The sequence below is a fragment of the Ectothiorhodosinus mongolicus genome, assembly GCF_022406875.1.
Classification (GTDB): domain Bacteria; phylum Pseudomonadota; class Gammaproteobacteria; order Ectothiorhodospirales; family Ectothiorhodospiraceae; genus Ectothiorhodospira; species Ectothiorhodospira mongolica.
Map to the genome: position 1 here is coordinate 667,201 of NZ_CP023018.1, position 112,547 is coordinate 779,747.

124 protein-coding genes and 4 pseudogenes (2 of these 128 only partly in view) are annotated in these 112,547 nt (G+C 54.7%); 27 read left to right on the forward strand and 101 right to left on the reverse strand.

Annotation, left to right across the window (positions count from 1 at the left end):
- The 8 genes from CKX93_RS02875 to CKX93_RS02910 form a co-directional block, all read right to left on the reverse strand.
- Positions 1-761, reverse strand: the 5' portion of a protein-coding gene (locus CKX93_RS02875; RefSeq protein ID WP_076755051.1) for an ElyC/SanA/YdcF family protein. The gene continues 52 nt to the left of window position 1, outside the view; only the first 761 of its 813 coding nucleotides appear in the window; its start codon is at positions 759-761; its stop codon lies off the left edge, out of view.
- 64 nt (positions 762-825) lie between these two features.
- Positions 826-1,170, reverse strand: coding sequence for a type II toxin-antitoxin system RelE/ParE family toxin (locus CKX93_RS02880; protein WP_076755053.1), 345 nt, complete (start codon positions 1,168-1,170; stop codon positions 826-828).
- 5 nt (positions 1,171-1,175) lie between these two features.
- Complete coding sequence (locus CKX93_RS02885; RefSeq protein WP_076755054.1) at positions 1,176-1,445, reverse strand: type II toxin-antitoxin system Phd/YefM family antitoxin; 270 nt, start codon at positions 1,443-1,445, stop codon at positions 1,176-1,178.
- 137 nt (positions 1,446-1,582) lie between these two features.
- On the reverse strand, positions 1,583-2,023 hold the full coding sequence (locus CKX93_RS02890; protein ID WP_076755056.1) for a type II toxin-antitoxin system VapC family toxin: 441 nt from the start codon (positions 2,021-2,023) through the stop codon (positions 1,583-1,585).
- 5 nt (positions 2,024-2,028) lie between these two features.
- Positions 2,029-2,256, reverse strand: a complete 228-nt coding sequence (locus CKX93_RS02895) for a type II toxin-antitoxin system Phd/YefM family antitoxin (RefSeq protein WP_076755057.1) — start codon at positions 2,254-2,256, stop codon at positions 2,029-2,031.
- A gap of 215 nt (positions 2,257-2,471) precedes the next feature.
- The gene (locus CKX93_RS02900) at positions 2,472-3,023 is read right to left on the reverse strand and encodes a sugar transferase (RefSeq protein WP_076755059.1); all 552 of its coding nucleotides are present in this window, start codon (positions 3,021-3,023) and stop codon (positions 2,472-2,474) included.
- A 90-nt stretch (positions 3,024-3,113) separates the two neighbouring features.
- Positions 3,114-3,506: a type II toxin-antitoxin system VapC family toxin gene (locus CKX93_RS02905; RefSeq protein ID WP_076755061.1), complete on the reverse strand. Its 393-nt coding sequence runs from the start codon at positions 3,504-3,506 to the stop codon at positions 3,114-3,116.
- On the reverse strand, positions 3,503-3,736 hold the full coding sequence (locus CKX93_RS02910; RefSeq protein ID WP_076755063.1) for a type II toxin-antitoxin system Phd/YefM family antitoxin: 234 nt from the start codon (positions 3,734-3,736) through the stop codon (positions 3,503-3,505). The genes CKX93_RS02905 and CKX93_RS02910 overlap by 4 nt, the downstream gene beginning before the upstream one ends.
- A gap of 537 nt (positions 3,737-4,273) precedes the next feature.
- On the opposite strand from CKX93_RS02910, the gene CKX93_RS02915 reads away from it, so the two are divergent.
- Positions 4,274-4,546, forward strand: a complete 273-nt coding sequence (locus CKX93_RS02915; RefSeq protein WP_076755066.1) for a type II toxin-antitoxin system Phd/YefM family antitoxin — start codon at positions 4,274-4,276, stop codon at positions 4,544-4,546.
- On the forward strand, positions 4,527-4,799 hold the full coding sequence (locus tag CKX93_RS02920; RefSeq protein ID WP_076755067.1) for a Txe/YoeB family addiction module toxin: 273 nt from the start codon (positions 4,527-4,529) through the stop codon (positions 4,797-4,799). The genes CKX93_RS02915 and CKX93_RS02920 overlap by 20 nt, the downstream gene beginning before the upstream one ends.
- Before the next feature lie 152 nt (positions 4,800-4,951).
- Here the strand turns inward: CKX93_RS02920 and CKX93_RS02925 are convergent, their stop codons facing one another.
- From CKX93_RS02925 to CKX93_RS03010, 18 genes are all read right to left on the reverse strand, one after another.
- Positions 4,952-5,125 carry a hypothetical protein gene (locus CKX93_RS02925; RefSeq protein WP_159435516.1) on the reverse strand — a complete coding sequence of 58 codons (174 nt, stop codon included), beginning with the start codon at positions 5,123-5,125 and terminating at the stop codon, positions 4,952-4,954.
- A gap of 53 nt (positions 5,126-5,178) precedes the next feature.
- The gene (locus tag CKX93_RS02930; protein WP_159435517.1) at positions 5,179-5,328 is read right to left on the reverse strand and encodes a hypothetical protein; all 150 of its coding nucleotides are present in this window, start codon (positions 5,326-5,328) and stop codon (positions 5,179-5,181) included.
- Complete coding sequence (locus CKX93_RS02935) at positions 5,321-5,974, reverse strand: type IV toxin-antitoxin system AbiEi family antitoxin domain-containing protein (RefSeq protein WP_076755069.1); 654 nt, start codon at positions 5,972-5,974, stop codon at positions 5,321-5,323. The genes CKX93_RS02930 and CKX93_RS02935 overlap by 8 nt, the downstream gene beginning before the upstream one ends.
- Before the next feature lie 42 nt (positions 5,975-6,016).
- Positions 6,017-7,858: a DUF4209 domain-containing protein gene (locus CKX93_RS02940; protein ID WP_076755071.1), complete on the reverse strand. Its 1,842-nt coding sequence runs from the start codon at positions 7,856-7,858 to the stop codon at positions 6,017-6,019.
- A gap of 74 nt (positions 7,859-7,932) precedes the next feature.
- Positions 7,933-9,540, reverse strand: a complete 1,608-nt coding sequence (locus CKX93_RS02945; protein WP_076755072.1) for a pentapeptide repeat-containing protein — start codon at positions 9,538-9,540, stop codon at positions 7,933-7,935.
- Positions 9,541-10,563, reverse strand: a complete 1,023-nt coding sequence (locus CKX93_RS02950) for an FRG domain-containing protein (protein ID WP_076755074.1) — start codon at positions 10,561-10,563, stop codon at positions 9,541-9,543. It lies immediately after the preceding gene.
- A gap of 29 nt (positions 10,564-10,592) precedes the next feature.
- Positions 10,593-10,883 carry a hypothetical protein gene (locus tag CKX93_RS02955; RefSeq protein WP_076755076.1) on the reverse strand — a complete coding sequence of 97 codons (291 nt, stop codon included), beginning with the start codon at positions 10,881-10,883 and terminating at the stop codon, positions 10,593-10,595.
- Entirely contained in the window at positions 10,880-11,356 is a 477-nt protein-coding gene (locus tag CKX93_RS02960) for a hypothetical protein (RefSeq protein WP_084178612.1), read from the reverse strand. Before CKX93_RS02960 ends, CKX93_RS02955 begins: the two co-directional genes overlap by 4 nt.
- Before the next feature lie 57 nt (positions 11,357-11,413).
- The gene (locus CKX93_RS02965) at positions 11,414-12,715 is read right to left on the reverse strand and encodes an MBL fold metallo-hydrolase (RefSeq protein WP_076755077.1); all 1,302 of its coding nucleotides are present in this window, start codon (positions 12,713-12,715) and stop codon (positions 11,414-11,416) included.
- Positions 12,716-12,764: 49 nt separating this feature from the next.
- Complete coding sequence (locus CKX93_RS02970) at positions 12,765-13,892, reverse strand: HigA family addiction module antitoxin (protein WP_076755079.1); 1,128 nt, start codon at positions 13,890-13,892, stop codon at positions 12,765-12,767.
- Positions 13,885-14,214: a type II toxin-antitoxin system RelE/ParE family toxin gene (locus CKX93_RS02975; RefSeq protein ID WP_076755081.1), complete on the reverse strand. Its 330-nt coding sequence runs from the start codon at positions 14,212-14,214 to the stop codon at positions 13,885-13,887. Before CKX93_RS02975 ends, CKX93_RS02970 begins: the two co-directional genes overlap by 8 nt.
- 86 nt (positions 14,215-14,300) lie before the next feature.
- Positions 14,301-14,768 carry a GNAT family N-acetyltransferase gene (locus tag CKX93_RS02980; RefSeq protein ID WP_076755083.1) on the reverse strand — a complete coding sequence of 156 codons (468 nt, stop codon included), beginning with the start codon at positions 14,766-14,768 and terminating at the stop codon, positions 14,301-14,303.
- 523 nt (positions 14,769-15,291) lie between these two features.
- Positions 15,292-16,224, reverse strand: a complete 933-nt coding sequence (locus CKX93_RS02985) for a hypothetical protein (protein ID WP_076755084.1) — start codon at positions 16,222-16,224, stop codon at positions 15,292-15,294.
- Between the two features lie 90 nt (positions 16,225-16,314).
- The gene (locus CKX93_RS02990) at positions 16,315-16,608 is read right to left on the reverse strand and encodes an addiction module antidote protein (protein WP_076755086.1); all 294 of its coding nucleotides are present in this window, start codon (positions 16,606-16,608) and stop codon (positions 16,315-16,317) included.
- Between the two features lie 2 nt (positions 16,609-16,610).
- Positions 16,611-16,907, reverse strand: a complete 297-nt coding sequence (locus tag CKX93_RS02995; protein WP_076755088.1) for a type II toxin-antitoxin system RelE/ParE family toxin — start codon at positions 16,905-16,907, stop codon at positions 16,611-16,613.
- Positions 16,908-16,969: 62 nt separating this feature from the next.
- On the reverse strand, positions 16,970-17,377 hold the full coding sequence (locus CKX93_RS03000; RefSeq protein WP_076755090.1) for a GNAT family N-acetyltransferase: 408 nt from the start codon (positions 17,375-17,377) through the stop codon (positions 16,970-16,972).
- A 280-nt stretch (positions 17,378-17,657) separates the two neighbouring features.
- Complete coding sequence (locus tag CKX93_RS03005; protein WP_076755092.1) at positions 17,658-18,008, reverse strand: HVO_A0114 family putative DNA-binding protein; 351 nt, start codon at positions 18,006-18,008, stop codon at positions 17,658-17,660.
- Entirely contained in the window at positions 18,005-18,349 is a 345-nt protein-coding gene (locus CKX93_RS03010) for a toxin-antitoxin system TumE family protein (RefSeq protein ID WP_200799804.1), read from the reverse strand. The genes CKX93_RS03005 and CKX93_RS03010 overlap by 4 nt, the downstream gene beginning before the upstream one ends.
- 121 nt (positions 18,350-18,470) lie before the next feature.
- Between CKX93_RS03010 and CKX93_RS03015 the strand changes: the two are divergent.
- A pseudogene (locus CKX93_RS03015) lies at positions 18,471-19,203 on the forward strand (transposase).
- A 115-nt stretch (positions 19,204-19,318) separates the two neighbouring features.
- On the opposite strand, the gene CKX93_RS03020 reads toward CKX93_RS03015, so the two are convergent.
- From CKX93_RS03020 to rfbB, 25 genes and pseudogenes are all read right to left on the reverse strand, one after another.
- Positions 19,319-19,540: an addiction module protein gene (locus CKX93_RS03020; protein ID WP_076755097.1), complete on the reverse strand. Its 222-nt coding sequence runs from the start codon at positions 19,538-19,540 to the stop codon at positions 19,319-19,321.
- 98 nt (positions 19,541-19,638) lie between these two features.
- Positions 19,639-19,794 (reverse strand): hypothetical protein, encoded by a 156-nt coding sequence (locus CKX93_RS03025; protein WP_234982784.1) that lies wholly within the window; start codon positions 19,792-19,794, stop codon positions 19,639-19,641.
- 90 nt (positions 19,795-19,884) lie between these two features.
- On the reverse strand, positions 19,885-20,175 hold the full coding sequence (locus tag CKX93_RS03030) for a type II toxin-antitoxin system RelE/ParE family toxin (protein WP_076755099.1): 291 nt from the start codon (positions 20,173-20,175) through the stop codon (positions 19,885-19,887).
- Positions 20,176-20,466 (reverse strand): CopG family ribbon-helix-helix protein, encoded by a 291-nt coding sequence (locus CKX93_RS03035; RefSeq protein WP_076755101.1) that lies wholly within the window; start codon positions 20,464-20,466, stop codon positions 20,176-20,178.
- Between the two features lie 171 nt (positions 20,467-20,637).
- The gene (locus CKX93_RS03040; protein ID WP_234982785.1) at positions 20,638-21,582 is read right to left on the reverse strand and encodes a UDP-glucose 4-epimerase family protein; all 945 of its coding nucleotides are present in this window, start codon (positions 21,580-21,582) and stop codon (positions 20,638-20,640) included.
- Positions 21,579-22,778, reverse strand: a complete 1,200-nt coding sequence (locus CKX93_RS03045; RefSeq protein ID WP_338065990.1) for a glycosyltransferase family 4 protein — start codon at positions 22,776-22,778, stop codon at positions 21,579-21,581. Before CKX93_RS03045 ends, CKX93_RS03040 begins: the two co-directional genes overlap by 4 nt.
- Complete coding sequence (gene tviB / locus CKX93_RS03050; protein ID WP_076755104.1) at positions 22,739-24,013, reverse strand: Vi polysaccharide biosynthesis UDP-N-acetylglucosamine C-6 dehydrogenase TviB; 1,275 nt, start codon at positions 24,011-24,013, stop codon at positions 22,739-22,741. Before tviB ends, CKX93_RS03045 begins: the two co-directional genes overlap by 40 nt.
- A gap of 33 nt (positions 24,014-24,046) precedes the next feature.
- The gene (locus tag CKX93_RS03055) at positions 24,047-25,048 is read right to left on the reverse strand and encodes an SDR family oxidoreductase (RefSeq protein ID WP_200799805.1); all 1,002 of its coding nucleotides are present in this window, start codon (positions 25,046-25,048) and stop codon (positions 24,047-24,049) included.
- Between the two features lie 79 nt (positions 25,049-25,127).
- Positions 25,128-26,219 carry a glycosyltransferase gene (locus CKX93_RS03060; RefSeq protein ID WP_076755107.1) on the reverse strand — a complete coding sequence of 364 codons (1,092 nt, stop codon included), beginning with the start codon at positions 26,217-26,219 and terminating at the stop codon, positions 25,128-25,130.
- On the reverse strand, positions 26,219-27,148 hold the full coding sequence (locus CKX93_RS03065; RefSeq protein ID WP_076755109.1) for a hypothetical protein: 930 nt from the start codon (positions 27,146-27,148) through the stop codon (positions 26,219-26,221). Before CKX93_RS03065 ends, CKX93_RS03060 begins: the two co-directional genes overlap by 1 nt.
- 278 nt (positions 27,149-27,426) lie before the next feature.
- Positions 27,427-28,431, reverse strand: coding sequence for a glycosyltransferase family 2 protein (locus CKX93_RS03070; RefSeq protein ID WP_076755111.1), 1,005 nt, complete (start codon positions 28,429-28,431; stop codon positions 27,427-27,429).
- Between the two features lie 152 nt (positions 28,432-28,583).
- Positions 28,584-29,672: pseudogene (locus CKX93_RS03075) on the reverse strand (IS3 family transposase).
- A gap of 51 nt (positions 29,673-29,723) precedes the next feature.
- Positions 29,724-30,461 carry an IS3 family transposase gene (locus CKX93_RS03080; RefSeq protein WP_143339920.1) on the reverse strand — a complete coding sequence of 246 codons (738 nt, stop codon included), beginning with the start codon at positions 30,459-30,461 and terminating at the stop codon, positions 29,724-29,726.
- Entirely contained in the window at positions 30,458-30,760 is a 303-nt protein-coding gene (locus CKX93_RS03085) for a transposase (protein ID WP_084178630.1), read from the reverse strand. The genes CKX93_RS03080 and CKX93_RS03085 overlap by 4 nt, the downstream gene beginning before the upstream one ends.
- Before the next feature lie 3 nt (positions 30,761-30,763).
- Positions 30,764-31,105, reverse strand: coding sequence for a DUF433 domain-containing protein (locus CKX93_RS03090; RefSeq protein WP_076755254.1), 342 nt, complete (start codon positions 31,103-31,105; stop codon positions 30,764-30,766).
- A 96-nt stretch (positions 31,106-31,201) separates the two neighbouring features.
- Positions 31,202-31,645, reverse strand: a complete 444-nt coding sequence (locus tag CKX93_RS03095; RefSeq protein WP_076755256.1) for a glycosyltransferase — start codon at positions 31,643-31,645, stop codon at positions 31,202-31,204.
- A gap of 593 nt (positions 31,646-32,238) precedes the next feature.
- Positions 32,239-33,090, reverse strand: coding sequence for a hypothetical protein (locus CKX93_RS03100; RefSeq protein WP_143339921.1), 852 nt, complete (start codon positions 33,088-33,090; stop codon positions 32,239-32,241).
- A 230-nt stretch (positions 33,091-33,320) separates the two neighbouring features.
- Positions 33,321-33,455, reverse strand: coding sequence for a hypothetical protein (locus CKX93_RS09515; RefSeq protein ID WP_268753137.1), 135 nt, complete (start codon positions 33,453-33,455; stop codon positions 33,321-33,323).
- Between the two features lie 97 nt (positions 33,456-33,552).
- Entirely contained in the window at positions 33,553-33,945 is a 393-nt protein-coding gene (locus tag CKX93_RS03105) for a glycosyltransferase (protein WP_076755259.1), read from the reverse strand.
- A gap of 19 nt (positions 33,946-33,964) precedes the next feature.
- Entirely contained in the window at positions 33,965-34,897 is a 933-nt protein-coding gene (locus CKX93_RS03110; RefSeq protein ID WP_076755261.1) for a glycosyl transferase, read from the reverse strand.
- Positions 34,897-36,000 (reverse strand): DegT/DnrJ/EryC1/StrS family aminotransferase, encoded by a 1,104-nt coding sequence (locus CKX93_RS03115; RefSeq protein ID WP_076755263.1) that lies wholly within the window; start codon positions 35,998-36,000, stop codon positions 34,897-34,899. Before CKX93_RS03115 ends, CKX93_RS03110 begins: the two co-directional genes overlap by 1 nt.
- A 27-nt stretch (positions 36,001-36,027) precedes the next feature.
- Positions 36,028-37,020, reverse strand: a complete 993-nt coding sequence (locus CKX93_RS03120; protein WP_076755264.1) for an NAD-dependent epimerase/dehydratase family protein — start codon at positions 37,018-37,020, stop codon at positions 36,028-36,030.
- A 2-nt stretch (positions 37,021-37,022) separates the two neighbouring features.
- Positions 37,023-38,732 carry a methyltransferase, TIGR04325 family gene (locus CKX93_RS03125; RefSeq protein WP_076755266.1) on the reverse strand — a complete coding sequence of 570 codons (1,710 nt, stop codon included), beginning with the start codon at positions 38,730-38,732 and terminating at the stop codon, positions 37,023-37,025.
- Complete coding sequence (gene rfbA / locus CKX93_RS03130; RefSeq protein WP_076755268.1) at positions 38,729-39,613, reverse strand: glucose-1-phosphate thymidylyltransferase RfbA; 885 nt, start codon at positions 39,611-39,613, stop codon at positions 38,729-38,731. The genes CKX93_RS03125 and rfbA overlap by 4 nt, the downstream gene beginning before the upstream one ends.
- Entirely contained in the window at positions 39,610-40,806 is a 1,197-nt protein-coding gene (rfbB, locus tag CKX93_RS03135; RefSeq protein WP_076755270.1) for a dTDP-glucose 4,6-dehydratase, read from the reverse strand. Before rfbB ends, rfbA begins: the two co-directional genes overlap by 4 nt.
- Before the next feature lie 207 nt (positions 40,807-41,013).
- On the opposite strand from rfbB, the gene CKX93_RS03140 reads away from it, so the two are divergent.
- Positions 41,014-41,349, forward strand: a complete 336-nt coding sequence (locus tag CKX93_RS03140; protein ID WP_084178631.1) for a transposase — start codon at positions 41,014-41,016, stop codon at positions 41,347-41,349.
- Positions 41,350-41,355: 6 nt separating this feature from the next.
- On the opposite strand, the gene CKX93_RS03145 is transcribed toward CKX93_RS03140, so the two are convergent.
- The 36 genes and pseudogenes from CKX93_RS03145 to CKX93_RS03325 form a co-directional block, all read right to left on the reverse strand.
- Positions 41,356-42,443 (reverse strand): IS3 family transposase gene (locus tag CKX93_RS03145; RefSeq protein ID WP_143339922.1). Its coding sequence is split into 2 segments (ribosomal slippage): positions 41,356-42,188 and positions 42,188-42,443, totalling 1,089 coding nucleotides; the frame shifts between segments, so codons are not numbered across the junction.
- A gap of 412 nt (positions 42,444-42,855) precedes the next feature.
- A pseudogene (locus CKX93_RS03155) lies at positions 42,856-43,113 on the reverse strand (transposase); the annotation flags it as partial.
- Between the two features lie 80 nt (positions 43,114-43,193).
- A pseudogene (locus tag CKX93_RS03160) lies at positions 43,194-43,644 on the reverse strand (GDP-mannose 4,6-dehydratase); the annotation flags it as partial.
- On the reverse strand, positions 43,611-44,366 hold the full coding sequence (locus CKX93_RS03165) for an FkbM family methyltransferase (RefSeq protein WP_076755274.1): 756 nt from the start codon (positions 44,364-44,366) through the stop codon (positions 43,611-43,613). The pseudogene CKX93_RS03160 and the gene CKX93_RS03165, both read right to left, overlap by 34 nt.
- Positions 44,363-45,844 (reverse strand): hypothetical protein, encoded by a 1,482-nt coding sequence (locus CKX93_RS03170; RefSeq protein ID WP_076755275.1) that lies wholly within the window; start codon positions 45,842-45,844, stop codon positions 44,363-44,365. Before CKX93_RS03170 ends, CKX93_RS03165 begins: the two co-directional genes overlap by 4 nt.
- A 464-nt stretch (positions 45,845-46,308) precedes the next feature.
- Positions 46,309-47,301, reverse strand: coding sequence for a sulfotransferase domain-containing protein (locus CKX93_RS03175; protein WP_076755277.1), 993 nt, complete (start codon positions 47,299-47,301; stop codon positions 46,309-46,311).
- Between the two features lie 34 nt (positions 47,302-47,335).
- Positions 47,336-48,673 carry a formyl transferase gene (locus tag CKX93_RS03180; protein ID WP_084178633.1) on the reverse strand — a complete coding sequence of 446 codons (1,338 nt, stop codon included), beginning with the start codon at positions 48,671-48,673 and terminating at the stop codon, positions 47,336-47,338.
- Positions 48,670-49,185, reverse strand: a complete 516-nt coding sequence (locus tag CKX93_RS03185) for an adenylyl-sulfate kinase (protein ID WP_076755279.1) — start codon at positions 49,183-49,185, stop codon at positions 48,670-48,672. Before CKX93_RS03185 ends, CKX93_RS03180 begins: the two co-directional genes overlap by 4 nt.
- Positions 49,182-49,949 carry a phosphocholine cytidylyltransferase family protein gene (locus CKX93_RS03190; protein WP_084178634.1) on the reverse strand — a complete coding sequence of 256 codons (768 nt, stop codon included), beginning with the start codon at positions 49,947-49,949 and terminating at the stop codon, positions 49,182-49,184. Before CKX93_RS03190 ends, CKX93_RS03185 begins: the two co-directional genes overlap by 4 nt.
- The gene (locus CKX93_RS03195; protein ID WP_076755282.1) at positions 49,946-50,593 is read right to left on the reverse strand and encodes a gamma-glutamyl-gamma-aminobutyrate hydrolase family protein; all 648 of its coding nucleotides are present in this window, start codon (positions 50,591-50,593) and stop codon (positions 49,946-49,948) included. The genes CKX93_RS03190 and CKX93_RS03195 overlap by 4 nt, the downstream gene beginning before the upstream one ends.
- 65 nt (positions 50,594-50,658) lie before the next feature.
- The gene (locus CKX93_RS03200) at positions 50,659-53,109 is read right to left on the reverse strand and encodes a PEP-utilizing enzyme (protein WP_159435519.1); all 2,451 of its coding nucleotides are present in this window, start codon (positions 53,107-53,109) and stop codon (positions 50,659-50,661) included.
- A complete protein-coding gene (locus CKX93_RS03205) occupies positions 53,099-53,914 on the reverse strand; it encodes an SDR family oxidoreductase (protein ID WP_076755284.1) in 816 nt (271 codons plus the stop codon). The genes CKX93_RS03200 and CKX93_RS03205 overlap by 11 nt, the downstream gene beginning before the upstream one ends.
- Positions 53,911-54,627, reverse strand: a complete 717-nt coding sequence (locus tag CKX93_RS03210) for an acylneuraminate cytidylyltransferase family protein (RefSeq protein ID WP_076755286.1) — start codon at positions 54,625-54,627, stop codon at positions 53,911-53,913. Before CKX93_RS03210 ends, CKX93_RS03205 begins: the two co-directional genes overlap by 4 nt.
- Positions 54,617-55,693, reverse strand: a complete 1,077-nt coding sequence (locus CKX93_RS03215; protein WP_084178637.1) for a Gfo/Idh/MocA family protein — start codon at positions 55,691-55,693, stop codon at positions 54,617-54,619. The genes CKX93_RS03210 and CKX93_RS03215 overlap by 11 nt, the downstream gene beginning before the upstream one ends.
- A complete protein-coding gene (locus CKX93_RS03220; RefSeq protein WP_076755290.1) occupies positions 55,633-56,457 on the reverse strand; it encodes a HisA/HisF-related TIM barrel protein in 825 nt (274 codons plus the stop codon). Before CKX93_RS03220 ends, CKX93_RS03215 begins: the two co-directional genes overlap by 61 nt.
- A gap of 1 nt (position 56,458) precedes the next feature.
- A complete protein-coding gene (gene hisH, locus CKX93_RS03225; protein ID WP_076755292.1) occupies positions 56,459-57,088 on the reverse strand; it encodes an imidazole glycerol phosphate synthase subunit HisH in 630 nt (209 codons plus the stop codon).
- Positions 57,085-58,206: an N-acetyl sugar amidotransferase gene (locus tag CKX93_RS03230; protein WP_076755891.1), complete on the reverse strand. Its 1,122-nt coding sequence runs from the start codon at positions 58,204-58,206 to the stop codon at positions 57,085-57,087. The genes hisH and CKX93_RS03230 overlap by 4 nt, the downstream gene beginning before the upstream one ends.
- Positions 58,207-58,225: 19 nt before the next feature.
- The gene (locus tag CKX93_RS03235; RefSeq protein ID WP_076755293.1) at positions 58,226-59,272 is read right to left on the reverse strand and encodes a nucleotidyltransferase family protein; all 1,047 of its coding nucleotides are present in this window, start codon (positions 59,270-59,272) and stop codon (positions 58,226-58,228) included.
- A gap of 162 nt (positions 59,273-59,434) precedes the next feature.
- Positions 59,435-60,595, reverse strand: a complete 1,161-nt coding sequence (gene neuC / locus CKX93_RS03240; protein WP_076755294.1) for a UDP-N-acetylglucosamine 2-epimerase — start codon at positions 60,593-60,595, stop codon at positions 59,435-59,437.
- Entirely contained in the window at positions 60,592-61,599 is a 1,008-nt protein-coding gene (gene neuB / locus CKX93_RS03245; RefSeq protein ID WP_076755295.1) for an N-acetylneuraminate synthase, read from the reverse strand. Before neuB ends, neuC begins: the two co-directional genes overlap by 4 nt.
- Positions 61,596-62,207, reverse strand: a complete 612-nt coding sequence (locus CKX93_RS03250; RefSeq protein ID WP_076755296.1) for an acetyltransferase — start codon at positions 62,205-62,207, stop codon at positions 61,596-61,598. The genes neuB and CKX93_RS03250 overlap by 4 nt, the downstream gene beginning before the upstream one ends.
- Positions 62,204-63,388 carry a LegC family aminotransferase gene (locus CKX93_RS03255; protein ID WP_234982798.1) on the reverse strand — a complete coding sequence of 395 codons (1,185 nt, stop codon included), beginning with the start codon at positions 63,386-63,388 and terminating at the stop codon, positions 62,204-62,206. Before CKX93_RS03255 ends, CKX93_RS03250 begins: the two co-directional genes overlap by 4 nt.
- The gene (locus CKX93_RS03260; RefSeq protein WP_076755298.1) at positions 63,388-64,395 is read right to left on the reverse strand and encodes an NAD-dependent 4,6-dehydratase LegB; all 1,008 of its coding nucleotides are present in this window, start codon (positions 64,393-64,395) and stop codon (positions 63,388-63,390) included. The genes CKX93_RS03255 and CKX93_RS03260 overlap by 1 nt, the downstream gene beginning before the upstream one ends.
- 18 nt (positions 64,396-64,413) lie before the next feature.
- On the reverse strand, positions 64,414-66,204 hold the full coding sequence (locus CKX93_RS03265) for an ABC transporter ATP-binding protein (protein ID WP_234982799.1): 1,791 nt from the start codon (positions 66,202-66,204) through the stop codon (positions 64,414-64,416).
- A gap of 55 nt (positions 66,205-66,259) precedes the next feature.
- The gene (locus tag CKX93_RS03270; protein ID WP_076755893.1) at positions 66,260-66,529 is read right to left on the reverse strand and encodes a BrnA antitoxin family protein; all 270 of its coding nucleotides are present in this window, start codon (positions 66,527-66,529) and stop codon (positions 66,260-66,262) included.
- A 50-nt stretch (positions 66,530-66,579) separates the two neighbouring features.
- Positions 66,580-66,864, reverse strand: a complete 285-nt coding sequence (locus CKX93_RS03275; protein WP_076755299.1) for a type II toxin-antitoxin system YafQ family toxin — start codon at positions 66,862-66,864, stop codon at positions 66,580-66,582.
- A complete protein-coding gene (locus CKX93_RS03280; protein ID WP_076755300.1) occupies positions 66,851-67,105 on the reverse strand; it encodes a type II toxin-antitoxin system RelB/DinJ family antitoxin in 255 nt (84 codons plus the stop codon). Before CKX93_RS03280 ends, CKX93_RS03275 begins: the two co-directional genes overlap by 14 nt.
- A 102-nt stretch (positions 67,106-67,207) precedes the next feature.
- Positions 67,208-67,450: an addiction module antidote protein gene (locus CKX93_RS03285; protein ID WP_084178638.1), complete on the reverse strand. Its 243-nt coding sequence runs from the start codon at positions 67,448-67,450 to the stop codon at positions 67,208-67,210.
- A gap of 7 nt (positions 67,451-67,457) precedes the next feature.
- Positions 67,458-67,877, reverse strand: a complete 420-nt coding sequence (locus CKX93_RS03290) for a type II toxin-antitoxin system VapC family toxin (protein ID WP_076755301.1) — start codon at positions 67,875-67,877, stop codon at positions 67,458-67,460.
- Positions 67,874-68,122, reverse strand: coding sequence for a FitA-like ribbon-helix-helix domain-containing protein (locus CKX93_RS03295; protein WP_076755302.1), 249 nt, complete (start codon positions 68,120-68,122; stop codon positions 67,874-67,876). Before CKX93_RS03295 ends, CKX93_RS03290 begins: the two co-directional genes overlap by 4 nt.
- Positions 68,123-68,282: 160 nt before the next feature.
- Positions 68,283-69,449: an ATP-binding protein gene (locus CKX93_RS03300; protein ID WP_076755303.1), complete on the reverse strand. Its 1,167-nt coding sequence runs from the start codon at positions 69,447-69,449 to the stop codon at positions 68,283-68,285.
- Between the two features lie 82 nt (positions 69,450-69,531).
- Entirely contained in the window at positions 69,532-70,533 is a 1,002-nt protein-coding gene (fcl, locus tag CKX93_RS03305) for a GDP-L-fucose synthase (RefSeq protein ID WP_076755304.1), read from the reverse strand.
- Positions 70,520-70,897: a MarR family EPS-associated transcriptional regulator gene (locus CKX93_RS03310; RefSeq protein ID WP_076755305.1), complete on the reverse strand. Its 378-nt coding sequence runs from the start codon at positions 70,895-70,897 to the stop codon at positions 70,520-70,522. The genes fcl and CKX93_RS03310 overlap by 14 nt, the downstream gene beginning before the upstream one ends.
- Positions 70,898-71,183: 286 nt before the next feature.
- The gene (locus CKX93_RS03315) at positions 71,184-71,876 is read right to left on the reverse strand and encodes a transposase (protein WP_240076663.1); all 693 of its coding nucleotides are present in this window, start codon (positions 71,874-71,876) and stop codon (positions 71,184-71,186) included.
- A gap of 113 nt (positions 71,877-71,989) precedes the next feature.
- The gene (locus tag CKX93_RS03320; protein WP_076755307.1) at positions 71,990-72,214 is read right to left on the reverse strand and encodes a type II toxin-antitoxin system VapC family toxin; all 225 of its coding nucleotides are present in this window, start codon (positions 72,212-72,214) and stop codon (positions 71,990-71,992) included.
- Entirely contained in the window at positions 72,201-72,443 is a 243-nt protein-coding gene (locus tag CKX93_RS03325) for a type II toxin-antitoxin system Phd/YefM family antitoxin (RefSeq protein ID WP_076755308.1), read from the reverse strand. The genes CKX93_RS03320 and CKX93_RS03325 overlap by 14 nt, the downstream gene beginning before the upstream one ends.
- A gap of 197 nt (positions 72,444-72,640) precedes the next feature.
- On the opposite strand from CKX93_RS03325, the gene CKX93_RS03330 reads away from it, so the two are divergent.
- The 3 genes from CKX93_RS03330 to CKX93_RS03340 are packed head-to-tail and all read left to right on the forward strand — an operon-like array spanning position 72,641 to position 73,983.
- Positions 72,641-72,892, forward strand: coding sequence for a FitA-like ribbon-helix-helix domain-containing protein (locus CKX93_RS03330; protein WP_200799814.1), 252 nt, complete (start codon positions 72,641-72,643; stop codon positions 72,890-72,892).
- Positions 72,889-73,305, forward strand: a complete 417-nt coding sequence (locus CKX93_RS03335) for a type II toxin-antitoxin system VapC family toxin (RefSeq protein ID WP_076755309.1) — start codon at positions 72,889-72,891, stop codon at positions 73,303-73,305. The genes CKX93_RS03330 and CKX93_RS03335 overlap by 4 nt, the downstream gene beginning before the upstream one ends.
- A 33-nt stretch (positions 73,306-73,338) precedes the next feature.
- Positions 73,339-73,983 (forward strand): cupin domain-containing protein, encoded by a 645-nt coding sequence (locus CKX93_RS03340; RefSeq protein ID WP_076755310.1) that lies wholly within the window; start codon positions 73,339-73,341, stop codon positions 73,981-73,983.
- Positions 73,984-73,996: 13 nt separating this feature from the next.
- On the opposite strand, the gene CKX93_RS03345 is transcribed toward CKX93_RS03340, so the two are convergent.
- The 4 genes from CKX93_RS03345 to glnE form a co-directional block, all read right to left on the reverse strand.
- The gene (locus CKX93_RS03345; protein WP_076755311.1) at positions 73,997-74,392 is read right to left on the reverse strand and encodes a carboxymuconolactone decarboxylase family protein; all 396 of its coding nucleotides are present in this window, start codon (positions 74,390-74,392) and stop codon (positions 73,997-73,999) included.
- A gap of 139 nt (positions 74,393-74,531) precedes the next feature.
- Complete coding sequence (locus tag CKX93_RS03350) at positions 74,532-74,744, reverse strand: zinc-finger domain-containing protein (RefSeq protein ID WP_076755312.1); 213 nt, start codon at positions 74,742-74,744, stop codon at positions 74,532-74,534.
- Between the two features lie 91 nt (positions 74,745-74,835).
- Positions 74,836-75,756 (reverse strand): branched-chain amino acid transaminase, encoded by a 921-nt coding sequence (locus tag CKX93_RS03355; protein ID WP_076755313.1) that lies wholly within the window; start codon positions 75,754-75,756, stop codon positions 74,836-74,838.
- A gap of 19 nt (positions 75,757-75,775) precedes the next feature.
- On the reverse strand, positions 75,776-78,595 hold the full coding sequence (gene glnE, locus CKX93_RS03360; RefSeq protein WP_076755895.1) for a bifunctional [glutamate--ammonia ligase]-adenylyl-L-tyrosine phosphorylase/[glutamate--ammonia-ligase] adenylyltransferase: 2,820 nt from the start codon (positions 78,593-78,595) through the stop codon (positions 75,776-75,778).
- Between the two features lie 174 nt (positions 78,596-78,769).
- Between glnE and CKX93_RS03365 the strand changes: the two genes are divergently transcribed.
- From CKX93_RS03365 to CKX93_RS09565, 10 genes are all read left to right on the forward strand, one after another.
- Positions 78,770-79,798, forward strand: a complete 1,029-nt coding sequence (locus CKX93_RS03365) for a Fe(3+) ABC transporter substrate-binding protein (protein ID WP_076755314.1) — start codon at positions 78,770-78,772, stop codon at positions 79,796-79,798.
- A 56-nt stretch (positions 79,799-79,854) separates the two neighbouring features.
- The gene (locus CKX93_RS03370) at positions 79,855-81,504 is read left to right on the forward strand and encodes an ABC transporter permease (RefSeq protein WP_076755896.1); all 1,650 of its coding nucleotides are present in this window, start codon (positions 79,855-79,857) and stop codon (positions 81,502-81,504) included.
- Positions 81,488-82,567 (forward strand): ABC transporter ATP-binding protein, encoded by a 1,080-nt coding sequence (locus CKX93_RS03375; RefSeq protein WP_076755315.1) that lies wholly within the window; start codon positions 81,488-81,490, stop codon positions 82,565-82,567. Before CKX93_RS03370 ends, CKX93_RS03375 begins: the two co-directional genes overlap by 17 nt.
- A gap of 50 nt (positions 82,568-82,617) precedes the next feature.
- A complete protein-coding gene (locus CKX93_RS03380) occupies positions 82,618-82,944 on the forward strand; it encodes a hypothetical protein (RefSeq protein ID WP_076755316.1) in 327 nt (108 codons plus the stop codon).
- Positions 82,945-83,006: 62 nt separating this feature from the next.
- Entirely contained in the window at positions 83,007-84,728 is a 1,722-nt protein-coding gene (locus tag CKX93_RS03385) for an autotransporter assembly complex protein TamA (protein WP_076755317.1), read from the forward strand.
- Between the two features lie 34 nt (positions 84,729-84,762).
- A complete protein-coding gene (locus tag CKX93_RS03390; protein ID WP_076755318.1) occupies positions 84,763-87,462 on the forward strand; it encodes a translocation/assembly module TamB domain-containing protein in 2,700 nt (899 codons plus the stop codon).
- Between the two features lie 91 nt (positions 87,463-87,553).
- Positions 87,554-88,951, forward strand: coding sequence for an MBL fold metallo-hydrolase RNA specificity domain-containing protein (locus CKX93_RS03395; protein WP_076755319.1), 1,398 nt, complete (start codon positions 87,554-87,556; stop codon positions 88,949-88,951).
- A 61-nt stretch (positions 88,952-89,012) separates the two neighbouring features.
- Complete coding sequence (gene argE / locus CKX93_RS03400) at positions 89,013-90,128, forward strand: acetylornithine deacetylase (protein ID WP_338065991.1); 1,116 nt, start codon at positions 89,013-89,015, stop codon at positions 90,126-90,128.
- A gap of 43 nt (positions 90,129-90,171) precedes the next feature.
- A complete protein-coding gene (locus tag CKX93_RS03405; protein ID WP_234982801.1) occupies positions 90,172-90,441 on the forward strand; it encodes an AbrB/MazE/SpoVT family DNA-binding domain-containing protein in 270 nt (89 codons plus the stop codon).
- Complete coding sequence (locus tag CKX93_RS09565) at positions 90,383-90,580, forward strand: PIN domain-containing protein (RefSeq protein WP_420828608.1); 198 nt, start codon at positions 90,383-90,385, stop codon at positions 90,578-90,580. The genes CKX93_RS03405 and CKX93_RS09565 overlap by 59 nt, the downstream gene beginning before the upstream one ends.
- Before the next feature lie 116 nt (positions 90,581-90,696).
- Here CKX93_RS09565 and ilvD read toward each other — a convergent pair whose 3' ends face one another.
- Genes ilvD through CKX93_RS03425 form a run of 4 tightly spaced genes read right to left on the reverse strand, consistent with a single transcriptional unit; the run spans position 90,697 to position 95,036 of the window.
- Positions 90,697-92,598, reverse strand: coding sequence for a dihydroxy-acid dehydratase (gene ilvD / locus CKX93_RS03410; RefSeq protein ID WP_076755320.1), 1,902 nt, complete (start codon positions 92,596-92,598; stop codon positions 90,697-90,699).
- A gap of 13 nt (positions 92,599-92,611) precedes the next feature.
- A complete protein-coding gene (gene ubiT, locus CKX93_RS03415) occupies positions 92,612-93,160 on the reverse strand; it encodes a ubiquinone anaerobic biosynthesis accessory factor UbiT (RefSeq protein ID WP_234982802.1) in 549 nt (182 codons plus the stop codon).
- Positions 93,161-93,189: 29 nt separating this feature from the next.
- On the reverse strand, positions 93,190-93,942 hold the full coding sequence (gene murU, locus CKX93_RS03420) for an N-acetylmuramate alpha-1-phosphate uridylyltransferase MurU (RefSeq protein ID WP_076755322.1): 753 nt from the start codon (positions 93,940-93,942) through the stop codon (positions 93,190-93,192).
- On the reverse strand, positions 93,939-95,036 hold the full coding sequence (locus CKX93_RS03425) for an aminoglycoside phosphotransferase family protein (protein ID WP_084178682.1): 1,098 nt from the start codon (positions 95,034-95,036) through the stop codon (positions 93,939-93,941). Before CKX93_RS03425 ends, murU begins: the two co-directional genes overlap by 4 nt.
- A 73-nt stretch (positions 95,037-95,109) precedes the next feature.
- Here CKX93_RS03425 and glgX point away from each other — a divergent pair, with 73 nt between their 5' ends.
- On the forward strand, positions 95,110-97,266 hold the full coding sequence (gene glgX, locus CKX93_RS03430; RefSeq protein ID WP_076755324.1) for a glycogen debranching protein GlgX: 2,157 nt from the start codon (positions 95,110-95,112) through the stop codon (positions 97,264-97,266).
- Positions 97,267-97,303: 37 nt separating this feature from the next.
- The gene (argA, locus tag CKX93_RS03435) at positions 97,304-98,620 is read left to right on the forward strand and encodes an amino-acid N-acetyltransferase (protein WP_076755899.1); all 1,317 of its coding nucleotides are present in this window, start codon (positions 97,304-97,306) and stop codon (positions 98,618-98,620) included.
- Positions 98,621-98,655: 35 nt separating this feature from the next.
- Here the strand turns inward: argA and rimO are convergent, their stop codons facing one another.
- The gene (gene rimO, locus CKX93_RS03440; protein ID WP_076755900.1) at positions 98,656-99,996 is read right to left on the reverse strand and encodes a 30S ribosomal protein S12 methylthiotransferase RimO; all 1,341 of its coding nucleotides are present in this window, start codon (positions 99,994-99,996) and stop codon (positions 98,656-98,658) included.
- A 415-nt stretch (positions 99,997-100,411) separates the two neighbouring features.
- On the opposite strand from rimO, the gene rpmE reads away from it, so the two are divergent.
- The 4 genes from rpmE (at position 100,412) to CKX93_RS03460 (ending at position 103,184) form a co-directional block, all read left to right on the forward strand.
- Positions 100,412-100,615 (forward strand): 50S ribosomal protein L31, encoded by a 204-nt coding sequence (rpmE, locus tag CKX93_RS03445; protein ID WP_076755325.1) that lies wholly within the window; start codon positions 100,412-100,414, stop codon positions 100,613-100,615.
- Between the two features lie 12 nt (positions 100,616-100,627).
- Positions 100,628-101,440, forward strand: a complete 813-nt coding sequence (locus tag CKX93_RS03450; RefSeq protein WP_159435520.1) for a thermonuclease family protein — start codon at positions 100,628-100,630, stop codon at positions 101,438-101,440.
- Positions 101,441-101,575: 135 nt separating this feature from the next.
- Positions 101,576-101,914, forward strand: coding sequence for a helix-turn-helix transcriptional regulator (locus tag CKX93_RS03455; RefSeq protein WP_076755326.1), 339 nt, complete (start codon positions 101,576-101,578; stop codon positions 101,912-101,914).
- The gene (locus CKX93_RS03460) at positions 101,904-103,184 is read left to right on the forward strand and encodes a type II toxin-antitoxin system HipA family toxin (protein ID WP_076755327.1); all 1,281 of its coding nucleotides are present in this window, start codon (positions 101,904-101,906) and stop codon (positions 103,182-103,184) included. Before CKX93_RS03455 ends, CKX93_RS03460 begins: the two co-directional genes overlap by 11 nt.
- A 60-nt stretch (positions 103,185-103,244) precedes the next feature.
- On the opposite strand, the gene CKX93_RS03465 is transcribed toward CKX93_RS03460, so the two are convergent.
- A complete protein-coding gene (locus CKX93_RS03465) occupies positions 103,245-104,225 on the reverse strand; it encodes a malate dehydrogenase (RefSeq protein ID WP_076755328.1) in 981 nt (326 codons plus the stop codon).
- A gap of 75 nt (positions 104,226-104,300) precedes the next feature.
- Entirely contained in the window at positions 104,301-104,555 is a 255-nt protein-coding gene (locus tag CKX93_RS03470; protein ID WP_076755329.1) for a DUF6489 family protein, read from the reverse strand.
- An 87-nt stretch (positions 104,556-104,642) separates the two neighbouring features.
- On the opposite strand from CKX93_RS03470, the gene CKX93_RS03475 reads away from it, so the two are divergent.
- The 4 genes from CKX93_RS03475 (at position 104,643) to CKX93_RS03490 (ending at position 109,288) form a co-directional block, all read left to right on the forward strand.
- Positions 104,643-105,500 carry a 5'-3' exonuclease gene (locus CKX93_RS03475; RefSeq protein WP_076755330.1) on the forward strand — a complete coding sequence of 286 codons (858 nt, stop codon included), beginning with the start codon at positions 104,643-104,645 and terminating at the stop codon, positions 105,498-105,500.
- Positions 105,497-106,150, forward strand: a complete 654-nt coding sequence (locus CKX93_RS03480) for a DUF1007 family protein (protein ID WP_076755331.1) — start codon at positions 105,497-105,499, stop codon at positions 106,148-106,150. Before CKX93_RS03475 ends, CKX93_RS03480 begins: the two co-directional genes overlap by 4 nt.
- On the forward strand, positions 106,138-107,160 hold the full coding sequence (locus CKX93_RS03485; RefSeq protein ID WP_076755332.1) for a nickel/cobalt transporter: 1,023 nt from the start codon (positions 106,138-106,140) through the stop codon (positions 107,158-107,160). The genes CKX93_RS03480 and CKX93_RS03485 overlap by 13 nt, the downstream gene beginning before the upstream one ends.
- A gap of 82 nt (positions 107,161-107,242) precedes the next feature.
- Positions 107,243-109,288 (forward strand): transglycosylase SLT domain-containing protein, encoded by a 2,046-nt coding sequence (locus CKX93_RS03490; RefSeq protein ID WP_076755333.1) that lies wholly within the window; start codon positions 107,243-107,245, stop codon positions 109,286-109,288.
- 1 nt (position 109,289) lies between these two features.
- Here CKX93_RS03490 and rsmD read toward each other — a convergent pair whose 3' ends face one another.
- The 3 genes in view from rsmD to CKX93_RS03505 are tightly spaced (each overlapping or abutting the next) and all read right to left on the reverse strand, a layout consistent with a single transcriptional unit that may run on beyond the window.
- Positions 109,290-109,868, reverse strand: a complete 579-nt coding sequence (gene rsmD, locus CKX93_RS03495; protein ID WP_076755334.1) for a 16S rRNA (guanine(966)-N(2))-methyltransferase RsmD — start codon at positions 109,866-109,868, stop codon at positions 109,290-109,292.
- Positions 109,865-111,307 carry a M16 family metallopeptidase gene (locus tag CKX93_RS03500; protein WP_084178644.1) on the reverse strand — a complete coding sequence of 481 codons (1,443 nt, stop codon included), beginning with the start codon at positions 111,305-111,307 and terminating at the stop codon, positions 109,865-109,867. Before CKX93_RS03500 ends, rsmD begins: the two co-directional genes overlap by 4 nt.
- Positions 111,304-112,547, reverse strand: the 3' portion of a protein-coding gene (locus CKX93_RS03505) for a M16 family metallopeptidase (RefSeq protein ID WP_076755335.1). It continues 136 nt past the right edge of the window; the window shows 1,244 of its 1,380 coding nt (coding positions 137-1,380); the start codon falls outside the window, past its right edge; it ends in the stop codon at positions 111,304-111,306. Before CKX93_RS03505 ends, CKX93_RS03500 begins: the two co-directional genes overlap by 4 nt.

Here is a 112,547-nt window from a genome sequence, read left to right on the forward strand (position 1 = left end):
AGATGGTCGAGGCGCCAAGCCAGCAGGCCGAGGGACTCATAGATGGCCCGCTCGGTCTTCTTCAGGTGCTGCGCAGAGGGCACCCAATAATGCAGCGGGTTGGCATAAGTCCGCCCGGTCAAGAAATGCGCCGGCGCCGGCACGGGTTCAAGCCCGACCGCCTGAAAATGCCGAACCGCACGCGGCATATGCGATGCTGATGTCACCAGGAAAAACCGCCGCCCATCGAGCAACTCCGGCAGATGCGCGCGCACTGCATAGGCCTCCTGCGCGGTATCCACCGGCGTTCCCAACACCCAAAGCCGCGGCACTAAAACCCCAAGCTCTTGCAAAGCCAACTCGTAGCCCCGCGCACTGCCCTGATCCGCATGCCGACTGCCGCCAGAAACCACCAGCTGCGCCTCGGGAAAAGCCGCGAACAAGCGCAGACCCTCGGTCAAACGCTGGCTTGATGACTCGCCCAGCCGGGTCGTCGCCGGCCACGCCGCCTCGGGATCCCAACCCCCGCCGAGCACCACAATCGCCGCCACCTCAGCACCCGCAAAATCGGCCATAGCGACGGGCGAATAGCGATGCTCCAGCGGCGCCAACAAGCGATCCGCCACAGGCGCCCAAGCGGCCAGCAGCGGCAAAACCAGCGCCATCGCCAGCGCATATCGCGCCAGCCGGCGCCGCCCCACAAACCACAGCAGCAACCCCACCGCAGCCAACGCAAGCGCGGCCGGCAAAGGCATAGCCAAAGCAGCAACCAAACTCTTCATTAATTGGGGACAGATTTATTTTTCAACGCCGCCCACTTTAGCAGAAAATAAATCCGTCCCCTTTTCAGCCGCCACCCAACAGGCGACGAGCAAGCACGGTTTGCATGTGACGGCGCCCGTCCGCAATCAGGTAAATGATGACTTTGGTGTCAGCGACACGACAAATCACGCGGTAAGGTTTGAAGAAGCTCTGCCGGTAGTCTTTGATACCAAGGCCGACCAGCTCCTTCGGATAGCTACCGCGTTCGGGAAATTCCGACAGGCTTTCCACAACATCTATTAGCGCATCTAGCACATCGTTGGCGCTGACCACGCAGTCGAATTCGCAGATGCAGTCGTAGATGGCCTCTAAGTCTTGCTCTGCACCCTCGGTGAGTAATACTTCAAACTTGGCAGATTGGCCTGCCATGAGAATTAGCTTCGTTTGGCGCGCAGGCGGGCAACAACGTCGGCCGCAGGCTTAACCTTGCCTGCCGCCACTTCCTGATTACCCAGCGCAAGGATTTTTAACATCGCCAGTGTTTCTTGTGTCTCTTCGAACGAGGCGACATCCTGAAGGACAGCCTTGACTTCGCCATTTTGCGTGATGACCAGCGGCTCGCGCTGCTCCGCGAGATGCGACAGAACTTCCGCGGCATTGACTTTAAGGTAACTTATGGGTTTGACTTGTGATGAGTAGCGCATGACCGTGCTCCAGACTTGAGTAGGTCTTAATTTAGTCTTTTTATGGTCTTTCTACAAGATGGGCAACTCATTCTTTACCGTCTCTGCGACGATTTCGCGGGAGGAAAAATAAATCCGTCCCCTTTTTGGCCAAGCCGTTAAAAACGAGCCACCTTAAAGCCTATGCTCGTTGCGGCATTGGCCATCACTGCGTCGGCAGTGGCCAGTTCAGTCACACCAACGTGTGAGGCAATGGTTAAATGCAGCGCATCCAGTGTGCGCAACGGATGCTCGGGGTAGCGCGTGATCAGACGAGCTGTTTCATCAAAGCGCGAATCGTCGATGCGATAGCGTTGTAACCAGCCGCGATCAATGTCCTCGAGAAACGCTGAAAACAGAACGGACTCCAATTCAGCCGTCAGCTCCCCCATGCGCTGGCGCCGCCTGAGCAACGAGCGCATTTCCGTCACCGTCAGGCTGCTGATCACCGCCACATCCAGCGTCTGAAGATAGTCCACAAAGGCGTCTGAGCCAGACTCGTTGAGATACCACTTGGCCAGCGCACTGGTATCGATATACACGCGACGCTCAGCGCTCATCGCACTCAGCGCTCGTCTCGTTCCGCACGAATCAGTTCCGCCGAAGGGGTCTGCAACCGCGCCATCCGCAGGCGCAGATCGGCATGGTCGGGGAATTGACGGTGCGCCGCCATCGGCAAAATTCGGGCAATGGGTTGGCCACGACGACTGATCACCAATTCGCCTTCTTCGGCCACCAACTCATCTAAGCGACCAATGTTGGCGCGCATCTCACGGATATTCAGCTCTTTCATGGGGCTCTCTGTGTATTGTGCTGCAAATGAGAAATTTGTAGCACATCTACCTGTGGCCGTCAAAGCGATACAACACGGATTCACGCCGTTTTCAGCCGATCACATCGGTAATCCTCAAAGGCATGTTTGCTGACACTGGGGGCAGGCCTGTTAGGGCAAAAAATAAATCTGCCCCCTTTCACCGAAAATAAATCTGTCCCCGTTTAAACTCCGTTTTAACTCCGCACGCGATCACCGGCCCCTTTGCCAAGAACCGTCATAAAAATAAACCGGAAATAATCCCAAAGGCCCAAGGAAGACAGCATCTCGGCATCGGTCTTCGCCAAGAGCGCCGGCGTCGACATGTCAATGCCCTGCACTTGCGCCAAGCCAGTAATCCCCGGCCGCGCGGAAAACACACCCAACGCGGCACGCTCGGCAATCAGCTCTGCTTGATTGAACAAGCACGGGCGCGGGCCCACCAGGCTCATCTCGCCGCGCAGCACATTCCAAAGCTGCGGCAACTCATCCAACTTCGTGCGCCGCAAAAAACGCCCAAAGGGCGTAACGGCCGAGGCATCCGCCAAATGCGTGGCCACCGACGCGGTATCCGGGCGCATGGTACGAAACTTCACCAGGACAAAGGGCTGTTGATGCTGCCCCACCCGCTCCTGCAAAAACAACGGCGATCGGTTATCAAACCACCCAATCACCCACAGCAGCAGCAATACTGGTGATAACACCACCAGACCGAAAAAAGCAAAACACAAATCAAATAGGCGTGTCATGGATCTAGCCCGCTTCGCGGTGGATCGCCGCGCGACTCCGTCGCTCGCGATGAAGTGTTTTTTGCATATGCTACCGCCATCAACAACAGGCTAGCGCGTGCCGATTGGATCGAGGCATCGAACACCCGATGAAAGAATCGCCTCATCGTGCGTGACCAGAATCAAGCCCTCGGCTTGCGCTTGGGCAATCAACATGCGATCAAACGGGTCTTTGTGCGCCAAAGGCAACCGTCCCGCTTGCTCTGCATGAAAGGAAGACATCGAAAGCGCCGCAAACCCCGACTGCTCAATCAAATCCAGAAGATCATCCGGCGCTTCCAACTTACCCAAGCTTTGCTTGATCGCAATCTCCCAAACGCTCGCCGCGCTGACGAACACCTCGTTTCTTGCATCCTTCAGCAGAACAACAATCGAGTCTTTGAAACGATCACTACCCTGAAGCCACCACAACACCACATGGGTATCGAGCAAAAGCCGCTTCATTCAGCCATCCCAAACAGTTTGGCGATTTCAGCATCCGCCGCATCAAAGTCGTCGTGAATCACGATCTTTCCTTTTGCCAAACCCATCACGCGTTCCGTGGCGCCCTCTTTGTGCGGTACCAAATCCAAATACGGCTTGCCCGCTTTGGCGATCACAACGGACTCGCCTTGCCATGCCAGCTCGCCGAGCTTCGAAAGCTGGGACTTGGCTTCATGCATATTCACCTTCATCTCTTTCTCCGAAAAAACTAGCCAGACTTAGCTAAGTTTGGCTAGAAATTGGATATTTTTCAATGGCTGCGGCCAAGGGTAGCAAGGCGGCGGGACGTGGCAATCCATAACCCAAGTTCTGCGCCAGTGGCACAGGGCGAAAATCGCCCCATAACGGCACTGAATACTCCGCCTTGCGACGGCCGGGAAGCACCGAAGCAATCAGCCGAACCGCCTCGGGAATCCTACCTGCCAGGCCAGCGCCGTTCCAAATGAGATGAAAGAGCCAGGCTGCAGATGCTGCGCGACCACAAAGCCATGGACTTTGGTGCCACTCACGGTGGGATGAAGCAGATAACAACCGCGCTTGAGCCGAACCAATTCACCGGAATCTGTTATCTCGGAACTGGACGAGAACCAAAGTGGCTTAAGGCCAATTTCGGGTCACCCGGGCGCCAAGTGGCTGTCCGGCCACGGCTTGCTGTGGCGAACATCATTGATTTGGTATGGCTTTCCCGCTAAGATGTACGTGATTTCCGTACGTTTGAGGTAAGCCATATGGACTCTGTGAGTGTAAACCGGTTCAGAGATAAGCTAAAATCCTATGTAGAACAGGCAGTTAACAATCATACCCCGCTGAAAGTAACTCGGCGCTCCGGCGAAGCGTTCGTGGTGATGAGCGCCGACGACTGGGAGCGCGAGCAAGAAACTCTGTATGTGCTTCAGAATAGCAGTCTGATGCGTCAATTGGCAGAGTCTGCCACAACCCATATCCAGGGCGCCGGATATATCCCCAAGGAAGAGGAAATCAATGAGATCACTCGTCTTTGAAGGCAGCACTTGGGCTACGTATGAGCAGCTTCGTGAAAAGGACAAGAAGCTGCACAAAGCACTGTGCAAGCTGCTGAAAGAAATGCTCCGCGCCAACCCCGCAACAGGACTTGGGAAACCCGAGCAACTAAAGCATAGCCTTTCAGGCTTTTGGTCCCGGCGAATATCCCAACAGGACCGTGTGATTTATAAGTTTGACGATCACTATGTCTATATTTTTGCCATTGGGGGCCATTACGATCAAAGGCCATAACGTCCGCATCAGCCGCTTGGTGGGAGCGCAATAAGCCTTCAGCCGCAAGCGAAGCGTGGCGGGACTCGGCAATCCATTTCCTTAACCGTCATTGCGGGGAGGCGTAGCCGACGTGGCAATCCATTCCTTTACCGTCACTGCAATCACTGAGTTCATCTCGATACCCGCCCAAACAACTGCTGCACTCGCTCGGTAAACAATGGCTCACCCCAGACCGTAAGACTGCGGCGCTCCATCGCACTCAAGAAAGGCTCCACATCGCGCACCGCTTCCTCCCAATCAAGCGATTGGATTTTTTCAAGCAATGCCAGCTGCAACCACTCCACGTTGACCTCAACTTGGCAGATCCTGCACCAACACCGAAAAATCGGTCGGAAAATCATGAAACCGCTGTTCCCACAGTGATCCCGCCGGCGGATTGGTGTCTAATGAGTGTCAGTTCCTGCAGCATCTCTTTCAGCGCCTGTTCCTGCTGTTCGGCGCCATCAATGGCGTACTGCGCCAGCCTTTGCTGCAAAAGCTCAATCATGGGCATACTCGCTGGCGATGCAATCGATCACCTCAGTCATGCGTCTGTGTTGATACACCCGCCTAAGGCGAATCAGCGCATCAGATTGAACCGCTGATTGCCATTCCGGCTCCAGTCGCAAACCCTGCAAAAAACTCGGCACCCACTCCGGTGCGATCTTGCGCCAACAGATCAAATCCAACAGTGCTCGCAGCGGATCCGCCACCAAACCAATACCGCTCGACAATTCAATGCGACCGACCCCAACCAGGCCATAACCCTGGTTCTGTGCCAAAGGCACAAAGCGAAAGTCACCCCACACCGGCAAAGAATACTCCGCCTTGCGACGACCGGGGACCACCGAAGCCATCAGCCGAACCGCCTCGGGAATCCAACCGTGCCATGCCAGCGCCGTTTCGAATGAGATGAAAGAGCCAGGCTGCAGATGCTGCGCGACCACAAAGCCATGGACTTTGGTGCCAGTCACGGTGGGATGAAGCACATAACAACCGCGCTTGAGCCGAACCAATTCGCCGGCCTTGAGAGCACGGTTCACCAGGTTGTAGCGACGCTGGGCCGAGCCTTCAAGCAAAATGGCAAGCTGCGCATCGTGCAGCACTTTGGTGCCGAAGCCGGCATGAATGACTGTCTGCGTGAGAGTTTGCATAAATGCAGGATACTTTCATTAAATGAAAGTTTCTAGCATTATTTAATAATACTTCGATCGCGCCACCTCTGCTTGATGACCACCGAAACCCCCAACAACCAACCGCAACACCCACCACCAGGCATAAAGGCTGTACACCGACCCGGCAACCTCATCATCAAGTAGGCCGTGGGCAACCATATTGCGCAGATTAGGACCAACAGGCTCGCAGAACAGCGCTTTGAGCTCAAAAGCGCGGTCCTCGCCGAGTAGCTCTGCCGTTGCGCTGAAGGCCGCAAGCGACCCCAGCCCCTTCTCGCTCTGAACACCGTCATCACCGATTTTTTGAGTGTTATAGCCCGCAGTCTGCAGCGCTATACGCACCATGTGCTCAAGCTGCGGGACGAGGAGGTGAATCGCCGTCGCGTAGTCACCCTGATAGCCGGCGAGGAGGCCCCGTCCCACCTGTTCTTCCCGACCGTTCGGCACAAGCGGACAACGACGGGCGAGGTTGATGAAGTCACCAAGGCGAAGCCGATGTTCTCGCCGCAGAGTCTGCAGCGCCGGTAGCACCCGCATCTGGGTGATGATCCCGACCTCTGTCAAATAATCTTGAAGCATGGCCACCCAGAGCGCGTTGTCATCGTCCTCGTCCAGACTGGCCGGTGCACGCTTCCCGACCACGCGCCCATCCATCGACAGATGCGTTGAGCCAAAGAGCCATTGCATCGGGAACTCGCGCATAAGCTGCCTAGCGCGCGACTCGATGTTGGCCTTCGACGGCGCCCGCGAAATGGCGGCCAGCTTGAATACGGCTTCGACGGTACCGAGGCCACTCATCGCGGACTCAGCCTCTCGCATCGGCTCGGTGATATCGATGTCTTCGGTCTCGACGGTCACCATCTCTTGGACCGACGCCTGATTCGCCGCAGCCAACCAGGACTCAATCTGCTTCAGCCGCTGCTCCAAACCGTGCCGCCCGCGATATTCCGTTGGCAGACGCCGCAGCCGCTGATATGCCTCCTCAAGGAAATGCGAAGCCGTGATAGCTGAGGGGCTCTCGCCATCGCCGGGTGGCCAATTGGCCTGGACGACGGAGAGCTCAGCCACCTTCACCGTCATATCCTGGGACCGCTCCTCATCGCGATCCCCACGATAAATGGCTTCGGCCATGAGCAGGAGATCCTGCGCCAGCCGCGGATCACCCGCCGCCGCGTGCTCATCCGCAAGTGCTGCAAGGTGCTCGGCGACTGCCGTCCGGTGATCGCGGAGGATAGACTGCCGATTCACCAGTTCGGCGATCCAGAGCGGGAGCCGGGCATCATCGACACCAGTTGCAAAGAAAGCATCGCCCAACTCGCTTTCCATCTCACCGAGCACCGATTCACCCGCCTGCCCCAACATCAGGGCAAACTGTATCGCCCGAGCCCAGCACTCTCTGCCGTCCGCCAGCCAGCGATCCCAGGTAATCGGGATCTGGCGATAGGCATCAATGGCGGCGAGGGCGTAGTCCGAATGACGGGGCTTGGCGATGTGCCAAGCCAAGTCCGCCAACCGGGCGCGCAACACCGGATGAGTGATTTGCAAATACGCCTGCGCCAGGAATGCTCTCTCTTCATTCGACCAGTCATTCGGCAGCGCCGAGCGCCGCGCGCCGGGACCCGTCACTGGAATAAAGGGCTCTGCCCTGTCATCCGGTTTCAGCCGCATCGAACAAGCATCCGCAAACAACCACAGGACAGCACCCTGGTCCGCATCACCGCGGTCGATGGCCGTCTTGGCCAGGTCTGATAGGGTCTGCCAAAGGCTCGTGTAGTCCGGGCGGCAGAAAGTGGCGGCTTCAACCGTCGCGCTGGCGGCAGTTAGGGCGGCTGTGGTTAAGTTGGCGTTAGTCGGATACTTCACAAGAACCACATCAGATCACGCTGCTCGAGGCGACAGGCCGTATGTTGTGACAGAAACAGAGACCCAAAAACGAATCACCGCTTACTATGCCTTCTCACTGCCACCAGCAGATGCCACGTAAATACCGAGATCAGCACGGTTGCCAAGAGAATGAAGAATGCCAGGTTCTCTCGGCCGGCCATTAACCCTCTCAATGGCAAGAAGCCCATCGCTAGGGTGTTGGCTCCATCGGCCAGTAGCACCAATGACTCCGGAAGCATAGGTTCTTCAGCCGATCCAAATGTCGCAAACACTATCGCCGAGACAATAACAGTCGCCAGCAGCCAGCTTGCGGCCCGCATGTAATTCTGACCATGGTCCGAGACCACCGCATTGATCCAAAGCAGAATACGCTCCCGCCGGATGGGCCAGCTGCTTCGGTCGGGATGCGTTCTCAGCTCGCGGCGATACGCATTCATCTCATGCGCGAAATACCGGTTGGCTTCGATGTGGTTACCGACCGAATCAAACGAGTGCTTGATAATCCGAAACGCTTCACGATCCATCTGGTCGAGCGCGTCTTTGGAGAACGCCGTATCCAGAAAGTCGGGCTCCCTGGCACGGTCTGTGCCCCGCATATCCAATGGGCAGTCAAACTGTGACTCCCTAAAGCTGATCGCTGATTCGAATGTTACGTTGTCAAACTTGAAAGATGCATCCGACTGATTTGACTGAAACTTACACTCAATGAAAAGCACTTGATCCGAAAAGATACACTTTCTGGCAAATACATTCTCAAACTGCGACTGATGAAAACTCGCTAACCCCTCGAAGTTAACACTCAACAAGCTGATGCGACCAATATTACATTTGTCTAGCGTGAACTTTTTGCGGAACACCGTCAACCGGCAATCTATTTCCTCTATGCTTTTGATGCTTGATGCTTTTAAGGGTGATTCAATACGACAGTTCGTTATCTTAATGGAACGGATGGCGGGGGCCATAGATCCGTCACTTTTGAAAAGCTCGATATCAAGCTTTGAATTCTCGAGGCATAGTTGATCTATGCTGGTACCCTCGAAAACCGAATCATAGCGATCGATTGGCGCATAGCCTGTCTCAGCCCCACCGATTATTACACTCCGGCGAAAATCACACCCTTTGAACAGCGGCTTCGACTCGTCAAAACCGTGGCACTCGCTGACAGTCCAGTCGTTATGAAACACGCAGTTCTCGAAGTGGACACTCGCCAGCCGATCCTCGAATAATGACTCGCCATAGAATTCACATTCCACAAAGCGCAACTTATCGAACGGCTTGAGCAATGTCTGGTAATCATGACTAAGGCCAGCATCAGCAGGCGGAAAATGAATGCCATGAACCGTCAACGGTGTCTGCGACAGCTGCTCGCGTGCTTCATACTGCTCCGCCTGCGATTGCTGTTCCTGAGTGCGTTCATCGGCATATATCCAATCGTAGCCATCCTCACCCCCCGACCAGTCATCTCCGGCAAGGATCGATTGAATGACGACCGTCCTAAGGCCGTGCTGCTCCTTTATCTGGTCAACCAGGTGCTTAAAAAGTGCGTCATAGAAGCCTTTAGGACCGGTTTGGTCAGACGCGCTCGCCGCGGCGTGTGGAGGCTTAGCACTGATCAGTGGATCCGTTCGTCCTGTCGCCATCGGCCTATCACTGCTTGCCATTCAGAAGGTCCACCGCGTTCGAGCACCAGCCAGCTCCCGCTTGAGCCGCGCGTGCAATGCCGCCTCGTCAGTCTCCAAATCGTACGCCGACCAATCCAGCAAAAGCCCCTCGATGATCTCGATCCCTGCGGCATTCATCAGTGCCTTGCGGTCGGCCTCGTCCAAAGGCTGACCGTGCCAGATTTCATAGGCCTTAGCCGCTTGCGTGATCTGGACCATCGTAAAGCGTCTTAACGTCCTGGCATTCGCAGCGACGGAGGCGGCTGCATCCACTGGGAACAATGCAGCCCCACCGTCAAATTGCTCAAGCAGGCGCTCCGCAATACGGCGATCATGCCTGAAAGGCCATGCGGCAACCGAGGGTAATCCGGCGAAATCTTCATCCTTAAACAGATAAACCGCGCTCGCCCGCTGCTGCGCGGGTCGCTGTAGCGGCTGCCAACCAACGTCCAGATATCTGTCGTTGGAAACGAACGGAGGAGTTAGCGCAATCGGCGGAAAGGCATAGATCACGCCAGCCTCACCGCTCTCTGCCGGCCGCCAAACACCGTTGCCATCATTCGTGCAGGCCGCAAAGAACGCCGCCACATCGAAGTTGGTGGTCGTGTCCAGCATGTTCGTCGCCATGCCGTAATGCTGCGCGATGCCCTGATAGTGAATCCTTAGCTGCGATCCGTTGAATGAGACACGCCGACAGTGTTCTACGTACGGATGCGCCAATAAAGCATCGACAAACGCCACATTGCGACACCAGGCCAGAAATTGCTGTGAAAGCTCATCACAACGCGCAATCCCTGGCAGGCAGGGTAAGTGGATTGCTGTCTGTCCGCGAAACGTCCACAGCGGAAACTCAACGCCAGACCGGAATACCAGCAACCCTTCCTGATCGGTCATTGCAAGAAGCTTTTCCTGATCATCCGCAATGATACCCGGCCGGCCGCTAGGGATGGTGAACTGCCGCCCGGTATTAACGCTTGGAATACTATGCTGATGCTTGAGCTGGTCTATTGTGGGCAGTGGCATTAGCCGTCCCTGAAAATTCTGCTATGCGCCTACTGATGACGGGCGCCGAGCCCACCCACGACCGCATCAATCTCATCGGGTCTCAGCGACCGGCCCAGACTCGCGGCCACCAGATCCGCCGACATAGCCATGAGCACCTCCCGAATCTCACCTAGCAGGGTCTTGTTGCTTAGGCTTTTGAGTAGCTTGCGGCTGTCGCGATTCCAAAAGCCATTGTGCATCAGGCTGAAGACCTTCGCTCCCCAAGGCGTCTCAAGGCCGTAGGCGTCACGAGCGGCGCCGACGGACAAATTGCCAGCAACAACGTGCAGTACGTTCATGTTTTTGAACCATGCAAAAACTTTACCCACCACTCAAGAACCCGCTCAGCAAGTTCGACCACATTGATTGCAGAACAGCCCAGCTTAGCACCCTCATCCGCTGAAAGCGTCACAATAATTGGACTTTCAAAATAACCATCTTCAACATAACCTTCCTCGACATAGCGCTGTTTCTCAATGCCGCTTACCGACTTATGATGTTTTGCTTTTGCTTCAAAATGCTTAGCGCCGTTGGCAATATGCGAAGTAATCTTCAAGAGAACATTAGATTTACGCAAATCCCGTCTCTTCGCTTCTTCGCTATAACCTGGATGTAACCAATCCAGCATGTGCTCCGCCGTTATGAAGAAGTCAAATGCTGCATATTGATCGTTACTCACTGCCTTAAGACGATCAAGGTCAAATTTCATCTTTTGAAGAAGATCATCAGGCGTTTGAAGTTCGGCCATCCCTGAAAATGTGGTTTCTTTCATGTACCCCTTTTAACCTTCACTGACACCTAAACTTGCCCATCAAAAGTCCACACCCTATTAGGCCTCGCAATCGCAGTAATGCGACCTCACCCTCAACACAGGCCATAAACGATCTGAGAGCTGTACTTCGGCCAGATCTAGCGCTTTACCCTTCTGCGGGCAATGCGTGCAGGCGCGCAAGTGCGTTGGAATCTTCTTGAATGTAGCTCCGGGATGCTTCCTCGTACCACCAGACCTCAGCCACAAAAGATCCTGCCAGCAAGACCTGATATGGGTGTACGCCACCGCATTACTTTCCGACCCATGATGGGGTGCCGTCACGATGGCCAATCCCCTTTGCGTGCGCCGAGCGAGGAAAGACATCTTGTACCCGACACCATATCCCAGTGGTGAATCACCAGTAAACACAATATCAGTTGGACACAGGCCGGCAGCTTGAGTGGAGAGAAAAGCCAGAGATCGCTCGTTTACCGGTGTAAGCCGAACAAAGTATCTGAGATCGCTAGCTGGGGTAGGTGGCATGGGTATCTCGACGGCATTGAGGGGAGTCAGTAGATCTGCGACTCCGCCGACAGGGTGATACCCGTTTTGCACAAATCTGTCGAAATCGAACCAGCGAACTCTCACATTGCTCTCGATAGCCTGAAGTGCGATACCTCTAATAATTGCTGCTGCATGTATCGCTACGATCCAAATTTTCGCCCATATAGCGTCAAGCCTCCGTTTGGCTTGGCGGTAGCGAATTCGATTGATCCCGTTTTGGAAGATGTTTTCTGCTGCCTTTCGATTTTGGATATGACGTTCGTCTTGTAAATTAGCATCTTTTTGCTGAGTGTTACCCGCAATTTCCTGTAGCCATTGCAAACCTGATAAACCAGTTTCCTCGCCCTCCACAAATTGGACATCATGCTTATAATTTTTCATTCGCTTCTCGCGAAGGCTATTAATGATCGCATAAGCCTGACGCTCTACTTCATCACTATCACCCGAGTCGGCCGGCGAATCATTCAGCCTTGGGGGCTCAAACTCGCGAAACTCGTTCACCAGGGCATCAACCACGGCCTTTGGATCATTCAAGAGCTCCCGAAGCGAATCTCCCCATTCACCGGGTAGCCAGATTTCACCAACGGAAACAGTTGAGTTCCCAAGCAGATTCTTAAGCCCACCAGCATGGTCACGATCAGCATGGGTACACACGACAATATCAAGCTGATTAACATCTACATTAGTTGCCTGCAGCGCTCTAATTAAACGGCTACTACTGAAGCCCCCGTCGACCAAGATATTCTTGCCATCCCGTTGCAAAAGGAATGATTCACCGAGAACGGGTAGTGCGAGTAGTCGGTGTTGATTCATCATTTAATTACGAACGACTTGATGATTGGCCAGCTTTTTTGCGTGGGCCCTTTTAGCACGGCCAGGCCGCTTTGAAGTCCAGCCTTTGTTTCAATTCATTGAATTGAGAAAACGGGATGATGCCTTCGTGCTGTAAGCGTCCCACCACAATCCCCGGGTGCAATGACAACTTCTCGGCAAAAGCAACAATGTCGCGGCGCGCTTTCAAGGTGCTAAGCTCAGCTGCATACTCTTGGGGAATCAAATAGTCCGCAGCCCACTGGTTCGCCTCGTGCTCCTGGTCTCCCTCTGATCGTCCTGAATTGGGGTCATCAAGATAGATTGATTCCTTCGCTCCGCTGCCTTTGCCGTGCAACAAGATATGGGCGGCCTCATGAAAAAAGGTAAACCAGAACTTGTCGTTGGTTTTCCCAAGCAGTGATAGCTGGATCAGGGGCTTGGTGAGGGCCAACCAACGCGCGACGCCGCTTACATGGCTACGCGGCACGGCTGGCACAAACACCAGACGCACCCCTGCCTCCGCCAATAGCCGTCTCATCTCGCCGGAGAATTCATCGGCCGGCGAGCGAGTCAGCCCTCGCACCTCAGCTAATGCCCTTTCAAACCGGCGAGCATTGTATTTGGGAAGATCCCCAAGCCTCTCGGCGCCATGCTCTCCCATACGAAGCCAGGCAGAAACCAGTCCGATGGGGTACTCCACCCGCTGGCTTCGGCGGAAAGACAGTTGCAGCTCAGCGTACTGGCTCTGCCATTCATCCGGCGTCGCCACTCGAAAAAACCGAAGCAGTTCATCGACAACGCCAGATTTGTTGTTTTGGGTGAGCCGGCACTCTTTGAGCATGCCGTGATCCATCAGAAACTTCACAGGAAACTGCTCAAGCCAGCCCACCCAATCATGACAGCGTGTCTGCGCTTCGATGCGCGCCTTATCCCGCTGATAATTCGCTTCCAGGTTAAGCCAGAAGTCAACACTCCCACCCAACACCCGCTCCAAGCGCTGAGCTGTATCGCGCGTAATCGTCGCATCGCCGTTGATGAGCAGGCTGAGGTGCTTTTCTGAGTACCCAAGCCGGCCGGCTAGATCCCGCTGCGACCAACCAGCTTCTTCCATGATCTCCGCAATGGTATCGCCTGGCAGGGAGACCCAATCTGGCTCAAGCGGTTTTGCCTCATTAATCATGGTAATCACCTATCAATATAATCCTGATCTCTGTAACGCGAGCCCAATCAATCCCGCCATCCTCTTTGGTTGGCCAGATCTCATGGGCAGGCTCAAATAAGAGCCGTCTGCCACCATCGAGGTCCACCGAATATTGACCGACACGATCACCCTTTAATGGATGAGGATCACCCGTGCGCAGATCGGTCACCGATGTGGCTGCTACTAACTCACCCCTTCGAGTAGCCAATTTCTTGGCGGCTGCCTTACCGAGTTTTTGTACCGCTTGCGATTGCACCTCGAGCAACTTACGCAGCTTTGCGTTCTTGACATGGATTTCCACGGGCGAAGGATTATATTTTAATTAACCACTTTGGTAAAGTTTTTTATCCCATCAGGTTCCGGCATTTTCAGTCAAGCTCCGGGGTTTCATGTGATCTTGCCCAACACCGGCCGCTCCCGCCCCACCCGCGGGAACTCGATCAGCAGGTAGTCATGCGGTAGCGCGGCAATCACCGCAAAGTCGGCGACCGCTTGGTGGGAGCGCAGCGAGGCGGCATTGTGGCGGCTGATGGTGGAGCGGGTGCGCATGCCTGCCAGCGAGGCTTGCCAATAGAGGTACGCCACAATAAAGCGCCCAATCCCTTTGCCGGTATGCGCGGGCCCGACCAGCAAACCGATGAACGCGCTGCCCGTGGGCGCCAACTTCAGCAGCGCATAGGCCGCCAGCGCATCCTCAACAAACAGTCCATAGGTCATGAAGCTGCGGGAGCGAAGCACGGCCGTGAGATCGGCTCGGCCAAACCCATGGGGATGAAAGTACGCCAAGTGTGACTCGGGCATGGCCTCGATAAAACCCTGCGGTGCGTAGAGGTCGCCATGCCCCAATAGGCGCATGACCAAACGCTGCCTGCCACTTCATCGGCGCACGCACTTTCGTGGGCTGCGCATTCATGTTCCATCTGCAGTAATCGCCAGTCCACGCGGCTTGACAAAAATGTCGCATGGGATAGACTCCACTACGAGTTCACTGCCTATCGGCTTTGAACCTATCGAGGTTTCGGCCGCTGAACCCGCGTAGCGAATCAGCGGCTTTTTTGTTGCCTGCCATCACCGTTCACCTCTGAGCAAACGGACACATTCAGCTCTTGACCACTGCGGGGAGCTCCTGATTTTCTTGATACTGTTGTCCGCCTGGTAACAGGTCACGAAGTTCGTTTTCAGTGAACCATCGGACTTCAATCGCATCGCAATCACAACGACAAAATCTTCGTAGACCACGGCCACGCGGCGCTTTGCGTCGTATTGGCGTGAGATCTGGACCCAACCAATGTCTAAAATCGCGTGACATCACTGGTTCCAACTAAGGTGACAGAGGGGCCGTTGACCCCACAGTAATTATTGGGTGTCGCTTCTCGGATCATCGAAGCCACTCGTCTTCATCTTCATCATCGAAGTAAACGTCTGGGCTACCGATTACCTCAATCATGTGGAAGCGCTCACCTTTTCCTTCCAGTTCCTCGTGAAGATGTTCTAACTCATTTACCACCAAGGCCTTGGCGGCGTCTGATTGAAAGCAATCCAAATAGTCACCAACAAGCGCCGGATCGAAATCAAGTGCGGGGATACCCCGCAGGAACTTCAAGTACCCCGATGTTGTTTTCGTATTCATGAAGAAGAGTAGAAGCTCTTTCCATAATACGTTCTCAGCTGGGGTATCAGCCTCTCCCAGAAAGATCGTCTCCGCCTTCGATCCGCGTCGCAGTTCGTATGTATATAAATTAAGCTCATCCGCTCGTGACCATATAATTCTGTATAGCTCGCGGCAGATGGTCTGCACGACTTTTTGTAGGAGCTTCTTGTATCGAGCGTCATTAGGGGTTCCGATCAGTGAGCCTGGCTTCGGCAACTCCAAACCGAGTTGCTTCGAGAAGTATCTGCACAGTGCGTCCCGTTCTTTCTGTGGATCAGTGATCGACGAGATGGAGAAACGGTCGTACCGATGGCTCTTATAAAAGGTCGCCAGCAACTTCAGAAATTCGTTGTGGGGTCCCGCTACGTTTATTGGGACGTGGCGTCTAACTCTATGAAGTAAATCCAGATGATTGTGCGTAATTAGAGACTTTTCTAAGTCTTCCTGGTCTACGTCTTCAGCATGCTCCAGAAGCACGACTGCAATCTTCAATAAACGCTCTATGCCGACGGCCAAGTTATAAATGACCTCGAATACTTCGTCAGGTTGATCAAGGTTACGAAGCTCGTAAAACCTGCGTAATCCGTTATAGGTGAACGCCCCAGAGATACCGAGTTCTTCACCAAGCCTGAAGTTCTTCCAAAACTCCGCTGGATTCATACCGATCCTCACGCCAACCCCATCAACGCTTCACAACAGCTGCGGCTCCGAAGGAACCGTCAGACTGCTTGTGATGGTTAGTGGGTATGACTACGCTGCCGTTTCAAACTTAATTTGCAACCCCAATGCTTTTGCAATTTTGGCAACGGTAGAGAAACTGGGGTTGCCTTCTTCTGAAAGAGCTTTATAAAGCCCCTCTCTGGAAAGCCCCGCGTCTCTGGCAAGCTGGCTCATATTCTTGGCGCGGGCAATGACCCCAAGCGCATGCACGACATAGGCTGGATCGTCACCACCTTCCTCGAGAATCGCTTCTAGATATTCTTGGATATCGGCGTCAGTTTTCAGATATTCCGCTGAATCCCAACGACTCAGTTTAACGCTCATTTCTATACCTCCAGTTGCTGGGCCAACGCTTTGGCTTTCGCAACATCTTTACTCTGAGAACCTTTGTCACCCCCAGTTAGAAGAATGACAATCACTGAAGAGCGCCTGGTGAAATAAATTCTATAACCGGGGCCGTAGAATAGCCGCAATTCGCTGACCCCATCGCCGACCGACTCAACATCACCGAAATGACCCTGTTCCAATCGGTCAATTCGAGCCTGGATGCGTGCCTTTGCCTTTCGGTCACGAAGCCTCGTAAACCAGCGTGCGAATTCTTCAGTTTTGAAGACTTCCAGCATATGCGCACTCTAGTTAACAATTGCCAACATGTCAACCGTGGTTAACACTGATGCAAACCCCCTCACAACCCCAACACCGGCCTGCCCCGCCCCACCCTCGGGAACTCGATCATCAAATAGTCACCCGGCAGCTCGGCAATCACCACAAAGTCGGCGACGGCTTGGTGGGAGCGTAGCGAGGCGGCATTGTGGAGGCTGATGGTGGAGCGGGTGCGCAAGCCTGCCAGCGAGGCCTGCCAATAGAGGTACGCCACAATAAAGCGCCCAAGCCCTTTGCCGGTATGCTCAGGCCCGACCAGCAATCCGATGAACGCGCTGCCCGTGGGCGCCAACTTCAGCAGCGCATAGGCCGCCAGCGCATCCTCAACGAACAGTCCATAGGTCATGAAGCTGCGCGAGCGAAGCACGGCCGTGAGATCGGCTCGGTCAAACCCATGGGGATGGAAATACGCCAGGTGCGACTCGGGCATGGCCTCGATAAAACCCTGCAGCGCGTCGAGGTCGCCAAGGCCCGCCTAGACGCATCATTCGGTTTAAGGCCCTAGTCAGCCGCATTGACCATCGTTATTCATCTAATTTACGATCCGAAGCGTCGACCCCGGATCCGCCTCTGCTTGCGCATGCGCCCGGGGTTCAGTTTTTCACGACGAGCCATTCAGCCTCGCGTGTCGGGCGCGATTGGTCCTATTGCAGATCGAGCAGAAAATAATTACGTCCCCTTTTCAGCCTATAGACCAAGCTTGCTAATGCTCAGGCAACAATCTTGAACTGCGTCGCTTTGGCTACCGGCTTCAGGCAACGACGCCCGGCAGGTTTGAGCTCGACCAGGCCATAGTGGGACATGGTTTTGAGCGTCCTGGACAAATTGCTTTGCTTGCGCCCGGTTCGTTCGGCGAGTTCGCGGATCGACGGAGGCTGCTCTGCAGCAATAACCTTCAACAGCAACCTATTTTCATCACTCAGCACCTCTGCCAATGAGCGCATGGAGGGAAACCATACCTTCGGATCGCCGGGCTTGGGCTTCAAGTCGCCTTTGGCAATCTTGATCACCCGCTCCCGCATCTTATCCTGGGGCAAAATCCCGATAGTTAACCTTTTCATCGCTTTTTCAGCTCCCTCAAAACCTCGTCGACTTCAGCGAAAAAGTGCCTAAGCAATTCTTCCGGACACGAAAATGCATAAATCACCGGCTCGCGCTTCTCGAACGGATGGCGGTGATCAAAGGGCACTTTTTGCGCCTCATGCCTTTTCCCAGTCTGCTTCAGACCATGAGCGTTGTCATAACCCATCAGGCGTTTTCCATCGCGCGCATGAAGGGTCAAGGAATACTTGATCCCGTGGGGTCTCTGCTCAGTCTCCTCAGCTCGCCGCGCCTCGATTTTGATCCACGAACCATCCTCCTGCACCAGAATTTGACCGTGTAGGTCAAGAAGAATCTCCAAACCACAATAAATCATATCATCAGTTGATATCTTATTTCACAGGCGATTGGGGTAATCCCCCCGAAAAACAATCGAGGTAATAAGTGGAATTTTGTACCCTGATGAAGACAGGAGATTCCACATGCGACAATCACGTTTCACTGACAGCCAGATCATGGCGATACTCAAGCAGGCTGAGGCTGGCCTATCGGTTCCCGAACTCTGCCGCGAGCATGGCATCAGCAACGCAACCTTCTACAAGTGGCGCTCCAAGTATGGCGGCATGGACACATCCATGATGAAACGCCTGAAAGAGCTTGAGGACGAGAACCGGCGCTTGAAGAAGATGTACGCCGAGGAGCGGCTAAAGTCCGAGTTACGCAAGGAAGCCCTCGAGGGAAAGTGGTAAGGCCGTCTCATCGCCGTGAGATGACCAGCTGGCTGATGGCAGAACATACCGCTTGTTCAACGTCATTGATGACTACAACCGAGAGGGACTGATCATTGATGCTGACTTCTCATTGCCGGCCGAGCGGGTGATCCGCTCATTAACCCAACTGATTGAATGGCGTGGCAAACCCAAGGCGATTCGCTGCGACAACGGTCCAGAACTCGTCAGTCATAAGCTGGTTGAGTGGGCGAAAAGCCAAGGCATCGAACTGCGTTATATACAACCTGGGAAGCCCCAACAGAATGCCTATGTCGAGCGTTACAACCGAACCATTCGCTATGACTGGCTGAGCCACTATCTGTTCGACTCAATCGGTGAGGTTCAATACTTTGCCACCCGTTGGCTCTGGACATACAACCACGAACGACCGAATATGGCTTTGGGCGGCTTTACCCCCAAGCAAAAGATGGCGATGGCTGCCTAAGGAGCTCTACTTATCGCCTCGGTTATAAATGGGGGGATTACCGTTTCACACTGTTCGTAATAATCAATTGCGAGTCGAAACTCTTCCCGAGCCTCTGGATGGAACGCATACTTCACTATGAAAACCGCTTCGAGATCTCGGCAAACACCTCTTCACCTGATACTGGCTTGGCTGAGCCTGATTGAATCTCATCCAACCGTCGCTTCGCGACTCCCGCCCACTGTTTGTCAATGTCTAAGTTCGGTGCATTTAAGCCCTTGAGCACCAGGTCAGCTATCTTCGCGCGCTCATCCACAGGAAGTGATTCGATTTCTCGCAGCAGGTCTTCTGTTTTCATCACGACGCGTCCTCCACACTGATTCAACACCCAGCAAGCTTAATGCATACGGCCCTTAATCCCCAATTCACTTCCCGGCTTCGAGTATGCCCCCACTATCACAACCCCAACACCGGCCTTTCCCGCCCCACCCTCGGAAACCCGATCAGCAGGTAATCATTCGGCAGCTCGGCAATCACCACAAAGTCGGCGACGGCTTGGTGGGAGCGCAGCGAGGCGGCATTGTGGCGGCTGATGGTGGAGCGGGTGCGCAAGCCTGCCAGGACAGAAAATAAATCCGTCCCCTTTTCGCTCCTTTTCGGCCCTCATTGCGAGGCTTCGCAGAAGCCGTGGCAATCCATATATCAGAACCCAACCTCTTTTTGATGCCGCACTGCCAAAACCGTGACAGATTGGTGGTCAACTCGGTAGCGCACCACGTAACCGCTGTCGCCAAAGTCAATTAACCAGTCGCGGAATTCGTCATCCATCTCTTCGACAGGGCGGCCCACACCCGGTTGCGCCTCCAGCACCTTCACTCCTTGGCGAATGGACTTCACGGCGCGTTTCGCCGCGTCCAGATTCTTGGGCTTGAGAAAATCATAGAGTCGCTTGACATCGGCCAGCGCGGCCGGAGACCAAATCAATCGAGACATTTAAACGTGCGCATCGGGTGGTTCAAGGTCATGGCCCTGTTCGAGCTGAGCCATCCAGGCGTCGGCCTCATCGGCAGTCACGTGTAATCCGTTTTCACGAAAAGCTTCCCAAGCATTGAGTGTTTCCCGACGGAACGCCTCTCGCTTCTCTTCGCGATCGACATACTGCGTAATCGCCTCGCGCATCAACCAATGTGACGAGCGTTGCCGCGCATCGGCCAAGCGCTTCAAACGGGCTTTGATGTCCTCATCAATCTTGATCGCAACCGGGCGGACAGCAGAAGAAGTCATGTGACTTACCCCTCGAGAGTAGTTGGAAGTATTACCTTACTATACCCTCTCCACCTTGGCCACAGCATGTTGATGCCGCCCACCTGCGCTGGATCGCCACGCGACTACGTCGCTCGCGATGACGAGAAAAGTCATTGCGAGGCTTCGCAGAAGCCGTGGCAATCCATTCCATCACGCCCCCTGCACCATCCTTCGAATGCCCTCGGCTAGGCTCACTGGCGGCGTCCAGTCCAGCAGCTCGCGGGTGTGGCGGCTATCGATCTGTAACGACCCCACCAGGCGATCAACTTCCGCCTGCTTACCCAAAGCCCGCCCCGCTAGGCGCAGCAGCGGCACAGGTACGGGTACTAAGCGCGCGCTGCGCCCCAACCCCGCCGCCATGTGGCGCAGCAGATCGGGCGTGGAGACATCCTCGCCATCCGACACCAACAACGTCTGCCCCGCCGCCGCGGGATGATCGACACAACGAATCAACAGATCCACCAAATTATCCAGCCCAATCAACGAGCGCTGATTGTGCACCGCGCCCAAGGGCAAGGGCACGCCCGAGCGCACCAGCTTCAGCAAGCGCGCCAAATTGCCCTTGGCACCCGGGCCATAGACCAGCGGCGGGCGCACCACCACCACCTCCAGGCCCGTGTTCGCCGCCACCGCCCACAACGCCTGCTCGGCCTCCCATTTGGAGACGGCGTAGTCCTCAACGGGGTTGGACGCATCAGAAACAAAAAACGGCCCGCGGCCGTTTGTGTGAATCCCCAATACCCCAATCGAACTCAGATACACCAACCGCCGCACCCCCGCAGCGGCCGCCTGCTCCGCCAAGTGCCGCGACCCATCCACATTCACCGAGCGATACGCCGCCAGCGCATCCGCCTCGGTCTCGTGCATCACATGCGCCCGGGCCGCGCAGTGAATCACGCAATCCACCCCCGCCAATGCGGAAGACCAATCCGTAGCGGCATCCAGATTGCCGACTGCGACAGGCTCAATGCCGGAAGCCAATGAAAAAGAAGAATGCAACGACCGAACAGCGCCGCGCACGGCAAAACCACGTGCGTCTAATTCACGGCAAAGCGCTGCACCGACAAACCCGGAAGCACCCGTGACCAAAATCACGGCACAGACTCCAGCAATTCTTGATAAATCTCCAGATGCCCTTGCACGATTTTCTCGATGGCAAATTCACGCTCTGTCAGCAACCGTCCGGCCTTACCCATCGCCACACGCTCAGCCGGATGTTCAATCAACCACTGCAAGGCATCGGCTAATTTTTCAGGGGATTTCACGGGCACCAATAAACCGGATTCGTTTGGAACGATGGCATCCCTACAACCCGGAACATCGGTTGTGACCACCGCGCGGCTGGCTGAAGCGGCCTCAACAAGTGCTTTCGGTAAACCCTCACGATAAGACGGTAAGCAGACGATATGCGCCTTTGCATACAACGCCGGAATGTCTTTTTGATACCCCAGCACCTCGACCACACCCTCATCCCGCAAAGACTGCAGTTCGGATTCAGTCAAACCCGTTGGGTTCTTGGTATCGGCATCACCCGCCAGCCAAAAACGCGCTTCTATTCCACGCTCCCTCAGCAACCGCGCAGCCGCTACAAAATCATACACGCCTTTATCGCGTAACAGGCGCGCAGCAAAACACACCGTCGGCACACCGTCCGGCTCATCTAATTGCGTGAATGCAGTCAGATCGACCCCAGAACCCCGCAGTAGCCGAATTTTCTGAGAGTCCAGCACACCCCAATTGATCAAAACACTCGCATCATCCTGATTTTGCACAATCACACGCTGGTTAGGATGACCAAACGCCATTCGATAAATGGGATAAAGAAGCGCCCGAAACGCACGGCTTCTCAGGTCTGAGCGAATAAATACACTCCCCAAACCAGCGACTGCAGAAACCACGCCTCGGACCCTTGCCAAGCGAGCAACCAACCCACCGTAGAGGTATGGCTTGATGGTGACCAAATGCACCAAGTCTGGCCGCAGCAATCGATACAAACGCCAGACTGAATACAACGACCGCAACTCTTGCAAGGGATTCGTGCCACCACGCTGCATCGGCACAAAGTAGGTTGGAAAACCAAGCTGCGCAACCAGTTCAGGCGAAACGCCGCCTAATTCCCCGTGGCCAACACTGACTTCATAACCTTCTGCCGTGGCAGCTTGGGCAATCGGCAAACGATGCGACAGGAAATAGCTCAGATCATTAACAAGGATTAGCAGCTTGATAATTCCACCTAATTCAAAAATGGAATCTACAACCGCAAATCCGCCGCATCCGACGGCAGCAAATATTTCAAGTCATAGATCACAGAATCCGCTTTACCAAAAGCTCGAATACGCTCAGGCCCAAGGTCTTTGAACTCCGCATGAGCAACCGCAAGAATCATCGCGTCATAGGCGCCAGCGCTGGGGTGCGGGATTGGCGTAATGCCGTATTCGTGTTCTGCTTCTGCCACGCTGACCCACGGGTCATACACATCGACCGCAATGTTGTATTGCTTTAACTCACTGACAATATCCACCACGCGAGTGTTGCGCAGATCCGGGCAGTTCTCTTTGAAGGTCAGGCCCATCACCAACACTCTGGCGCCTTCAATTTGGATCGACTTTTTGATCATCGCTTTGATTAATTGCGACACCACATAGGCGCCCATACCGTCATTTAATCGCCGACCTGCCAAGATAATTTCAGGGTGATAGCCAATGGCCTCGGCTTTATAGGTCAAATAATATGGGTCCACGCCGATACAGTGCCCGCCGACCAGACCCGGGCGAAACGGCAGGAAGTTCCATTTGCTGCCCGCGGCTTCGAGCACCGCCTGCGTATCAATGCCCATCTTATTAAAGATCATCGCCAACTCGTTAATCAGGGCGATATTTAAATCGCGCTGGGTGTTCTCAATCACTTTGGCGGCTTCGGCGACCCGGATGCTGGGCGCTTTATGCGTGCCGGCAGTGATGATGTCCCGATAGAGTGCATCCACGACCTCGGCGATCTCGGGCATAGACCCAGAGGTCACCTTCTTGATCGTGGTGACGCGGTGCTCCTTATCGCCCGGGTTGATGCGCTCCGGGCTGTAGCCGCAGAAGAAGTCCTGGTTAAAGGACAGGCCCGACTCGCGCTCCAGAACCGGCACGCAGTCATCCTCGGTGCAACCCGGATACACGGTGGATTCATAGATCACAATGTCGCCGGCCTTCAGCACCTTACCCACCGTTTCGCTGGCCTTGAGCAAAGGCCCCAGGTCGGGGCGCTTGTGCGCATCAATCGGCGTCGGCACAGTGACGATATAACAGTTAACCGAGTGCAGATCAGCCAGATCTGTGGAAAAACGCAAATGGGAAGCCGCACGCAGTTCGTCTTCTGTGGTTTCCAGTGTTACATCCGTACCCTCTTGCAACTCGGCGATACGCTTGCGGTTAATGTCAAAACCGAGTACTGGCCGGTGCTTGCCGAACTCCACCGCCAGTGGCAGGCCCACATAGCCCAAGCCGATGATGGCGAGTTTCAAATGATTCAATTCCATGGGGTTACTCTTTTAAGACGAAATAGACCGCGATCAGGCGTTCTGGCTATACCAATCGACCGCTTCGGTCAGCCCTTCGCGCAAGCGGTGCGTGGGCGCATAGCCCAGAAAATTCGCTGCCTTGCTGATGTCGGCCAGACTATGGCGCACATCGCCTGGGCGAAAATCGCGGTAAGTGGGTCTAGCATCCTCCAAGTGCGGATAACGCGAAAGAAGTTGCTGCTGAATTTCGCCATACAACTCATTCAGCGTAGTGCGATCGCCTACAGCCACGTTATAGACCTGATTGACTGCGTCTGGATTGTTCGTGGTGGCTGCCAGCAAGTTGGCTTGCACTGCGTTATCGATATAGCAGAAGTCGCGGCTGGTTTCGCCATCGCCATTGATATAGACCGGTTCACCTTTGATCAGGGCCGCCGTCCACTTGGGAATCACTGCCGCATAGGCACCATCCGGGTCTTGCCGACGACCAAACACATTGAAGTAACGCAGCCCGATACATTCCATGCCATAGGTCTTGGCAAACACATCGGCATAGAGTTCATTCACCACCTTGGTGACCGCATAGGGTGACAGCGGCCGGCCAATCTTATCTTCCTCCTTCGGCAGATCGGGATGATCGCCATAGGTGGAGCTGCTCGCGGCATACACAAATCGCTTGACCTTCGCATCGCGCGCGGCGACCAGCATGTTCAGAAAGCCATCAATGTTATTCGCATTGGCGGTGATGGGGTCTTCAATCGAACGCGGCACCGAACCCAGCGCCGCCTGGTGCAGAACAACATCAACGCCGTCACACGCCTGTTTACACGCAGCCAGATCGCGAATATCTCCTTTGATAAAGCGAAAGCGTTGCCATTGCTCGGCAGTGACTAATGATTGCACTTCAACCAGATTCTTCTGGTGTCCCGTGGAGAAGTTATCCAACCCAACAACGGTTTGGTTCTGCTTCAGCAAGGTTTCTAAAAGATTGGAGCCGATGAAGCCGGCGACGCCGGTGATGAGATATTTCATTTGTTGATGGCCTCGTTCCATGCAGCGTAATCACAACTGCCCGCGCTATCGGAATTAAAGTGAATCTGACATCGACACTCAAAAGCAGTATTGACCGAGTTCAATTATTTTGCTCCGCCAAAACGTCACGATATGTAGCCAGATACTGATCAGCCATTTTTTCTAAAGTAAACTTTTCCGATTGCTTGCGGGAAGTAGTGGCCATGCTTTTAAAACCTTTATCATGTATATTTTCCACCGAAGCACGGATGCCACTAACCCATTCATCCACAGATTCAGGTGAATCTACCAAAATTACTGAAGGATTATCCTCGTCCAACACCTCGCGCAGACCGTCCACATTGGAGGCTACCACGGGTAAACCCGTAGACATTCCCTCTACTGCCACCAGACCAAATCCTTCCCAAAGCGATGGAATTAGCTGAATATCTGCCGCATGCAGGTGGGCCTCGATGTCATCGGACCAACCTAACAACTTAACCTTATCTCCTAATTTCAAGTCTTCGATTAATCTTTCAAGGCGTGGACGCTCAGAACCTTCACCAATGATTGTGTATGATTCGACTTCATCTCTTAATTGAGCAATAGCAATGATCGCCGTAGCAAAATTCTTTCTGGAGGAAAGAGAACCAATCGAAATCAACCGAGCAGTTCGCCCTTCAAGCGTTGAGCGTTCAATGACAGAATAAACGCGAGAACCATTGGGAATGGTAACCAACCGCTGAGCGATTTTTGGTCCCACCCAATTTTCGAGCGATTTCTTCACACCGTCACTGATACAAATAATGCGTTCGTATCGCGAATATAGAAGACGCTCCAACAACCAAATAATAGGGATATTACGACGTTTATTAGTTGTGTTGTGTTCGGTGTATATCAGCTTGACATTATTCAACCCAAGGCTTGCCAGACTGGCATAGAAAAAAGGCCAGGTAAGGTGAACATGAACAATTAAATCACTATTTTCACTACGGGCAAGGCTTTTCAGGGCTTTACGGATTTTGAAAATGTTAAATGGACTACGAGGATTTACTCCGAATACAGTTTCGTTTTGACTTTGAGTATGTTTATCTGCAACAGAATAAATAACGTGCGAATCTAATTTCTGACTCAGATAGATTCTATGTAGCTCCCGAACAAGCAACTCTGCGCCTCCACCTATTGGTGATGAGATTATATTTATTGCAATCATCAATAAGATATGTTTCTGTATACTTGGCCGTAAAAAATAGATAGCGAAAACAGAAATGCCAAGAAATAAGCGGAAAAAAAAGACGGTATAAAATTAAATCCTAATAAAGCTATTACGATCGAATAAAAGATAAATTTGTTTTTTGAGAAAATAATGTGGTACGCAGAGAATAACCAAAGAAAAAAAAGACTGCTAAATACTAAACCTCCCATGACAAGAGAATAGGTAAGTATATGGTGCGGTATTGTACCAGAATCATATCTAACTGGATCCATCCAACTGCCAAATAATGGAAATGCCATCCAGTAATGAATGGCCTGCATGACACTCTCAACCCTTCCAGTGGATGCAAGCGTTACTTGCCTTACGCCTATAGCTGATAAAACAAAAACAAGAAAACCAACTATAATAAAGATACTTATACCAAGAAAAATAGAATTTTTACTTAACGTACCAGTTACGGTAGACCGAAATAGTGCATAGATCAGATAAAAGAAACAAAACAAGATCAACGCAGCGATTCCAGTTCTTGCAGACGTTAACACAGAAGCTACCAAAAGCAATACAGAGACGAAAATAGAAATCCATCTAGAAAAAATAATAAACACGAGAGGGATTGCACTAACAAAATAGAGCGATAGGAAACTAAAGTCTTTCCATAAAAAACTGAAGGCTATACGCCCACCCCCAAAAAGAGCAACCCGAAAAACTTCATTCCCAAGAATAAAAAAAGAATAAACCTGAAATAACACCCCTACAGCACAAAATATTACACCAATAACATAAATTTTAATTATATGATTGTAGTTTTTGTAATTAAAATCTTTTTTTCTCAGAAGAAACGGCCATAGCAAAAACGTCAAAAATAATAAGTAAGAAGTAATAAACTGAGCATTACCAGAGACAGCGAGTGAAATAATTGCAAACATTAAAATAATATAAGAACACGATAAGATATATCGATTTCTATACACTAAAAAACTACTGAACCGAGAACAAAATATTTGGTATAAAAAAAGAAAAACATAGACTAATAGAACACCAAACGGAGCAACACGTAATCCATGATGCGAATAATATGAAAAAGGCACTAAGGCCGCGAGAGATATTGGTATGATATTCATGGACTTTAATTTTGAAATAAATTTATAAATAAATCAGAATAAAAAATAAAATATTTCCCAATACTATTATTGTATTAACACTTTTAATACAAGTTTCGTTTAGATTTTTTATTGAATTTTTTTAATTTCTTAAATAAAAAATCAGGGAGGGTGCGTGCCGCTATCATTTTGGCAATAGATGATATGAACCCATATTCTATTTCTAGCCGTGGTCGACCATAAGCAGATAAAAGCTCGCGGGTTTCGAGCCACGTTTGAAGACCACCGCTTAAGCCTCCTGAACGGAAAAAGCCAACGGGTTGGTCCATGCATGCATACTTTATGTGTGCCAGAAGTAGTCGAAGTAAATAGTCATAGTCCGCACTAAGAGCATACTTCTCATTAAATAAACCTAAATTTTTATATATATTTATTCTTACATAAACGCCTTGGTGGGGACTTGGCATTTCATTCCACATACGCTCATAAATTTCATAATTAGCCAATGGCTTCACAATACCAAATACTTTTCCATCTAAATATGCTAACTCGACCGGAGCCATTGTGAATCCGGCATTGTGTTCTGCTAGAAGTGCCTCAGCAATATTCTCGACCGTATGCAAGTAGATAACATCATCTGCATTTACTAAACCTATGATATCTCCGAGCGCCAACCGAATTCCTTTGTTCATTGCATAATAGATACCATCATCGCTCTCACTCAACCAGTAATCAATCGCATGTTCATATTTTCGAATAATATCAAGTGTCCCATCCGAAGAGCCGCCATCGATGATGATATATTCGACATTGTCATAGGCCTGTTTGATGACGCTGAGGATGGTTTCTTCGAGATATTGTTCTCCGTTAAAAACAACGGTGATTACTGTAATCAACGGTTTTTCTTCGCTGCTTTTTTTGAAGTATCCCTTTGTGCGCAACCCGCCTACAGCTCTACAGCCTTCACCTTCGGGTTGGAAGATGATGGTTTCAAATTGATCTTCAGGTTTGTGTGCAGCTTTCAGCTCCGATTCAACTACCTCAGGCGCCACTTTGCGCACAAGGCGCGTTGTGCTATACGCAGGATCCAATTCAATCCAATCGGTCATCTGATTCCCTGTTGTTCAAAAATTCTGCCGCCGTGCCCTGCCCCCCCCGCCGGTACGAGTAGATTCAGCACAAGTACATTCTTTGCTAAACCACCTAGTCATTGACCTTTCCCCAAAGTCTGCGCCATTAGCTCGATGAGATCTTGGTTATTTTATGCTGCACGTTTGGCAAACTCCAAAGGTGGCAGATAGCCCAGTGAGCTGTGGGGTCGAACCTGGTTGTAATGGTCCCGCCACTCATCGACTGTATTTTTGGCTTCCTCAATGGATCTGAACCAGTGCTGATTCAGACATTCGTTCCTGAACTTGCCATTGAAGCTTTCGACAAAAGCATTCTGGGTGGGCTTGCCTGGCTGGATAAACCCAAGCTTTACCCCAGTATCTCGGGACCAGAAGTGTATAGCCTTGCTGGTGAATTCGCTGCCGTTGTCCATGGTGATCATTCTCGGCAGTCCCCTTGAGGCAGCTAACTGGCCTAGATATCGAACGACCTGATGCCCGGAGAGCGAAAAGCCAATCAGCTGGCCGACCAGCTCTCGGGAGAAGTCATCCACAATGTTCAGTATCCGAAAGCGTCTGCCATTGCTGAGCTGATCTGCCACAAAGTCCATGGACCAGCGCTGGTTTGGGATCGTTGGGACTTCCATGGGAAGACGAGGGCGTTGCAGTTTCTTGCGCTTCTTGGTTCTCACTTGGAGGCCCTCCTCACAATAAAGACGATAAGTCCGCTTCTTGTTGATTACCAGCCCCTCGCTTTTGAGCAGGCCATGCAGCAACAAGTAGCCGTAGCGCGCATTGGTGCTCGCCAGAGCCTTGAGACGGGCCCTCAGTGCATCATGACGGTGCCTCATCACGACCCTCTCTTCGTTGATACCGGAGGGATGAGCGACTCACGCTCGCCAGCTCACAGGAACGGCGTTGACTGATCCCAAACTGCCCAACCAAATGCTTCACCACCTCTCGGCGCTTGGCTGGGCTCACCACTTTTTTGAGAGCACGTCCTTCATGGCCTCAACTTCAAGTAGCTTGTCAGCCAGGATGCGTTTGAGCTTGTGGTTCTCAGACTCTAGCGCCTTGAGACGCTTGGCGTCATTGACTTCGAGGCCAGCGTACTTGCTTCGCCAGTTGTAAAAAGTCCCTGCTGAAATGCCTAAATCACGGCATATCTCGTCAACTTTGACCCCGGCTTCATGACGCTTGATGGCTTTGATGATCTGTTCTTCGGTATATCGCTTCTTCATATGAGATCTCCTCGTTACATCGTAATGGAAATCTCATCGAACTTTTGGCGCTTATTTTGGGGGAAAGGTCACCACCTTTAACGTATGAAAAAAACTCTCAACCGGCGCATTATCGTAGCAGTTGCCTCGGCCGCTCATGCTGGCGATCAGTCCATGGCGGCGGATCAGAGCTCGGTGCTGCCAGCCACAGTAAACGCTGCCACGGTTGGTGTGCATGATTACTCCGTGGGGCGGGCTGCGCCGGGCGATGGCTGCTTCGAGCGCGCCACAGGCGAGTTGCCCATCAATTCGTTGACTGCTCGCCCAGCCAATCACCTTGCGGGTGCAAAGATCGATGACCACTGCCAGGTACAGCCAGCCCTGCGTGGTGCGCAGGTAGGTGATGTCACCAGCCCACTTCTGATCAGGGCGCTGCGCGCTGAAGTCCTGGTCAAGCAAGTTGGGTGCGACACCCAGCCGGTGGCTAGAATCGGTGGTGCACCTAAAGCGTCTCGCCGCTCTGGCACGCAGACCCAGCCGGCGCATGCTCTCGGCCACTGTCTTGCGGTTCATCGGCATGCCCTCGGCTTGCAACTCTTTGGCAAGGCGAGGCGCGCCATAACGGCGCTTTCTCGCTTCAAAGAGCTCAACCACCTTAGCATCTCGTTCAGCCTTGGCCTGTTGACGCTGCAAAGCCATCTCAGCCCGACTCAGCCAGGCGTAGTAGCCACTACGCGAGACACCCAGAACAGCACATTGCCTGGCAATTCGGTGGCTGAGCCGATGCTGGTGGATGGCGGCGTACTTCAATCCAGCTTCTTTGCAAAGTACGCCGCGGTTTTTCCCAGTATCTCGACCTCTTCGGTCTTCTCAGCCAGTTGGCGCTTGAGCCGGGCATTCTCCTCGCGTAGCTCACGCTCCCGATCGCTCACACCTCGCTCGTGCGCTGCTTTCGATCGCCACTGATAGATCTGCGTGGCATAAAGCCCCAGTTCGCGGGCCGCTGCTGCAACGCCAATTCGCTCGGCCAGCGCGAGCGCCTCGGCTCGATACTCTGCACTGTAGCGAGCGCGTTTTTGTTCCGACATCACTTTCACCGTCGTTGCCATGGTTCACCTCCAGTTTACTAAGTTACTGTGGTGTCCACTGCAAGTGGGTAAGATCGACACGCCTGCGCGAAACTGCTCAAAAACCTGCGCCAACGGTACGCGCGTTCCTATAAACACTGGCTCGCCCGAACACACTTCGGCCTGTCGCTCAACCAAAGAGACGCCGCGCTTGGCAATGCGCAAGGCGCTCTGCGTGCTGCGCACAATCTTAGTCAGGTCTAGCGACACTGGCACATCCCCAGTGCGGGTTAGCTTCAGGCCTCTTCGCTCCCAGCTACCTGCCAAATGTTTTTTTGTACTTAACACCGCATACACATCACGACGATCTGCCCGATTCAACTGCATGCCCTCGGCCTCCAGAGAGCCCTTGAGCCTGAAGTACACGACATCACGAAAACCCAGACGATGGCGCTTGCGACCATTGGCCTCATGAACTGTACGTTATGTCGATTGGGCTGAAGAGATAATCTGCTCGTACACCGCCCGATACTGCGCCGCGACCACGGGGGCGGCAAATCGCGCCTCTGCCCGCTCCCGCGCTTGCTGGCCCAATAGCCCGCTGGATGGCCCTGTCGCCCCCTGCGCCAGCACCCAGGCGATGCCGTGGGCGAGGTCTTCGGTGTCGAAGGCCTTGGCGAGGTAGCCAGTGCGCTGGTGCTCGACGATGTCTGGCAGTCCGCCGGTGTGGAAGGCGATCACCGGGGTGGCGCAGGCGTGGGCTTCGACGCCGGTGTTGGGCAGATTGTCTTGGCGCGAGGGGATCACCATGGCATCGGCGGCGCTGTAGAGCGCGCGCAGGCTGAGGTCGTCGTGCAGATGACCGGTGTAGTGGATGGGGAAGCCGAGGTTGGGGGGGTGACTGCGGCGCTCGTTGGCCGAAGACAACGAGTTCCATGCCTTGAGCGCGGGGATCGTCGCGCAGGTGTTTCAATGCTTGCAGAAGCAGATCAAAACCCTTGTGGTGGGCGTTGTTCGCGCCATAGGAACCAAACAGCAACATCGGCACATGAGCTGGCAATCCCAACAACTCTCGTGCGAGCGATTGCTCCAACGGCTTCCAGCGCTCCGTATTGATGGGATTCGCCACTACCGATACCGGCCAATCGCGCATCAGCGCACTGTCGCGCACGCAGTCGGCCAGCCATTGGCTCGGCGTCACGATATGCATGGGTTGTTGCCAGTGCTTTCGTTTTCGCTGCCAAGTCCAGCGATTGAGATCAAAACCAGATTCGTACGAAGGGCGGTTATCGCGACGATATCCGTCTAGCCAGCGATGATTCTCGGTGTAGTGCTCCGCGCCGCAGAACGCCCACATGTCATGCAGGGTCCAGACGATGGGCTTTTGGATGCGACCGATGTCGGCGATAGAGAGCATCTCGCCCTGCACCCAATGCGAAGGCAGAATCGCCGCCAAGTCGCTGCCGTCTTGGCCTGTAATGCCGGTGATGAGTGCTTTTTTAACTCATGGCCTCCAATGTTCAGAAAAACGCTTTCATGTCGCGCAACTGATAGGCTCGACCCAGCCAATTAAAAAACTCTGCTGGTGTTTTCATTGAATGCGAATAAGAATTTTTAGATAAGCTCGGTAAGGCTATCGCCAACAATAAAATGGCGAATCTAGTTCTCTTTGTGAGGCTGATATCAAGCCCGGACACTTCCAACAAAGGGACAACGACAGCGTCTAAATCACCATTCAAGAACCCCGCTAAAGTGGCCTTACTGTAAACCGACCATCCAGCAACCACACCCAAGGGATGGACGAAAGCCGCACGCTCAAGAACTGGAAATGTGTCTATAAAGTGGTAACCCGATTGGGTTATGACTGCATTGTGCGGGCTGTTATCACTACCTGATGGCACATAAGTCGTGTTAATCACATCTCTGATTTCCAGCAACTCACCTAAAAAACGCTTAAAGAAATCGTCTTCTACAGACTGTAGGAACCCCTTTCCCAATGCGTCATTCAAATCTACAGCTTGACATTTACAGTGGGAGCCCTCGTCCGCGCCCTGGTCTTGCATATGTTGAGCCAATCTCGTGTAATCTTGACAGATGGTGCCCACCACGGATTTGGCGTCACCCGCAGACAAATCACGAATATGCTTTCCTTCCAGCAACTGCTCCTCAATAAACTGCCGGCAGTGCGAGACAGTAAAACCCGGAGCGTTCACAAAAGTCTGCCACGTCCTTCTTTCACTTTCTTGCTCCGGAGTTACCACTCCAAAGCCGTAATATCGGATAAGACTTCCTCGAATCTCGTCAAAAAATATCAGACCACCATCGGAAGGAATCACAATCATATCGGAGGAAAAACGTGCGCGCTCAGTCATCTTCGCCTTGTGTTCACCAACCCTTACAACTCTGGTCTTTGGCAAAGACTTTAGGCTTCGTGCTATTTCGCGTAGACGGCCTCGCCCTTTTCCACCTTTAGCTATATCAACATGGAGTTCCTCTTGAAAGGTTCTCCAGTGTTTCCACAGGTACCCATTTTTGGAAATCCAGAACCCCGGACGCATGCAAACTTGGGCCTCGAACGCGGCCCTCTGCAATCTCTCAGTTATCATACTTTCCTCACAAAAATCATTTCCTCATCTAGGCCCTGTCTAAAACTAATCACCCATTCGCCTTCTTCGGCCACCAACTCGTCTAAGCAACCCATGTTGGCGCGCATTTCACGGATATTCAGCTCTTTCATGGGTGCTCTATGTATTGTGCTGCAAATGAGGATTTGCTAGCACGAACCCCTGTGGTCGTCAAACCAAGACAGTCCGGATTCACGCTGTTTTCAGGACTCAGCAATGCTCGTACACCGCCCGATACTGCTCCGCCACCACCGGCGCGGCAAACCGCGCCTCTGCCCTCTCCCGCGCTTGCTGGCCCAATAGCCCGGCTGATGGCCCTGTCGTCCCCTGCGCCAGCACCCAGGCGATGCCGTGAGCGAGATCCTGGGTGTCGAAGGCCTTGGCGAGGTAGCCGGTGCGCTGGTGTTGGACGATGTCTGGCAGTCCGCCGGTGTGGAAGGCGATCACCGGGGTGGCGCAGGCGTGGGCTTCGACACCGGTGTTGGGCAGATTGTCCTGGCGCGAGGGGATTACCATGGCATCGGCGGCGCTGTAGAGCGCGCGCAGACTGAGGTCGTCGTGCAGGTGGCCGGTGTAGTGGATGGGGAAGCTGAGGTTTGGCAAATCAGGTTTAAACCTCTCACTACTTCATAAAGCCAGATGGCGATAACCACTGATAAACCCGATACAACCGTCTTATTTTTCGAAATATGCGTCTCGGCAAACTCGCAATCGCTGCTTGTGGTTTCCAACTAAATTGAATGGATTCCAGTTGCTTGATAGCCTCTTTGAGATCATCACAGTACGGCTTATAAACATACTGCTTCAAAGCTAACGGCAGCGAATATTGCCCAATCAACAATTGCTTCCGAGAAAGAATTCTCAGCCCATGAAAGTGATAAAAGACTGCACGAGCGTAGGGAAAACGCATAGCGTTCCATGGTGCCAACGCGCGTTCTTTGTCCTGCAATATATGCACGAGTGCTTCAAACCGCTCTGGCCAATCGTCAAGATATTTTTGATCACCGAACTTGCCGTCTTCAAAGCGCGCATAGCACCATTCAACACAGCGCTCTTCCCACCACTTGCGAACCATCTCACCACCATCGCGCGTAAATGTCATAAATTGCACGCAAAACTGACCAGATGTTGCCGAATGATCATATTCGGGCGCATAGGCATGATCGGTAATAAGAACGTGTTTTCCTGATGCATCCAACTCATCAAAGAGTGGTTTTGGGTGCTTGCGAAACCACAAATCTGCATCCAAGTAAGTCACACGCTCAACTGTTGCATCAGCCTCAAAGACAAAGCGCGGAGCAAATGGCGTTAATGTCCAGCAATATTCATTAATCTTTCTTCCCGGCTTAACTGATAGCAGTTCCTCTGTTTCCAATGCGCTTAGTTTCAACAACCGAACATTCGGCAATACCAGTCTTCCGAGCACATCATAGGTTTCATCATCAACGCACAAAATCCATAGAACATAATCTCGCACATGCCTTTCCATTGATCGATGCAGTGCCAAGCCTTGAGGCAGGAACAGACTATTGAAGAGCGTTACGAAATGTTCCATCAAGCCACCCGAAAACGATTGACCGCATCAATCACCGTTTGCACATCGGTATCACTCATCTGCGGGTGACAAGGAAGCGACAGGCAAGTAGCCGCATGCTGTTCACTCACATGTAATCCATCTGGGTCACGTTGAATCGATAAACACGGCTCTTGGTGATGCACTGGCACCGGATAATGAATCAGCGTTTGCACGCCTTCGTTCGCAAGGTGCGCCTGCAAGGCATCACGTTGAGCACAAGTCACGACAAACAGGTGATACACATGCGCATCTTTCGACTCAGGAGCTGCAAGCAAGCGCACTGAAGGATTATTCATTTCATCACGAAACGCCTGCGCAATCGTCTGTCGCCGTGACGTGAATTCCTCAAGCCACTTCAAGCGCTCAGTAAGCATCGCTGCTTGAATTTCATCCAGACGGCTATTAAGCCCTAATTCCGGATGATGATAGCGAACACTTTGCCCATAATTCCGCAGGCGGCCAGCCTTTGCAGCGATATCAGCATCATTCGTCACCAACATCCCCGCATCGCCGGGCGCTCCAAGATTTTTCGTGGGGTAAAAACTGTACGCGCCTGCAACTCCATAACTTCCAGCAGCGCGTCCCTCACTCTTTGCTAAATGGGCTTGTGCACAATCTTCAATCAAATAAAAACCCCGTTGCTCACAAAACTGTTGAAAGGACGCAATGTTGCAAACTTGGCCATAAAGGTGCACCAAAAGAACCGCTTTCGTTTGTTGTGTCACGCATCGTTCAACACTATCCAGGGAAAGCAGTGCCGTGTCCGCTTCAATATCTGCCAGCACAGGAATGGCACCCGCACGATAAATTGCCAATACAGTGGCAAAAGCCGTCATTGGCGTTGTGATCACTTCATCGCCCGGCCCAATATTCAGCGCGCGCAACGCAATTTCAATGGCATCTATCCCATTGCCAACCCCAATGGCATGTGAAACGCGACAAGTACCTGCCCAAGCTGCTTCGAAATGCTCCACTTCTTTACCCAGCACATACCAACCCGACTCCAGCACGCGTTGCGCCGCTGCCAGCATGTCTTCGCGCAACGCTGCCGGCTCGGATTTGAAGTTATTCATTAAAATCATTGAAACTACTCCAGAATTGCAGCCCGATCAGTTGGCGAAATCCCAGTACTGTTCACTATGTGATTTGTAGTACTGGATTGTTTGGTCTAACCCGTCATCCAAATCAATCTTTGGTGACCAGCCAAGCTCGGAAGCGATCAATGAAAAATCGCTGTAGTAATCACCAATATCAATGGCCTTGCGCTCTTCTGGGAAGGGCACCAATTCGTAATTGCCACCAAACCCAAGGCTTATCATTTTCTCGGCAAGATCTTTCAGGCTAATTACTTCAGTGCTTCCGAGATTATAGACCTTACCATTCGCTTGTTCGCTGGCGCCGGCAAGCAACAACGCATCCACGCAATCATCCACATAATTGAAATCGCGTAACTGTAGGCCATCACCAAACACTTTAATCGGCTTCCTCTCCAGTAAGAGACGTATCCAAATACCCAGAAACGTCTGTCGCGCATCCTTCACTCGCATCCCAGGGCCATAGGTATTCGTCAGCCGTAAGGCACATGCGCGAATGCCGTAAACATTGTTGTAGAGCAGGTGATACCACTCTCCTGCAAGTTTGTTTATTCCGTTGACATCGACGGGTCGAATGGGATGCGTTTCATCCACCGGCAAATAATCCGGCTTGCCGTACAGCTGTCGCGTACTGGCAAAAACAATCTTGATGTCGGGATTAATCTTTCGGCATGCCTCAAGAATAGAGAGTTGCGCAGTCGCATTGATCGCTAGATCTGTCTGGGGATCACTCATCGAATCCATGTGACTCGTCTGTCCCGCAAGATTGAAGAGGTAATCCTGCCCTTTCAGTAAATATTCCATGGCATACGAGTCGCGTACATCGCAAATATTGACAGATACCTTGTCACGAATATCCGCGATATTGAACGGATTCCCCCCATATTGCGGAGTAAGACTGTCCACCAGAGTGACCTCCGCTCCCTGATTGACAAGCGTTCGCGCCAAGTTAGAACCGATGAATCCGATGCCGCCTGTGATCAGGATCTTTTTATTCGAATAGTCCATCTTTATTTAGCCTTAACAAAAAACATACCTTTCCAAGTTGATGTGGGATCAAGCCGGTCTAATGCATCAAACTCCGCTTTCGTTTCGTAACCATGCGAAATTGCCAACCGCACAAAATTCGATTTTTTAAAAAACCAAAGAGGATAAGCTGCTGAATAAATCGAGGATGGCGTGACCTGAACTTTAACCAAGTCATCTGCATCGCTATTCAGAAATGGAGTTCGGTCAATAATTAGCGAATCTGCGTCGATGTTGAGCAGCAATTCAAAAAAATCATACGGTTTTTCCAAATACTGCAAAACGCTGGATAGAAGCACGACATTTGGCTTTTCCGTCTTTACACATTCATCGATCGTTTCATAAAAGCGCAATCGCTCATCTTGAATGTATTGCTTACCCACTTTCACGAAGTGCGTCTGTTCAACGACCGACCAGCGCAGATCAGCAAGACCTTCTAGAAATTCACGGTTCTGGAAGTAGCTACTGCCCAGCGAACCGCCAAAGTCCAAGACGCTCAATCGGCCTCCGTTACGCGCGGCAGACCACATCAGACCCGCAGTCACTGGCCAAGCATATTGAATCTCATCAAAGAGAACTGAGTCACGCTCGTAGGCTGCTTCGCCATTTTTCACTTTAAGCGTTGCAGCTAGCACCTTATCGAGAATCTCCTGACTGTCGTAGCCACTGGACATGCGCACTGCTTCGTCCCATGTTGCAAAAGGCCCTTCAAAGGTAATCCCCCCCCCTAGGCGAGAAAGCCGACGCAACTGCCGCGCGAGCACAGGAGGCAGCCAGTCTTTGACCAAACCCGTCAATTTATGGCGCACATTCTCGGGCATGAAACGGCCCAAAATACGTTGCAACGGCGGGCGCTTCGCTCGTAAAAATTCTTCAATGACTGTCTTTGCTGCGGTAGATTCTTCAACGACAACATCATCCAAGCGAATCGGTGTCGTCGATAACTCAGCATCGAAAACCGCACTCGCACCACAATGTGTGCCTGTACTGTCGTTGCCAATGTTGTGCACCAAGCTGCGACCCGGATAGAGCGTAAGTTTATTGGCCAAAAATGCGGAGGCATGCCAGCGAACCGCCCATGAATCGTTTGTACCGTTGATCTGGCCCTGTAGCATCCCTGAATAGCTGTATGCACCGTTAAAATCAAACGCCTTGAGTAGTTTCTGTCGCTTCAATTCATCCAGCAGAAACTGTCCATCTGGATTGAAGAGTTTCCAACCTCGGCGCCAGGTCGCCCATCCCCAGCAATCGGCACCGCGCAGAAAAAATGCCTCCGGCAATGGTTTTTGTACTGGATAGATGTAGCCATGCACACTAATCACCCGGTCATCTTCTGCGTAACGCTCCAACGCCTCGTTCATGTAGCGCAAAAAGAATGGAGACGTCTCCAGATCATCTTCCATGACGATGACGTGATCATGCTCGGTGAGAACTTGGCTCACCCCTTCAATAATTGATTTCGAAAGCCCGTAATTTTCAGGACGATGATGAATCGTCAGCGAACGAAAGCCCTCAATACCAGCGACATATTCCCGTACCTGACGAACCGCCTCTTCTTTATCCGAGGAGCGCGCAGCATCGGAAAAGACGATCAAATCGGAATTAGCGGCTTCCGAATTTCTGAGCAGTGATTCGACGGTACGACGCACATGCTCAGGACGCGCATAGACAAAAAGTGCAATTGGCGCGCTCATCGATTCACTCGTGATCCAAAGCGCACCAGGTCATGAAGATATTTCCCATAACTGCTCTTTCCAAGCGCCTGAGAAATACGTTCAAGGTCTTCGTCTTGCAGCCACCGATTTCGCCATGCAATTTCTTCTGGACAGGCAATCTTGAACCCCTGACGCTTTTCGATGGTCGCGATAAATAATGAAGCTTCGAGCAACGAATCTTGTGTTCCGGTATCGAGCCAAGCCATCCCCCTTCCAAAAGTCTCGACTTGCAGCATACCCCGCTTCAAGTAATGGTTATTAACCGAAGTGATTTCCAACTCCCCTCGCGCAGAAGGCTGGATCGATTTGGCAATGTCCACAACTTGATTGTCGTAAAAATAAAGACCCGTAATCGCATATCGGGATTTGGGTTTTGCTGGCTTTTCCTCCACAGACAGGGCCCGGCCTGTCTCATCAAACTCAACAACTCCATAACGCTCAGGATCACTAACCGGATAGGCAAAAACCTGTGCCCCCTGCGCAATCTGGCTCGCTTTTTTTAAACAGCTGGTTAATTCATCGCCATAAAAAATGTTGTCGCCCAAAATCAAGCAGGAAGGCTCGCTCCCGACGAAATCCTCACCAATGAGGAAAGCTTGGGCGAGCCCATCCGGGCTGGGCTGCACAGCATACTGCAAGGAGATCCCCCACTGACTGCCATCACCTAAAAGCTGTTCAAAGCGTGGCGTGTCTTGCGGCGTCGAGATAATCAGTATGTCGCGGATTCCGGCCAGCATCAGCGTGCTCAGCGGGTAGTAGATCATCGGCTTGTCATAGACCGGCAGCAGCTGCTTGGAAATCGCCTGCGTCACAGGGTGCAGACGCGTGCCGGAACCGCCCGCAAGGATGATGCCCTTCATGTTGCAGTCCCTTTTTCATTCTCAATCACGCCCAGCCGCTGGCGCTGATAGCTGCCGTCTTGGACGTGCTGACACCAAGTAGCATTGTTCAGATACCACTCCACGGTTTTTCGGAGTCCCGTCTCAAAGGTTTCTGCCGGCACCCAGCCCAGATCCTTCTTGATCTTGCTCGCATCAATTGCGTAACGCTGGTCGTGGCCGGGGCGGTCTGCAACATAGGTGATGAGGTCTTTGTAACTATTCACGTCATCGCGAGCGACGAAGTCGCGCGGCGATCCACTCAGCGGGACAAGTTCATCCAAGATATCGCAGAGACGATGAACGACCTCAAGATTGGTCTTCTCGTTGTAACCACCAATATTGTAGGTCTCACCTATCCGACCTTCAGTCACGACCTTGTAGAGCGCCCGAGCATGATCTTCGACATGCAGCCAATCCCGAATCTGTTGGCCATTGCCATAAACCGGCAAGGGCTTGCCCTCAAGGGCATTGAGGATCATGAGCGGAATGAGTTTTTCCGGGAATTGGTAGGGACCATAGTTATTCGAACAATTGGTGATCAACACCGGTAGGCCATAGGTCCGATGCCAGGCACGCACGAGATGATCGGAACTCGCTTTGGAAGCCGAGTATGGAGAGCTCGGGTCGTAGGCCGTTTCTTCGGTGAACAGCCCAGTATCGTCGAGACTGCCGTAGACCTCATCGGTAGAAATGTGGTGAAAACGGAAGGACTCTTTTGTTGCCCCCGACGTCATCGCGAGGGCCGAAGGCCCGTGGCGATCCATACCGTCGATGTGGATTGCTTCGTCGGCTTCGCCTCCTCGCAAAGACAATAATTGTTTCCAATATTCCAGCGCACATTCGAGCATCACGGAAGTACCAACAATGTTGGTTTGAATGAATTCAGCCGGTCCGTCAATCGAACGATCGACATGCGACTCGGCAGCAAGATGCATCACGACGTCGGGCTTGAAATCAGCAAAGAGTTTCGAAACGAGAGCGCGGTCGCAGACATCGCCCTGAACAAATTGATACCGAGGGTTACTCGAAACCGCAGCGAGAGATTCCAAGTTCCCGGCATACGTAAGCTTGTCAAGATTCAGAACCTGATGATCGGTTTCATTGATCAAAAAACGAATAACAGCAGAGCCAATGAAGCCAGCACCACCTGCGATAAAAAAATTCAACTTCATTTATGCCAAAAACAGCATCGCCGTTTGCAGCGGTGCTAGAGGGATAAAGGATGATGTCATTCTCTTGCCTCTGGGAACAATCCTGGCATCCATTGCCCGGCCAGCGTGGCGGGGAATACCAGTCGCAGTGGTGCCCCCAGTGTCAGCATAGTTGTCGCATCCATTTTTCAACATGAAACCTACTGAGGGGCGGTCTGTGAGACCCAAGTGCCACGATATAGTGAAGAGTTCAAAGAACAGGCGGTTAGTCGTTTGATTCCGCCCAATGCGCAGTCAGTAGCGCAGGTGAGTCGGGAGGTCGGCGTTCCTGCTGTCACCCTATACAATTGGCGTAACCAGTATCGAGATCGAGGTAACGCCGTGCCTGCAGACCCATCTAACCCAGAGAACTGGAGCGGTAAGAATAAGCTCGCTGTGGTGATTGAGACAGCGGCCTTGAATGAACAAGAGCTATCGGCGTATTGCCGTGAAAAAGGCCTGTATGTCGAACAGGTGCGCCGCTGGCGTGGTAATCCCCCCATTTATAACCGAGGCGATAAGTAGAGCTCATTAGGCAGCCATCGCCATTTTCTGCTTGGGGGTAAAGCCGCCCAAAGCCATATTCGGTCGTTCGTGGTTGTATGTCCAGAGCCAACGGGTGGCAAAGTCTTGAACCTCAGCGATCGAGTCGAACAGATAGTGGCTCAGCCAGTCATAGCGAATGGTTCGGTTGTAACGCTCGACATGGGCATTCTGTTGGGGCTTGCCAGGTTGGATATAACGCAGTTCGATGCCTTGGCTTTTCGCCCACTCAACCAGCTTATGACTGACGAGTTCTGGACCGTTGTCGCAGCGAATCGCCTTGGGTTTGCCACGCCATTCAATGAGTTGGGTTAATGAGCGGATCACCCGCTCAGCCGGCAATGAGAAGTCAGCATCAATGATCAGCCCCTCTCGGTTGTAGTCATCAATGACGTTGAACAAGCGGTATGTTCTGCCATCAGCCAGCTGGTCATGCATGAAGTCCATCGACCAACAGTCATTTATCGCCTGAGGCACTGCTAGGGGTTCTGGCTTTTCACGCACCAGGCGCTTTTTGGGTTTGATTCTCAGGTTCAGCTCCAACGCACGATAGATCCGATAGACACGCTTGTGATTCCACCGAAAGCCTTTGACGTTACGCAGGTACAGAAAACACAAACCAAAGCCCCAGTTGCGCTGATTGTGTGTCAGGCGCACCAACCAATCCGCAATGCGGGCATTCTCTGAACCAAGCTTGGATTGGTAGCGGTAACAGGTCTGACTGATTGAGAACGCCTGGCACGCAAGGCTGATGCAACAACGCCCTGATGCCACCGCTTTTCTGGCCATCTCACGGCGATGAGACGGCCTTACCACTTTCCCTCGAGGGCTTCCTTGCGTAATTCAGACTTCAGCCGCTCCTCGGCATACATCTTCTTCAAGCGCCGGTTCTCGTCCTCGAGCTCTTTAAGACGCTTCATCATGGATGTGTCCATGCCGCCATACTTGGAGCGCCACTTGTAGAAGGTTGCGCTGCTGATGCCATGCTCGCGGCAGAGTTCGGGAACTGATAGGCCAGCCTCAGCCTGCTTGAGTATCGCCATGATCTGGCTGTCAGTGAAACGTGATTTACGCATGTGGAATCTCCTGTCTTCATCAGGGTACAAAATTCCACTTATCACCTCGATCATTTTTCGGGGGGATTACCCAACCATGAGCATCGGCACAGTGCTATCCAGTATGTCACGCCCGCTCAGCGACATGCCGGTGTTGATCAAGTGTTGCTTCAACAGCGCACAAAGCTCTATGAAGCAGCCAAAGCCGCGCAGCCGCGGCGCTGGTCAGGCCCCATCCGAAACTGGAGAAGAGCCGACAAAGTCTGGCTGAATCCACCAAAAGACTTGCAGGCTGATAAACCACCATCAGTTAAGGCTGCGTAACTCAATGGACGCGACATCTTTGTTGACAAACACCGCGCTCGACTAACAGACATTGAGGCATTCTTGATCAGTTCCCGGGCCGCCCAACGACGGTCAGACGGCCTTAGAGTTTTCCCAGCAGATCCTTTAGCGCTTGGTTCTCCATCGCCATCTCTGCATACATCTTCTTCAACCGATTGTTCTCAGCCTGGATCTCCTTGAGACGTTTGAGATCCGAGGCCTCCAAACCACCGTACTTGGACTTCCATTGGTAGTAACACGCTGAACTGATCCCGTATTCTCGGCAGATATCGCCAACCTTACGGCCTTGCTCGGCCTGCTTCAGAATCGAAACAATCTGCGTCTCAGTAAATCGTGACTTCTTCATCAACACTTCTCCCATCTCTTGGTCCTAATGATGGCAGAAATGTCTACTTACTACCTGTGTCTCATATGGGTGAGCTTACGGTAGCACGAGCGCGAGCCAATCGGATTCACCTTGCACCAGTAGCTTTCTGGCTGCGGATGCGCTTCGGGGTGGCGATACACCTCGCTGGTGGAGGCCGGGAAGATCTTCGCCTTAGTGCGCTTGGCCAGCCCCAGCATGTTGATCGCACCGTGCACCCTGCCCTTTGGTGGTTTGCAGCGGGTCGAACTGATGTGTGAGTGGGTGACACACGGTAGGCAGGTTGTAGATTTCGTCTACGTCGCCATAGAGCGGGAAGGTGACATCGTGGCACATCAGCTCAAAGTGCGGATGATCGAGAAGATAGGAGAGATTGTCCATGGTGCCGGTGAATAGGTTGTCCAGACAGATGATGTCGTGGCCGTCGTTAAGCAAGCGTTCACACAGATGCGAGCCGAGGAAGCCTGCGCCACCAGTGATCAGGGTGCCGCACCGGTGGGAGTAGTTTTCCACTTCAATAACGAATCCTTGAAGAATACGGTGTTCATGCACTTCGCGTAAAGCATATAGTTTTGATCATGCATAAATTGGCCGATTTCGGTCTGCTCAATTTCATGCAAACTACTACCAAGAATTTCAGCAAGAACAAATTTGGGACGATATCTAGACCAGTCATTGGATTTCAACACATCAAAATCAAGCCCCTCAACATCGACCGACATGAAATCAATTTCCTGGCCGCTGCTGAGATGACAATCCAGCACCTGTGACAATGGCCGCACATCAACTTTGATCACTTCCCTGACTTGGTCAGTAGTATCGGCTTCATGCCTTTTTTCAGATAGTTCTTTGGAAAATCCGTTTAATGCAGGCTCGTTAAAAACGTAGTAATCGAGGTTGCCAGCATTCGAACCAATACCCATTTCCAAATTTATATCTCGTGGCCTTGCATTGTCAAACAACTTCATTGAACCCGGCATGGCGTCAATGTTGATTCCATGCCAGCCCCTCTTGTAAAAAAGATAGGTGTTCGAAAAACGCTTTGGATGATGTGCACCGACATCAACATAAAATCCGACTTCTCGCCTTTTGAAGATTCTACGAAGGATCTGGTCTTCACCCTCTTGTGACCAAGACCTCTCAAACCAAGGGTCATAGGTTGCGCACGCATGGAGGTGCTTCAAAGGTGCTTTGACAACCTTGGGCATGATCTTTTTAATTTTTTCTATAATCATAATAAACTTTTTTGCTTATTCACAAAGCTTTTGAGTGATCGGAAGGTTCGTTTCAAGAATCCTGAAGGCCGTAGAATGGGTTTTTGTGTACCTAGTTGTTCATTTCTAAGCCACCATCCAGAGCGCACTGACGTATTAATTCTGACATATTGAAACGGCTCACCGAAATTTCCCGCGTAAAATCCAAGCTTTAGAGCATCAGCTGGCTCTCTTGAGTTTTTATAGTCGCCAGTCAGCAGAAGCTTCAACACTTCATGGCTGTTTCTAACTGCAAAAACACTCTGCCCAAACATTACTGCTGCCGGCCCATAAATAATTGTTGGCTTACCAACTGATGCCGCGTATTGAGCAACCGTGCTGTTGGTAGCAAATACTACCTCACTTTTATCGAGTAAATCATAGGTATCAATCTTTGATGAAGGGTGGAAATGCCTAGCTGTGCCGTACTTATCAATCAATCTGTCGATACGTTCCCTAGTTTCTGTATTACTTCGCGAGTTAAATGGATGCCAACGTACAATAACGTAAAACTTCCTGTAGAGCTCGTTGCAATCCAATATCTCTAAAAAACGACCATATGGATCGCTTCCATAGAACTCATCATACTGTAGCTGATGAACATGCTCTTTGGGGGTGGAGGTGACAATTAAAAGAATCGGAAGGTCGGTTTTCAAAACTGGCTTTACTGAGTTTACATCCGAGTCAAAACGAAAACCTACCTGACGAACAGAGCCTTCTCTATACTGTTTGTAGTATGCTTTCGCTTCATCTTGGACTTGTCTCATTCCGTGGACTCGAGCGGCCTTCTCATAAACTTTCTTCAGTTGCACATGGCGCTCAGTAAAATCTTGAACAGACAAACTATTCTGGATGTTTATCAAATGAGGCCGCCCTCCCGAGATATAAGCGTAGTAAGCAACTGAATGTTTTCTCGCAGCCCATAATGCTGGTCCATCACTTTGCCTTCGGCCGTTCCAAGCATAAACTTCCGAGACATTCTTTTTAGTGATCAGCTCGCAGGTCTGTCTATACAACGAAATCCCATTATTAAGTAATTTGGAAATTTTGGGCTTGAGCCGATCGATATCTAAATACTCACCTTTTTCATCATCACAAATCTGTGAATATACGAGCTTACCGATTGGCATGTCCTCAAAAAATATCCCCATTAAGTCATCAACGGTTTGAATCGAATATGTCTCACCAAAATTCATTTCATCGAACTCTAATGGTAACCAACTCACATTATCTGGTAGCAGGTTCTTTCTCGTATACTCACTCTGCTTTACGCATCTTCTGCATACATTCATTTTTTTATGTGGATTTGCTGCGCAAGAATCTAAGGCGCCAATACATGTCACGAAGACCACATCTTTCTTCTCCGCGTGCAGCCTGTGAACAATTTCTATTGCTTCAGCATGATGAGTTTCCCATAAGGGCGTCGTAGCAAGAACAATTGATTTTTGGCTTTCCGACATGACTTGCTTATCCTGTAGTAGTTAGACCTTACTGAAAATACGCCTTTCTCTAACCCCTGCTACAAACTTAGGGAAGTTGTGAATGAGTCCAGTTAAAGCGAAATTTTCCGCACCCTCAATTTTTGCTTAAGTAATAAAGGAGCCTAATGTCTAAACGGAATCCTTCCGAGTTTAAGGTATGTCCATTTCTTCAACTGCAGCGTAACAGCGCTGCCCTGTTGCTCTTGGAGTAAATTCTCCACGGAAGTTAGCGAAGCGGGGGTTCGCCCCGCGCCTTGCTGAAGTGGCGTGGGAGACTAGCACCGTCGCCTTGACTGCTGCAGTAGACCACATGCGGTGTTTGGTAGCCCAGTGACTGATTCGGATGCTCACTATCGTAGAACGTGAAGCAGTTGCTTAGCCCTACATCTAGCTCCGCCTATCCGTGAGCAAACCTAGCGGTGCCCTTAGTTAGCGCGAAAAATTCAGGCCAGCCCGTAACGTGTATCGAGATAGGCATGCTGAAACTGCATCAGCCGGTCGAAGATATCCGGGCGCACCGCCTCGCGGAATGCCGCGATCTTCATATCGAGGTCAGCCTGAATGATCTCGCGCGGGAGGCGCGCGTCACGCAGCGCCGGAGCAGTGAACTCGGTTTTCTCTACATTCAGGAAATCGCAAATCCGCCCGACTTCGCGGTCGGGATCGATGCAGATATCCTCGAAAAAGAGCAGCAGAGTTCGGTCTTTTTCCGCCTTCAGCCTGTAACCCGCGATGCAGCGCTCGATCATGTCGCACGCTACTGCGATGCATTTCTCGGGTGCGTTCATCCCGAGGGTCTGCCTATGATAGCCAGCGACATACCAAGGATAAGCATTCCCTTCCGCATCTTCGATCAGCAAAGAGAAATTTGTGGAGTCGCGGTTGTTGAATCGGACGCCCCATCCGCGACTCCACCAAGAATAGATGTTTTCGACCGGGTTGCGCCACAGCGAGAGTATGCGGAAATTTATCTCGAGATCCTGAATAAGGCTGATATTTGCCATCAAGTCGTGCGTCTGCATCGGCAGGTAGTGATCGCTTGCTCGGCATCGTTCGACATTCTCGGGGCCTTCCTCCAGGGTCAGCCGTTCCTGGTAGATTTCGGGATTCCTGTAATTGATCACCGCGGTCTGGTCGCCAGGGCGGAAATTCACGTTGCGCGAAATGTGAAGGTTGTAGCTCTTCTGGTTCAGATGCGATCTGAGGAAGGCCGCCGCATAATCCTTACGCAGCCCACCCAGCGACAGGCCCGACACGATCAGTTCCAGTTCTTCAGCGAACTGGATATGCTCCATCCGCGTAAGCGACGGCACCACCTTGCTGAGCGCCGACTTGCCGCAGCGGGTGATGCCGTCGATGAAAACCAGCGGCAGGCTGATATCGCACTGACGTGCGAACCTGAAGGCGGGCTCTTCGGTACGAGGGCTCTCGATCATGCGGGACCTCTTGTCGGGGTGCGGCTCATCCGTCCTAGCCGGACAAGATCGCCAGATGTTTCAGCACCGGATGGATGATGTAATAGGTATCGCCCTCTTCCGCTTGCTGCGACAGGGGTTGGGGCAGCTCACCGGTCCGCGCCAGATGCGCCATCACCGACAAAAGCAGATCCGAGCGCAGCACCGCGTCATGCAGATAATCACTGTCCATACCGACGGGCGGCGGCGGGTATCTCTTACGACCCAGGATCTCGCCTTGGTCGATCTGAGCGCTCAGGAAGATCGCCGAGGCACCACAAGTGCCATCGCGCAGCCAACTGTAGAAGGTCGTCGTGCTTCCGCGATAATCGGGCAGCCAACCTGCATGCATGTGAAGCAGTGGAGCGGAATCGTCCAACAAATCGCGTCCGACCAATTCGCCGCCGAAGCCCGAATAGACTATAAAATCGAAGGCATCCGCAGGCAGGGCTGCGGTCACATCGGGGGCATTGACGGTGCCAGTCTCGAGAATCACGACATTGTCGGACAGCATCTTGCAGGTTTCTTGCAGCGGGATGGCCAGATCGGGGACGAAATACGCACCCAGCGACCCGTCAGAAGATGGCGCTGCTTGGCTCTGGCCCCAACGTTGCTCACCGCTAGGGACCTTGACGATGACTACCCGGCCCAACCACGCCCCATGAGCGGCCAGAGCCTCAGCATAGCCACGTGAGCGCATCGTGTCGGCAGCCAAAAAGGCCACGCGCGGGAAGACGCCCAGATCGTGTCCGAGTCGCGCTGGCGGGTCGATGTCGGCAGCAACGCCGCTCCGGTGTCTGCGCGCAGCCTGAACCAACCGCATTTCGACCCCCAGCAGGCTGGCAAGACGCCCCTTCTGGGTAGCATTCAGCGTGTCGTGTAGACTGCACAGCGTATCGAGACATTTCAAGAGCGCGTTTAGCGCCGGCAGATGGCCGGTCTGCTGCGTCTTCCACATCAGCACCTCAGCCAAACGCAGGTAAAGATCCATGTCGCGATACTCGCCATTGCCCTTCACCCGTCCGCCCAACAAAGCATAGGCGGAGTGTATCCGTTTTGAGACCTCGAACCGCTGGATCATCCAGCCCATCCAGCGCCGTGCGCCAGCCGCGTCCCCACTTGGGGCGGCGAGAAACTCCAACAGCGAGGCGGTATCCACAATCGCGCCCTGTGGCGGTGTTACCTGCTCATCAGGTACTCGCGGCAGTCGGGGCGCCCCGAGGCTATCGCGGATTTCGGCGCGTGCGGCGCGCCAGGCCTCAAGAAACGGCGCACCCTGAAAAGCGGTGTAAGTGTATTTCAGGGGCGTCTCCAGCAGATCGCCTTGGCCGTATTCATAGAAAAGGGCGGTCATTTTTCCTCCAGTACATGGGCCAGGATACGCTCGGCGATCGCTTCGACCCCGGGGCCTTGCGTGCCGGAATCGAAACTCATGTCCGGCGCATGAGGCGGGGTGAAAGGAATGTCCACCCCCACCACATTCGTCAGCCTCCCTTGGCGGGCCTCGCGGTAGAGGTGCCGGCGTTCAACGAGCTCGTCCTCGGGGGCCTCCAAATAGACCTCCAGGTATTTGCTGTAGGTTTTGCGGTTCCAGTCCTGGCCGTCGCCGAAGATCGATAGGATGCAGCAGACTGCGTTGATCTGCTGACGGTCCAGCCAGGCGCAAAGCTGCGAGATCCGATCGGCATTCACCCGCCGACCCTCGACCGTATAGGCGTCAGCCCCCCTGTCATGCTTGAAGATCTCGCGAATCTCGTCGCCGTCGATCAGCACCGTCGCCGGATCCACCAGCTTCCATTTCTCGTAGACCACCCGTCCAACGGTCGATTTGCCGCTGCCCGAAAGCCCGATCACCCAGACGATCATTGTGCGCCTCCCTCGGCCCCCCGGCCCGTCAGCACCAGCCGCCCTTCGGCCACCAGCGCCTCAGCCACCTCCCAGTCGGCTAGATCGTCGATCTCACACCAACCGCCCGTCGCTGGAATACCGCGGATCGGCTTTCCTTCGGTGATCAGTGTTGAGAGCAGCGTCGTGGTGTCCATGCCGAGCCGTGCCTCGGGCCGGACGGCTAGCAGATTCTCGATCCACTTGCGACCCTCAAGCCCCAGTTTCATCAGTCCCATAAACTGGCCTTCGATATCTGCGACATTAACGGTCTTTCCGCCGATCTCGGCGATGTTGCCATCCGTCCCTAGACGGAAGGTCTCCGCATCCGACAGCGGATCATCGAAACGGCGTTGCCATAGCGACAGCCAGTCGCGGTCATAGGCGACAGCTAGCGGTGAGTCAGAGACAATCAGGTCACGCACCGTGGCGGGGTTGTAAAGGATATCGGCATAACTGACGATCAGCGGCCCCGAAAATGTTCTCAGCGCGCAGTCAAGGCTGGAAAGCATGTTTCCAAACGACCAGTCGTCGTTGATGATGGTACCGAAGCCGTAATCGGCGACCACCTCGCCGCGATAGCCGGTCACCACCGTCACCGCCTCGGCGCCGCCGGCCAGAAGCGCGCGCCGCTGCCAGTCGAGAATCGGCTTTCCTGCGACCTCGACCATTCCCTTGGGGGCGGCGTCGGTCATCGACCCAAGGCGTGACCCCCGGCCGGCTGCGAGTATAACAGCTTGCATCATCTCTCCAGTTCAGGTTGTGACCAGAAGGCACCACGCTTCAGGAAGGCGCCGATTAGCGCCATATCAAAGTCATAGGGTGCACCAGGACGTTCGGGGTGCCACTGAATACCCAGAATGGCCTCAACGGGGTGATAGAATCCCTCGACGACATCGCCATCCGACAACGCGAAAGGAACTAGCCCCGGCCCCAACCCAGAAATCGTCACACCCTGATCGTGATAGCTGTTGACTACTATATGCTCGCGACCAGCTAACTCCACGAATTGAGGGGAGCACAGTGTGACATCATGTCGCGTGCCACCGTGGTCCTGCCCCGATACGCTAGCGATATCGGTCTCGACTGTTCCACCTCGCAGCGCGTTGAGCACCTGCAAACCGCGGCACACCCCCAGCACCGGGCGACCACAAGTGCGGCACCAGTCCACCAGTGCCCGCTCAGTTTCGTCGCGTGCAGTACATTCGCCCCAGTCGTTGCCATTGGACAGAATCGCAGCGTCAATCTCTAAGTCTGATGCCCACCGCGCGACCCGGTCGGGTGCATTGAGCAGTGGCAGAAGCACGATTTCGGGAGAGATCACGTGAAGGTAGCGATACCAGTCCTCGCTCACCGCGTCGCGCGCCTCGCCATGTACGGGTTCTATCATCCGTCTTGTCGAGATGGCTATCCGCATGTTGGTCCGTCCATTACCGACTACACTCCGTGGTGTTATCAGTGCTCCACCAGCTTGATGGTGCCTGCGGCACAGTCCAACTCGATCTGGTTGCTGCGCGTGACTCGCTCGAAGATCTGCTCACCGCAGCCGATGGCGGCAGGGATATTCAACTCCGCGCACCGGATCGCCATATGCGAATTCGCCCCCCCGAACTGCGTCACCAGCCCCAGAATGTTGCGGGTAAAGATCCAGTCGAAACCGGGATCGGCGCTTTCGATGGCAACGATCTTGCCGTCCAGCAAACCTGGGGCGATGTTGGTGCTGCTGACATGTAAGCAGACACCAGTCACCTGTTTGAGGGTTACGAAATTGGGCTGTTCAAGCAGCATCGGCACGACAAAGAGATCCGAGTGCCGTGTCAGCAGGAAGGGCAAGCGCACACCAGTCGTAACCTCGTGTTCTCGCCTTCCAGACTCGGCGCGGACGCGCAAATGCTCCTCGAAGGAACGGCCATGCTGAACCACAGTGCAATCCATCAATTCGCGGATATCGAGATGCGACAGTTCGTCCCGGCTCAGGCGCTGGTCCTCACCCCAGGCGGCTAGCACTTCCAAGCAGGCGCTGATACTGCGTGTGAAGACCAGCTTAGCCCATTCGCGACCTCGGATCGCCTCGCGGCAATATTGCAGGAAGTCATTACAGGAGAGGGAAAAACCTGCGGCCGAGAGCCGCTTTTCGATCTCGGCGGATTTCGCTGGACTCAAAACGAAGGGTTCGGTTGCGGGAGGCGAGTCGCCCGAGATAGAAAACACCTCCTCGCCACGCTGGTCATAACGCAGCGACATAATGTCATAGGTGCCTGGGCGCAGATGCCCATAATCGCGCAGCAGATCCTCCAGTTTGATCTCGCCTTCCCGAAAGCGGTGAATATTGACGATGAATTCGGTGACAACGCTGGTGATGCTCTGGTTGAACGCATTGATGTCGTCGCCACTCAGCAAGCCCTCCTCGCGTAAAGATTGTAGCAGCGCCTTGGCGATGAACCCATGCCGCGCGAGAATCGAGAAGGGGATAGTGCCCAGCTCGATGCAATTTTCTAGCAATTCCCTAGCCAGATCGATCGTAGGGGGGTGTTCTTGCTCACCTGCCAGCACCTCGTATCTCGCCTGCAACTCATTCACAGCGATCACCTGCTGGGCAACAGAGGCCCGGCGTCCGTCAACTAGATCCACCGTCATTTCGCGATAAGCTTCGTGGATCAGGACCATCTCGTCTTGGGTGACATCCTCGGGGAGCATCTGCCGTGCGCGGGTGTCGAAATCGAAGGTCCAAGCTGTCAGGGCGATGCCGAATTCAACCTTGTCGTGTAGCAACGGGTTATCGGCCAGTTTGTGCAGCCAGTACAACACCATGCGATTTGCCAGATCGTCTGGGATGGTTGCAGGAATGAAACTACGCAGGCTCTGGCGTACGTCAATATACGGCTGGCCAGCGCAGGATACCATCAGCGGCTTGCCGCGCGGATGGAAATAGCCCATGCGCTCGCGGGCCACGCGCCAGACACTGTCGGTGATGACATAGCGGTAGAGACTGAAGGCTAATCGCCGTGGCGCGTTACCGATGATCTCAGCCGGGTTCCAGTCCGGCATCTTGCCAAGGATAGTCGCGGTTTTTGAATCCCCACCCTCCAGAAGCAACCGTGGTGCGACGGATTTCTCCAGCCGCACCAGCGCATCGTCGATGCGCTGGCTCAGCCCACGGCTCCAGTTCGGCTGGGCGGTGATGCGCCGGGCCTGAAAGAGATGGATGTGGTGATCCATGTCGATGGCGAACTCAATATCGAGAGAGGATTCACCGGTGATCTGCTCGATCTCGCGCACCGCTGAGAGCAGCTGTAAAAATCGCTCGGACCGCACGGTATCGACGTGATCACGGTGGATGTAGATGGTGCGGTTAACGTAGCCCGTTCCCGATGTCACCGAATCGGTCAAGCCGGTCTCGTCGTCGTAATTAACAACATAATAGGGTGCGCCGCTACTAAGCACCTGGGTAAAGATCACACCGCTCATCGACACCCGGTCGACCATCTTCTGTACCAAAACCTGATCTTCGGAATTGGACTCGGCAGCGGCACCCCGATAGCTAGCAAATACCTCCTCGATGGCCGATATCAAGGCCGCCCTGTCCGCTGGCGGGATATGGGGCACCGACAAAAACGCGCCGGCTTGAGCATAAAGCTCGCCATCTTCGTTCCGTGCCGAGGATCGCACGATGACTGTACCCTTGCCATCCGCCAGATCCGCGATATCGGCCAGCACTGCATCGTGGCTCATCTGCCAGCGGGCGAGGTCAAAATGTCGGAATTGCGGAATCGACCATCTTTTCAGCTCGCCATCTAGCCGGGCAAGGGTTTCGGCTTTCGAGCCGAACTGAAATGTTTTTCTGACCTTCACGAAATTAAGAAGATTACTTGTGTAGTTCACGTCTATTTTAGGTTTACCAAGCACCCCAGCCTCCATCGACCCATAGATTCTGACCCGTTACATACCGGGACATATCGCTGGCCAGGTATGCGATAGCGCCACGAAAATCCTCCTCTATGGCCATGCGCTTCAACGGCGTCTTATCTTCATAGCGCCGCACGAACGCCTCCGGTTGATTCCGCAACACACCTCCTGGCGAGATGGCATTGACTCGCACATCAGGCGCAAGCGTGGTCGCCAGCCAGCGAGTCAATTGGATCAGGCCACCCTTGGACGCGGCATAGGCGGCCGGGTTGCCCATCGTTGTGCCCATCGTTGCGCCCTCGTACAGACGCCAGTCGGGGCCGTACTCGCCGTAGATTGAGCTTATGTTGATAATATTACCTCCACACGCCGCTCGGAGCTCTGGCGTAAAGGCCTGTGAGAGGTGAAAAGCGGCGGTCAGGTTGACTTCCATGGCCCTGCGCCAAGTGTCCAGGGTCTGCTCCTCAAAGGACCCGACCCAGCCTTGCAAATTCGAGTCACCAACGAATGCGGCGTTGTTGATCAAGCTATTGAGGCCCCGACCATCGGCCTTGACGGTTTCGATCAGCGCCCTTCGTTGGTCTTCAATTTCCAGGTCACAAACCAGAGCCAGCGTCACTATTGACCATTTGGCCTGCAAGTCCTCCACCAGTGGGCCAAGGTCACAGCCCGGGCGATCCACAAGCACCAGGTCGGCGCCGAGCTCGGCCAGGGTGTCGGCCATCACCCGCCCCAGGCCACCGGCCGCACCGGTGATCAGGGCACGACGCCCGCGCAGATCCATAAGTCCCTTGAGGGTGGTCATGCCTCACCCTGCCGCTTGTTCATCAGCAACTCGGCAATCTGGAAATCCAGCAGGCTATCTATATCAATTGCCCTCTCAATAGGCACGTGTACTGCCCTTACCCTCCCCAGAAACAAAGAGTCATTTTCCATCACGAATTTAGGGCTCATAACATAGGCTACTGTCGTCATATCAAACAGCGTAGGAGCATCCTGTCTTCTTGGGATTCCATTCGAGGCTGAAATGACCAGTTCGAATCTACCATCCGATTTCTCTTTAACCATATTGAAATACGGATTCCGATGAGGTTCTGTGACAGTAATTACTGCATCACACTCATTCTTAAAATATAGATCTAAGCACCTCTCTATATCTTGTGGCAACCGCAACGGCGCAGTCACAGGAACACTAACCATCACATCAGGGTAGGAACCGTCTTCCTTTTGGACAAACTCAAGCGCATGACGCCAAGCAAGCCATTCAGGCGAAGAATCTGTAGCGAGCTCGTCAGGACGCAGGAATGGAACTTCAGCACCGTATTCGGCAGCAACAGTTGCAATTTCTTGGCAATCAGTCGACACAATGACTCGACGGATTCGTTTAACAGCTTTGGCATGCTCAATCGCCCAAGCAATCAGAGGCTTACTATTTAATGGGCGAATATTCTTCCCTGGAAGTCCCTTTGAGCCGCAGCGCGCGAATATAAACGCAATGACATTAGGCTCATAAGCCATATTTTTTATCCGCGAAAACCCGCGCGCCGTTTAGCTCAGCAGAGCGTCTGGCCATATCAACCATCGCTAGCACTCGCAGACCAGCATCGCCATCCACAAGTGGCTGTGCACCAGATTCAACACAGCTCAAAAAGTGATCCCATTGTGCCTTGTAACTATCATCGCGATCATGGGGAATCGAGACGATTTGTTCCCAGTTGGATCTACCTGGATCAAAATGATCGACACAGCCAGTTAAACCATTCCAACGCAAAGTCCCCAGTTCACCGATTACGGTGCAAAGTCTGGCTGGATCTCTTCGCACAAAGTCCATGTTCAGATTCACAACGACAGGCTTTTCGCTTGGATTAGACCCAAATCCAATATTCAAATAGGCAACATCTTCGACATCGACATCAAGATCGCTTACGTTACCGACCCATGCGTTAAGCCAATGCATCTCTCCAAAAATCCAGCGTAGATAGTCAAACTCATGACTGAGCTCCAACAACACACCCCCACCCAAATCGCCCCTTGCAGACACGCCAGCACGATAATCGGTGTTCGGGCGCCAATCGGGCAAATACTGTCCAATTTCACAACGCACGGAAAGCGGCTTACCGACCAATCCCTCGTTAATCAAATCGCGAAACCGTGACAGTGAGGGCAAATAACGCAAGTTGTACCCGACTTGGCCGATCACGCCTGCTGCACGAACAGTATCAAGAAAGTCCGCTACGTCATCTGACTTATCAGCAATTGGTTTTTCGATGAGCAGATGACAGCCCATCTCAGCCAATGCGTTAGCAATACCCAAATGAAAAGGTGCTGGGTTCGCGACTATTGCAGCTTGCGGCGCAAACGATCGTACGTCATCCATAGACGAGGTAACTAAATTTGCCATCTCGGGAATATCGGTCGTTCGCTCATGACGAAAGACCATAATCGTAGCGTCGGGCAGGCTCTCACGAACGATTCTCACATGCCGCTTGCCAACACTCCCATGCCCTACAATCAGGATACGTTTCAATTTTTTACACCATCCGTTAGACGCAGGTTTTCTTCCACTTGATTTGGTGGCGGCCATTTAGCGAGTTGTATTTCTTGCTCTGTAACTAGAGCACGGGCCTTTTTCAGCCCATCACCCACAAAATTAAATAAATGCGCTGTCGCAACGGCATCCACTCTTTTGTCGCACAAGCCTTTTAACAGATGCAGACCGTGACCAGCACCTCCTGCCAATATGATTGGGAGATTAAGACCTGCTGGACATAGGTTCAGAACACTCAAATCAAACCCTCGCCCAGTGCCATCCTGATTGATTGAATTAAGATAAAGTTCTCCAACGCAATCAGAAGGAATCTTTTCTAACAAATCACTCACTGATTCGCACTTCATTTCACTGCCATTTTTCGTGTAAAGACCGAACACTCCATCAGAATTTCGTTTAAGGTCGATAGAACCAACAACACACTGCTGTCCGAATTCCTGAGCCAAATTAGCAACCAGCCGCTGATCATCAAATAAAGCCGAATTCACTACCACTTTATCAGCCCCTGATCTGAGAAGAGTCCGGGCATGCTCCAAGTCACGCACCCCACCCCCAGCGGCGATGGGCGCAAAGCAACCTTTTGTGAGCGCCTTTAAAGTTTCTGAGAAGCGATTTACATCCCTCTGGGAACGACTTACATCTAACACAACAAGTTCGTCGATGTAAAAAGCGATATGAGCAAAGTTATAGTTTTTTTGAAGCCAATCAATTGTGCCTACTTTCTGCAAACGAAAATTACGGCTGAGCACGAAATGCCCATTGTCATAGAGCAGGGTGAAAATAATCCGCTTTTTTAACACTTCAAGCGCTCAGAAAATTATCAAGCAACTTTAGTCCGTTAGTCTGACTTTTTTCCGGATGGAATTGTGCGCCAAACACATTTTCATTCTGATAGGCCGAGAGAAAGTCAACGCCATAATTGCAGATCGCTTTCGCACCTGGAAACAATCCAGGAAGCATGCGATATGAATGAACAAAGTAGAAATCTGCTGAACCACTAAAGCCGTCGAAAAAATCAGATTCACCTGGCAAAAACACTTCATTGAACCCAATATGAGGGAGCTTTCTGCCACTTAACTCTTCTGAATTAAAACGTTCAATTTTTGCTGGGATGATACCTAGACCAGCACAAGAACCGTCTTCAGTAGAAGACTCTCCTAGCAATTGGAACCCCAGACAGATCCCCAGAATTTTTCGGTTTCTTATGGTTACGGCTTCCTTGATCGCCTCATCAAGTCCCGTCTTTTGCAATTCTTGCAGCGCTGAACGAAATGACCCAACACCTGGAAGCACGAGTGCTTCCGCATTGACGATTACTGACGGATCTGAGCTAACAATGGCTCTGGCACCCAAGAAGTCCAATGCACTAAGCACAGACCAGATGTTACCCTTACCATAATCAACTATGACAACATGTTGTGACTTGTTCATTTCACAGTAAAGATTGGCATCCAGCGGCCGTCTCTCTTCTCGAACAGCTCAGTATTTGCATACTTATCCAGAACCACATCAAACTCTGCCTTACTCATTTGATAGTAATCTAGATAAGTATCAATATACTCGTCAGGATAGTGGCCATCATAAATACGCACTAAGTTCACTGCCTGTTCACGATCCATTGCACCACGCCGAATTTCAATTGAAGCGTCCTGGTTTGCTCGTCCAAAGCCAAATTTTAGGTACATCAAATAGGCATGAAGTGCATACAAGGCTTGATCGTTTTGAGCAAAGTTTGTAAATGTCCCGGAGTTCGTATCTTCAGCCTCCTTCAAACCGCAGTGTTCTTTTGCAATGAGGTAGTTGCGGTATGGGTCCCAGTTTTCAAAATAGGACCAGTGTGTGATATCAATTGGTGATTCTGCTAAGAGTTCGTCATCTGGGAACCTAAAAAATGCAAGATCCGACTCTGCTATCCCCGAACCTTCCAATACCTTTTCGTAACCGCCCTCAAGGTAAATTTTTTTCATATACTGCACATCATAGATTGGGTTTTTATCCGTCTCGGTTGAGCCACCGTATTCGACCTCACCATCCTCGCCATAGAAAATAAGGCCAATCCCAAATTGAGCAGCAATTCTTATAGGGGCAGCCTGAATAGCAATCAGCCAGCCATAATACGGAAAGCCCATCTCAACCAGTCCTCGTTTATTAAGTATTCGCATCGCCTCAAATGCTGGATTAATTGAAATATGATTAAAACCACCCTCAACAAAAGCACGCAAATTCTTCTCACCCAACTCCAGTGGCAACGCAGGCGTAACGGTGACACACAACGGATGCATTCCATATTTATGTTTCAAATTGTACGCAACATAAGAGCCATCCTTGCCTCCACTTACTGGAACGAGGCAATCAAATGAGCCATCAGATCGACGATGCTTATCGACAAGACTTACTAGCTCCTTTTCTCGCTGCTTCCAATCAAGAACTTGCTTCTTTTCCATCCAGCGACACGCATTACACCAACCACGCTCATCAAAAGTAATTCTAGGGCGCGTCGACATAGAAAGACAGTTTGAACACCATGTAACATCAATTTTATTATTCATAAACTTTTTGTAGTCCGATTTATAATTCGTTGGCTGCCGACAAGTCCTCATGCCGACCAACATCTAGCCATGGCTCATGCATAGGGTAAGCAACTGTCTTTAGAGATCTAGCTTGGAGCCGCTCAAAGAGCGTTGGCATATCACAAAACTCGTCATCATTTAACTCTTGCAACGCCACAGGGGATAATGCATAAACACCAGCATTGATATGCGAGCGAGCGATCGGTTTCTCTTCAAAACCAACAATATTAAGCCCATCCACTTGCACAACCCCAAAGGGATGCTGCCACTCATGTAAACGCACGGCCATGGTGGCAATCGATTCTTGTCGCTTATGGAATTCAAGGATCTCTGAATATCGAATATCAGTAATAACATCACCATTCGTGACAATAAATGGCTCATCAACCAATTCACTTATCATTGACAACGAACCTGCCGTACCTAGGGGCGATTGCTCACGGACATACCGAATTTTTACATTCAAAATACTGCCATCTCCAAAATACTCTTCAATCATCTGTGCCAAATAATTTACAGACAAAATAAATTCAGAAAATCCCTCGTCTCGAGCACGCTCAATAATATGCTGCAATATCGGCCTACCCCCGACCAGGAGCATAGGCTTCGGGCAGTTTTCCGTATGAGGCCGCAAACGAGTACCTTTACCACCCGCCATAATAACCATCTTGTTTGAAATGCTTTTTTTTGTTATGAATTCATCCCAAGTATGCAGACACACAATTCGACCATCACCATCAACTTCGGGTATCTGCTGGACTTTATTTACTGCCATTAGTTCACGAATAAAAGACGGGGAAATTCCTTCGGGAGCGACCAATGGGTTTTTATGAACAACTTCTGTCACATCGCTATCAAGCGTCACCCCCCGTAATAAACCTCTTCGAATATCCCCATCAGAAACAGTGCCTATTAGTTTCCAAGAATCATCAATCACTAGAACTATTCTCTGCGAAGACTCGGTCAAATTCCTTGCAGCATCACGCAATGATGCATTTTGCAAAATTACGGCTTTTTTCCAACTATTAGTTGCGACTTGAGTCACTTTTTATACTCAATGAAAAAATTGAAGCTCTAACTATGAACGCGCAAAGAAAGCACTTTTTCGTATTCAAAATCTGCCTAAGTCACACACAACTATGCAATGCCCTATATACCCCTTCACTTCTTGGAAACGAAGATTCACCCATTTCTGATTCATAAATCCTCATGGACCAGGCAAATCGTAGAAGCGCTTCTTAAGCAAATCACCCAGAAATTGGCTTTCAAGCTTTCGTACAATCGCATCACTCGCCCCAGCATTACCGTAGGGATTTTCTACTGTCGATAACTTAGTCTGAAATTCGGCCGAGAAAATATGATCAAGTGCCACGCGAATGGATTTACGATTTGGCTCGCTATCAATGACGCTTGCCGCTTTAATCCGTCCTCGCTGCCGATCACCGATATTAATCGTGCCTTTTTTGAAGCTTGGTACCTCCGCAAGCCCACTGGAAGAGTTACCCACAACGCCATCAACATGCTGAATACAGGACAAATAACGCAGCTGTCCGAGTGAGGTATAGGCTCGGGCGTTCGAATGTTGCAAACAGAAATCCTTAATCTTCTGGAAAAGCACTCGTCCCTCGGTATCCGCATTCGGCATGGTGAAGATCAGGCCAACGTCTTCCAACTCCGCCAGCGCCGCGAGGATTTCTTGCATCTGATCAGCACTCGTATTGTGCTCTAGGGTTACCGGATGAAAGGTAATCAAAAGATTGCGCGACAAAAACTTGAAATCCAAATCGGCTTCTAGCTCCTCGCGGGTCAGCAGCTTCAATCGCAGAATATTATCGATACCCAGCCCGCCGACATTAAATACCCGATCTGGATGTTCGCCCAGCTGAATTACGTGCCGACGGTACTCTTCCGCCGCAACAAAATGCAGGTGCGACATCTTGGTGATGCTGTGACGAATGGCCTCATCAAAGGCCCCTTCCGTCGTCTCACCACCATGTAAATGTGCGATAGGGATGCGAGCAATCATCGCTGCTGATGCTGCAGCAAAGATCTCGTAACGATCACCCAGCACCAACATCAGATCGGGCTGCAGATCTGCCAATGCGTCAGCGAAACCGATCATGCCAAGCCCCATAGATTTAGCCACACCGATAGGCGTATCGGAACTCAGCAACATCTCTACCTTACGATCAATCTTGAACCCATCGGCTTCAATTGCATTAACCGTCATCCCGAACTCCGGCGAGAGATGCATGCCGGTCGCCACGAGCTGTAATTCCAATACGCGCGACTGGCGGATACCTTCCATCACCCAACGCAACAAACCATATTCGGCGCGAGTGCCCGTAACAACGCATATTTTTTTCATAGCGTGATCAACTCATCTGCTAGAAAATCACGCAATGCCGTTCGTCCGATCACCTCATCCCAGCGCATCGGAGAAACCCCCATTCCAGGGCGCTTGGTTGTGACATTATCAGGTGTAAAGACCTCACCCTCTTGGATCGCCCTCGCAGCCACCAGCGACTTGCGCGCAATCGGCTTGTTCTTCAGTTCACTCGGACTAGGGCGCTTGATTCCATCACCCATTGCTTGCTCAATATTACGGATCGCGCTCACCATCGCAGCGAACTCGTCGGGCTCTAAACTGGCCATGTGATCGGGGCCGGGCAGATTACGGTCGAGCGTAAGATGTTTTTCGATCACCGTTGCACCCAGCGCCACGGCGGCAATCGGCACTTCAATGCCCGCCGTATGGTCTGAATAACCAACCTCGACACCAAAGGCATCGCGGATGCTGCACATGGCGCGCAGGTTCACATCCTGCATGGGCGTTGGATACTCGGTATTGCAGTGCAAAACCGTAATGCATGAACGCGGCGTTCCAGCACTCTCTAAGACATCAAGCGCAGCTTCAATCTCACCAAGAGTAGCCATCCCCGTGGAAATGATTACAGATTTTCCAAATGCACCCACATGCCGCAGATAGGGCAAGTTTGTAATCTCACCAGAGGGTATTTTGAAGCGATCCAAGCCGGCCAAAGACAGATAATTCAGGCTCTCAATGTCAAATCCGGTTGAGAAGAAGTCGATATTTTTTGAGTGACAATAAGAAATTAAGTCTTGATGCATTTGCGGGCTTAACTCTAGCTTTTTCAGCATCGCAAATTGCGATTGCGTATCACCGATAGCCTGTGCTTGATACTCTGCCTTAGGCGCATTTTGCGTAACGAGACGGTCCGCACTAAAGGTCTGGAACTTGACCAAATCTGCGCCCGCCGCTACAGCGGCATCAACCAGCTTTTTAGCCAGAGCAAAATCCCCGTTATGGTTCACTCCAGCTTCGGCGATGATCAATGTACGTCGGCTCATTTTTTTACGACGCCCCCATCAGGAACATTTGACAGCACAACTTGTCCCGCCCCAATAATCGCATGTGCGCCAATGCGAATACCCTCTCTAAGAATCGCACCACTTCCAATAAAACAGCCGTTGCCAATTTGAACGTCGCCATTCACGCGCGCTCCAGTCGATATATGGCAGTGATCACCAATAATCACATCATGTTCGATCAGCGCCTGGCTATTGACGATGCAATTAACACCAATCTTGGCATTTGCATTCACTACACACCCATGCATCAAAACTGTGCCTTCGCCCAGAGTGGCATGCTTGGATTGAATGGCATACGGCGACCTGATCACAGGCAACTCAGTCCCAATGGTCTTGAGCTGTTCGTATAAAAGCATGCGGCTTTCAGGAGTGCGGATTTGACCAACCGTAATCAAGGCTTTTGAAGTTTGAGCAAGCAAGATCGGGAGATCATCATCGGATCCAACAATCGGGTAGCCCATGACGGATAGCGATTGTTCTTCTGAAGGCTGAACAATTCCGGCAACGCGATATAAGCCCTCGGCTTCAATGACATCAATACATGAGTGACAATGGCCACCGCCGCCAATCAGCAAGAGCGATGTCATGCTAGCCCCGCACTACTCGGAATATTAATCAGGCGTCGGGCAAGCGACTCCGCAACCGACAGCGGCGCACGCGGACACTGTTGATAAGGCGGAAGTTGGTGCAACAGCCCCCACGCAGGCCGGGTCATCAGGCCTGCATCGTTTGTTGCCGTCAAAACCGCATCACGCTGATCCGCGACCGCTTCATCCAATAGAAGAGTCTGCAGCCAATAATTACTGCGACAATCCTTCGGCTCACGCATCAACCGAACCGACTCCACACCTCGGAAAGCTTCTGCATATCTCTCAGCCAAACGCCGCTTAGACGCCAGAAAGCTCGGCAACTGTTCAAACTGGGCACACCCAAGCGCAGCATTTAGATTCGGCATACGGAAGTTATAACCAATTTCATCATGCACATAGTCCCAGCGATGCGGCTGTTTTGCTGTTGTGGTGAGATGTTTGGCGTGATCCGCAAGACGCTCATCATTCGTCAGAATCGCGCCGCCACCACCCGTCGTGATCACTTTATTTCCGTTAAAACTCAGGGCGCCAAGCTCCCCGAATGCGCCAGTGTGCTGTCCCTGATAGTAACTACCCAAGGATTCCGCAGCATCTTCAACAAGGGCAAGCCGATAGTCATGCGCAATCGTAAGAAGCCCTTCCAGATCACAAGGGTGGCCAAAGGTATGCATAGGCACGATTGCGCGAATCGGACAACCTGTATGACGATTGCGACTCCCAGCCGCCGTCGGCTCGGCAACATGCTTCAGCCAGTCTTTCAGCGCAGCAGGATCCATCCCTAGCGTATCTTCAGCGCTATCGACGAAATGGGGCGTCGCACCAAGGTAATGCACGGCGTTAGCCGTAGCGACGAATGTCAGTGTCGGCACAATCACTTCATCACCCGCCTGCACGCCAGCCAACTGCAAGGCCACCTGCAAAGCAGCCGTGCCATTCACAACGGCTACCGCACGACGCGCTCCCGTAAAAGCTGCCAGCTCTTGTTCGAACCGATCAACATATCGCCCCACGGAAGATACGAAAGTCGAAGTAATGCATTCTTGCACATAGGCCTGTTCATTGCCCTGGAAACGGGGTTCGTGCAGCACGCACGAGCCATCTCCCAAAACCGAACGCAGCGCTTGGATGACGCTCTGTTCCAAAGAGGTTTTCATTGCTGTTGCGACGTCTTGTTGCATCAAATGTTGTAGATATCCGCTTTGTAGCCGCGCAGATTCTCAGGATTTACAAACCACTCCGCGGTTTCCGCGAGCCCACGCTTAAAACCATCCCGTCCCGCATACTGCGGCGACCAGCCAAACAACTCGCGAGCCTTATTATTATCGGCCCAAAGCCGCTCAACTTCTGAGTTGCCTGGGCGTAGTCGGGTTTCTTCGGTGATAATTTCAATTTCTATACCCATCGCTTCAGCAATCAGCTGGGCTGTATCACCGATAGAAATCTCAAAATTGCTACCGAAATTGATCACTTCGCCGCAGCCGGCTTCACTATTCAATGCGACAATAAACCCAGCAACCGTGTCCTTAACGTAGTTAAAGTCACGCGTTGGAGAAACTGCACCCAGCTTGATCTGTCGCGTGCCGCTCGCAATTTGAGTAATGATGGTGGGAATCACTGCTCGAGCAGACTGGCGCGGCCCATAGGTATTGAAAGGCCGAGCAATCACAACCGGCAAATCAAATGACGCATAGAAGGCATGTGCCAGCTGATCAGCTGCAATCTTAGTGGCTGAGTAAGGCGACTGCCCCTGAAGAGGATGGGCCTCAGTAATGGGCACAAACTGCGCTGTACCGTACACCTCACTGGTTGACGTATGGACCACCCTTCGCACACCAAGCTCACGAGCGGCCTGAAGCACGTTCAAAGTACCCTTGATATTGGTATCAACATACGTATCAGGTGAGTGGTAAGAGTATGGAATTGCAATGAGCGCAGCCAAATGCAAGGCCGCATGGCAACCTTTCATTGCCTCTTTAACTCCATAAGGATCGCGAATATCTCCCGCGAAGACCTCGAATTTTCCTTTGACATCGGGCGAACAATGATCCAACCAACCCCAACTATTAAAGGAGTTGTAGAGAACAAAGGCTTTGACTTCATGCCCTGCACGCACAAGCGCTTCTGTGAGGTGAGAACCGATGAATCCGTCAGCACCAGTGACCAAAACAGTGGATTTAGTGGACATGTTTTTTGTTCGTTTGCATTAGTGATTAGCTGCCATCGCCCGAAACCGCGCGTTGGTGTGGGTCAGTTCGTCGAAAGCCCCCTGCGCTTTCAACTCGCCCTTCTCCAGCAGGAAGATGGTGTCACAGGATTTCACAGTGCTAAGGCGATGCGCAATCAGGATGATAGTGATTTCATGGCCTAGGTTGTGCACCGCTTCCATCACCGCCTGTTCGGTGAGGTTGTCGAGCGCACTGGTGGCTTCATCCAGAATCAACACCTGCGGGTTGTCGTACAGCGCTCTGGCAATGCCGATGCGCTGGCGCTGCCCGCCCGAAAGGCGCACACCGCGCTCGCCCACCGTAGTCTGGTACTGTTGCGGCAATTCGTTGGCAACGAACTCATGCAAGTTAGCAATCTTTGCGGCGCGCTCCACGGCGGCTTGGTCGATGTCTTTTTCTTGTAGGCCAAAGGCGATGTTGGCGGCCACCGTGTCGTCGGCCAGATAAATCTGCTGCGGCACATAACCAATGGCGCGCTGCCAGGCGCGTCGGTTGTGTTCGGTGATGGCTTGGCCGTCGACGGCTAGCGTGCCTTCTTGCGCTTCGAGCAGGCCCAGGATCAAATCCACCGTAGTGGTTTTGCCACTACCGGTGGCGCCGACCAAGCCCACCGTGCTTTTGGCGGGGATGGTGAGGCTGAGGTTCTTTAGCGCCGGCTGCGGGGCATTGGGGTAACAGAACTGAATCTGGTTCAGGGTGATGGCTTCTTTCAGCGCAATGGCGTCTTGGCTGGGGTTGGCATAGGCGGGTTGCAGGCTCATGAGATCGGCATGCAGGGCATCGAGCGCCGGGCCGGCAAAGCGCAGTTGCGTGACCGCGCCATAGATCTGCTGCAGGGCGGGCATCAGGCGATAGCCGGCAAAGGCATAGAGCGCGATGATAGGCAGGGCACTGGCAAAACTGCCGCTTTGCGCCATCAAATACAACACCACCAGCAGCATGCCGCCAAAGGCGATGGCTTCCAGGGCAAAGCGCGGCAGTTGGCTGATGACCTGCGCCGTGGCCTGGTGGCGTGCGAAGGTTTGTGCGGGGCCTGCAAAGCGTTTGATATACGCTTGTTCCAGCCCGCCGACCTTGACTTCTTTGGAGGCGCCGAAGGCTTCGCTCACCGCGGTGAAGCGCCTCTGGTTGGCTTTGACGCGTTCCTTACCGATGCGCCCGAGCAAACCGCGGGTGGCTTTGAAGATGAGCGCATAGGCGGTGGCCAGCGTCAGGCCGACGATGAGCGCGAGTTTGGGGTCGATCAGGATCAAGAGCGTGAGCAGTGCAATAGCGATTGCGCCGTGGGCGATGAGGTTCATCATCGGTGTCATGCCGCCACTGATTACTTGGCCCACCTCTGAGAGTATGGATTTGCCCAGATCGGCGCTGTGGCGGCTGAGAAACCAACTATAGGGCTGGTGCAGATAGCCTTCCACCAAGCGCATGCTGATGCTGTAGTTCCGCATTTGCACAAAGCGGAGCTTGGCATAAGTCGTCAGGGCCTTGAACGCCAGTGAGACCACCAACAGCACGAACACCAACATGCCGAGCGCAAACAGGAACTGCTCGGTGGTGTTGATGCCAAGATGGTGGCTGGCGGCTTGGTAGACGGCGTTCAGCATGGCGTTGGTTTGGATGATCTCGGGGTTCGCCAGCACCGCCATGAACGGCATGATCGACGCCACGCCGATCATATCCAGCAGCGCCATGGTCAGGATCATGCCCAGCAGCAAGCCCGCGCGCTTGCGCTCGTGCTTGGTGAGGAGGTCGAGAAGCTTTTTGATCATAAATGGGGACGGATTTATTTAAAGGTGCCGATCAATTGCATGTGGCTGAGTACACTCAGCGTTTTTCCGGATGTTCTTCAATGAATTGGCGTAGCGCGGCATTGATCCGCGTTTGATAGTGCGAGCCGCGTGATTTGAACCAGGCGAGCAGATCGGCATCAAGCCGCAGTGTGACCTGTTGCTTGATGGGGCGGTAAAACTTGCCACGCTCGGCTCCGGTCCAGTCGGTTATTTCCGGCTGTTCTTTGGTGTCGATGTCATCTTCGGACTTATCCATCAACGCCCGTAGCTCATCGGCTTGCTGTTTAGTGATTTTGTTCGTCATAACTGTGGGCAGATGCATTTAAGCGCGCGACGCAGAGAATGGAGCTCGGATTAGGCGAGACCTAACTCTGCGTGCGAGCCAATTCGAACAAGCTGCAAGGTCTGTTGATCCGGTTTGCGATAGATGAGCACAAGGTCGGGCTTGATGTGGCAGTCACGTTGGTCTTTCCAGTCACCCGTTAGCCCATGATCACGAAATGACTCAGGCAGAGGCAAATCTCTGGCCAAGATTTCGATAATCTTCACAAAACCATCTTGAAGATCTTGTTTATGCTTGCCCTTGGCTTCCCGCTTGAGATCTCGCTTAAATCGTGAGGTCTGTTTAATTGTTCTCATCGAGGACAGTTTGCAACTGTTCCAGCGTCACGGTTTGAGCCTCGCCCTCGCGCGCAGCCCGCATAGCTGCAATCGTTTTTTCATTCGGCGCCAGTGGCTCAAACGGCAAGGCATGCTCGCGCGCAATCCGCGTCATCATCATGCGAAAGGCATCTGATACCGTAAGCCCCATCGCATCAAGCACGGCAGCCGCTTCGTTCTTGACCTCTTCACTGATTCGAGCGCGCACAACGGTGTTCATGATGTTCTCCTAGCCACCAAGTTTGTAGCTACATTGTAGCCCAAAAAAGCTACACAACAAAATTGGGGACAGATTTATTTAATGCGTGCCGATGTTTGTCGATCAGGCTACCCGGCGGTCTGGCTCGACAGAAAGCCGCATGCCAACTGTTTTTAATACTGCCAACAAGGTTTTGAGTGTTGGGTTGCCCTTGGGTGATAGCGCGCGATACAGGGACTCTCGGCTGATTCCGGCATCGGCCGCAACCGCAGCCATACCGCCATAAGCCTCGGCTACGGTGCGCAACGCCAATAGGCCTGCAGCACGGTCTTCAGGATCCTCTGCGGAAAATAAATCTGTCCCCATTTTGGGGTTAATTCCAGGGGTTCAGCATCGCGAGTGCTTCGATACTGTCAAAATCCGCAATATTGCGGGTCGCCAAGGTCAACCTATGCGTTATGGCGATGGCAGCAATCTGGGCATCTTCCACCGAGATCGGTTTGCCCATGTGCGTTCTTGCGGCGACAATTTGCCCGTAATAACTCGCGGCTGTCGCATCAAAGGACAGGCACCGGTTCGCAAAATCTTCATGAAACAGTGCTTCTGCCTTGGACTGCAGCACTTTTTTTCTGCGCCCTTCGGGCAACAGTGCAATACCTAGCTCAATCTCGGCGCGAGTAATGGCAGATATCCAAATTGCGTCGCTGGGGTGTCCGTCTAACCAAGAGACAACGTTCGGATGGGGAACTTGGCGCATGAGCTCGGACAGGACATTAGTATCCAGCAAGATCAACTTGGCTCATCCCAATCAATGGGTGGGCGCGGCTGGCTGCGTTCGGGTAGCGGTAAATCACCTGCTACATCACTAAACCGACTCACAATCCGGCTGCCAAGCCCGTACTCCGATGCAGGTTTCGCTAACTCCTGACGCAGAATGCAGCGTACCTCTTCTTCCATGGAGCGACCATGTTCGGCTGCGCGCAGACGCAAATGCATTTTCAGAGTTTCATCAAAATTACGAATGGTCAGCGTTGCCATGAAACACCTCCGCGCACTCATATGACAGCATTGCTAGCATAGCATAAATTGGGGACGGATTTATCTAATGCGTTTAATGCGTTTAATGCGGTGCGGTGCGGTGCGGAAAATAAATCTGTCCCCATTTTTAGTGGTGGGGAAAATAAATCTGTCCCGGTTTTTAGAGAGCCAGTTGTGCGAGATGTGAGCTTGGGTTTCGCGAGAACTGGGGGAAATGCTCGGGGGTAATAATGATGCGGAGTGCTTTTGGCACCTGTTGGCAAAAGGCCGCGAGGCCCTTGCTGGATTTCTTTCGGCCCGACTTCACTTCAATAGCATAGAGTTGTTCGTGATCCTCATAGACGAAGTCGACCTCGGCATCGCGTTCCCGCCAATAAAATAGTTCACCGGGAAGCTGCGCGAGCTCGGCGCCCACCGCCAGCTCAAATAAGCGCCCCCGTTGTTCGGGATCTGCATCACTGGATGCTGGACGATTCATGCTGAAAAGTGCAGGACAGGCGGGCAAGAGCTTGGGGCTTGATGCCCGAGTCTTCCACGCTTTGGGAGAATACTTTTGCAGACTATGCAGTAAAAATGCCTTGGCATAGAGCGATAAGTAGTGCTTCACCAAATCAGTGTTGCCTTGGTCTTGCAGTTGACCGAGCAGTTTGGTGTAACTGATTTCTTGTGCCGGGTAACGGCATGCGATTTCGAAGGCCTGGCGAAACAATGCGGGCTTGGCAATGCGTTGATTCTGAAGAATATCCTTGCCGATGACGGCCTCGACAATCGATTCTTTCATGTAGGCATACCAGCGCTTTCTATCGGGCTCTAGGGCTACTGCACCCGGGTAGCCGCCATAGATCAGGTATCGCTGAAGGTCGTAGCCAAATGCTGCTTGGAGTTCTGCGTAGGTCCAATGATGGGCCACGATGCGTTCAAACCGACCTGCTAGGCTCTCTGTCAGGCCAGTATTAATGTCGAGCGCGCTGGAATCCAGCAGTAATACCTTGAGCGCCCCAGAGTTGCTGTGCGCCTGCTGATCCCAAAGCGCCTTGATGGTTTCCGACCAATTGGGGACTTTTTGAATCTCATCAATAACCAGAAGAGTGCCGTCGCCTTTGAGCTTTGCCTCTTGCCATTGTTCGATCAGCCAGCTGCGATCAGCGACCAGTAGATCATCGGCATTGGCATAGTGCGCGGTGATTTGGGTGTGTTCGATGAGTTGCAGCACACCTGTGGTTTTGCCTACCTGGCGAGGCCCGATAAGAATCTGGATCAGCTGCTTTGGTTCTTGAAAGCGCTTGGCGAGTTCAGCAACAAAGGCGCGTTGAAAGGGCTTTTCCATAATGTTTTCGCATTTTGCTAGACGCGACTAGTTATTTTACTAGATCCGTCTAGCAAATTGCTATAAATGGGGACAGATTTATTTAATGCGGTGCGGAAAATAAATCTGTCCCGGTTTTGTAGGTGTTGGCGAGGCCTTGTTGGAGGCTGACTTGGGGGTGCCAGCCGAGGCTGTTGAGGCGCTGGCTGTCCATGAGCTTGCGCGGGCTACCGTCGGGTTTGCTGGGGTCGAATTCGATGGCGCCGGTGTAGCCGACCGTGTCTTTGATGAGCTCTGCTAGATCTTTGATGGTGATGTCTTGGCCGCTGCCGACGTTGATGTGGCTGCACATGGGCTGGGTGTGCTGCGCGTAGGTGTCTTTGTCGAGGTTCATCACGTGCACCGACGCGCGGGCCATGTCATCGACGTAGAGGAATTCGCGCTTGGGGGTGCCCGTGCCCCAGATCGTGACGCTGGGGGCGTTGCTGATCTTGGCTTCGTGGAATCTTCTGATGAGCGCGGGGATGACGTGGCTGTTTTTCGGGTGATAGTTGTCGCCGGGGCCGTAGAGGTTGGTGGGCATGACGCTGCGGTAGTCGATGCCGTGTGTGGCGCTGTATTGGCGGTTATAGCTTTCACAGAGCTTGATGCCGGCGATTTTGGCGATGGCATAGGGCTCGTTGGTGGGCTCCAGGGTGCCGGTGAGCAGGGCGTCTTCGCTCATGGGCTGGCTGGCGTGTTTGGGGTAGATGCAGCTGGAGCCGAGGAAGAGGAGCTTTTTCGTGCCATGTGTGAAGGCGGCGTGGATGACGTTGGCCTCGATCATCAGATTTTCGTAGATAAACTGCGCCGGGTAGGTGTTGTTGGCATGGATGCCGCCGACTCTGGCCGCGGCGAGATAGACCTGGTCGGGCTTTTCTTTTTTGAAGAATTCTTGGACAGCGGCTTGGTTGGTGAGATCGAGCTCGCTGTGGGTGCGTGTGATGAGGTTGAGTGCTTGGCCGGACTGCTTGGCCTGCTCTTCGAGCACCCTGAGGATGGCCGCGCCCACCATGCCCCTGTGACCAGCGACGTATAAATTGGGGACGGATTTATTTTTTTGCATCCTGCGGGTCATCTCGTCTGTCGAAAAATAAATCTGTCCCGGTTTCTTCTAGCGTGGCTTCGAGGTCGCGGATTTCGGTCTCGATGGTTTGGTATTCGGCGCGCTTGCGGGCGAGGAATTCTCGGGTGAGCTGCGCCTTGTTGGCGATGCCTTGGGGCGTCAGTTGGTACAAGTAGCGATCTTTGCGGCCGCTTTCGAGGAAGTTTTTGGTCTTCACCCAGCCCTTGGCGATTAGGGCCTTGAGGCAGTAATTAGTCAGGCCCAGGGAGATGCCCATGCGCAAGGCGAGCTCGCGCTGGCTGATTTGCGGCTCGTCTTTGAGCACTTGCAACAGCCTAAATTGGATTTCTTCGCGTTGGGTCATGTCATATTAGCCCCGGGCTTTGGAGCCGCTCGGTGCTTTGAGGCCTTCGAAGGGCATCCCGGCTTTGGGGCCTTTGGAGATCCCCCGGGCTTTGGAGCCGCTCGGGCTTTTTGAGCAGATCGGCCTTTTGGGGGCGCCGCAGGTGTCGTCAGGCACGCTACCGCCGGAACGTTTAGCCTTGGCGGCCCGCCCGGAGTCGGATGCGTCTTACCGTGACGCTACAGTTCACTGTATGAACTGTAAACCAAATTGTAGCTGGTTTACTTCGTCTCAAACAGGGGTTCGGTCAATTTTTTAATAAATCCGTCCCCTTTTTAAATAAATCTGTCCCCATTTTTGGGCGGCCGGGGCGGCGGCTTTCGATGCGCAGGCCGGTGATTTGCTCGACTTCGTCGACGAAGCGCTGGTTGCCGGTGAGCTGGCCCCGCTGTAGCGCCCCGCGCATGAGCGCTAGGTCTTTCTCTGGCACGCCTTCCTCGACGAATCGGGTGTAGAGGACGCGACGTTGGGCTTCGGTGTCCCCGAGGGCGATGTAGGCCGGATCAAGATCGATCCAGCGCTGCGTCTGGCCGAGGCGCTGGCCGTAACTGGACCATGGGTAGGCGCCCGCGGATGGCACCATGTGGGCGCGCACCGGATTGAGCTCGATGTAGCGCGTGCAAGCGAGCAGATACGAATCTGTTTGCACGGGGCTTGACTTGTAGCGGCCTTCCCAGAGCGTGCCAGAGCGCTCCTCGAGGCGATTGCGATAGCGCGTGGCACGGGCGGCCAGGGACTTCATGAGCCAGCCCATCGCATCGACTTTGTCGCTGGGTCCAAGCAACAAGTGCACGTGATTGGTCATCAGGCAATAGGCGTAGACGCGAACCTCGAGCTCTTCGCTGAGTTCGCGCAGATTGGTGAGGTATCGCGCGTAGTCGCTCTGTTCGGCGAATACGACTTGGCGGTTGTGGCCGCGTTGCACCACGTGATGTGGCATGTTGGGTACTACTACTCGCGCCGTCCTGGGCATGGCAGTCCTCCTTGACTGAAAATAAATCTGTCCCGGATTTTTATAGCATCCTTGGGCGGCGATTTAAATGGGGACAGTCCCTATTTTCCTATTTTCACGGCTACCTCGGTGATACCCGCAAAATCTCGGTCATGGGTGACTAGTGCTGCAGATTGGCTGACGATGGCAGTCGCTACCTGAACGGCATCGGGCAGCTTGAGACCGAAGCGCGCTCTGACTCTGGCTGCAATCAAGGCGACCTCTGCATTCATCTCTTGCACCTGCCAATTGTCACCGGCGACGCCAGGTCGATCATGTCCACTCATCCCGGCAATCCGAGTTGGTGCGCCCCACATCATCACCCCATAGGCCGGCTCCGCTTCCGATCAGATCGATGAGGCTGACGCCTCGCTTCTCATGGAGGCGTCTATCTAAAGGCACCAATGCCGCGTAGGGAACACCGCGTTTCTTAATAATGGATGCCTTGCCCGCATGCGCCCGGTCCAACAACTCTGGTAGACGTCTTCTCGCTTCTTTCGCGTCCAATTCGAGCATGGTTGTCTCCACTTCTGATCTTTACAGTACTTACTGTAGAGGAGCCATGTTTGCTTTTAAATGGAGACATCTTAGAGAATTTAATGCGGGCTGGAGCGGTGTATAAACCGCCGAAACAGCTGTTGACGTGACCAGAGCAAAATAGTCGATAGCATGATATCATCCTACTGTAAATGGCAATTTATCGGAGGTTTGCGATGGCCCAAGTGATTGTCAGAAATTTGGATAATGATCTTAAAGATGCGCTCAAGCGCCGCGCTCAACGCCATGGCTGCAGTATGGAAGAGGAAGTGCGTCAGATTCTGCGCCGCGCTGTGAACGAGGAAACGCCGCAAACCACAGGCAATCTTGGCTCACGCATAGCCCAGCGGTTTGCTGGTATCGGTCTGGAAGCTTCCTTGCCGGAACTGCATGGGCAAGGGATTGAGCCCATGGGTTTTGATCGATGATTCTTCTTGATACCAATGTACTTTCGGCACTGATGCAGCGCGATCCCGACCCCTCGGTGCTCGCGTGGCTGAATGAGCAGCCTGCCGAGAGAGTTTGGATTACGAGCATCACGGTTTTTGAAGCGCGATATGGAATTGAAGTACTGGCCGACGGTCAGCGCAAAACCGAATTAGCGCAGCGCTTCGATGGGTTGCTGCAGCAGGATCTTGAAAACCGCATCGCTGTTTTTGATCCCCGTGCAGCGGCGTATTCAGCACTTTTGGCCGCTGAGCGAAAGTCCCGCGGTCGACCTGTGGATATCCGCGACACAATGATTGCTGGGATCGCCATCGCGAGGGGCGCCACGCTGGCTACCCGCAATCTAAAGCATTTTGAAGACTTGCCCACTCCAGTGGTTAGCCCCTGGGCTTGACTAAAAAACATCGAAGAGGGAGTCTCCTTTCTTATGCTGAATATGGATTTAAGTCGGTCGGTGGTGGTGGAGACGGCGGCAATGCCCTGGAGTGGCAGCCGCGCCGATGGTGTGGTGCGCAAGCCGCTCGAGCGCGAGGACGCCGAATCTGGCCGCGCGACCAGCATCGTGCAGTTCGAGCCTGGCGCTGCTTTCCCACCGCATACACATACTTTGGGTGAAGAGATCTTGGTGCTGGATGGCGTATTTTCCGATGAGACGGGTGACTACCCCGCAGGCACCTATCTGCGCAACCCGCCCGGGTCTCGCCACGCGCCGCATTCCGACGCGGGCTGCACCTTATTCGTGAAACTCGAGCATTTTGCGCCCGGTGATCTCGAGAGGGTCGTCATCGATACGCGCGCCGCAGAGTTCCAGCCGGGCATTGGCGGTTTGCGCGTGCTGCATCTGCATAGCTTCGAGACGCAGCATACGGCGCTGGTGCATTGGCCGGCTGCGGAGCAGTTTCAGCCGCATCAGCATTGGGGCGGCGAGGAGATCTTCGTGTTATCCGGCGAGTTCATCGACGAACATGGCCGCTACCCTGCCGGAACGTGGATTCGCAATCCGCACCACAGCCAGCACACCCCTTGGGTCGAGCAGGAAACCCTGATCTACGTGAAGACTGGCCACCTCTAAAACCGGGACAGATTTATTTTTTGGCGCCAGAAAATAAATCTGTCCCCATTTTGGTTTCTTTGGCGACGCGGAAGGCGTCGACGCCGGCGGGGACGCCACAGTAGACAGCGCCTTGGAGCAGGACTTCTTGGATTTCGGTGTCGCTGGCGCCGTTGTTTCTGGCGCCGATGATGTGGGCTTTGAGCTCGTGGGGTTTGCCTAGGGCCATGAGCATGGCGATGTTGATGAGGCTGCGGGTCTTGCGGTCCAGACCGGGGCGATTCCAGATGCCGTCCCAGCAGATGTCGGTGACCAATTCCTGCATCGCCCAGGTGAAGTCATCAGCATTATTCAGAGCGCGATCGACGTATTCATCGCCCAGCACTTCGCGGCGGGTTTTCAGGCCTTTTTCATTCAGGGGATTTCTCATGCAATCAGGCTCCAAGAAAGGGGAGAGAAGTGCTTAGCGGGGTGCGTCTCTACAGTCCGAGGTAGCCGCCCCCCCCCCTCAAGCAGCGGGCGAAAAATAAATCCGTCCCCAATTTTAAAAAATAAATCTGTCCCGGGTTTTAGAGGGTGAATTCGGTGCTGCAGTAGGGGCAGATGATTTTGCCGTCGGGGGTGTCTTCGATGGGCAGGTAGACGCGGGGGTGGGAGGCCCAGAGGGCGGTGCCGGGCATGGGGCAGTGCAGCGGCAGGTCTTGTTTGGTGACCTTGATTTTGGGGGCCTGGTTTGCCACAGCATGGGCCATCGGGTCTTTTCCGGTATTGGGGCTGGGCATAAAAACTCTCCTCAAACTTTCGGTGAACCGACCGCCGCGGGTTACTGCAAACTAACCGCGGATCACTCCACGGCGGCGAGCGGCTTTCGAATCAAACGTAGGTCAACCAGTCGCTGTGGGCGGTTTTGCCTTTGACGACGTCGAAGTACAGGCTTTGCAGCTGCTCGGTGATAGGCCCGCGGCTACCCGAGCCGATCTTGCGGCCATCGAGTTCGCGGATGGGCGTGACTTCGGCGGCGGTGCCAGTGAAAAAGGCTTCATCCGCGACATAGACTTCATCGCGGGTGATGGTCTTCTCTTTGACGGTGTAGCCGCATTCATCCGCCAGCTGTATCACCGTGCGGCGGGTGATGCCGTCCAAAGCGGATGTCAGTGATGGCGTGTAGATCACGCCATCTTGCACCATGAAGAAGTTCTCGCCACTGCCCTCGGCGACAAAGCCTTGCGCATCGAGTAACAGCGCTTCATCACAGCCGCAGGCCAGTGCTTCTTGCAGGGCCATCATCGAGTTCATGTAATTGCCATTGGCTTTGGCGCGGCACATCACGGCATTGACGTGGTGGCGGGTATAGGAGCTGGTGCGGATGCGGATGCCGCGGGTCATGTTCTCAGCGCCGAGGTAGGCGCCCCACTCCCAGGCCGCGACGATCACATGCACCTTGAGGTTATCGGCGCGCAGGCCCATGCCCTCGGAGCCATAGAAGCACATGGGGCGGATGTAGGCGCTGTCGAGGCCGTTTTCCCGGACCGCCGCCGCTTGCGCTTGATTCAGCTCTTCGGCGCTGTAGGGGATTGGCATATTGAGAATTTGCGCGGAACGAAACAGGCGCTGCGTGTGTTCTTTGAGGCGAAAAATGGCCGTGCCCTGAGCGGCATGATAGGCGCGCACGCCTTCAAAAACGCCCATGCCGTAATGCAGGGTATGGGTTAACACATGGGTGTTGGCTTCGCGCCAGGGCACCATCTTGCCGTCGTACCAGATCACACCATCGCGGTCAGCCATGCTGGGCATTGATTGTTCCTCTTGCGCCTTACATCATCAGTTGTTGCCACAGAGCCTGGACCCGCTCGCGCGCTTCCAGCCATTGCCCGGCAGGGATTCGCGCTGATTGTTCCTGCAAGCTCAGCTCATGTATTCGGTCGCGGAACATGCGGTAGGTGTCCATGAGAAAGACCGCGTCTTCCTTAGGCAGCAGACCGGTGTCGATGAGCGACTCGAGAATGCGAATATTATCCGGGTAGGTGCACAGCTCTGGGTATTGTCCGCTGTGCGCCAGAACCAGATATTGCACCATAAATTCGATGTCTGCGATACCACCGGGATCTTTCTTGAGGTCAAACCACTCAGGATCGCGGCTGGCCAGCTCCTGCCACATCTTCTCGCGCATCTCTCGGACTTCGGTTTTTAAGGTCGGTTGCTCGCGGTCTTTGGTGAGCACACCGCGGCGCAGCCCTTGAAATTGTTCAGCGATACTGAGGTCTCCGGCCACGGGCCTGGCGCGCACCAGAGCTTGGTGTTCCCAGGTCCAGGCAGAGTGGTGTTGGTATTCCTCAAAAGCCTTAACGCTGGAGACCAAGAGCCCGGAGGCGCCGCTGGGGCGCAAGCGGGTGTCGACTTCATAGAGGCGACCTGCCGGAGTGAAGGTGCCGAGGAAATGCAGGATTTTTTGCCCGAGGCGGGCGAAGAAATCGCCGTTTTCCAGCGGCCGTTCCTCACCATCGGTGACGGCGTTCTCACCCTCGCTGTCATGCAAAAACACGATATCCAGATCGGAGCCATAGCCCAGCTCTAGGCCGCCGAGCTTGCCGTAGCCGACGATGGCAAAGCCGGGGGTCTTGGTCTTGCCATTCACGGTGCATTGCGGTTTGCCGTGCTTTTCGATGAGCTGCTGCATCACGACCTTAAGGACCTGTTCGAGCACGACCTCGGCGATCCACGTGAGGTGGTCACTGACTTTCATCACCGGCAGGACATCCATAATGTCGGCGGCGGCGACTTTTAATACTTGCACCTGCTTGAATAGGCGCAGCCGATCCATGATTTGTTCGGTGTCATCGCGCGGCACTTGGATGAGCTCTTCTCTGAGCGCCTCCATCAGGCCCTGTTTGTCTGGCGGGGCGTACAGGCTGCGCGGATCGAGAAGCTCGTCGAGCAGCAAGGGATAGCGAGTGAGGTGTTCGGCAATGAATGGACTGGCATCGCACAGGCGGGCCAGCTGCGAGAGGGCCAGGGGGTTTTCTACCAAAAGGGAGAGATACACCGAGCGCCGGGCGATGGTTTGCACCAGCTTCAAAAGCCGCATCAGGGTGTCGTCGGTGTGTTCCAAGCCATTCAAAACACCCAACAGCAGCGGCATGAGCTTATCTAAACGCTCGCGGCCAGTGGCGGTGAGTGAGCGGCAGGTGCTGGACTCGCGCAGATCGTTGATCCGGTTGAGCGCCTCTTCGGTTTCATTGACGCCCAGTTGTTTGAGGACTGTTTTGGCTTTTTCCGCATCGAGCTTGCCGGCCCATAGGGCGGTGAGATCGCGCTGCGCTTCGGGCTGCTCGGTCTCTTCGGCGTCGATGTCGCGCTGCGGGGCGGCGAACACTTGTTGAAATTGCTCATGCACATGGCGCATGTGCTTCTCTAGGACATGGCTGAAGTCTGACCAGCTGTCAAAGCCCATCGCGCAGGCGAGGCGAGCCTGGCCTTCGGGGTCACTGGGCAAGGCATGGGTTTGTTGGTCGGCCCACATCTGCAGGCGGTTTTCGGTGAGGCGCAAAAAGCGATAGGCCTCGAGCAGCTGTTGCACCGCGAAATCCGGCAGGATGTCGATCTCGCCCAGCTTGACGTCTTGTTCTTTGCCTTTGCGCACGGCTTCGCGATTAATCAGGGCTTTCATGTCGCGCAGCGAGGCAAAGGCGCCATAGTCGAGATAACGCCGGTAAACAAACGGTTGGAGCATGGCGTGCAGGGTCTCAGCCGGGGCGCGATCGCCGGCCACGGCGCGGGCTTTGATCATGGCATAGCGCTCCCACTCGCGGCCGTGGGTCTCGTAGTAGTCCTCGAAGGCATCAAAGCTCATGACCAAGGGCCCGGCGTCACCAAAGGGCCTGAGGCGCATATCGACGCGAAAAACAAAGCCGTCGGCGGTTTTTTCATCCAGGGCTTTGATCAGCCGCTGGCCGAGACGGGTGAAGAATTGCTGGTTGTCCAAGCAGCGTTCGCCATCGGTTTGGCCGCTGTACGGGTAGGTGAAGATCAGATCGATATCCGAGGAGAAATTGAGCTCACGACCGCCGAGCTTGCCCATGCCCAGCACCAGCAGTTGTTGCACTTGGCCTTCATGGCTGCGCGGGTGGCCGTGTTTGCCGATCAGGTCTTTTTGTAGCCATTCCAGGGCGCTGTCGATCAGCGCTTCGGCCAGCGTCGTGGTGTCGGTGAGTGTCTCGCTGAGGGCGGCGTAGGCCGGTTTGGGGTTTTTAGTGGGCTCAGCAGGATGGGGGTTGATCAGGTCTCGCCAGGCGATGCGGATCATCTCGCGGTGGCGCCAGTAGCGCAGGCTTTGGCTGAGTTCGACGTCATTGGGGCATTGGCGGATGGCTTCGTGGATGCGCGTAGTCATCTCGCCGTCGATGTAGGGGCGATCTAGGTCTCCACTGGCCAGCAAGTCACTGAATAGCTGGGGTTTGCGGATGGCGGTGCGCGCCACGAAATCGCTTAAGTACCAGATGCGGGCGGTGGCTGCGGGCAGCTCCACCGGCGCCAGTTCGTGGGCTTGGCAGGCGGCTGCGAAATCCTCGCCGAGGCGCGCTAGCGCAGCGTGCGCGTGATCGGGAACTGAGCTGAGATCAAGGTTGGCCGGCATGGCGCGTAGCATACCAAAAACGGGGACAGACCCCTTTTTCGCGCTAAAACCCGGGACAGACCCCTTTTTTGCGAGCAAAAAAGGGGTCTGTCCCGGGTTTTAGGGGTTTTTATTGAAATGACAATCGTTCTCGTTTAGAGTTGGGTCCCGTCCACCCCAAAGAGGAGTGAGTTTATGGTGTCGCTGTCTCGTATGGCGTTGGCTTTGGCGCTGCCTTTGGCTTTGGCCGGCTTCCCGGCGGTGAGCTTGGCTCAGGGCGAGGTGAATGTGTACTCGGCGCGCCAAGAGGCGTTAATCAAGCCGCTGATGGATGATTTCACCGCGCAGACGGGGATTCGCGTGAACATCGTCAGTGCCCGCGCCGATGCGCTGCTGCAGCGTCTTTTGAGTGAAGGCCGCAATACGCCGGCGGATGTGTTGATCACCGTGGATGCCGGCAACTTGAATAATGCCAAACAAAACGGCGTCTTAGCGGCCATCGATTCCGAAGTCTTGAACGCGGCTGTGCCGGAGGCTTTGCGCGATGCCGAGGGGCATTGGTATGGGCTTTCGATGCGCGCCCGGCCGATTCTCTACAACCGCGACCGAGTCGATCCCGCCACCCTATCCGATTACGAAGCCTTAACCGATGCGCAGTGGCGCGGCCGCATTTGCATTCGCTCCTCCAGCAATGTGTATAACCAGTCCATGACCGCTTCCATGATCATCGCCAACGGCGTTGAAGCGACGGAAACCTGGGCACGCGGCTTGGTGGCCAATCTGGCACGTCCGCCGCGCGGTGGCGATCGCGATCAGATTCGCGCTGCCGCAGCGGGTCAGTGTGACATTGCGATTGCCAATACTTATTATATCGGCCTGATGCTCAACGGTGAGGGCGCAGACCTCGAAGCCGCACGGGCTTTGGGGGTGCACTGGCCCAATCAAGAGGGTCGGGGCGTGCATGTCAATGTCAGTGGCGCCGGCGTCATCACCCACAGCCGTAACAAGGACAATGCCGTGAAACTGCTGGAATTTTTGGTCAGCGACAGCGCCCAGCGCTGGTATGCGGAAATCAACCAGGAATACCCGGTTAAAGAGGGTGTCGCCTGGAGTGAGACTCTGCAAAGCTTTGGCAGCTTCAAAGCCGATTCCGTCAATCTCGGTTCATTGGGGAATTACAATGCCGAAGCGGTGCGCTTGATGGATCGCGCTGGGTGGCAGTAACCCAAACGCCTCATTCGCAGGACCTGCGCGGCGCCCCTCTTGGGGCGCTTGCGCGTTTGCGTATCCGCCGCCCTGATGCCTGGGGCGTCAGCACGCTGCTCATCGCTGCCATTTTAGCCTTGCCGGTGTTGGTGATTTTCGCGCATGTGTTTATCCCCGCCTCGGAGGTGTGGATGCATTTGCGGGCCACGGTGCTCGCCGATTACGTTTTGAACTCACTGATCCTGCTCATTGGCGTAGGCATCGGCGTGTTACTGATCGGCGTGCCCACGGCTTGGCTGGTGAGCATGTGTGATTTTCCGGGGCGGCGGGTCTTTGAATGGGCGCTGCTGCTGCCGCTGGCGATGCCAGCCTACATCATTGCTTACACCTACACGGGCATGCTGGATTTTGCCGGGCCGGTGCAAACCGCTTTAAGAGACTTCACCGGCTGGGGCTGGGGGGACTATTGGTTCCCGGAAGTCCGCTCCATCCCCGGGGCCATCACCATGCTCACCTTGGTGCTTTATCCCTATGTATACCTGCTCTCGCGGGCGGCATTTTTAGAACAAAGCGTTTGCGTTTTGGAGGTCTCGCGCACCCTGGGCTCGGGACCTTGGTTGGGTTTTCGGCGCGTCGCCCTGCCCTTGGCGCGCCCCGCCATTATCACCGGTTTGACCCTAGCACTGATGGAGACCTTGGCGGATTACGGCACGGTGGAATACTTCGGCATCCCGACCTTCACCACCGGCATTTTTCGCACCTGGTTTGGCCTGGGCGACCCGGGAGCGGCCGCGCAATTAGCGGCGTTGATGATGACTTTTGTCTTGGTGTTGATTGTGCTGGAGCGCTACTCGCGGCGCCGGGCGCGTTTTCACCACACCAGTGCGCGCTATTCGAAACTGCCGCGTTATGAGCTGCGGGGCGGCATGGCTGCCGCGGCGATGGCGGCCTGCGGCTTGCCGATTGTGCTGGGTTTTCTCATCCCCTCGGGGCAGCTGTTGCAATGGGCGATGGCGACCACGGATATGTGGCTGCGCCCGGAGTTTTTGCGCTTGGTGTGGAACAGCATTTCCCTAGCAGCGATTGCCGCGGTGCTCGCGGTGCTGCTGTCATTAATCATGGCCTACGGCAAGCGCTTATCGCCCTCGGGTCCCACCAATGCAGCGGTGCGCATCGCCAGCATGGGTTATGCCATCCCCGGCACGGTGATCGCTGTGGGCATCATGCTGCCGTTTGCCTTTATCGATAACAGCATCGATAGCTTCATGCGCGAGCGCTTTGATCTTTCCACGGGCCTGATTCTCTCGGGGACCTTGGTGGCTTTGGTGTTTGCTTATTGCGTGCGCTTCATGGCGGTATCACTCAATACCGTCGATGCGGGCCTGGCGAAAATCAAACCCTCCATGGATGATGCCGCGCGCTCTTTGGGCATGTCCCCGGGCCGGGTGTTAAGACAGGTGCACATGCCGATAATGCGCGGCAGTTTGCTCACAGCGCTGTTGTTGGTTTTCGTGGATGTCTTGAAAGAACTGCCGGCGACCCTGATACTGCGTCCGTTTAACTTCAACACCTTGGCGGTGCGCGCATTCGAGCTGGCCTCGGATGAGCGACTGGCGGATTCTGCCAGCGCCGCCCTGGCCATCGTGCTGGTTGGCATCATCCCGGTGATTCTGATCAGCCGCAGTATCAGTCGATCGCGACCCGGACATGATCAAACACCTTGAGCTGGACAAAGTGAGTGTGGGCTACGACAGCACGGTCGTGGTCCATGACATCTCATTTGCCCTCAATGCCGGGGTTATTGGCTGTCTGTTGGGCCCCAGTGGCTGTGGCAAGACCACGTTATTAAGGGCCATCGCTGGCTTCGAGCCCATTTGCGGTGGCCGCATCCTGCTCGAGGGCCACGAAGTCAGTCGCCCCGGGCGCCATCAGCCGCCAGAGAAACGTCAGGTGGGCATGGTGTTTCAGGACTTCGCGCTATTCCCGCATTTAAGCGTTGCCGAGAACATCGCCTTTGGCATCCGCCATCAGTCCGCCCCTCGGCGGCGGGCACGAGTGCAGGAATTATTAAAAATGATTGATATGGCGGGGCGCGGTGATGTTTACCCGCATACCCTGTCCGGCGGCCAACAACAGCGCATTGCCGTAGCCCGGGCCATGGCGCCTCGGCCGCGCGTGCTGCTGCTCGATGAGCCTTTCTCCAATATGGATGTTGAGCTGCGCGAGGGTCTGGCGCGGGAAGTGCGCAGCATTTTGAAAAATGAAGACATCACCGCCATGCTGGTGACGCACGACCAAAACGAAGCGTTTGCTTTCGCTGACCGCATCGCCGTTTTGAACGACGGGCGCATGCTGCAATGGGATACGGCTTATAACCTGTATCACAAGCCGGCGGCGCGGTTTGTGGCTGACTTCATCGGTCAGGGGCGCATCCTGCCGGGCACAGTGCTTAATGATCATGAGGTGGAGACTGAGCTGGGCATCATTATTGGCCGCGTTCCGGGGCATTGCGAGCGCGGCACGCCGGTGGATGTTTTGGTGCGCCCGGACGACATCCTTCCCGATGACAACAGCACGGTATATGGCGAAGTGCTGGACAAAGCCTTTCGCGGCGCCAGCTTTTTGTACACCTTGAGACTGGCCTCGGGAACCCAGGTGATTTGCCTGTCACCCTCGCATTACAACTTCGCTTTGGGCGAGCGCATCCCACTAAAATTGGCCTTTACCCATCTGGTGATTTTCGAAAAACGCCATAGCGGTGAAAAAACTTTAAAAATGGGCTTTTAAATTCTGCTGTGATCGGTACAATGCCGCTCTTTCCTCAAGGGGGGTGCGCCATGAATCACAGCAACCTGAACCCGAGCTTTGGCATCATTGCCAAAGCCCTGTCTGACAACCATTGGCAGATGGCCCGTGCGCGATTTATGAAGCTGGAGCGCGATGCTCAGCTGCGCACTCTGGAAAGTCTGGATCTCTCTGATGCCCTGCGCTTGGCCACCAGCTTGCCGACCTTGAGCGTTGCCCGCTTGGTGGGGGATACCTCCAAAAGTTTGGGCCGGGCAATTGTGCAGGCGCTGCCCGCCGGTAAGCGTCAAACCGTGATGGTGATTCTTTCGCATCGCCGTTCCCCTAGCCGCCAGCCGCTGCGCCACGCCCAAGTCTGATCCGCATCACTTTGTGGCCCCCCGACTTGAACCTTCGGGGGTAAAGCGGCGACCATAAAAGCATGAGTAAATACCCTGCCTTGGCCATGGCCTTGGTGCTGTGTTCTGCGCCCGCCTGGGGCCAAGAGCCACGCATCAACATTAGCGGCGTTGAGCCCGTCTTGGCCGATAATGTGCGGTTGGGCTTGCGCATCGCCAGCGAGGCTTGTGACTTTCCCAGCTGGCGCGAGCGCGGCCTATTGCGCACCATCCCCGATGAAGTGGATCGCGGCATGCGCGCCTTGGGTTATTACCAAAGCAGCGTGAATTATCAGTTTCAACGTGAGGATGACTGCTGGAGCCTGGAGTTAGAGATCAGCCCCGGTGTCGAGACGAGGGTGCGTCATATCGAGTTGCAGCTGCGCGGTGATGCATTGGAAGATCCCGCATTTGAAGGGTATTCGGCGGCGGCGCCTTTGGCCGAGGGGGACGTGCTGCGCCATGATCGCTATGAGGCTCTCAAACGCGGCTTGGCGAACTTGGCGGCGCAGCGGGGTTATTTTGAAGCGGTCTTTGAGGTCAGCGAGTTGCAGGTGCATCGCGCCGATGCCACGGCCGATGTGGTGCTGCATTTCAACAGTGGACCGCGCTATCGCTTGGGGCCCATCGATCTGCAGCAAGATGTGCTGCATGACTCTCTGGCCCGCAAGTTTGTTACCTGTGAGCAGGGCAGGCCGTTTAATGCAGGTTGTCTGATTGAGCTGCAACAGGCATTTATCAATAGCGGCTATTTCGCCGATGTGCACCTCGAGACCCGAGTGGAAGATGCTGAGGATCTGGAGGTGCCGATCGATCTCATTATGAGCGCCCGCAATAAGTGGTCTTACTTGGCGGGTGTTGGCGCCTCTAGCGATGTGGGGCCACGTCTTCGCTTAGGGATTGAGAACCATCGCGCCAACCGCCGCGGGCATCGCTATCAGCTGGATAGCGAGCTCTCGCCTGTGCGCTCAAACTTAAGCTTTAATTTTGAGATCCCCAAGGGCGACCCCGCCCGTGAGCGCATTAATCTGACCGCTGGTGTGCAGCGAGAAGACACCAGCACGGCCGATACGACGCGCACCACCTTGGGCGCCGCGCTCATGGAACAGCGCAGCTCGGGCTGGGTGCATACCCAATATCTACGCTATCAACGGGAAAAATTCACCATTGCTGGGCGCGACGATAATGCCACTTTGCTGATGCCGGGTTATGAGCTGATGCGGGTCAAAGTCGATGATCCCATTTTTCCGCGTCAAGGCTGGCGTCTGCGCGGTGAGGCCCGCGGCGCCTATGATGGCTTGGTGTCCACCGTGAGTTTTGTACAGGCGCTGGGCTCGGCTCGGCTGATCTTACCGTTTGGCGAGCAGCGCCTGTTGCTCAGGGCCGAGGGCGGCACCAGCTGGATGAGTGACTTTGATAACCTGCCGCCGACTCTGCGATTTTTCGCGGGCGGTGACAATAGTGTGCGTGGCTATGGTTATCAGCGCTTGGGGCCGACCGATGCACAAGGCCGGGTCTTGGGCGGCAAGCATTTGCTCACCGGCACGGCCGAGGTGGATACGCCTTTGTTCGGCGCATGGCGAGCAGCGGCGTTCATCGATGCCGGCAATGCTTTTGATGACCCGCAAGACTATGACCTGAAATACGGCTATGGCCTTGGCGTGCGGTGGCGTTCGCCGATCGGCCCGATTCGCGTCGATATCGCCCGCCCCTCGGATGGCCGGGACAATTTCCGCCTGCATTTGTCGATGGGGCTGGATTTGTGATGCGCGGGGACTTTGCTTTGGAGTTGGGTTCGTGATGCGCCGGCTGCTTTTGTGGGTGGTGGCGCCGCTGTTGGCATTGATGCTGTTGGTGGCGGGTGCTTTGGCGGTACTTTTGGGGACGCAGCCTGGTGCGCGTTGGGCGCTGGATCTGGGCTTGGACTTTGTGCCGGGTGAGGTTCGCTATGAGGCGCTGGAGGGGAGCCTGTTCTCGGGAATTCGGCTCGAGGGGGTGCATTATCAGCACCCCGCCCTGGAACTTGGCTTGGACAGGCTCGAGGTCGCTCTGGCATGGCCAGCTTTGTGGCAGGAACGCAGTGTGCGCATCACGCGGCTGCTTGGCGATGGTTTGCGGCTGCGTTTGCTTGCTGCCGCTGATACTGCTGTTGATGTCGATGTTGATGCTGGTGCTGATGCTGATGCGCCCTCGCCTGTATTGGAGGAAATACCGCAAAGCGCCGAGGCGGCTTGGGAGACGCTGGGTCTTCAAGCGCCCACAGGACTGAAGCTGCCTTTGCCTTTGCGCATCGCCGTGGATGAAGCGCGCATCCGCGACTTGTTACTGGAGACGGCTGATGGGCCTTTGCTGCGGCTGGATGCATTGCAGTTGGCGGGCTCGGCCGGCGCTCAGCATCTAGATATCACGCATCTGGAGATTTTGGCCAGCGGCAACCGCGTGGTTTTAGAGGCTCAGATTGATACCCAGCTGGATGTAGATTTGGTGATTGCCGCACCGCGGCTATCGGGACTATTGCCGGATGTCGATGGGCATTTAGCATTGGCCTTGGAAATCCACGGGCCATTGGCCGAACCGCAGCTTCGCCTGCGTGGCCAGCTGCGCGACCTGACGCGCGCTGACCTCAGATTGAGCGGGCTTTTTCTGGACCTCGATGTGGGCATTGATCCGCAGCGGCCTTTTGCGGTGGATATACGTTTGGATGAGTTGGTTGCCGGTTCTGCGTTGAGCGTTCCGTCGGCTCATTTACAAGGCATCGGCTTGGCTGAGGAGCATCAGCTCAGCTTGGATGTGCGCAGTAATCAAGGAGATGTGTCTTTGCGCTTGACGGGCGGCTTGGCCAGCGGTCCTTCTTGGCAGGGCATGGTAGATCGCTTGGATATCAGCCAAGCCTTGGCGGGTGATTGGACGCTGCGCGAGCCGGCTGTATTGGCGCTCAATCGGGTGGCAGCGCGGCTCGAGGATTTGTGCTTAATGCAGGCTGATGCGCGCCTGTGCGTGATGGCTCAAGGCACATATACCGGCGAGGGCATGGTGCGCGTTGATCTGGACGATTACCCGCTGCAGCCTTGGGCTCCGGATGTGGAGCTGCCTGAGCATGTGGATGATCGAATCTCAGCGAGCGCTGAGATTCGTCGCGGAGATGAGCTCATCGCGCAGTTGAATGTGGAATTTCTTCAACAAGGCACTCTGTCCGGCCGGGTGGCTTTGCAGCCACGTTTGGATGGCGAAACCGAGCTCGATGGAGATCTGCAGCTGGCTTTGGATGATTTAAGCGTGTTGGCTTTGCTGGTGCCTGACCTTCGCGACACCCATGGTCGGCTCAGCGGTGACCTGAAACTGAGCGGTTTGTTGAGCCGGCCTGAGCTGGGCGGCGAGCTGCAGCTTCAAGAGGGGCGGATGCGCATCCCCGAGGCGGGCATTGAGGTCACGGATATCCAGCTAAGCCTGTGCCAATGCGAACAGAATACCTTGGAGCTTACGGGCAGTGCGCGCTCTGGAGAGGGGGAGCTGCGGCTGAACGGCAATCTGCGCTTAACCCCCGATGGGCAGCTGCCTATTAGCCTGCAAGTTCAAGGGGAGAACTTTGAGCTGCTGCGCCGCCCTGACATTGAGGCGCATGTCTCACCAGATCTGGATTTACTGATCATTGGTCGGCGCATCATCGTTAATGGCTCGGTGGACGTGCCGCGCGCTCTTGTTGCTTTGGCGCAGCTGCCGCCGCAAGCCGTGGGGGTATCGCGTGATGAAATCATTATCGACGACGACACTGAGGTGGCCGATCCGCTGCTGATTGTGGCTCGAGTGCGCGCGGGTCTCGGGGATGATGTGCGTATCAGTGGGTATGGCTTGGATGCGCGCTTGACCGGCGATTTGGCGATCCATGAATCACCGGGCGTGCCGCTGCGCTTATTTGGGGAAATTTTGGTGGCTGAGGGGCGTTATAAAGCCTATGGGCAGGACCTCACGGTCGAGCGTGGCATGGTCATTTTCCAAGGGCCGCCGGACAATCCGGGGCTGAATATTCGGGCTTTTCGTGAGGTGCCGGCGCATAACGTTACGGTGGGCATTGAGCTTACCGGCACGGCGGCTGAGCCTCGCTCGCGGCTGTTTTCATCGCCGCCCACCAGTGAGACCGACACCTTGTCGCTGTTGGTCACGGGGCGCCCCTTATCCGGCGCTGGTGAGGGGGATGCGGATGCTTTGGTACAGGCCATTGCCGTGCTGGGTATTGAGCGCGGTGGCTTTATCACCGATCGCATGGGCCAGGAATTGGGCTTGGATGAGTTTCGGATTGATACCGGGACCGATCTGGAAAGCGCGGCGTTGGTGATGGGCCGTTATCTGTCGCCGCGGCTTTTGCTGCGCTACTCCGTGGGCCTGTTTGATGCTGTTAACACGGTCATGCTGCAGTACGCGCTAACGCGCAGCCTCAGCCTAGAGACCGCCTCCTCTAGCGAGGCCCAGAGCATGGACCTCATCTACCGCCTCGAACGCTAAAAACCCGGGACGGGTTTATTTTTTCATCCGAAAAAAATAAATCCGTCCCGGGTTTTGCCCGGGTTTTGCCGGTTTTTGATACTTTAGACGGATGGCTGAGCTGACATTTTTGGGTGCGACGGGCGAGGTGACGGGCTCGCGTTATTTGCTGACCACGGATCAACACCGGGTGTTGATGGACTGCGGCTTGCGTCAGGGCGATCGTCAGGCGAATGAGTTTAATCGACGATCGCTGAAAGCACTGGCCAGAGATTTGGATGCCGTGGTGCTCTCGCATGCGCATTTGGACCATTGCGGGCTGCTGCCCAAACTCGTGGCGGACGGCTATCGCGGCGATATTTTTTGCACGGAAGGCACTGCCGAGCTGCTGCCCATCATGTTGCGGGACTCGGCCAATTTGATGTTGCGCGATCTGGCCCAAGAGAATAAATGGCGTCAGCGTCGTGATGAGGCTGCCCTTCCAGCGCCCTATGACATGGAAGATGTGGAGCAGACGTTGGGGCAGTTAAAACCGATTCGCTACGGCGAAGATATGGCACTCACCGGCGATATGCGGGTGAAGTTCCATGATGCCGGCCATATCTTGGGCTCGGCGATTGTCGAGCTATTCATTCAAGATGCCGGGCGGCAGCGGCATCTGGTGTTCTCCGGGGATCTAGGCAACCGCGATGTGGCTTTGATGCATGACCCGGCCAGGCTCGAGCACGCCGATATGGTACTGCTGGAAAGCACCTATGGCGACCGCGATCATCGACCGCTGGCTGACACGCTGGAAGAGTTCGCTGAGATCCTGGCTCGTGCGGATCGCGAGGGCGGCAATGTGTTCATCCCAGCGTTTGCCGTTGGGCGCACCCAGGAGCTTTTGTACCACCTCGGCGCTTTTCATCAGCAGGGCCTGTTGCCGCAACACAAGGTCTTTGTTGACAGCCCCATGGGTATTGCCGTGACTCAGCTGTATGCGCGCCGCCAAGATTTGCTAAAAAAGGCCGATGTCGAGGCGACGCATGCGCCTGGCAATGGTGAGCTCATGGCCTATCTGCCGCAGCTGGAGTTTACCCAATCGGTGCAGGCATCGATGGGCATTAATCGCGTCAAAAGCGGTGCGATTGTGATCGCGGGTTCGGGCATGTGCACGGGCGGGCGCATCACGCATCACTTCAAATGGAATCTTTGGCGGCGTCAGGCGCACGTGGTCATCGTCGGTTTTCAGGCGCGCGGCACCTTGGGGCGCCGACTGGTGGATGGCGCGGACAGTGTGAAGATCTTCGGGCAGGAGATTGCCGTGCGCGCCCAAATCCATACGCTGGGCGGCTTCTCGGCGCATGCCGGGCAAAGTGAACTGCTGTCTTGGGCACAGGGCTTCACCGGCAAACCGGTGTTTCATTTGGTGCATGGCGAGGACAAGGCGCGCGAGGCCTTGGCGGCGGCCTTGCAAGACCGCGGCATCGATGCGCGCATCCCGGCCTATGAAGACACCGTCGTCATTTAAAAATGGGGACAGACCCCTTTTTAAGAAAAAAGGGGTCTGTCCCCATTTTTTAGGGCAGCTGGTGGCATCGCCGTCGGTGAGCAGCGTCTCGCCGGAATATGACATGAGCAACCGGGCGATCACCGAGCTACTGGCCAACTGGTGCGAAGATATCGGCATGGCTGTGGAGGTCCGCGAGATACCGGATGCGCCCGGCAAATTTAATCTGGTGGCGCAGCTGGGTGAGGGCGATCCCGATGCAGGAGTGGCGCTGTGTGGCCATACCGATACCGTGCCCTGCGACCCCCAGCTTTGGTCCAGCGACCCGTTTACATTGGTGGAACGCGATGCCCGCCTCTATGGCCTCGGCACTTGTGATATGAAGGGCTTTTTGGCGCTGGCGATCACCGCAATATCTGAGCTCTCGCCCCGCCAGCTCAAGGCACCGGTGCGCCTGGTGGCCACGGCCGATGAGGAGAGCACCATGTCCGGGGCGCGCTTTTTGGTAGAGTCAGGCTGGAAGATTGGGCGCTATGCGGTGCTGGGAGAGCCTACCGGCTTAAGGCCGGTGCACATGCACAAGGGCATTATGATGCTCGCCATTCGGGTCATCGGCCAGGCGGGGCATTCCAGCGACCCCAGCCTCGGGCGCAATGCCTTGGAGGGCATGCATGCCGTGATCGCAGCGCTGCTGAGTTTTCGTGACAGATTGCAGGCGCAATATCAAAATGCCGATTTCGCGGTGCCGGTTCCGACGCTAAACCTAGGGCGAATTTTCGGCGGCGATAACCCCAACCGCATTTGCGGTCAGTGCGAGCTGCATGTGGATTTGCGCTTGCTGCCGGGTATGGATGCCGCGTCGCTGCTTGCGGACCTACACCATACCGTGCAGCAAGCTCTTGAGGGCAGCGGCTTAAGCCATGAGTGGATTCCTTTATTCCCGGGCATCCCGGCATTTTCCACCTCGCCTCAGGGGCCATTAAACCAGCTCTGCGCCAAACTCACCGACCAACGGCCCATTTCCGCCGCTTATGGCACCGAAGCAACGTTCCTGCAGCAGTTAGGCTGTGAAGTCGTGGTGCTCGGCCCAGGTGATATCGCCCAAGCCCATCAGCCCGATGAGTACTTGGCGTTGGAGCGTGTGGAACCCTGCATAACGCTGTTGAAGAAAGCCATCCATGCCCTGACGGCAGACTAGAAATGCCGCCTACTGAATGTCAGAATGTAAGGAATTCTTACTTATGGATATAGCCATGCTGGCAAAATTGACGTCAAAAAACCAACTCACTCTCCCCAAAGCAATCACCAAAGAAGTTGGGGAGCCGCAATACTTTGAGATAGAAACCCGCGCCGGCCAGATTATATTGACCCCGGTTCGCATCCAGAGAAGCGATGCGGTGCGCGCCAAATTAATGGCCTTGGGCGTCAACGAAACAGATATTCAGGCGGCCGTTGACTGGTCTCGAGGCTCCGACTCTGCCCCAAACGCCACCCTGCCAAGATCCTGCTGACATTCCATTTCTTCATCTTGCTCTAGCTGGAGATGCAGATGCGCTGATAAGTGGCGACAAACACCTGTTGGCGCTCAGGGAAAAGGTGTCTTTTTCGATTATCACCGCGAGTGATTTTTTGAAGGTCTTTTCCGAATGATTCGCGTGGGCACTAAGGGGATTGTTTACAGCACGCGACAAAAGCTTGCGAAAAAAGGGGTCTGCGAAAAAAGGGGTCTGTCCCCATTTTTAAAAAAAGGGGGTCTGTCCCCATTTTTAGGAGAGTTGGCTGATGTCGCGCACGGCGCCTTCGGAAGCGGAGGTGGTCATGAGGGCGTAGGCTTTGAGGGCCTGCGAGACGACGCGATTGCGGTTGACGGGCTTCCAGGCCTTGGCGCCGCGCGCGTCCATGGCTTGGCGGCGCTGAGCCAGCTCGTCATCGCTTAAGTCGACGCGAATACTGCGATTGGGGATATCGATCTCGATGATATCGCCCTCTTCCACCAATCCGATGTTGCCACCCTCGGCGGCTTCGGGGGAGCAGTGGCCAATCGACAGGCCCGAGGTGCCGCCCGAGAAGCGGCCATCGGTGACCAGCGCACAGACCTTGCCCAGTTCCTTGGACTTGAGATAGCTGGTGGGATAGAGCATTTCCTGCATGCCCGGCCCGCCTTTGGGACCCTCGTAACGAATCAACACCACATCACCGGGTTTGATTTGGTCAGCCAAAATGGCTTCTACCGCTGCATCTTGGCTTTCATAAATGCGCACCGGACCACGGAACACCTTCAGCGTTGAGGTCGGAACGCTGGTGGTGTAGCGCAGCTGATCGACCTCAAACATGCTCTCATCGATGCCGGCGGTTTTGACGATACAGCCCTCCGAAGCGATGTTGCCGTAGAGCACGGCCAAGCCGCCATCGCGAGAATAGGCATGTTCGACGTCGTGGATACAGCCGTTTTCGCGATCCAGATCCAGACTATCCCAGCGCTCAGACTGCGAAAAGGCGACCTGAGTCGGGATGCCGCCGGGCGCCGCGAGATAACGCGACTTGGCTTCTTCACAAGCGGTCTCACGCGACACATCCCAGCGATTCAGGCCCTCGCCCATCGTTGGACTGTGCACCGTCGGCAGGTCGGCATGAATCAAACCGGCGCGCTCCAACTGACCCAAAATCGCCATCACGCCACCGGCGCGATGCACATCTTCCATGTGGTATTTCTGCGTGGCGGGCGCAACTTTGCAGATATTGGGCACTTTGCGCGACAGCCGGTCAATGTCGGCCATTTTAAAAGGCACTTCACCTTCGCGAGCGGCCGCCAACAGATGCAGCACGGTATTGGTGGAGCCGCCCATGGCGATATCCAAACTCATGGCATTCTCAAACGCCTTGAAGCTGGCGATACTGCGCGGCAGCACACTGGCGTCGTCCTGCTCATAATAGCGACGCGCCAAGTCGACGATGGTGCGCCCGGCTTCCAAAAACAAAGCCTCGCGATCGGAGTGGGTGGCCAGCAACGAACCATTACCGGGCAAAGCCAAACCCAAGGCCTCGGTCAGACAGTTCATGGAGTTGGCGGTAAACATACCCGAGCAAGAACCGCAGGTCGGACAGGCCGAGCGCTCGTATTCCATCACCTCTTCATCGCTGGCGCGGCTGTCAGCGGCGGTGACCATGGCATCGACCAAGTCCAAATGAATCACTTTGCCTTGGCGCTTGACCTTACCAGCCTCCATAGGACCGCCGGAGACAAACACCGTGGGGATGTTCAAGCGCATCGCCGCATTGAGCATCCCGGGGGTGATCTTGTCGCAGTTGGAGATGCACACCAAAGCATCGGCGCAGTGGGCATTGACCATGTATTCCACCGCATCGGAAATCACTTCCCGCGAGGGCAGGGAATACAGCATGCCGTCATGGCCCATGGCAATGCCATCATCCACAGCGATGGTATTGAACTCTTTGGCCACACCGCCAGCGCGCTCGATCTCGCGAGCGACCAACTGCCCCAGATCTTTGAGATGCACATGACCCGGCACGAACTGGGTGAATGAGTTAGCAATGGCGATGATGGGTTTGTCAAAATCGCCATCTTTCATGCCGGTGGCGCGCCATAGGGCGCGGGCGCCGGCCATGTTGCGGCCATGAGTGGTGGTGCGGGAACGATACTGCGGCATGGCTTGGCGCTCCTTAATCAGTGGTATGCGTGGGGTGTAGGCCACCCGGCAAATATTGACCCAGACCCAAACGCGTCAGCATTTTCACGGCTTGGGTGCCGGCGGTCTTACCCATCACTGCATGAATATGGCTTTCCCAGTCGGGTTCGGTGGTATCGAGTAAATTCTTCAAATACAAACCCGCCTCGGTTTCGCCCTCTAAGTCCAACTTACGGCTGAAGAACAGGGTGTCGGGATCCTCACTGCGCGTGGCCAGTCGCCAAAAATCTTCTAAGCGGCCGCGAATTCGTACATCCCAGTCGCTGTCGGATTTCATTGGCGAGGCCTTCACTCCCTGACCTTGGACCTGAAAACACACGCTGCCGGCATGATCGGTGACTGCCAGACAAATGCGCTTACCTTCCAAGGGACCCAAGTCTTCAGCAGCAGGCTGGCCTTTGAGCAGATGGTTCAACAACGCACTAAAGACACGGGTATGTACTGAATCGGGCAACAGACGCAAAGCCGCACCCAAGGGCAATAGCACAGCGGATTGAGGCAAAGTCATAAGCGGCTTACCCATACGAACAAAGCTTGAATTGACTCACCAGTTTACTGGTCTTGGCCGCTGAACCCAACACTATTGGTATCAGGGCTTTTTTGCGCATCGCCCAGATGCTCACGAACCCACCGCAGCCGCTCGGGTGTTCCGACATCCACCCATGTTCCGGTGAAGAGCTCTCCCGATACTTGATTACGCTGCATCGCCGCCCGCAGCAACGGCGCTAAGGCCAAGCGCTCGGGGCGGCAGCCCGCAAAAAGGGCTTTGCGGTACCAACCGATGCCGGCAAAGGTGAACTGGCGCGCGCCTTGGGCTTGAAGTAAGCCATTCTTTAAAGCGAAATCTCCCTGAGGATGATGCGGCGGATTGGGCACCATGACCAGATGTGCCAGCGTTGACTCACCCAGCGCAGGTGACTCATCTGTGGGTAAGTCCATGACTAATGGCGGTGGCGTTAGGGGATGCTCGCACCAGATATCACCATTGATCACGGCAAAACACTCTTCTTGAAACAGCGGCAAGGCTTGAACAATACCCCCTGCTGTTTCCAAGGCCTCGGCCTCACGCGAGTAAACGATTTCTAAATTCCAAGTGCCGCCATCACCCAAGGCCTTTTCGATCTGTCCGCCCAGATGCGCCACATTGATTACCACCCGCTGGTAGCCGGCGCGGGAAAGGCGCTCTAGGTGGTGCACGATCAGGGGCCGGCCGGCCACCGGCAGTAGCGGCTTTGGCGTATGGTCGGTCTGTGGCCGCAGGCGCTCGCCGCGCCCTGCCGCCAGTATCATCGCCTCGGTGGTCATGTGCGTGGTTCCGATGGAGCCGATGCTTCAGGCTCAGCACGGGCGCTTGAGGCGAGCAACTCTTCCTCGGCGCGCTCCGCCAAGGCTAAGCGCCGCTGCAATGGTAGATATTGCTCAAACCAGGCACGCACGGGCGCCAGCGCTGGCTGCTGCAATTCTTCATCCAACAAGCGCCAGACCCTAGGCAGGTGCGATAAGTAAGCGGGCTTATGGTCGCGCCGCCATAGGCGCGTAAAGATGCCGATGATCTTGCTGTTGCGCTGCGCCCCCAAAATCCAATAACTGTCCTCCCAGGCTTGCGGGTTCTCATCCACCAGCGCCTCATAAAAGCGGCCCTTCATGGCATCGGCCAGCTCGGGAGGCACATCGCGGCGGGCATCGCGCAGCAGCGAGACCAGGTCATACGCGGGATTACCCAAAAGCGCATCCTGGAAATCCAATAGCCCACAGGCAGAGATGCCGCTGCGCCCGGCCAAAACCATCAGGTTATCGACGTGATAATCGCGCAATACCAAGGTTTGAGGCAGCGTGAACACCGCTGGCAGCACCTCTTGCCAAGCCTGAATATAGGCTTGGCGCACCTCATCAGGACAAGGACTTTGCCAAGCTTCTGGCCAATACCAATCCAAAAGCAGCAGAGCCTCTTGCAGCAGCACCGCCTCGTCATAAGGCGCAATCTCCTGGGCGGCTAAAGTCGGCCAACGCTGCTGCAAGGCCACTAGGGTGTCGGTGGCCAGGCGATACAAAGCCTCAGGGTCGGCTCCGGCATTCAGAGCGCGGCTAAAGCGGTGATTGCCCAAGTCTTCTAAAAGCGCAAAGCCTTGCTCGGTATCCATGGCACGGATCTCGGGCGCGGAAAGCTTTAAGGTGCGCAGATAGGCGTCAATGCGCGCAAACGCCTCCAGAGACTCTTTCTCGGGTGGGGCATCCATGACAACCAAGGGCTGTAGCAAGCCCTGCAAACGGTAATAGCGGCGAAAGCTGGCATCGGCATGCAGCGGCTCAGGAACGGGCGCATCGGCACCCAGCACTTCAGCCACCCAGGCGGTGAGAGCGGCAAAGCGATCGTCTTGTGGAAAGGCGATGGAGGTCATGTTGTGCGGCTTAGGGGCTTGTTTGACCAGTGTACTTTGCCGATTATGGCACGATCGTGAATAAGGAATGGGCATGAACGTCGCTGACTGGGCTGTCTGGCCTGGAACCCCCTACCCGCTGGGCGCCACTTGGGATGGCGAGGGCGTCAACTTTGCGCTGTTCTCAGAACATGCGGAGAAGGTCGAGCTCTGTTTGTTCGAGCCCGGCCAGCCATTGGAAAACACGCGCATCCCCATGCGCTGGCAAACCGATCAGGTGTTCCATTGCTATTTGCCTGAGGCGCGCCCTGGTCAGCTTTATGGGTATCGGGTGTATGGGCCCTATGATCCGGCTGCAGGGCATCGCTTTAACCCGCATAAGCTCTTGCTGGATCCCTATGCTAAGTCGTTGATTGGCAACGTGCGCTGGAGCGACTCGCTGTTTGGCTATACCGTGGGCGAGGCAGAAGACGATGAGGTGATGGATACCCGCGATTCCGCCGCTGGCATGCCGCGCTGCGAAGTCGTGGATACGGCTTTTACTTGGGGCGACGACCGCCGCCCGGCGACTCCCTGGCATGACACCATCATCTATGAGCTGCACGTCAAAGGCTTTACCCGCTTAAATGAGCAGGTGCATCCCAAGCTGCGCGGCACGTATGCGGGCTTAGCCACGGCGCCGGTGATTGCTTATCTCAAGCGCCTCGGCGTGACCGCCGTGGAACTGATGCCGGTACATAGCTTTCTGGATGACCGACGCTTGGTGGACCTGGGCCTGAAGAATTATTGGGGCTACAACACCGCCAGTTATTTTTCGCCAGAGACTCGCTACAGCGCCTCAGGGCAGATTAATGAATTCAAAACCATGGTCAAAACCCTGCATTCGGCCGGCATCGAGGTGATTTTGGATGTGGTGTACAACCACACGGCCGAGGGCAATCACTTGGGCCCGACGCTGTCCTTTCGCGGCATTGATAACAGCGCTTATTACCGCTTGTTGGGTGACAACCGGGCGCATTACATGGACTACACGGGCTGTGGTAATACGCTGAATATGCAACATCCGCGGGTGTTGCAGCTGATCATGGATTCGCTGCGCTATTGGGTGCAGGAGATGCATGTCGATGGTTTCCGCTTTGACCTGGCCTCAGCTCTGGCCAGGGAACTGCATGAAGTCGACCGCTTGGGGGCGTTTTTTGACATTATCCACCAAGACCCGATTTTGTCGCAGGTGAAGCTGATTGCCGAGCCCTGGGACTTGGGCGAAGGCGGCTATCAGGTGGGCAATTTCCCGGTGGGCTGGACCGAATGGAATGGCCGTTATCGCGATAGTCTGCGGGCTTATTGGAAGGGTCAGGGTGAGGTGTTGGGCGATGTCGCCTTTCGCTTAACCGGCTCCTCGGACTTATATGAATCCAGCGGCCGGCGCCCCTATGCCAGCATCAATTTCGTCACCTGCCATGATGGCTTCACCTTAGCGGATTTGGTGAGTTACAACGATAAACACAATCAGGCCAATGGTGAGGACAACCGTGATGGTGAAAGCCATAACCTGTCTTGGAATTGCGGCGTTGAGGGGCCTTCGGATGACCCCAAGATCTGTGCGCTGCGCGCCCGCCAGCAGCGTAATTTTTTAGCGACACTGTTCTTTTCGCAGGGCATTCCCATGTTGCTCTCTGGTGATGAGCGCGGCCGCAGCCAGGGTGGAAACAACAACGCCTACTGTCAGGACAATGAAATCTCTTGGTTGAACTGGGCCTTGAACGAAGAGCAAGGCCACCTCTTGGCGTTCACGCAGCATGTGATCCAACTGCGTAAAACGCATCCGGCGCTGCGGCGCCGACACTTCTTTCAGGGCCGCTCCGCGATGGGGGCGCCGGTCAAAGACTTGGTCTGGCTCAAACCCGATGGACTGGAGATGCAAGATGCCGACTGGGAACAAGGCTATGCGCGTAGCCTCGGCATGCTCATCGCTGGGGATTTATTTGAGGAATACGATGAGCGGGGACGGCGGGTACAGGACAATGATCTGTTGTTGCTGATGAACTCGGGCGATGAACCGATTGCCTTTCGCCTACCTTCAGAGCCGGCACGCACGCGTTGGGAGGTCTTGTTGGATACGCATTTCCCGCGCGGTTTAAGGCCTGACCAAAGAGCTTTTCATACGCAAGAGATTTATCCCTTGCATGAACGCTCACTGGTCTTATTGTGCAACGTCAGCCGTCCGGTGCCGCGGGTGAACGGGGTTTAGTATACTGGGGCCACATTTGGCGCTTGGACAGGGCATCGTGAAACAGCAGGCAAGCATACCTCCCGTCGCATGGTTCAGAGACGCTGCGCCCTACATCAATGCGCATCGCGATCGTACCTTTGTGATTGCTTTTGATGGCGAGGCGGCGCTGCAGGAGAATTTTGCGGCTTTGCTGCACGACATCGCTATTTTGCAAACCCTGGGCGTGCGTCTGGTGCTGGTGCATGGCGCCCGGCCGCAGATCGAGCAGCGCCTCGAAAGCCAAGGCGCGCAAATACGCTACGTTAACGGCCTGCGCCTCACTGATGACCAAGCCCTACAGGCCGTCAAAGAAGCCGCGGGCTGTCTGCGCGCGGAAATCGAAGCCCTGCTGTCCATGGGTCTGGCCAACACCCCTATGTCGGGCGTTCGCCTGCGCGTGGCTTCAGGTAATTTCATCACCGCCAGACCCCTAGGGGTGCGCGATGGGGTCGATTATCAACACACGGGCGAAGTGCGGCGAGTGGATACCGCCGGCATTCGTTCCCGCTTGGCCGGCGCCGAGTTGGTGCTTTTGCCGCCTCTGGGCTATTCCCCCACGGGTGAGATCTTTAATTTGAGCGCTGAGGATGTGGCGGTGGCCACGGCCGTGGCGCTGCAAGCCGACAAGCTGATTTTTCTCTCGGATACTGCGGCGCTGCGCCAAGGCGGTGAGACGGTGACGCATCTGAGCTCGGATCAGGCGGCGGCATGGCTCAATAGTGAGCATCCGCTGAATGATGAACTGGTTTGGCATTTAGAAAGCGCGGTGGCGGCCTGCCGGCAAGGCGTCCCAAAAACGCATATCGTCAATCGCCATGAAGATGGCGCACTTTTGCTTGAGCTATACACCCGCGAAGGTGCTGGGATCTTGGTCACCGGCGAGCCCTATGAGCGGCTGCGCCCGGCCAGCATCGAAGATATCGGCGGCATTCTTGAACTCATCGAGCCACTGGAAGCCGAGGGAATTTTGGTGCGGCGCTCGCGCGAACAATTGGAGTTGGAGATCGAGCGCTTCACGGTGATTGAGCAAGACGGCATGATTTTGGCGTGCGCGGCGCTGCTGCCGTTTGCTGCTGAGGGCGTGGCTGAGCTGGCCTGTGTTGCCGTGCACCCGGAATATCGGCGCGGTGGCCGCGCGGAGACCTTGGTGGAGCACCTACAAGCCGAGGCCGGGCGACTGGGCATTGGCCAGCTGTTCGTGCTGACCACGCGCACAGCGCACTGGTTTCAAGAGCGGGGTTTCCAAGCCGGCGACATCGAGGCCCTGCCGGTGGATCGGCGCGAGCTTTATAACTATCAGCGCAATTCCAAGATCTTTGTTAAACGCTTGTAGCGCCTAGCTTGTGCGGAAAGATCCCGCCGTAATGATCAGGGGATCAAGCGCGCCATGAGATCGTGTTCGTCAGCGGACTCGACCTGCACCGTCACAAATTCCCCCACGGGCAGATGCGCGGCATCGGGGATATGTACCAGGCCATCAATCTCAGGCGCATCGGCGCTGGAGCGGCCAATGGCGGTCCCAGTCTCATCCACTGCATCAATCAGCACCTTCAGGCTTTTACCGACCTTGGCTTGCAGGCGGGCGGCACTGATTTGCGCCTGGGCGTTCATGAACGCGGCGCGGCGCTCTTCTTTAACTGCTTCGGGGACAGCACCCGGCAAATCATTGGCCGGCGCACCATCGACCGGCGAATAAGCAAAACATCCGACACGATCGAGCTGGGCCACCTCGATAAACTCCATCAGCGTCTCGAAGTCTTCATGCGTCTCGCCGGGAAAACCAACGATAAAGGTGCTGCGCAAAGTGATGTCCGGACAGATCTCGCGCCAGCGGGCGATGCGCTCGAGCATGCGTTCAGCCGCGGCTGGGCGGCGCATGGATTTGAGAATCTTGGGACTGCCGTGCTGCATCGGCACATCCAGATAGGGCAGGATCTTGGCATCGCGCATCAGTGGCAGCAGATTATCGACATGCGGATAGGGGTAGACGTAATGCATGCGCACCCAGACCCCCAGCTCACCCAGCGCCTCCGCCAAAGACTGCACATGCGTGCGCACCGGACGCCCGCCCCAAAACCCGGTGCGGTATTTCACATCCACCCCATAGGCGCTGGTGTCTTGGGAGATCACCAAAATTTCTTTAACGCCGGCCTCGACCAAGCGCTGCGCTTCATCCAGCACATCACCGATCGGACGACTGACGAGATCGCCGCGAAAATGCGGAATAATGCAAAAGCTGCAGCGGTGATTGCAGCCTTCCGAGATCTTTAAATAGGCGTAATGCCGCGGGGTGAGGCGAATCCCTTGGGGCGGCACCAGGCTGGTGTAAGGGTCATGAGGTGCCGGCAAATGTTCATGCACATGACCCATGACGGTCTCAAAAGCATGCGGACCGGAGATCGCCAGGACCTCTGGATGCGCCTCGCGAATGCGCTCGGCATCGGCGCCCAAACAGCCGGTGACGATCACCCGACCATTTTCCGCTAGCGCCTCACCGATGGCGTCCAAAGACTCTTCGACCGCCGCATCAATAAAGCCGCAGGTATTGATGATCACCAAATCCGCACCGTCATAGCTGGGGCTGATCGCATAGCCCTCGGCGCGCAGCCGCGTCAGTATGTGCTCAGAGTCAGATAAAGCCTTGGGACAGCCCAGGCTGACAAAGCCAATCTGAGGGTTTTGAACGGGTGGGGAGACGACAGAATTCATGGTAATTGGGTATTGACCTGAAAAAGTTATGCACAAAGGTGGTTCGCTTGCACCGCTATCAAAGGCGACTTGCATTATGTTGGTGCGTGAATATTAGCAAATGAAATTTTACTTTTAAAAACAGATGGTTATGATTATGGTCAGAAAATAACCAAAGTGAGCGTCAGGTCGCAACGACGCGGCTTGGGCTGTGTTTTCAGACTTTCGTCCACATACTTATCCACAGCTTTTGTGGAAAACTCCAAAAAATCCATACAGACAAGGGCCTTAGCTGCCAAGCCTAAAGCTTCATTCGCAGATTGCTGCCTAAAGCTCAGTTATCCATTCTGCGCAGTCAAATGCTTGAGACTTACGCGGCAATACAGTATATTGCCCCCCTTTTCCCAGCGCCACAGGCTTTTAAGAGGCTGCCTGAATGAAAGCGGATATCCATCCCGAATACCATGAAGTGACTGTCAGCTGTAGCTGCGGCAATTCTTTTCAAACGCGAACCACCCATGCCGGCGGTTCCTTGAGCGTGGAAGTATGTTCTGCTTGCCACCCGTTCTACACCGGCAAGCAAAAAATGTTGGACAGCGCCGGACAGGTGGACAAGTTCCGCCGTCGTTACGGGCGTTGATCACTGGCCTTGTTGTCAGTCAACAAGGTGCTACGAAAGGCGCTGGTATCCGGCGCCTTTTTTGTGTTTGCCGCGTGGCTCAATCCCACGCAGGCACTGCCCCCCAGTTGTCAGAACTTAAGCGTCGAGGGCGAGCCCGCCACGGTTGAGTTTGTCATTGATGGCGACACCGTGCGCCTTAGCGATGATACACGGGTGCGCCTGATTGGCTTGGACACCCCTGAGATATTTTGGCGCAATGCCGACCGGGATCCTGAGCCTTATGCGATCGAGGCGCGCGAGGTGCTCATTCAGCTGGTTGAAGATCATGACGCTGTCTTCGTATTTGTCGATGATGTTCGCCCTGAGGATCGCTTCGGCCGGCGCTTAGCGCATATGTTCACCTCCGATGGTGTGCCCGTGGCCGCGCTGCTGATGGCCGAGGGCTTGGCGACGCGGATGATTTTCCCGCCCAATCATCTTTTTGCCGATTGCTATAGGGATGCTGAGAATCAGGCACGCGCAGCGAACCTCAGACTCTGGAGCCTAGATGAAACTCAACCGATTCCCAGCACCCACCTCAGCGAAGACATGCGCGGTTATCAGTTCATCACCGGCCGGGTCACCCGCATCGGCTTTGGGCGGCGCTCGGTATGGATTAATCTGGAGGGCCGCGCCGCGCTTCGCGTCGACCATGGCGACCTGGGCTATTTTGATGGCATCGACTTTGAAGAGCTGGTGGGTGAGCGCGTTGAAGCCCGGGGCTTTATGTATGTCTCGCGGGGCGAGAATCGCATTAACCTGCGCCATCCCATCGATCTGGTTGTGCTCGAAAGCCAACCCTAGGCCTGCCCTGAACAAACTGGCGACCCTTAGGCCGCCAGCGGTGTTAGCAGAAAATAAATCTGTCCCGGTTTTGATTGATATGTTCTATAATTAGATCTCAAAATACTTTAGTGATCTTTTCATGGAACATTGCTGATGAGCAAGCCTGTCACGCGCAGCTATTCACGTTATGCCCGCGAGGCCACTGAACTGCTAGGAAATTTAATTCGCAGCACGCGGATAGACCGGGGTATGACCATCGCCGAACTGGCTGAACGGGCCGGCATATCGCGTGGCTTGGTGTACCGCATCGAATCTGGAGACATGGGCTGCTCCATTGGCGCTAGTTTTGAGCTGGCCGCTATTTTGGGCATCCCGTTATTCAATGCAGATCCTCAGACCTTGAGCCGGCACTTGGCTAGCTTGCAAGATAGACTCAGCCTCTTGCCCCAATCCGTGCGCTCCAGCGCGAAGAACTTAAAAGATGATTTCTAAAGCCCAACATCAGGAGGCCTATGTCTGGGTTTGGCTACCCGGGGCAACCACGCCTGTTGTTGCGGGACGAATTTCGCGTGCTGGCGATCGGTTTCTGTTTAACTATGGCCAAAGTTACCTAGAGCGAGCCGATGCCCTATCGCTTTATTTACCTGAGCTGCCGTTGCAAGCGGGCCAGATCAACCCTCTGCCGGGGCTGAGCATGGCGGGGGTTTTGCGAGATAGTGCGCCTGATGCTTGGGGGCGACGCGTCGTACTGAATCGCTTGATGGGCACTCAAGCTCGGCAAGCAGATATCGGCACGGTGGATGAACTCACTTATTTATTGCATTCCGGCTCAGACCATATTGGGGCTCTGGACTTTCAACAATCACCCCATGAATATGTGCCTCGCCAAGCACCGCCAGCGAGTTTAGAAGAGTTACTGAGTGCCTCAGAGCGACTCGAGCAAGGCGTGGCTTTGTCACCCGAGCTAGATCAGGCCTTGCTGCATGGCAGCTCTCTCGGGGGCGCTCGACCCAAAGCGGCAGTTGCGGGTGAAGATCATCAATTCATTGCCAAATTTTCCTCTTCCAATGACACCTATAACGTTGTCCAGGCTGAATTCATGGCCATGCGACTTGGCCAAGCCGTGGGTCTTCAGGTTGCCCCGGTGCACCTAGAAAAAATAGCGGGGAAAGATGTCTTGCTGATTGAGCGCTTTGATCGTCGATGGTCACAAAAGGGCTGGCAGCGCCGGGCCATGGTATCCGCCCTTACCTTATTTGGCTTAGATGAAATGATGGCGAGGTACGCCAGCTACAGCGATCTGGCGGAGATCATTCGTTACCGCTTTAGCCAACCCAAGAAGACCTTAAAAGAACTGTTTGCGCGGCTGGTGTTTAATGTTCTTTGTGGCAATACCGATGATCATGCGCGCAATCACGCCGCCTTTTGGGATGGCGATGGCTTGAGTCTCACCCCTGCTTACGACATCTGCCCGCAGATGCGCACTGGCAATGAGGCGACCCAAGCGATGTTGATCCATGGTGAAGATCGTTGGAGTCGCTTGACCAGTTGTCTGGCAGCAGCGCCGCATTTCCTCGTCGATGCCACGGATGCTCATGAATTGATTGAAGCACAAGTGGCCGGCATTCAAGCGCATTGGAATGAAGTGGCGGCAGCAGCCAATCTTAGCGCTCAGGACAGAGCCCTATTGGCAAACCGGGTGTTTTTTAATCCGTTTGTCTTTGAGGGGGCGCCGGCCAAGCTTCATGGGCGACTGACTTAAACAAACTGGCGGCCCTTAGGCCGCCAGCGGTGTTTACAGAAAATAAATCTGTCCCGGTTTTTAGGGGAGGAGGTGGGCGACGCCGTCGCGCTCCTCGCGCAGCTCCTGTTCGGTGACGGACATGCGCTCGCGGCTGAAATCGTCGATATCTAGACCTTGGACGATTTCGTAGCGGCCGTTTTTGCAGGTGACGGGGAAGGAGTAGATCAGGCCTTTTTCGATGCCGTAGCTGCCATCTGAGGGGATGGCCATGCTGACCCAGTCACCGGCCGGGGTGCCCAGCACCCAGTCTCGCACATGGTCGACCGCCGAGCTGCCGGCAGAGGCAGCGCTGGAGGCGCCGCGGGCTTTGATGATGGCGGCGCCGCGCTGCTGCACCGTGGGAATAAAGTCAGTTTCATACCAGTCACGTGCCACCAGGCCGGAAGCGGCTTGGCCTTTGACCGTGGCTTGGCTGATGTCCGGATACTGCGTGGCCGAGTGGTTGCCCCAGATAATCATTTGTTTCACATCGGTGGTATGCGCATCGGTCTTGGCGGCCAGCTGTGCTAGGGCGCGGTTGTGATCCAGGCGCGTCATCGCGGTGAAATTAGCGGGGTTTAAATCAGGCGCGTTGCGCTGCGCGATCAGGGCATTGGTATTCGCCGGGTTACCCACCACCAGCACTTTCACATCACGACTGGCGACATCGTTTAAGGCCTTGCCCTGCACGGAGAAAATCGCGGCATTGGCTTCGAGCAGGTCTTTGCGCTCCATGCCTGGGCCACGAGGACGGGCACCGACCAATAAAGCCACATCCACATCCTTGAAAGCTTCTTCTGGCTTATCACTCATGGTGATACCGGCTACCAGCGGAAATGCACAGTCGTCTAATTCCATGACGACGCCTTTGAGGGCGTCCAGCGCCGGGGTAATTTCCAACAACTGCAGGATTACCGGCTGGTCTTTACCCAGCATATCGCCGGAGGCAACTCGAAACAGCAAGCTATAGGCAATTTGGCCAGCAGCGCCAGTGACGGCAACACGCATAGGGGCTTTCATACGACTTCTCCGCTTCTTCAGGGAACAAAGTCCCTGATTTTAGCAGAGGATTGCGCGTGCTGCAGCGCAAAAGCCTTAGCTTTTGTCTTCACCTTTTTCGCCGGCCTGCGACATCGCATTCCAAAACACCTTTTGCATGGCTTCCATGTTCGCCATGCCGCCTTGCATGATCGGCTGCATCAAGGCCATGGCCTCATAGCCTGGCTGGCCCTCGCGCATGCGCTTGGACAAATCATCCAGCCATTCTTTTTGTAGTGGCTCCAGATCGGGCAAGCCGAGAAACGTGCGCACTTCCTGTGGGGTCGCATCCACACTGATATTGATTTTCATGCCCAACCTCCTCTTGGTCTACTTCAGTGAAAGTAGCAGATTGCTGGATTTGCCGCAGGGGATTTGCGGTTTTGGTAGACTCGCGGCGTGAGCGCCCCGACCTATTTGATTGATTCCAGTATCTTCATTTTCCGCGCCTGGCATACCTTGCCGGACACCGTCACCAACCGCGACGGGCAGCCCGCCAACGCCGTGCATGGCTTTGCGCAATTCGTTCAGCAATTACTGGCTGCCAAACCCACCCGTATTGCCTTTGCCTTCGACTCGGGTCTTGGCCAATCCTTTCGCCACAGCATTTATCCGGCCTATAAAGCCAATCGCCCGCCGGTGCCGGAGGACTTAAAACGCCAGTTTGCTTGGTGTCGGGCTTATGTCGAAGCCTTGGGCCTCACCCAAGTGACCAGCCCTGAATACGAGGCTGATGATCTGGTGGGGACGCTAGCAGATCGCGAGCGCGAGCGTGGCCAAAGCGTCATGATCATCACCGGTGATAAAGATTTAGCGCAGCTGATCACCCCCGGGGATTACTGGTGGGATCCGCATCGCGGCGCGCGCCTAGACCCTGGCGGTATTGAAAAGCGCATGGGCGTGCGTCCCGAACAGGTCGCTGACCAACTGGCGTTGGCTGGGGACAAGGTTGATAACATCCCGGGGGTTCCCGGCGTGGGCATGGCCACAGCAGCGCGGCTGTTACGGCGCAGCCATAGTCTCAATGCGCTCTTGGCGGACATTGCCGCTATTGAACAAATGCCGATCCGCGGTGCCAAACGCCTGATGCAACTGGTCGATACTCATCAAGAAACCGTGCGCCTGGCGCGGCAGCTCACCGGCATTCATTGTCATGTCGAACTGCCCAGTGGTTTGCGTTTGGAGCGGGGTGATCGCGATGCCGCGCAGCTGCACGAGCTCAGCACATTTTTGGGTCTCCCGGACAAGCTGCGATGAGTCGTCTGCTGGGAGCCATACTGCTGAGCCTCGGCATCAGTCTTGGCGCGCTTTATTCGCCGCCGGCCAACAGCCATCCGCATGCCTGGATTGACCTGAACGTGACGGCGGTATTTGATGAGCAAGGACGGCTCGTAGGTTTGCGTCAGTCGTGGCTGATGGATCCGTTCTACAGCATTTTTTTATTAGAGGAGATGGCGGACTATGCGCAGGGCGAGACCCATGAGCAGCAACTCAACAGCATCGCCCAACAGATTCTGGAAAATCTGGGGCCTTATGGGTATTTCACAGAGTTACGGTATAACAGTGATGCTCTAGACGACTCGGAAGGCCAACAGGCGACCCTCGAGGCCCACGGCCGCCGTTTGGAACTGACTTTTTTTATGGCGTTTGCTGCGCCTTTAGATCTTTCTGAGGCGGCTTTGGAATATGCCGTGTTCGACCCGACTTATTATGTTGAAGTCCTGCATACCGAAAACTCCGCCATTCACTTACAAGGGGGCTTGGAGTCCTGCGAGGTCAGGCTCACTCAGCCTCGGCCGGATCCGGCGCTGGTGGCGCGCGCCGCAGCCTTGGATTATGACGAAACAGGCGATCCGATGATGGGGCGACATTTTGCGGAATGGGTCAGGATTCAATGCGCACCCTAGGACTATGCCTGCTGCTTAGCCTGATGCTGATCTTGCCCAGCCAAGCGCTGGCGCAGGATGCAGTCACACCCGAGCGCGCCACTGCCACAGAGCAAGTCACGGGCTGGATGATTGCCCAACAGCGCTCCCTGCATCGTCAACTCGCCAACACCATGGAGGCTGTCGATCAGGCGCCGACGGCAGTGAATGCCGGCCTGCTCATCTTGGTGAGTTTTTTGTATGGAATTTTTCATGCTGCCGGACCTGGGCACGGCAAGATAGTCATCACCACCTATTTGGCGACGCATCGACAGTATTTGCATCGCGCCTTGGGCTTATCTCTGGCCTCATCACTGTTACAAGGCTTAACGGCTATTGCCGCGGTGGGCCTGACCTTACTGGTTTTAGGCCAAACGGCGCGCTCTGCGATGAATCAGGCGGTTTTTTTGGAACGCGCTAGTTTTGCTTTGGTAGCCTTGTTGGGGATGTTTTTGTTGCTGCGGGCGCTACGACAGATCCTGCGGCAACCGGCGCCAGCGCCAGCGCCAGCCGCCCACCCTGAACCTCACGAACACGCCGAGCATGAGCATGGCCATGGGCATCACCCGCATGCGCAGCACAGCGATGCCTGCGGCTGTGGTCATGCGCATCACGTCACCCCGGATCAGGCCGCGCGTGTGGATAGCTTGGGCAGCTTATTGGCCACGGTGGCGGCGGTCGGCATTCGCCCCTGCACCGGCGCCATTTTGGTGTTGGTGTTTGCCCACATTTTGGGGCTATGGCTGGCCGGGCTTTTGGCGGTGCTGGCCATGTCTTTGGGGACAGCCATGACGGTGGGCGCTTTGGCTTTGTTGGCAGTGAGCGCCCGTGACTGGGCCAGCCGCCTGGCCTCGGGAGCTTTAGAAACAGGCGCATTGCGCTGGCTCGGTCCCGCCGTTTCTGTGCTCGGGGGACTCATCATTTTATGGATAGGCGCCACCCTATTTTTGGGCAGCCTGCATGCGCCACCACCCCGACTTCCCGGTTTGTAATCTAGATACTTGCGACGATTGCCGCAGACACTTAAAGTGGCTTATGAAGATGCAAAGGGCCAAGTCCCGGGTTGAATGAGCAATGAGCAAGCGGCTAAGCCTTGGCAGTGCGTTACTCATGCTTTGCCTGCCACTGATGGCGGCTGCCGAAGTGAGCGAGCGCGACCGCCAACGGGCTCTATTCCTAGCGGCAGAGACGGCTTTAGAACAAGGCCAGCGTACGCGCTTTAATGATTTAAGTGCTGAACTCAGCGATTACCCTCTGCTGCCCTATCTAGAGTACGCGGCACTAAAACGCCAACTCTCACGAGCCACACCCAAAGCCATAGAGAGCTTTGCTGAGCGCTGGCCAGACAGCCCTTTAGCTCCTCGCTTACGCCAAGCTTGGCTGCAGTCACTGGCTGATCGCCAACAATGGACGCTGTTGGCCGAGGCTGATGTCAGCGGCGCCAGTACCACGATACTTTGCACCCAGCGCCAAGCCCTGCTGCGCTTGGGTCGTCGCGATGAGGCGCTTCAAGGCGTCGAGGATTTGTGGCGCGTGGGGCGCTCACAGCCACGCGCTTGTGATTCGGTATTTGAGGCCTGGCGCGCGCAAGGCGGGCCGGATACGGATCTGGGCTGGGCGCGTTTTACGCTGGCGATGCAAGAACATCAGTTGGGTCTGGCGCGTTACCTGCGGCGTTACTTAAGCGAAGCGGACCGCCCCAGCGCCGAGCAATGGTTGCGCCTAGCCGAACATCCCACAGAGCTGCGCCGACAGACTCAGTCAGCCTTGGAAAACCCCCATTGGGTGACCATCACCCCACCGCTGATGCAACGGCTGGCGCGACGCGATCCCCGTCAGGCGTTAGAAATCTGGGAACAGCGGCAATCCGATTGGGCGCTGCCTGAGGATGTGGCGCTTGATCTGGAGCGGTTTATTGCGTTTCGCCTGACCCTGCGTGAGCGCAACGGGGCCTTGAATCACCTGGCCAGCCTCCGGCCTGAGGTGTTTGATGACACCTTGCGGCAGTGGCAGCTGCGCTCGGCGCTTAGCATCGGCGACTGGGAAACCGTGCTACTGGCCAGCCAATCCATGAGTCATGAAGCTCAACAACAAGCCATTTGGCAGTATTGGCGGGCCCGGGCTTTGGAAGCCACCGGTGAGCGCGCTGCCGCTCGCGAATCCTATGCCTTAGCCGCTGAGCAGCGCAATTACTATGGCTTTTTGGCTGCAGATCGCCTGCAACAAGCCTATCGCCTTGGGCATCGGCCGCTGGTCGTCGATGCGGACGCCTTGGCGCAAGTCAGCACCATGGCTCCGCTGCAACGGGCGTTAGAGCTGAAAGCCTTAGATCGGGATATTGACGCGCGTCGTGAGTGGCTGGCTTTGCAAAATCAAATCAACGGTCAGCCCGATGCTTTGGTTGCTGCAGCGCATTTGGCGCATTTATCGGGCTGGCATGATCGGGCGATTTTTGCTGTCGCCCGAGCTCAGGAATTCGATGATATCGATTTGCGCTTTCCTATGGCATTCGCCGATCTTATCGCCCAGCACGCCAGTGCGCAGGGCATCAATCCTGCTTGGGCCTTTGCGGTCACTCGCCAAGAAAGCGCGTTTATGACCGATGCGCACTCCTCAGCGGGTGCTTTGGGGTTAATGCAAATCATGCCGCACACCGGTCGCACCATGGGCCGCACCTTGGGCACACCGGTATCCCATCGCCTGCAATTATTGGATCCCGAACTCAATATCCGCATCGGGGCGGCTTATTTAAAACGCAATTTAGAAAACTTCGGTGGTCATGTGATTTTATCAACCGCGGCGTATAACGCCGGCGCCAGGCGCGTACGTCAGTGGCTGCCGGAAACGGGCGCGATGGATGCCGATATTTGGGTGGAGCTGATCCCTTTTGCCGAGACCCGGCAATACGTGCAACGCATTTTGGCCTATCAGCTGATTTATGAGCTGCGCCTGGGCCAGGAACTGACCACGCTGAGCCGCTTGATGCCGCCCATCACCTCTATGGATGACTTGCCCGCCTCGCGGCTAGCGCATTATCAGCTGTGGGCCTCCGATAACGCCCCTGGACTTCCAGTCGCCATCGTCTGCGATGCGCCCGGGTACAACGAAACCCCCTGCTAGCTCAATTCGGTTCTTGGCCAACCAGCATGGCCGCCACATCACCAGCCTGAGTCTGCTTGAGCATCTGCCAACCTGCGGGCAATGCCGGCGGCTCTTCCTGGCGCGCATATTCCAAATAAAGTCGTGCGCTGGGTTTGAGTTGTCCACTGGACAGCAAGGCCTGCAAGGCGGGTGGCAGCAGGCCCTGGCCGTAGGGTGGATCCAAAAAGACGATATCCACCGGATCTTGAAGTGAGGCCAGCGCAGTGAGCGCATCGGCTTGCAGCACCTCGACTTGAGGAGCGGGCAAGGCCTTTTGTTGTTGGCGCAAATGCGTGGCCACTTTGGCATCGCGCTCGATCATCAGCACCCGGCCAGCAGCCCGCGAGGCGGCCTCAAAACCCAGAGCGCCACTGCCGGCGAAGGCATCGACACACATCGCCCCGGGTAGGATCGGCGCTAACCAATTGAACAAGGTCTCGCGCACCCGATCGGGCGTGGGCCGTAAGCCTTTAGCATCGGGCACGGGCAGGCGGCGGCTGCGCCACTGCCCGGCGATAATGCGGACCTGTCCCGGCGCTCCCGCTCGGGCTTTGCTCAACGACTGCCTCCAACGATCACGGTGGTGAGCCGCTGTGGGTTGATGCGCTGCGCGAAGGCCGTACTCACCTCTTCCTCAGTCAAAGCTCCGACTACATCGGTATAAGTTTCAAAATAGTCTAAGGGCAGGTCATAAAAACCGATCAGTGCCACATGATCGAGAATCCCCGAATTGCTGGCCATACGCAGCGGGAAGCCACCAATGATGTTCTGCTGGCTGGCCGCTAGAGCTTCTTGACCTATACCGTTATCTATAAAAGCTTCCAGCGTCTGACGCATCACTGCCATGGCTTCGTCGGCCTGTGAGCTTTCGGTTTGCATGACCATCATGAAGGGCCCCTGCACCGCCATCGGCGAGAATTGGCTGTGTACGCTGTAGGCCAGACCACGCTGTGAACGCACTTCATCCATCAACAAGGAGGTAAAACCACCCCCACCCAAGCGGTGATTGGCGACCCATAGGGGGAGCATGTCGGAATCGTCACGCGAGACACCTGGATGCGCCATATAGATATGCACCTGCTCAGAGGGGAAAGGGATCTCGATCACTTGTGCGGTTTCTGGTGCTGCGGGTGCAGGCGGCAAGGCGGCTGCGGCCTCACCCTCAGGCAGGGCGCTGGCGATGCGATTCGCCACGGCCGCGGCTTGGGTCAAATCTAGCCCGCCGACCATAATCAAAACCGCGTTGTGATTCACCCAATACTGCTGATAAAAGCCCTGCAGATCATCGTGCGTAATGGCCTGAAGACTCTCAGCCGTTCCCTCAGGGGGGCTGCCGTAGGGATGACCCTCATAGAGGCTGGCGAATAGGGCACGCCGCGCCAGCGCGCCGGGATTTTGCTCTAGGCTTTGCAGACCGATCTGCATCTGCCGGCGCACGCGCTCAATACTGCGCTCTTCAAAGCGGGCCTCGCCGATGACTGTGACAAATGTCTCTAAGGCGGTTTCCAGCCAGTCCGGTTCCGTCAGGCTGCGCAGCGATACCACGCCCATGTCCCGATGGGAATCAGCCGAGAAATTGGCACCCACTCCCTCGAAGCGTTCAGCAATGGCATCGGCATCCCAGACACCGGCAGCATCACCGATCAAGCCATGCATCATGCGCGCTAAGCCCGGCAATTCGCCATCGCGCGCTGCGCCAGCATTAAAGACCAAACGCACATCCAACATCGGCAAGGTGTCTGCCGGCACGAAATAGACCTTAAGACCCTGCTCGGTGGTCCAGTGCTGAATGCCGGCCACTTCAACCAAACCCTCGGGCAGCTGAGACTCCAGCGCGGGCGAAGCTCCGTCGGCAGGCTGAGTTTCAGCGAGCACCGCGGCCTGAGCAGACTCCTCAGACACCACCGGCGCGGCGACTTCCGCGCCACGCTGCTGACTGAAATAAATCCCGGCGATAATCGCGACGGGCAAGGCAAGAATGGCTATCCAATTTCTCATCGCAGATGGCCCTCAAAGTAACCGGGGGGATTGTCGGGATTGATAGGCAGCGGTTCTAACCAGGCGATAGTGCGCTGATCATGATCGAAATAGCGTTGCGCTACGGCCTGCACTTGTTCGGCGGTCACAGCACGGATCCGCTCGGCAAAGGCTTCGCCCACCTCCCAAGACAGTCCAGCAGCCTCGAGGCTTCCCAGGCGCATGGCCTGACCATGGATCGAATCGCGACGGTAGACATCAGAAGCCACGACCTGAGCCTTGACGCGCTCCAGCTCAGCATCCGTCACCAATTCATCTTGGAGGCGCTGCAGCTGAGCTTCAATAGCCACTTCGAGTTCGGTTTGGGTCACCCCTTCGCTGGGCGTCACGCTGACCACAAATAGATTATCCAGCCGCGAAAAGCCGGAGTAGCTGGCACTGGCGGAGGCCGCCAGCTCTTGCTCGCGCTCCAACTCTCGGGCAAAGCGCGCACTGCTGCCGCCATCCAAAATCCCAGCAGCCACCATCAGCGCGTAGGGTTCCCATTCCTCTTCAGCGGTGAGAATCACCGGCGCTTTATAGCCCATGATCAAGAGCGGCACACGAGCCGGGGCGCGCACGGTAATGCGGCGCTCACCCAGCTGTGTCACCTCGGTTTGGGACTTAATCAACGGCAAATCACTTGCGGGGATCGATCCAAAACGGGTCTCGGCCAGGGTCAAAACTTCCTCGGGCCGCACATCGCCCACCACGACCAAGATCGCATTATTGGGGGCATACCAACGCTGATACCAAGCGCGCAAATCCTCAATCGTGTAGGCATCGATATCCACCATCCAACCGATCACGGGGTTGCCATAGGGGCTATTGAACCAGGCCGTGGCATTAAAGTGCTCCCAAGCTAGAGCATTAGGATTGTCATCGGTGCGCAGGCGCCGCTCTTCGCGAACCACCCGCATTTCCTGAATAAACTCTTCTTCAGGAAACGCCAAGTTCTGCATGCGGTCAGCTTCCAGCATCAAAACCGTATCCAGATGCTCGGCCGATAGCTGCGCGAAATAAGCGGTGAAATCGCGACTGACGAAGGCATTCTCACGGCCGCCAAGGCTGGAGATGATGCGCGAGAATTCACCGGCGGGATACTCATGCGTACCATTAAACATCATGTGTTCCAGCGCATGGGAAACCCCGGTGATGCCGCCATGTTCATGGCTGGAGCCAACGCGATACCAGAGCATGGCAGAGATCACCGGCGCGCGGT

Excerpts from the sequence above, each read along its gene's own strand:
- CKX93_RS03425 (WP_084178682.1), bottom strand. The coding sequence starts at position 95,036 with ATGACCTCCATCGCCTTTCCACAAGACGATCGCTTTGCCGCTCTCACC.
- glnE (WP_076755895.1), bottom strand. The coding sequence starts at position 78,595 with ATGCCGGCCAACCTTGATCTCAGCTCAGTTCCCGATCACGCGCACGCT.
- CKX93_RS02965 (WP_076755077.1), bottom strand. The coding sequence starts at position 12,715 with ATGATGAATCAACACCGACTACTCGCACTACCCGTTCTCGGTGAATCA.
- CKX93_RS09515 (WP_268753137.1), bottom strand. The coding sequence starts at position 33,455 with ATGAAAGAGCTGAATATCCGTGAAATGCGCGCCAACATGGGTTGCTTA.
- CKX93_RS03120 (WP_076755264.1), bottom strand. The coding sequence starts at position 37,020 with ATGGACTATTCGAATAAAAAGATCCTGATCACAGGCGGCATCGGATTC.
- CKX93_RS02935 (WP_076755069.1), bottom strand. The coding sequence starts at position 5,974 with ATGCAAACTCTCACGCAGACAGTCATTCATGCCGGCTTCGGCACCAAA.
- CKX93_RS03325 (WP_076755308.1), bottom strand. The coding sequence starts at position 72,443 with ATGCTCGAATTGGACGCGAAAGAAGCGAGAAGACGTCTACCAGAGTTG.
- CKX93_RS02890 (WP_076755056.1), bottom strand. The coding sequence starts at position 2,023 with ATGAGCGCTGAGCGTCGCGTGTATATCGATACCAGTGCGCTGGCCAAG.
- CKX93_RS02885 (WP_076755054.1), bottom strand. The coding sequence starts at position 1,445 with ATGCGCTACTCATCACAAGTCAAACCCATAAGTTACCTTAAAGTCAAT.
- CKX93_RS03070 (WP_076755111.1), bottom strand. The coding sequence starts at position 28,431 with ATGACCGATTGGATTGAATTGGATCCTGCGTATAGCACAACGCGCCTT.
- CKX93_RS02985 (WP_076755084.1), bottom strand. The coding sequence starts at position 16,224 with ATGAATCCAGCGGAGTTTTGGAAGAACTTCAGGCTTGGTGAAGAACTC.
- hisH (WP_076755292.1), bottom strand. The coding sequence starts at position 57,088 with ATGAACAAGTCACAACATGTTGTCATAGTTGATTATGGTAAGGGTAAC.
- CKX93_RS03210 (WP_076755286.1), bottom strand. The coding sequence starts at position 54,627 with ATGGCTTATGAGCCTAATGTCATTGCGTTTATATTCGCGCGCTGCGGC.
- ubiT (WP_234982802.1), bottom strand. The coding sequence starts at position 93,160 with ATGGGTAAGCCGCTTATGACTTTGCCTCAATCCGCTGTGCTATTGCCC.
- CKX93_RS02980 (WP_076755083.1), bottom strand. The coding sequence starts at position 14,768 with ATGCGCCTATTGGGGCATGGCGACCTCTACGCACCGCAGGGTTTTATC.
- CKX93_RS03295 (WP_076755302.1), bottom strand. The coding sequence starts at position 68,122 with ATGGCAACGCTGACCATTCGTAATTTTGATGAAACTCTGAAAATGCAT.
- CKX93_RS02915 (WP_076755066.1), top strand. The coding sequence starts at position 4,274 with ATGGACTCTGTGAGTGTAAACCGGTTCAGAGATAAGCTAAAATCCTAT.
- CKX93_RS03030 (WP_076755099.1), bottom strand. The coding sequence starts at position 20,175 with ATGTCTCGATTGATTTGGTCTCCGGCCGCGCTGGCCGATGTCAAGCGA.
- CKX93_RS03000 (WP_076755090.1), bottom strand. The coding sequence starts at position 17,377 with ATGCCCGAGTCGCACCTGGCGTATTTCCATCCCCATGGGTTTGACCGA.
- CKX93_RS02910 (WP_076755063.1), bottom strand. The coding sequence starts at position 3,736 with ATGAAGGTGAATATGCATGAAGCCAAGTCCCAGCTTTCGAAGCTCGGC.
- CKX93_RS03320 (WP_076755307.1), bottom strand. The coding sequence starts at position 72,214 with ATGAGTGGACATGATCGACCTGGCGTCGCCGGTGACAATTGGCAGGTG.
- CKX93_RS03170 (WP_076755275.1), bottom strand. The coding sequence starts at position 45,844 with ATGTCGGAAAGCCAAAAATCAATTGTTCTTGCTACGACGCCCTTATGG.
- glgX (WP_076755324.1), top strand. The coding sequence starts at position 95,110 with ATGAACGTCGCTGACTGGGCTGTCTGGCCTGGAACCCCCTACCCGCTG.
- CKX93_RS03340 (WP_076755310.1), top strand. The coding sequence starts at position 73,339 with ATGCTGAATATGGATTTAAGTCGGTCGGTGGTGGTGGAGACGGCGGCA.
- CKX93_RS02905 (WP_076755061.1), bottom strand. The coding sequence starts at position 3,506 with ATGAAGCGGCTTTTGCTCGATACCCATGTGGTGTTGTGGTGGCTTCAG.
- CKX93_RS03395 (WP_076755319.1), top strand. The coding sequence starts at position 87,554 with ATGGCTGAGCTGACATTTTTGGGTGCGACGGGCGAGGTGACGGGCTCG.
- CKX93_RS02995 (WP_076755088.1), bottom strand. The coding sequence starts at position 16,907 with ATGCTGGAAGTCTTCAAAACTGAAGAATTCGCACGCTGGTTTACGAGG.
- CKX93_RS03265 (WP_234982799.1), bottom strand. The coding sequence starts at position 66,204 with ATGATCAAAAAGCTTCTCGACCTCCTCACCAAGCACGAGCGCAAGCGC.
- CKX93_RS03110 (WP_076755261.1), bottom strand. The coding sequence starts at position 34,897 with ATGGAACATTTCGTAACGCTCTTCAATAGTCTGTTCCTGCCTCAAGGC.
- CKX93_RS02960 (WP_084178612.1), bottom strand. The coding sequence starts at position 11,356 with ATGAAAGAAACCACATTTTCAGGGATGGCCGAACTTCAAACGCCTGAT.
- CKX93_RS03255 (WP_234982798.1), bottom strand. The coding sequence starts at position 63,388 with ATGCAACAAGACGTCGCAACAGCAATGAAAACCTCTTTGGAACAGAGC.
- CKX93_RS03055 (WP_200799805.1), bottom strand. The coding sequence starts at position 25,048 with ATGGAACGAGGCCATCAACAAATGAAATATCTCATCACCGGCGTCGCC.
- CKX93_RS03205 (WP_076755284.1), bottom strand. The coding sequence starts at position 53,914 with ATGACCACCCTCAAGGGACTTATGGATCTGCGCGGGCGTCGTGCCCTG.
- CKX93_RS03350 (WP_076755312.1), bottom strand. The coding sequence starts at position 74,744 with ATGCCCAGCCCCAATACCGGAAAAGACCCGATGGCCCATGCTGTGGCA.
- CKX93_RS03190 (WP_084178634.1), bottom strand. The coding sequence starts at position 49,949 with ATGATGCAAGCTGTTATACTCGCAGCCGGCCGGGGGTCACGCCTTGGG.
- CKX93_RS03065 (WP_076755109.1), bottom strand. The coding sequence starts at position 27,148 with ATGTTTGCAATTATTTCACTCGCTGTCTCTGGTAATGCTCAGTTTATT.
- CKX93_RS03005 (WP_076755092.1), bottom strand. The coding sequence starts at position 18,008 with ATGAAAAGGTTAACTATCGGGATTTTGCCCCAGGATAAGATGCGGGAG.
- CKX93_RS03345 (WP_076755311.1), bottom strand. The coding sequence starts at position 74,392 with ATGAGAAATCCCCTGAATGAAAAAGGCCTGAAAACCCGCCGCGAAGTG.
- neuC (WP_076755294.1), bottom strand. The coding sequence starts at position 60,595 with ATGAAAAAAATATGCGTTGTTACGGGCACTCGCGCCGAATATGGTTTG.
- rfbB (WP_076755270.1), bottom strand. The coding sequence starts at position 40,806 with ATGAAGTTGAATTTTTTTATCGCAGGTGGTGCTGGCTTCATTGGCTCT.
- tviB (WP_076755104.1), bottom strand. The coding sequence starts at position 24,013 with ATGGAATTGAATCATTTGAAACTCGCCATCATCGGCTTGGGCTATGTG.
- CKX93_RS03380 (WP_076755316.1), top strand. The coding sequence starts at position 82,618 with ATGAATCACAGCAACCTGAACCCGAGCTTTGGCATCATTGCCAAAGCC.
- CKX93_RS03175 (WP_076755277.1), bottom strand. The coding sequence starts at position 47,301 with ATGATCGAGAGCCCTCGTACCGAAGAGCCCGCCTTCAGGTTCGCACGT.
- CKX93_RS03355 (WP_076755313.1), bottom strand. The coding sequence starts at position 75,756 with ATGCCCAGCATGGCTGACCGCGATGGTGTGATCTGGTACGACGGCAAG.
- CKX93_RS03310 (WP_076755305.1), bottom strand. The coding sequence starts at position 70,897 with ATGACCCAACGCGAAGAAATCCAATTTAGGCTGTTGCAAGTGCTCAAA.
- CKX93_RS03300 (WP_076755303.1), bottom strand. The coding sequence starts at position 69,449 with ATGGAAAAGCCCTTTCAACGCGCCTTTGTTGCTGAACTCGCCAAGCGC.
- CKX93_RS02880 (WP_076755053.1), bottom strand. The coding sequence starts at position 1,170 with ATGGCAGGCCAATCTGCCAAGTTTGAAGTATTACTCACCGAGGGTGCA.
- CKX93_RS03270 (WP_076755893.1), bottom strand. The coding sequence starts at position 66,529 with ATGACGAACAAAATCACTAAACAGCAAGCCGATGAGCTACGGGCGTTG.
- CKX93_RS03470 (WP_076755329.1), bottom strand. The coding sequence starts at position 104,555 with ATGAAAATCAATATCAGTGTGGATGCGACCCCACAGGAAGTGCGCACG.
- CKX93_RS03250 (WP_076755296.1), bottom strand. The coding sequence starts at position 62,207 with ATGACATCGCTCTTGCTGATTGGCGGCGGTGGCCATTGTCACTCATGT.
- CKX93_RS03285 (WP_084178638.1), bottom strand. The coding sequence starts at position 67,450 with ATGGGGACAGATTTATTTTCCGCAGAGGATCCTGAAGACCGTGCTGCA.
- CKX93_RS03460 (WP_076755327.1), top strand. The coding sequence starts at position 101,904 with ATGATTTCTAAAGCCCAACATCAGGAGGCCTATGTCTGGGTTTGGCTA.
- CKX93_RS03165 (WP_076755274.1), bottom strand. The coding sequence starts at position 44,366 with ATGATTATAGAAAAAATTAAAAAGATCATGCCCAAGGTTGTCAAAGCA.
- CKX93_RS03185 (WP_076755279.1), bottom strand. The coding sequence starts at position 49,185 with ATGATCGTCTGGGTGATCGGGCTTTCGGGCAGCGGCAAATCGACCGTT.
- CKX93_RS02955 (WP_076755076.1), bottom strand. The coding sequence starts at position 10,883 with ATGAACGTACTGCACGTTGTTGCTGGCAATTTGTCCGTCGGCGCCGCT.
- CKX93_RS02945 (WP_076755072.1), bottom strand. The coding sequence starts at position 9,540 with ATGGCAAGCAGTGATAGGCCGATGGCGACAGGACGAACGGATCCACTG.
- CKX93_RS03500 (WP_084178644.1), bottom strand. The coding sequence starts at position 111,307 with ATGAGAAATTGGATAGCCATTCTTGCCTTGCCCGTCGCGATTATCGCC.
- CKX93_RS02970 (WP_076755079.1), bottom strand. The coding sequence starts at position 13,892 with ATGATTAATGAGGCAAAACCGCTTGAGCCAGATTGGGTCTCCCTGCCA.
- neuB (WP_076755295.1), bottom strand. The coding sequence starts at position 61,599 with ATGAGCCGACGTACATTGATCATCGCCGAAGCTGGAGTGAACCATAAC.
- CKX93_RS03490 (WP_076755333.1), top strand. The coding sequence starts at position 107,243 with ATGAGCAAGCGGCTAAGCCTTGGCAGTGCGTTACTCATGCTTTGCCTG.
- CKX93_RS03125 (WP_076755266.1), bottom strand. The coding sequence starts at position 38,732 with ATGAGCGCGCCAATTGCACTTTTTGTCTATGCGCGTCCTGAGCATGTG.
- CKX93_RS02990 (WP_076755086.1), bottom strand. The coding sequence starts at position 16,608 with ATGAGCGTTAAACTGAGTCGTTGGGATTCAGCGGAATATCTGAAAACT.
- CKX93_RS03230 (WP_076755891.1), bottom strand. The coding sequence starts at position 58,206 with ATGAATAATAAAATTGATGTTACATGGTGTTCAAACTGTCTTTCTATG.
- fcl (WP_076755304.1), bottom strand. The coding sequence starts at position 70,533 with ATGCAAAAAAATAAATCCGTCCCCAATTTATACGTCGCTGGTCACAGG.
- CKX93_RS03390 (WP_076755318.1), top strand. The coding sequence starts at position 84,763 with ATGCGCCGGCTGCTTTTGTGGGTGGTGGCGCCGCTGTTGGCATTGATG.
- rimO (WP_076755900.1), bottom strand. The coding sequence starts at position 99,996 with ATGAATTCTGTCGTCTCCCCACCCGTTCAAAACCCTCAGATTGGCTTT.
- CKX93_RS03315 (WP_240076663.1), bottom strand. The coding sequence starts at position 71,876 with ATGCCACATCACGTGGTGCAACGCGGCCACAACCGCCAAGTCGTATTC.
- CKX93_RS03455 (WP_076755326.1), top strand. The coding sequence starts at position 101,576 with ATGAGCAAGCCTGTCACGCGCAGCTATTCACGTTATGCCCGCGAGGCC.
- CKX93_RS03100 (WP_143339921.1), bottom strand. The coding sequence starts at position 33,090 with ATGACTGAGCGCGCACGTTTTTCCTCCGATATGATTGTGATTCCTTCC.
- CKX93_RS03335 (WP_076755309.1), top strand. The coding sequence starts at position 72,889 with ATGATTCTTCTTGATACCAATGTACTTTCGGCACTGATGCAGCGCGAT.
- CKX93_RS03260 (WP_076755298.1), bottom strand. The coding sequence starts at position 64,395 with ATGTCCACTAAATCCACTGTTTTGGTCACTGGTGCTGACGGATTCATC.
- CKX93_RS02930 (WP_159435517.1), bottom strand. The coding sequence starts at position 5,328 with ATGATTGAGCTTTTGCAGCAAAGGCTGGCGCAGTACGCCATTGATGGC.
- CKX93_RS03465 (WP_076755328.1), bottom strand. The coding sequence starts at position 104,225 with ATGAAAGCCCCTATGCGTGTTGCCGTCACTGGCGCTGCTGGCCAAATT.
- CKX93_RS02950 (WP_076755074.1), bottom strand. The coding sequence starts at position 10,563 with ATGCCACTGCCCACAATAGACCAGCTCAAGCATCAGCATAGTATTCCA.
- CKX93_RS03405 (WP_234982801.1), top strand. The coding sequence starts at position 90,172 with ATGGATATAGCCATGCTGGCAAAATTGACGTCAAAAAACCAACTCACT.
- rpmE (WP_076755325.1), top strand. The coding sequence starts at position 100,412 with ATGAAAGCGGATATCCATCCCGAATACCATGAAGTGACTGTCAGCTGT.
- CKX93_RS03280 (WP_076755300.1), bottom strand. The coding sequence starts at position 67,105 with ATGAACACCGTTGTGCGCGCTCGAATCAGTGAAGAGGTCAAGAACGAA.
- rfbA (WP_076755268.1), bottom strand. The coding sequence starts at position 39,613 with ATGAAGGGCATCATCCTTGCGGGCGGTTCCGGCACGCGTCTGCACCCT.
- CKX93_RS03090 (WP_076755254.1), bottom strand. The coding sequence starts at position 31,105 with ATGCAGTTGAATCGGGCAGATCGTCGTGATGTGTATGCGGTGTTAAGT.
- CKX93_RS03365 (WP_076755314.1), top strand. The coding sequence starts at position 78,770 with ATGGTGTCGCTGTCTCGTATGGCGTTGGCTTTGGCGCTGCCTTTGGCT.
- murU (WP_076755322.1), bottom strand. The coding sequence starts at position 93,942 with ATGACCACCGAGGCGATGATACTGGCGGCAGGGCGCGGCGAGCGCCTG.
- CKX93_RS03215 (WP_084178637.1), bottom strand. The coding sequence starts at position 55,693 with ATGGCCGCCACCAAATCAAGTGGAAGAAAACCTGCGTCTAACGGATGG.
- CKX93_RS03060 (WP_076755107.1), bottom strand. The coding sequence starts at position 26,219 with ATGATTGCAATAAATATAATCTCATCACCAATAGGTGGAGGCGCAGAG.
- CKX93_RS03180 (WP_084178633.1), bottom strand. The coding sequence starts at position 48,673 with ATGACCGCCCTTTTCTATGAATACGGCCAAGGCGATCTGCTGGAGACG.
- CKX93_RS03275 (WP_076755299.1), bottom strand. The coding sequence starts at position 66,864 with ATGAGAACAATTAAACAGACCTCACGATTTAAGCGAGATCTCAAGCGG.
- CKX93_RS03485 (WP_076755332.1), top strand. The coding sequence starts at position 106,138 with ATGCGCACCCTAGGACTATGCCTGCTGCTTAGCCTGATGCTGATCTTG.
- CKX93_RS03375 (WP_076755315.1), top strand. The coding sequence starts at position 81,488 with ATGATCAAACACCTTGAGCTGGACAAAGTGAGTGTGGGCTACGACAGC.
- CKX93_RS03195 (WP_076755282.1), bottom strand. The coding sequence starts at position 50,593 with ATGATAGAACCCGTACATGGCGAGGCGCGCGACGCGGTGAGCGAGGAC.
- CKX93_RS02900 (WP_076755059.1), bottom strand. The coding sequence starts at position 3,023 with ATGACACGCCTATTTGATTTGTGTTTTGCTTTTTTCGGTCTGGTGGTG.
- CKX93_RS03085 (WP_084178630.1), bottom strand. The coding sequence starts at position 30,760 with ATGGCAACGACGGTGAAAGTGATGTCGGAACAAAAACGCGCTCGCTAC.
- CKX93_RS02895 (WP_076755057.1), bottom strand. The coding sequence starts at position 2,256 with ATGAAAGAGCTGAATATCCGTGAGATGCGCGCCAACATTGGTCGCTTA.
- CKX93_RS03115 (WP_076755263.1), bottom strand. The coding sequence starts at position 36,000 with ATGATTTTAATGAATAACTTCAAATCCGAGCCGGCAGCGTTGCGCGAA.
- CKX93_RS02920 (WP_076755067.1), top strand. The coding sequence starts at position 4,527 with ATGAGATCACTCGTCTTTGAAGGCAGCACTTGGGCTACGTATGAGCAG.
- CKX93_RS03035 (WP_076755101.1), bottom strand. The coding sequence starts at position 20,466 with ATGACTTCTTCTGCTGTCCGCCCGGTTGCGATCAAGATTGATGAGGAC.
- CKX93_RS03330 (WP_200799814.1), top strand. The coding sequence starts at position 72,641 with ATGGCCCAAGTGATTGTCAGAAATTTGGATAATGATCTTAAAGATGCG.
- CKX93_RS03385 (WP_076755317.1), top strand. The coding sequence starts at position 83,007 with ATGAGTAAATACCCTGCCTTGGCCATGGCCTTGGTGCTGTGTTCTGCG.
- CKX93_RS03020 (WP_076755097.1), bottom strand. The coding sequence starts at position 19,540 with ATGAAAACAGAAGACCTGCTGCGAGAAATCGAATCACTTCCTGTGGAT.
- ilvD (WP_076755320.1), bottom strand. The coding sequence starts at position 92,598 with ATGCCGCAGTATCGTTCCCGCACCACCACTCATGGCCGCAACATGGCC.
- CKX93_RS03480 (WP_076755331.1), top strand. The coding sequence starts at position 105,497 with ATGAGTCGTCTGCTGGGAGCCATACTGCTGAGCCTCGGCATCAGTCTT.